An 83,118-nucleotide genomic window follows, 5' to 3' on the forward strand; every position below is an offset into this window, starting at 1 on the left:
CACGGCAAAGCGGTTTGTGGTATCTATACTCGTGATATAGCTGAAACTAAAGCGGCGCAAGTGAATCAATATGCAAGAGAGAATCAACATCCTCTGCTGTGTGAAATAGAAGCGGTTGAAGATGGTGAGTAATAGTAAGTGGTAGTGTGAGTGGTTTTTACATTTGTTGGTTAGAAGAGGGTATGCGCGATGTTAAGTAAAGATCTTGAAGTAACCTTAAATCTTGCTTTCAAAGGTGCGCGCTCCAAGCGTCACGAATTTATGACCGTTGAGCACTTGTTATTGGCGCTCATCGATAATGATTCGGCTGCTAATGTACTGCGCGCTTGCGGTGCTGATTTAATGAGTCTGCGTAAAGAATTAATCGAGTTTGTCGATTCCACAACCCCGCTCATCCCTGAAAATGATTCCGAGCGCGAAACCCAACCAACCTTGGGCTTTCAACGCGTATTACAGCGCGCTGTATTTCATGTGCAATCATCCGGTAAACAAGAAGTCACTGGTGCCAATGTTCTAGTCGCCATTTTTAGCGAACAGGAAAGTCAGGCTGTTTATTACCTCAAACAACAAAGTATTGCCCGTATTGATGTGGTGAATTACATCACGCACGGCATCCATAAAGTATCTGGTCACACCGATCACAGTCACGACCATCACTCACCGCAAGAAAATCAGGATGAGGAGGCAGCAACAAGCGAGTCCAGCTCACAAAGCCCGCTGGAAAATTTTGCTGCAAACCTGAATGAAGCGGCGATGCAAGGCCGCATTGATCCACTGGTCGGCCGTGAGTTTGAAGTAGAGCGCGTATGCCAGATTTTGTCGCGTCGCCGCAAAAACAATCCGCTGCTGGTTGGCGAATCTGGTGTGGGTAAAACCGCAATAGCTGAGGGGCTTGCCAAACGTATTGTGGATGGCGATGTGCCTGAGACCTTGGCAGACAGTGTGGTGTACTCTCTGGATATGGGAGCATTGTTAGCGGGCACTAAATATCGCGGCGATTTTGAAAAGCGTTTCAAAAGCTTGCTCAATGAATTGAAGAAGCAAAAAAATTCTATTTTGTTTATCGATGAAATCCACACCATCATAGGTGCTGGTGCGGCCTCTGGCGGTGTGATGGATGCCTCTAACTTGTTAAAGCCACTGCTGTCATCCGGCGAAATTCGCTGCATGGGTTCAACGACTTATCAGGAATATCGCGGTATTTTTGATAAAGACCGCGCACTTTCACGCCGCTTCCAAAAAGTGGATGTAAATGAACCGACAGTCGAAGAAACTTATCAAATTCTCAAAGGGCTTAAGAGCCGTTTTGAAAAGCATCATAACTTGCGTTACACCGATGCTGCTTTGCGCGCAGCTGCGGAATTGGCCGAGCGCTACATTAATGATCGCTTCTTGCCCGATAAGGCAATCGATGTGATTGATGAAGCCGGTGCTTATCAACAGTTACAAACGCCAAGCAAACGCAAGAAAACGATTGGTGTTACCGATGTGGAAAATGTCGTGGCGAAAATTGCACGCATTCCTCCAAAAAGTGTGTCTTCATCTGATAAAGAGCAACTGCGCAAGCTGGATCAGAATTTGAAGATGACTGTATTCGGTCAAGACGAAGCAATCGATACTCTCGCCACGGCGATCAAGCTGTCGCGCGCTGGTCTGGGCGCTGCAGAGAAGCCAATCGGCTCATTCCTATTTGCTGGTCCGACCGGTGTAGGTAAAACCGAAGTCTGCCGCCAATTGGCTAAATGCATGGGGATGGAGCTGGTGCGCTTTGACATGTCGGAATATATGGAACGCCATACCGTATCGCGTTTGATTGGTGCTCCACCAGGTTATGTGGGTTTTGATCAGGGCGGTCTGTTGACGGATGCCATCACCAAACAACCGCATTGTGTCTTGTTGTTGGATGAGATCGAGAAGGCGCACCCAGAAGTCTTTAATTTGCTATTGCAGGTTATGGATCACGGTAGCTTGACCGATAACAATGGACGCAAAGCTGACTTCCGTAACGTTATCCTGATTATGACTACCAACGCGGGTGCAGAGGTAATGAGCCGTGCATCTATCGGCTTTACCCATCAAGATCACACTACCGATGGTATGGAAGCGATCAAGAAGATGTTTACCCCTGAATTCCGCAACCGTTTGGATGCGATAGTCCAGTTTGCATCGCTGACGCTCAATACCATCAAAACTGTGGTGGACAAATTCCTGATGGAATTGCAAACCCAGTTGGATGATAAGCATGTAACTCTGGAGATCAGCGACGACGCGCGTGAATGGTTAGCGATCCATGGTTACGATGTAAAAATGGGTGCACGCCCGATGGCGCGTTTGATTCAGGATAAGCTGAAGAAACCGTTGGCCGAAGAAATCCTATTTGGGTCACTCTCTCACGGCGGCGGTACAGTAGATGTGGATGTGGATACGATTGAAGATAAGTTGATTATAGAAGTGAAAGCTAAGCATGCGCAGCCTGCATAATTATCTTCCTTAATTAGCAGCTACACCGAAAAACAAAAAGCCGCACATGTGCGGCTTTTTGTTTTTATGCGAAACGTTAATGGATGCTATTAACGTGCACGATAGGTAATGCGGCCTTTAGTCAGGTCATAGGGAGTCATCTCAACCTTAACCTTGTCACCTGTCAAAATGCGGATGTAGTTTTTGCGCATCTTGCCGGAGATGTGGGCGATAACCACATGTCCATTCTCCAGTTTTACGCGAAAGGTGGTGTTGGGCAGGGTATCAACCACTTCGCCATCAAATTCAATGCAATCGTCTTTTGCCATGCGGCAGTTTCCTCAGGTTTCCAATAGTTCTACCTATCGCGATACTGCGATAGGAGGGGGTAAAAAAATAGGCGTGAATTGTGCCTTAATTAACCAGCGGCGCCAAGGGGAAAGGGGATAAAAGCGGGGTTTACTGCAATTTATCGCTTTGCTTTGCTGCAAATCTGCGCAAGTCGAAGCTAGAGCATTCAGTTAAGTCGCATCCAACGACGATTTACCAGCAATTCCAAGGGGCGATACTGAATCTTGTAATTCATCTTTTCGCACTCTTTGATCCAGTAGCCGAGATAGAGGTAGTCCAACCCAAGGCTTTTGGCCTTTTCGATTTGCGCAAGTATCGCAAATTTCCCCAAGCTGCGGCTCTCCTCGCTCGCATCGTAAAAGGTGTAGACCGCTGAAAGGCCATCCCCCAAGTGGTCGCACACCGACACACCAATCAAGCGCCCGTCCAGACGAAACTCAATGAACTGTGTAATACCCCATTCGCTGGTGAGAAATGCCTTGTATTGATCTTCGGATGGAGGATACATATCCCCGTCCTGATGACGGCTCTCGATATAGCGGGAGTAGAGGTTGTAGTGTTCGAGTGTGTTGATATTTTGAGTTATTTGCAGGGATAAGTCGCGATTGTGCTGAAAACAGCGGCGTTGTGAGCGGTTGGGTTTGAACAGCTTCACAGGGATGCGGCAGGAGACACAGGCCTGGCAGCGCAGGCATTGCGGACGATAGAGGTGCGCACCGCTGCGGCGAAAACCTAACTGCGATAATTGGGTGTAGAGTGTAGGGTCAATATTGGCTTCCGGATCGACAAATACCGTTGTCGCCTCTTGCCCATCGAGATAACTACAGGGGTGAGGTTGGGTCGCAAATAGCTTGAGGGTGGAGAGGTCAGACATGATTGCCTCGCGCAAATCCGGTTATTCCCAAGCAGCGACCGTCATATTCGACCAGATCAGCGAATTCGCGCCGGGTTTATCGGTAAAGTTTATCAGCATTCGCTGGAACTCTTCACGCGGGATTTCAACTGCCCCCAAACTAAACAGGTGGTCGTTAGCAACTTGGCAATCGATCAGCTGAAAATCCCAGGCGCGCAGCTGCCTTACCAGGTGAGCAAAACCTACTTTGGACGCATTATCGGCGCGGCTGAACATGGACTCGCCAAAAAATATCTGCCCCAAGGCGATACCGTAGAGCCCACCCACTAATTCAGCGCCGCGCCAGACTTCTACCGAGTGGGCAAAACCGCGTTCATGCAGCGCGCAATAGCCTGCAATGATGTCATCGCTAATCCAGGTTCCATCGGCGTAGGCGCGCGGTGCGGCGCAGGCGGTCATCACGGTGCGAAAACAGTTGTCGAAGGTCACACGATAAATCCCTTTGCGCAGGGTTTTGTGCAAACTTTTTGATATGTGCAGTTGATCGGGAAAAACCACGGTGCGCGGGCTGGGGCTCCACCATAAAATGGGGTCACCCGGATTAAACCAGGGGAATATTCCCCGATAATAAGCCGCGAGAATTCGCTCTGGCGATAAATCGCCACCGACCGCAAGCAGGCCTTCGGGGTTATCCAATGCATGCGCTGGATCAGGGAATTCATAATTGTCAGGGCTTAGCCAAGGGATTGAAATCATAGAATCCGTATCAATAGTTTATGCGTATAAAAAGACGAGGTTTATCGCGCACCGCTATAGTGGGGCTTACACAATATTTCTCACAAGTTTGAATTACTTGGCGCGTTTTTTGAGTGTAAAAGTGTAGCGAGAAATCAGTCAATAATTTGTTATTCCCTTTAATGCTTGAGAATTTTAGGGCTATGCTTAGGGATATCAGTTAATAGTTAATTTTTTATAGCCTGTTAATGTCAACATCGTTTACTGTTTTAGCAATCTGTCGTTTGCCGCTTTAGTCGCTAACCCGAGGTAGATTATGAGTATTTTCAGCCATTACCGCGAGCGTTTTGAAACTACCCAGCAGGAAGAATTAACGATTAAGGAGTATCTCGAACTCTGCAAAAAAGATCCCAGCGTTTACGCTTCCGCTGCCGAGCGCATGCTCATGGCGATTGGTGAACCGGAGATGATCGACACCTCGCAAGATGCACGTCTCAGCCGAATTTTTTCCAACAAAATCATGAAGCGCTATAAAGTCTTTAATGAATTTTATGGCATGGAAGAGTGTATCCAACAGATAGTGTCGTTTTTCAAGCATGCGGCGCAAGGGTTGGAGGAAAAGAAACAAATTCTATATCTGCTAGGCCCTGTGGGCGGTGGTAAATCTTCATTGGCTGAAATGCTTAAATCGCTCATGGAAAAAATGCCGATTTATTGCATCAAAGGTTCTCCCGTTTTTGAGTCGCCACTGGGGTTGTTTAATCCCGATGAGGACGGAAAAATTCTGGAAGAGGATTACGGCATACCGCGCCGGTATATCAAAACTATTATGTCGCCTTGGGCGGCCAAGCGTTTACACGAATTCCACGGCGATATTACCCAGTTCAAAGTGGTAAAAATGTATCCGTCCATTCTCAATCAGGTGGCTATTACCAAAACTGAACCGGGCGATGAAAACAACCAGGATATTTCTTCCCTGGTGGGTAAGGTTGATATTCGTCAATTAGAAGAGTTTCCGCAAAACGACCCGGATGCCTACAGTTTTAGTGGTGGCCTGTGCCGCGCCAACCAAGGGTTGATGGAATTTGTGGAGATGTTCAAGGCTCCTATTAAAGTGCTGCATCCGTTGTTGACCGCAACGCAAGAGGGCAACTTCAATAGCACTGAAGGCTTGGGAGCGATTCCGTTTGACGGGATTATTCTTGCGCACTCCAACGAATCGGAATGGCAAAACTTCCGTAACAACAAAAACAATGAAGCGTTTATTGACCGTGTGTACATTGTCAAAGTGCCTTATTGCCTGCGTGTAACGGAAGAGATGAAAATTTACGAAAAGCTTCTCCAAAATTCTTCACTTTCCAAAGCACCTTGTGCTCCCGATACACTGCGAATGCTTGCACAGTTCTCGGTGTTGTCGCGCATTAAAGAGCCGGAAAATTCCAATATATTTTCCAAAATGCGTGTGTACGATGGTGAAAACTTGAAAGACACAGATCCGCGCGCAAAATCATTGCAAGAGTATCGCGATGCAGCTGGTGTCGATGAGGGGATGACGGGTTTATCTACCCGTTTTGCTTTCAAAATTTTATCGAAAGTATTTAATTTTGATCCAACCGAGATTGCTGCTAACCCGGTGCATCTAATGTATGTGCTGGAGCAACAAATCGAACAGGAACAATTCCCCAAAGAAGTGCAAGAGAAATATCTGAATGCCTTAAAAGAATTCATTTCACCCAAATACGTGGATTTCATCGGCAAAGAAATCCAGACTGCCTATTTGGAATCTTACGCGGAATATGGGCAAAATATTTTCGACCGCTACGTGACCTATGCGGATTTTTGGATTCAGGATCAGGAGTATCGCGACCCTGAAACCGGAGAGATCCTCAACCGTTCGTCGCTCAATGATGAGTTGGAAAAAATCGAGAAGCCGGCCGGAATCAGCAACCCGAAAGATTTCCGCAACGAGATAGTCAATTTTGTATTGCGAGCTAAAGCGAATAATGCGGGTAAAAATCCGGATTGGCGCAGCTATGAAAAACTGCGCATCGTGATTGAGAAGAAAATGTTCTCCAATACCGAGGATTTGTTGCCAGTGATTTCATTCAATGCCAAGGCCTCGGTGCAAGACAAGAAAAAACATCACGACTTTGTGCAGCGCATGGTGGAGCGCGGTTACACCGAAAAACAAGTGCGGTTGTTATCTGAATGGTATCTGAGAGTTAGAAAATCGCAGTAAATCTGTCTTCTCTTGCGAATTTCTGTTGCGTTGCAAACGTTAAGGTTGAAGTATGAGTTACATTATTGATCGACGTCTCAATGCCAAAAACAAAAGCGCCGTAAATCGCCAACGCTTTTTACGGCGCTATCGCCACCAAATTCAAAAAGCGGTTTCCGATGCGGTAAGTGAAAGATCCATCACCGATATTGATAAAGGCGGTAAAGTCAGTATTCCTGCGCGTGATATTAGTGAGCCAAGTATTTATCATGGCCAAGGTGGTCACAATGAACGTGTTTTGCCGGGCAATAAACATTTTTCGGAGGGCGATAAAATTGCACGGCCCGAAGGTGGTAGCGGGCAGGGCAGTGGCGGCAACGCCAGTAATTCCGGTGAGGGTATGGATGATTTTTCATTCACACTGTCACAAGAAGAATTTCTGGATTTTATGTTCGACGGTTTGGAGCTCCCCAACCTTATCAAGCGGCAACTGTCCGGGTTGGAAGAGTTTAAAACCGTTCGTGCCGGTATTGCCAATGAAGGTCAACCCGGGCGAATTAATATTGTCCGCTCGTTGCGCTCCGCCAATATGCGGCGCATTGCTTTAGCGTCTGGCAAACGGCGGCAATTGGCTGAGTTGCAAGCAGAGTTATCTGCCTTGGTGGCTATTCCAGAAGCAAAACGCGATAAAGAGCGCGAGCAGGAATTAATGCATGCAATTGCTAAATTGGAAAAAGCCATTGGCCGTATCCCCTGGCTGGATACTTTCGATCTCAAATACAACCTGCATATCAAACAACCTATCCCTCGCTCCAAGGCGGTGATGTTTTGCATTATGGATGTGTCTGGTTCTATGGACCAGGCCACCAAAGATATCGCCAAGCGTTTTTTTATCCTGCTGTATTTATTTTTGCAGCGCAATTACGAAAAAACAGAAATTGTATTTATTCGCCACCACACCAGTGCCAAAGAAGTGGATGAGGACGAATTTTTTCATTCGCGCGAAACCGGTGGCACCGTTGTATCCAGTGCCTTGCGCCTGATGCAGGAAATTATTCGGGATCGCTATTCACCTGAGGTGTGGAATATTTATGGTGCACAGGCCTCGGATGGCGATAACTGGGGTGAAGATTCAGATGTGTGCCGAGATATCCTGGTCGATGATCTTTTACCCAATTGCCAATATTTTTCCTATATTGAAATCACTAACAACGAACATCAAGCCCTCTGGAATACCTATGAGTCCATCCAAGAGGAATATCCGGATCATTTTGCCCTGCAACATATCCGCGAAGTAAGTGATATTTACCCCGTCTTTCGTGAACTTTTTCATAAGAAGGTTGCATGAATAAACCACTGTTTGTCACCTCTGAATGGAATTTTGATTTGATTCGGGAGTGCGACCAGATTCTCGGCGAGCTTGCCAAAGAATTCGGTCTGGATACCTACCCCAACCAAATTGAAGTGATCAGTTCCGAACAAATGATGGATGCCTATTCGTCTGTGGGTATGCCCATAGGGTACAGTCATTGGTCTTACGGTAAACAACTGCTCAGTACCGAGCATTCGTATAAACGTGGACAAATGGGGTTGGCCTACGAAATCGTCATTAATTCAAATCCTTGTATTGCGTATTTAATGGAAGAAAATACCATGACCATGCAAGCGCTGGTAATTGCGCATGCCTGTTATGGTCACAACTCTTTTTTTAAAGGTAATTATTTATTCCGCACCTGGACCGATGCCAGTTCCATTATTGACTATCTGGTTTTTGCCAAAAACTACATCAGTAAATGCGAGGAGCGTTACGGCATAGCAGCGGTGGAGGATATCCTGGATTCCTGTCACGCCTTGATGAATTATGGCGTAGATCGGTACAAACGCCCTTATCCTATTTCTGCACATGAGGAAGAGCGCCGCCAGAGCGAGCGTGAAGAATATTTGCGCAAGCATGTGAACGATTTGTGGCGCACTATCCCCAAATCCGCCGCAAGCGATGCACAAAAAAATGCCCCCCGATTCCCGGCTGAGCCGCAAGAGAATATTTTGTATTTTTTGGAAAAAAATTCACCTTTGCTTGAGCCATGGCAGCGCGAAGTTATTCGCATCGTTCGCAAAATAGCCCAGTATTTTTATCCGCAGCGTCAAACACAAGTGATGAACGAAGGCTGGGCAACATTTTGGCATTACACCTTATTAAATGAATTGCATGCGCGCGGCTATGTTAGCGATGGTTTTATGCTGGAGTTTTTGCAGTCCCACACCAGCGTAGTGGCACAGCCCGCGTACGATAGTCCCTATTTTAGTGGTATTAATCCCTATACCCTTGGTTTTTCGATGATGAGCGATATTCGCCGCATCTGCGAAAAACCTACCGATGAAGATCGTATCTGGTTTCCTGAAATTGCCGGTTCGGATTGGAAACAAACCCTGCAATTTGCGATGAAAAACTTTAAAGATGAAAGTTTTATCCTGCAATTCTTGTCGCCCAAGGTGATGCGCGATTTAAAGTTGTTCAGTATTGTCGATGATGATCAGCAGGACAAAATCAACGTTGATGCCATCCATAATGAAACAGGGTTTAAACGGCTGCGAGAGACTTTGGCTGGACAATATAATCTGGGTAATCGCGAGCCAAACATTCAGGTTTACAATGTTGAAGTGCGTGGCGATAGATCTTTGACCCTGCATCATTACATGCATAATCGTCGCCCTTTAGGCGAGTCTACACCTGAAGTATTAAAACACCTGCATCGCCTTTGGGGATTTGATGTGCATTTGCATTCTGTTGATGGGGGAGAGATCAAACAGAGTTACCACTGCACACAAAACAAAATCGTCTGACTTTTCCAGTTAATTTTATCGGCTGTAGGTAAGAATTTGCCCGCTAAAGATTTGGCTGGTTTTAATCGCAACTTCTGGTTTGCGCTGGCTATGTGAATAACCCAGCGAAACCATTTTTTTGCTAAACTTTGCGTGATGCCCACGCCCCGGATCTACCAAAATAATATCGCAGTGCGGTGCGGCATGTTGGTTAATAAACTCCGACAGTAAATCCACATGTTCGCTTTCGTATAAAAGATCGCTACCGATAATAACGTCAAACAAACCTAAATCACTAACTGGATCATCCCAGCCGGTGCGGATGAACGGAATAATTTTATCCTGATTAAGTTCTGCGTTTTCAATTAAAAAACCTTCCACTTCCGGATGATAATCTGTTGCGGTGATGTTAGCCTCGCGGTGATTTAAGACCAGACTAGCCAGGGCAATTCCACAACCCACCTCCAGAATGCGCTTCTCACCAATCGCATAATCCACCATCAATTGCGCCAGTACTTCTCCGGATGGCCATACAATTCCAAAGAGTGGCCATGAGGCAGAAGAAATACCCAGCGCTTCAGCCTCGCCTTTATCATCAGAGAACTCCTGGTTGTCACGCAGGCTGCGGATGTGAATATCGGTAGAGCCAAATTCAATGGTTTGGTAGCGAACACGTAGCTTTGCCATAAAAGGCCTTTAGGAGAGAGGAGTGATACGAAGCGCGTATGTGTCGGGACCGCGTTGCTGCGTGTGTCCAACTATTGTACGCCTTAAGGGGGTGTAAAAATTGTATAATTTCGCAGCTTTGAACTTTCGAATATTCATGAGGTCAGTAAAAAACTGAACGAATGCAGGGCCACACTTTTTGTTCAATAAATACACTGTGTGACATCGGAATAAAATCTATAAAAATAGGATTTCTATGAAAAACGTATCACGTCATTTTTTACTTATTTTATCGTTGCTGATTACCCCCGTCCTCGGCGCACGCGAGATTGCTTTCACCTTTGATGATGCACCAACACCAGATTCTGCCTTGATGACGGGACAGGAGCGAACTAAACGACTGATTGATGTGTTGGTTGCAGCCAAAGTGCCAGATGCATTATTTTTTGTGAAAGCGGATTACATCAATAGCGACACTCAAAAACGCTTGGAACAATACGCTGCTGCTGGATTTCATTTAGCCAATCACAGCTATAGCCATAAATCGGCGAGCGAGCTGGGAACCCTGGATTACCCAACGGATGTCTACAACGCCCATTTACTGCTGAAACCGCTCAAAAATTTCTTGCCTTATCATCGCTTCCCTTATTTGCATTATGGCAAAGATGTGGCTGCAATCACTTCATTGCAACAATCGCTCACAGAGCTTGGCTACAAAGATGGCTATGTCACTATAGATAATTTTGATTGGTACTTCAGTTCGCTGCTAACAAAAGCAGCGGAAGAAAAAAAGACGATTGACTATGATAAAGCACGAAAACTCTATGTAGAGATGCTCTATAAATCTATTGAGTTTTACGATGCAATTGCTAAAAAATCACTTGGCCGTTCGCCGCAGCATGTAATGCTGTTACATGAAAATGATGCGGCTGCATTATTTGTGGGCGATTTGATTGCACACCTGCGTAGCAAAGGTTGGAAAATCATTAGCCCTCAACAAGCCTATCAGGATCCTATTGCTCGCAATTTTCCGAATGTCGCATTTCACAAACAGGGTAGAGTAGCCGCTATTGCTAATAGCAAAGGTGTCCCCGAATCTGAGTTGCGTCATGTATCGGAAAACACTGAATATATTGATAAGGCCTTTTCGAAAGTGGGCGTGATTTTTAACCAACAATAAGTAAGTGAATAAAATGTTTATCAGAAAAATCTTTTTTTTGTTAGTGTTAGGCTTTGTCGGTTTTATGAGTAGTAGTTATGCAAATCAGCTTCCTCCATTTGGTTACCCTGCATATGAAACTGTCAATATTCATGCGAACAGTAATAACAAAGATTATGAGCTCTATGTGCAGCTACCCAAGTCTTATAATGATACAAAGTCAAGTTACCCATTAATTATCGTCAATGACACCAATTTTGCGTTTCCAGTTACCAATGGCGCCATGGCGTTAATGGGAGGTGCTGTTGTTAAAGAGGCGATTGTTGTAGGCATTTCCTACTCCAAGGGGGATGATCGCGCGATCAGCCGTACGCGTGACTACACACCCACATTTTCACCGATAGATAAAAATGGTAATTCAAGCCCGGCTCGTATGGTATCTGGGCATGCCAAAGAGTATGTAGATTTTATTGAAAGCCAGGTCATTCCTTTGTTGCAAAAAAAATACCGCGTTGATTCAAAAACGAGAGTTTTTGTTGGGCACTCTTACGGCGGATTACTCGGGACCTATATTTTATTTAAAAAGCCCCACTTGTTTACCGACTATATTATCGGTAGCCCATCTTTATGGTACGACAATCGCATTATGTTTGCGCTTGAAAAAGAGTTTTCCAAAACTAGTAGCCGGTTGCCTGCGAATGTCGCTATGTTTGTCGGATCACTGGAAAATGATTATTACCCGATGGTTACCGATTTATTGGCGATGGAGAAACAACTGCGCTCACGCAATTATGAAGGATTTAATTTGCGTGTTGAGGTTTTGCAGGATGAAAATCATCACAGTGTTTTTCCCGGTCTTCTTTCTAAAGGATTGATGGCAATGCTTCCGTTTAAAAACTAGGATATAGCGATAGAGCCTTAAGAGAAATAGTTCTATAGGCTCTTTTTATCGGGTTAACTCATACACACACATATTCACCGCCGATGCCAAATTCAGCGATTCAATAGCACCACAGCCTGCAATAGTGAATGCTTGTGCATTCATTTTTTGCAGCGCCTCACGTGGTACACCGCGCGCTTCGTTGCCAAACACATAGCAGTCGAACTGTTTAAAGCTGCTATCGCTCAATACTTTACCATTCATATCCAAAGTGGCGATGGATTTAAAACGCGATGCGATTGATTCAAGTGGTACATCCAATTCCACAGGCACATGAAAAATAGCTCCCATACTGGAGCGGACTACTTTGGGATTATAAGGGTCAACCGAGCCGGGGCTGAGCAAACAGCGGAAATTGCCGAACCAGGCGAGGCTGCGCAAAATAGTGCCGAGGTTGCCTGGGTCTTGCACTTCATGAAGATAAATTGCACGTTCATTTTTGTTGGTAGCGTTGCTGCTGGATAGGATTGGCGCTACCGCAATAATTCCTTGCGGTGTTTTAGTGTCTGATAGCTGCGCCATATGTTTTTCGCTGACCAGATTTTTTTTGAAACGGCTGGGAAAATTATGGTAAGTTTCAGTGACGAATAATTCGCACTCCTGCAAGGCGGTGTTTTGTTCAGCTGCTTTTTCCAATTCCAAAATCAGGTGCTCGCCTTCCACCAAAAAATAACCGAACTCTGTCCGGTATTTTTTTTGGTGAAGTTTTTTAATGTCGTCGATTTTTAATTGCATCGTATTAACCTTGTAAATCGGCGAGCATAGCTTTAGCAACGGCTTCAGCGACTTTGATTCCGTCAACGCCTGCGGAAAGAATTCCTCCGGCATAACCCGCACCTTCACCTGCCGGGTACAAGCCGCGAGTATTTAAACTCTGCAGCGATTCATGTTCGCGCGTAATCCGCACAGGTGATGAAGTGCGGGTTTCAATCCCGGTGAGAATGGCATCATTGCGATCAAAGCCACGAATTTGTTTGCCGAATTCAGGCAGGGCTTCGCGAATCGCTTCGATAACATAATCGGGCAGTGAAGAGGCCAAATCGCCGAGTAATACACCGGGTTTATACGATGGTTCAACTTCTCCAAATTCAGTTGAGGCTTTACCGCGAATAAAATCACCGACTAATTGCCCCGGCGCGCAGTAATCTCTGCCGCCCAATTCAAACGCGTGGGACTCCAATTTTTCTTGCAGTTCGATGCCGGCAAGTGGGCCACCGGGAAAATCTTCTTCCGGATTAATTCCCACCACAATACCGGCATTGGCATTGCGCTCATTGCGCGAGTATTGGCTCATACCATTGGTGACAACGCGATTGGGTTCCGATGTTGCAGCAACAACGGTTCCTCCCGGGCACATACAAAAACTGTAAACCGCGCGGCCATTTTTTGCGTGATAGACAACCTTGTAATCAGCAGCGCCGAGTTCCGGATGGCCGGCATATTTGCCGAGGCGTGCGTGATCGATGAGGGATTGTGGGTGTTCGATGCGAAAGCCCACTGCAAAGGGTTTTGCTTCCACATACACGCCGCGCTCATGCAGTTTACGAAAGGTATCACGCGAGCTATGCCCGAGAGCAAGTACTACATAACGGCTGCGCAATGTTTCCCCATCGGCTAGCGTCACACCTTCAATGCGGCCGTTCTCGATAATAAAATCTGTCACTTTACTTTCAAAACGCACTTCACCGCCGAGGCTTTTAATTTCTTCGCGCATCGCCGCGACGACACCGGTTAAACGGAAGGTACCTATGTGCGGTTTGCTCACATACATAATTTCTTCCGGCGCACCAGCGCGTACAAATTCATGCATGACTTTGCGGCCGTAAAATTTCGGATCTTTAATTTGGCTGTAGAGTTTTCCGTCGGAAAATAAACCTGCGCCCCCTTCACCGAATTGCACGTTGGATTCCGGTGTTAAGACTTTATTGCGCCAGAGTGCCCAAGTGTCTTTGGTGCGGCGGCGGACATCTTTGCCACGTTCCAACACAATCGGTTTAAAACCCATTTGTGCGAGTGTCAGTGCCGCGAATAAACCACAGGGGCCAAAACCAATAACAATTGGACGCTCGTTTAAATCGGCAGGTGCTTCTGCGACGGGATAGTAATTGGTGTCGGGCGCGGGGCGAATATTTTTGTCGTCCGCAAAACGGCGGAGAATTTTTTCTTCGTTATTCGCTTGTAAATCGATGATGTAAACAAAGGTGATTTCGTTGTTCTTTTTGCGTGCATCGTAACTGCGTTTAAAAACGGTGAAATTGAGCAAGTCAGTATCTTTGATTTTCAGACGCTTGACGATGGCAGTGCGCAGGGCTTCAGCGGGGTGATCCAATGGCAGTTGGAGTTCGGTAATGCGAATCATGAGGGCTCCTGGCCGGTGACTGTCCGGCAAAGGGGGGAATATCTAACGGTTGGCGCGCATTTTACGCTGGTTTTGGGGGAGCGGTCACGAATCTTGCCCTTTTTAGCCCACTTTTCTGTCATCAAAGCTTCATTTGGCTGCCATCGAATCGTCATAAAACCTCACCATCCTTCCTTGCTAGTGTCTTCTCAATCAACTTTTATCAAGGATAAGCCCATGCAATTTGCAAAGAAAATCCTGCCCCTCTTGATCGTCATATCACTACCCGCACTGATGGTTGGCTGCGGTGGCGATGATGGTAAAAACGGTGTTAACGGCACTAACGGCGCTAATGGTTCCAACGGCGCCAACGGTACTGACGGTAAAACCAGTTTGATTAAGCAGACCGTTCTGACAGCGGGTGATGCACAATGCTTCAGTGGCGGCCTGAAAATCGAATCCGGTATCGATGCAAACAACGATCAGAGTTTGCAAGCAACGGAAGTAGCGCAGACCAGTTATCAATGCGATAAAACTGCGCTTAACAGCCAGATGAATTTTAATCGTGTCGCTACTTTTCCTGTGTGTTTGCAAATCAATGCAACCTGCAACACTAATGATGAAACCGCAGCAGAAATTGTGGCAGCTAGCAGCGATGGTATGACCTTGATTTACACCGATTCGTTTAAAAAACAAATCGGATTTGTGAATATCAGTAATCCATCGCTGCCAAAACCCAAGGGTGTTTTGGCGATGGGCGGTGAACCAACCTCGATTGCGGTAAAAGGTGGTCATGCGTTAGTAGCGGTAGATACTTCAGCCGATTTTGTTAATGCATCGGGTGATTTTGTGGTTGTTGATATCGCTACACAGGCGATTGTTCACCGAGCCAGCCTGGGCGGTCAGCCGGATTCAGTTGCTATTAGTCCCGACGGTAAATATGCGGCCATCGTTATAGAAAACCAACGCGATGAAGGCCTTAACGGCGGGCTTCCACCACAATTACCTGCGGGTAAATTAGTTGTCGTAGATTTGACGGCTGCTGCCCCCTCGAGCTGGACGCTGCGCGATGTAAATTTAACTGGCATCGCCACTTTGTATCCTGCAGACCCGGAGCCAGAATTTGTCGATATCAATACTGACAATATCGCTGTGGTTACGTTACAAGAAAATAATCACATCGCGTTGGTGGATTTAGTAACAGCTACAGTAACTACGCATTTCACGGCGGGCACGGTCGATATGGTAAATGTTGACCTCACCGATAATCGCCCAGCGGTAATTAAGCCGATTGAAGTCAAAAATGCACAACTGCGTGAACCCGATGGCGTTACCTGGATTAATAAAGATTATTTCGCAACAGCAAACGAAGGTGATTTAAACGGCGGTAGCCGTGGGTTCACCGTATTTAATAAACAAGGCCAAGTGGTGTGGGATTCAGGCTCAACGCTGGATGATATGGCCATTCGCTTTGGTCATTACCAAGATCGTCGCTCGGATGCCAAAGGCAATGAGCCAGAAAATATTGAAATGGGTGTGTTCGGCGGCAACCGTTATTTATTTGTTAACTCTGAACGTTCCAGTGTGATTTTTGTTTACGATGTTGCTGATCCAACCAAGCCTGCTTTCAAACAAGTGTTACCGGCCAGTGCGGCACCCGAAGGTGGTTTGGCGATTCCCGCGCGCAATTTGTATGTGGTTGCATCGGAAAGCGATCTGCGCGGTGTAGCGATTCGCTCCGGCTTAAATATTTACAATTACAACCAGCAAGCTGCGCGTTATCCGACGGTGCAATCAGTGAATCGCCCGGATGGAAATCCAATTCCCTGGAGCGCCTTGTCAGCTTTGTCTAGCGATGTGAACAATCCTAATACCCTCTATTCAATCGAAGATAGTTTTTTTGGCCAGAATAGAATTTTCACTGTGGATGTGAGCAGCAAGCCTGCACTGATTATTGGCGAAACCAAAATCATGGACACCAATAATGTGTTTGCAAATTCAGGTGTGAATGCGCATTTGGCCAGCTTCACCAATGCGGAATTGGCGGCGATGATTAATGCGGATAAATCTGTGAATATCGACCCTGAAGGTTTGGCCAAAGCGGCAGATGGTGGCTTCTGGATCGCATCTGAAGGGTCAGGTGCGGCTGCCAGTGCGGTATCAATGAATTTGATTTTTAAAACCGATGCCTTTGGTGTGATTGAATCGGTGATTCATTTGCCTGCAGCAGTTAACGCACTACAAATCAATAACGGTTATGAAGGCATAGCGGAATACAACAACAGTTTGTATCTCGCGTTCCAGCGCGCATGGGCAGGCGAAGCAAATCCACGCATCGGGATTTATGATTTGGCTGCAAAAACCTGGAAGTTTGTCTACTACTCGCTCGATGCTTACAGCTCACAATTTGCGGGTGGTTGGGTAGGCTTGTCGGAAATTACGGCTATCGGCAATGGCGAGTTTATGGTGTTAGAGCGTGATAATCGCGGCGGCTTGGATGCCTCTATCAAACGCCTGTACAAAATTAATTTACAAGCAGTAACTGATGGCCAAACTATCACCAAGACACTGATTAAAGATATCAAGCCAGTATTAGGTGCAACGACGGGACCATTAATTGAGAAAGTTGAAGGTACCGCGCTGATGGCAAATGGCGATGTATACATGGTGACCGACAACGACGGTGTGAATGACCACAGCGGCGAGACCCAGCTGATTAATTTGGGCAAGCTGTTTTAACGGGCTGTTTCCTCGGTGCGACTTAAGGGAGCTTCGGCTCCCTTTTTTGTGGGGGCGTTTTTTGTTTTATGCTGTGCGACCGCTTACAATGGCCAAGTTTCCTAAGTTAATTAGAGTTATTCATGGCCAGATCCAAAAGCAGCAACCGTTGGTTGGAAGAACACGTCAACGATCCTTATGTCAAAAAAGCGCAGGTGGATGGCTATCGCGCGCGCGCGGCTTATAAGCTGCTCGAACTTAATGAAAAAGATAAATTGATTCGCCCCGGTATGATGGTGGTGGATTTGGGCTCGGCGCCGGGTAGTTGGTCGCAAATTGCGGGGCGTTTGGTGGGCGTGAAGGGCAGGGTAATTGCCTCGGATATTTTGCCGATGGATTCTCTGGAGCACGTGGATTTTATCCAGGGTGATTTCACCGAAGAAGTGGTGTTCAACCAGATCATGGAAAAACTCGGTGGCAATCGTGCCGATGTTGTTATCTCCGATATGGCGCCCAACATCAGCGGTGTGGATGCGGTGGATCAAGCATCGTCCATGTACCTGGTGGAGCTTGCATTGGATATGGCGCGCAGCGTATTAAAACCCAAAGGGGATTTTGTCGCAAAAGTATTTCACGGTGAAGGCTACGACGATTACGTGAAAGAGGTGCGTACGTCATTTGAAAAAGTCGTGATCCGCAAACCTGATGCATCGCGCCCACGCTCACGTGAAGTTTATGTAGTGGGTAAGGGATTTAAAGGTTAACTCTATGACTCTAGGCTGGGTGATTGCGGGTACTATTGCTCAGCTTATGTTGGGTATGATGTCGTTTCTGTTAGTTGCATTTTCGGCGGCGGGTATAGCAAACGAAAAAACGCTGAATAAATTGCAGATGGCATGGTTAAATATCGCGCTTTATGTGTTACCCGCCAGTTGCTTTTTTAGTGCGGGATTCGTTGCCTGGCGCTATTATCAGGATGTAACAACCAGCGCGTACTACTGGTATTTATTGCCTGCCCCGTTTATCGGTTTTTATCTCATCTACGCTATTCGACTCAATTCAAAGAATTAATCTCTTTTCGTCGGAAAATTTTTCCCTGCTACTGATTGCTTTATAACGATGAAATACAATCTTGCGCAACCACGGCTTTAAAAAATGTAAAGCCTTCTTTTTTAGCTTATTGCATCAAAGTGTTGCGCGATTCAGCCGATACATAGAAGGAACCTATGGAGGATGTTTGATGGAAGTCACCCTTGCCCGGATTAGCTTATTATTCTCAACCGACCAGGCCACCATATGGTGACAATGCACTCATCAAACAAGAAAACCGCTATGAATTGATTAATCACCACTTTGAATATTTCCCCAAGGAGTATCTGGATAAATTGGGTGGTAATTACACCTACACTATTGAGTAAGAGCAGGGCAGCGCTAGCCGGATTTTATCCATGACCAATGAGCGCGTGAATAGTGTGTGGGGTGCACAGGAAGCAAGCAAAAAAACAAATTAGCCAGTTTGTGAATTATAAATTAGTCGATCAGGATGATTATTCCTAAGGCGATCGCCGCGTGCAGGAATTTGCGGAGCTGTTAGTGAAGTGGCAAAGTAATAAACAAATGTTGGCTGTTGACGAGGTGTTGCAGTCTACTAAGGAAAATTTGTTTTTGAATATCTGCCGCAGTTAAATCGTTAGTGCAGCTCAATAGCAGGGAGCCAGTGCTCGCTGCTATCGACAGGATCGTGCAGTTTTTTTATTGCGATTTTTGCTGTTGGGCTTTGACGTATTTCATAATGTTAACGAAAGTGTCCGTCCAATAAATATCTTTATTGGCTGCCAAATACTTTACTAATTCTTCGTGCGCTTCTTTGGACACCACCAAGTGATCGCCACCAATTCCGTGAAAGGTAAAGTTAGCCATGGTGCCTTTGGCTGCTGCTTCTTTCACAACAGCAATTAACTGCTCTCCGGTAACACCGTTCGGAAAATCAACGGGGACTACATAGGGATCCAGTGTTTTCATATCGGGGGTGACACCACCAAAGCCCGCTTTAATGGCGACAAATTCACTCTTTAATCCATCGACATAATTACTGCCACTGGCTTTCAAATCGATGCAGGGTGGAGTGTAGGTGCGTTCAGTTTTGCCATCGATCGAGTGCAAAAACGCATTGGTCACTTTAACTTGATCCTGCATTTGAACGACGCTGACTTTATCCAGATCGCGATCTGCCGGTACCCATTCCCGCCCTGGGCTGCTTTTAGAGCATTGGTGAAAAATGCTGTGGTTTCCCAGTTCATGGCCTTTTTTAGCGGCAGCTCGCCAGTCAGAGAGGCGAGTCGTCAGTGTGGGGCTGACGACATTCAAATAGAAAGTGCCTTTGAGCTTGTATTTATTCAGCGTGGGAATCGCGTTATCGAGTTGGCTATCCAATGCGTCGTCATAGGCGAGATTCACTGCAGCTTTGGCGCCATTAGGCCAAGTGAAAGATTTTTCTGCTGCAAGACTCGCGTGGGTACCCAACGCCAAGCCGATGCCGATTAATAGGTAGGGGATTTTTATTGTCATTGTTGAGGTCTCTTGTTGATTGAATTATTAGGCTAGCAAAGATAGTCAGTTCTTACCTGTTTACCTATTGCATTTACATTTCTGCACAGAGGTTTCTGCACTCTTAATTGCTTTTGTTTTTTTCATTCAGAATATAAATCTGTTTAATCATTAGAAAAAAATATGAGCATTTGTTAATCAGTTCTCGGAAACCCAGTACAATTAAAATGAGAATGACAGCGCTGTCTTAATGAGTAAGACAAATAACAATAATAACATTAATGTATTTTTAAGCGACAAACGCTCTCCACTTTAGCAGTCATCAACACCTCGGTTTGCTGAGCAAATTCGAGTGCCAACTTATTCAACGCGTCATGTTTTTACATCGAATGTGAAGGGATCACAGGTGCGGCGACGGATTTTAAGCGTGGCTGCACTTTGTTTGCCGACGGGCAGGCGACAGGAGTGTGCGGCATTGAATCGCCCTTTGCTAAAGGGTAAATCAACAATAACGAGGGGCATCCACCCTTTTTCCTGAACAATCAAGGAGACAATATATGATTACTCCGCCCAAAAAGAACCTGAGCCTGTTGGCAGTGTTAAGCCTTTGCACTATGGCGATGGGTTACAGCAGCGCGACTTCTGCTGCCTGCTCTTACAACATCGACAACGAGTGGAATACGGGGGCAACCGGTACTATCAAAATCACTAACTCGACTACCTCTACGATTAACGGTTGGTCTGTGAGTTGGCAGTACGCTACTAACCGCTTGACCGGTTCGTGGAATGCGACTGTGTCGCCTACCAACCCCTACACCGCGACCAACTTAGGCTGGAACGCCACTATCCCGCCAGGCCAAACCGTGAGTTTTGGTTTCCAATTGAACAAAAATGGTGGTGCGTTGGAGCGTCCAACCGTAAATGGTTCTGTCTGTTCGGGTGGTTCAGCCGCATCTTCGGTTCCTTCGTCGGTATCTTCATCATCAAGATCAGCAACCCCTTCGTCTATATCTTCGTCATCAAGATCGGCGGCTCCATCGTCTGTAAGCTCTTCTTCGACTAGTGCTAGCTGCCTCCAACAATGTAATTGGTACGGCACTGTGTATCCGCTTTGCGTGACCACTACCAGCGGTTGGGGTTATGAGAACAACAGAAGTTGTATTTCCAGAACCACCTGTGCCAGCCAACCTGCTCCGTTTGGTGTGACAGGTGTGTGCGGTAATTCATCGAGTGTGGTGAGTTCCAGCCGTTCAAGTTCATCGTCTTCTGTTACCCCAAGTTCACGCTCAAGTTCAAGTATTAGTGTAACCAGTAGCTCGATCAGTTCATCGCGCTCAAGTACGCCAAGCTCGATCAGTTCTTCGCGTTCAAGCACTCCCAGTTCGATCAGTTCTTCGAGCCGATCCAGTGTTAGTCCCGGCGGTGTCTTCCGTGTGGATGCAACCGGCAACATCACCAAGAACGGCACTGTATTCCCTGTTCGCTGCGGAAACTGGTTTGGTCTTGAAGGCCAACATGAGCCTAAAGATGCAGAAAACAATGCTGACGGTGCACCAATGGAGCTTTATGCGGGCAACATGTGGTGGGCAAATACCGGCCGCACTATCCAGCAGACCATGACCGAGATTAAAGCCCAAGGCATCAACATGATTCGCCTGCCGATTGCACCCCAAACGCTCGATGCGACAAACCCGCAAGGGATTGGCGATATCCGTGCTGGCGGCGTGTTAAAAAATCATCCGTCTGTGCGTCAAACCAATGCGCGTCAAGCCATGGAGGATTTCATCAAGTTGGCCGATCAGAACAATATCGAGGTGTTGGTGGATATCCACTCCTGCTCCAACTATGTTGGTTGGAGAGCTGGCCGTTTGGATGCACGCCCTCCCTATGTCGATGCGACTCGCGAAAACTATGAATACACTCGTGAAGGCTATTCTTGTGCGCCAGTGGGCACTCCGGGTGTCACCACTCACGCTTACAACGAATCTATCTGGTTGGATAACCTGAGAGACATCGCTGGTCTTTCTACCAAGTTGGGTGTTGATAACATTATTGGTATCGATATTTTCAATGAGCCATGGGATTACACCTGGGCCGATTGGAAGCGTCTGTCTGAAAGCGCCTACACCGCCATCAATTCGGTTAACCCGGATATGTTGATTTTCGTGGAAGGTATTTCAGCTACTGCCGACAATCAGGATGGTTCACCATCTACCATCACCGAAGTTCCACACGGATCGGAAGACTACAATCCCAACTGGGGTGAAAACCTGTTTGAAGCGGGCACCAGCCCACTCAACATTCCGAAAAGCCGTTTGGTTTATTCTCCACACACCTATGGTCCATCAGTATTCGTACAGAAACACTTTTTGGATCCTGCGCAAACTGCTTGCGCCGGTCTTGAAGGTGATGCCGCCGCTGATGCTGATTGTAGAATCGTGATCGACGCAGCCAAACTGAGAGCAGGTTGGGATGAACACTTCGGTTACTTGCGAGCGCAAGGTTTTGCGATGGTTGTCGGAGAATTTGGTGGCAATATGGATTGGCCACAAAAAGGCAGTATTTCTGACCGTACCAAGTGGAACCACATTACCACCAATGTCGATCAGCAATGGCAACAAGCGTTTGTTAGCTATATGAAAGAGAAAAACATCCAGGCTTGTTATTGGTCTATCAATCCGGAATCGGGTGATACCCATGGCTGGTATGGTCATTCCTATGACCCTGTTAGTAACGAATCCGGCTGGGGAACCTGGCTGCCTTTCGATACGCGCAAAACCACCTTGTTGAAAGATCTTTGGGGCAATTAATTAATCATTGATCTGTCACTAAAACCCGGAGCTGACGCAAGTTGGCTCCGGGTTTTTTATTGCCCGGGTTTTAACAGAAAAATTTTGTGGTAATGTGCGTTCACTATTTTTTATTGGAGCTAGCCATGACTTGGGTAATGTTGATTGTTGGTTTGGTTTTGTTGGTGGTGGGTGCAGATTTGTTGATCAAGGGGGCTGCACGGCTTGCCTCCAATTTTGGTGTGCCCGCGTTGGTCATTGGCCTCACGGTAGTGGCGTTTGGTACCAGTGCGCCGGAGCTTGCAGTCAGTGTTAAAGCGGCTTATTCCGGTCAGGCAGAATTGGCCATCGCCAATGTGGTGGGCAGTAATATTTTCAATGTCTTGTTCATTCTCGGCCTTGCGGCGCTTATCTCTCCACTCATTATTTCCCACCAATTAATTCGCCAGGACGTGCCGATTATGGTTGGCGTATCCATAGTGGCAGTGCTTATGACACTCGACGGTAATATTAATAGAATAGAAGCCGCGATACTCGCTATTGGTCTGGTGAGCTACACCTGGTTTTTGTTTTATCAAGGCAAACAAAAAGGTGTGGATGTTTCCGATGGCGAAGTGGAAGAGATGTTAAAGACCAATGCGCCTATGTGGCAGAACATACTGCTCGTTGTCGGTGGATTAATTTTATTAGTGATGGGCGCGCGTTGGTTGGTGCAAAGTGCAATCGAACTTGCCACTGCATGGGGTGTGAATGAAGCAGTGATTGGGTTGACAATTGTGGCAGCTGGAACTTCGCTGCCTGAGGTGGTGACTTCGATAGTTGCTACCCTGCGCGGTCAACGTGATATCGCGGTAGGTAACGTAGTAGGTAGCAATATTTTCAATATTCTGTGCGTGTTAGGCTTGTCGGGCTTAGTATCGCCAATCCCGCTGATAGCCGGAGAGCAATTGGCCGGTTTTGATATTCCGGTAATGCTAGGTGTTGCTGCACTCTGCTTACCGATATTTTTTATCGGCTCTGTACTCAATCGCATTGAAGGGTTTATGTTCCTGTTACTCTATGTTGCTTATGTATGGGTGTTGATTGCCATGGCGTTGTCACTGGGATATTTGGCGCAGTTGCAAACCGCTATCCTCTACGGATTGATCCCAGTTGTCCTTGCGTATGTATTGGTGACATTGGTGTTGGAGCTGCGTAAGCGTCGCGCGTAGTCGCGCGTAATAGTGGAATAGTTGTTAGCCCTATAGATGGTTATTAACAATAGGGCTAACAACTTCTCTGTGTCGGTCAATTTTTTTATCTGTTTCTATCCTTGTAAAGAGTTGTAACTGTCCGTTGACTCATGAAAACTCCAGTGACAGACTAGTATCACTTTCCCTTCACCTATTTTCTCTATCTGTACAGGAGCCTCAAATATGACCGTCTTTGATATTGCTCTCCTGTCGGCTGCTTGATTACCCGCCTGTATTCTCGTTTTTCGGGTTTCCTAATGGCCGCGTAATCGCGCGCCGACTTTCACTTCGTTTTTTATTGTCGCGGTGTTGTTGTCACAAACAATTGCGATGTATTTGCTCGTGCCTGCGAGCTTAACGAAATTGGAAGTTTTCCATCATGATCGAAATCGATTTTGAATCTCTTGGCTCTATTGGTCTTACACCTTATATCGCGCAACAATTATTACAATTAGAAACGGCTACCGCTGATGTGTTTTCCGCGCGTATTGTTGAAATTCATGGCGAGTGGATGTTGGCGCACAGCGGTCAATCTGAATATCGCGTGCGCGCACTACCGGCGTTAGGATTCGGTCTTGCAGTGGGCGATTGGGTAATTGTGGAATCACGCCCTAATAATGAATATTGGATTAGCCAGTGCATGGAGCCAGTAACGCAAATTTCACGGCGCACGCAGGAAGGTAAACGCCAGGTATTGGTGACGAATGTCGATACTGCATTATTAGTTATGGGTTTGGATAAGGATTTTAATTTACGCCGCATGGAGCGCTACCTCGCGATCGTGCAAGCAGCGCAGGTAATACCGGTTATCGTACTAACCAAACAGGATATTGCAGAAAATCTTGCAGAAAAATTGGAGCAAATAGAGCAGCGTTTGCCAGCTCACATACCAATTGTTGCAGTGAATGCATTGCATGAAAGTACGATAATGGTTTTGGCTCCATGGTTGCGAAAAGGGCAAACGCTGGTGTTGCTGGGCTCGTCTGGAGCAGGGAAATCCACCTTGACTAATAGGCTGACATCCAGTGCACAAGCAACGGGTGATGTGCGCAAAGATGATAGCAAAGGGCGGCACACGACGACTTCTCGATCGCTGCACCAATGCACAACGGGTGCTTGTATTATTGACACGCCCGGTCTGCGCAGCTGGAGTCCGGATGTCGATGAAGAATCTTTGGAGCTTGCGTTTGATGACATTGCAACCCTGGCAATGAATTGTCGCTTTCGTAATTGCGAACATCGAGATGAACCCGGCTGTGCTGTGCGCGAGTTTGTTGATGCTGATCGCTTGCATAATTATCAAAAATTATTGCGCGAAGTTCGTCGCAGCCAACAGACAGCGCTTGAGCGTATTGATGAGCGAGCAAAATGGAAAGTGCTGCATAAAGCCGCTCAAGTGCGAGTGCGCGAAAAGCGAGGTGATTATTGATTTTTATTAAGTGGTAGATGAAATTTGGAGAGCGACATAATTTTTTATGTCGCTCTCCTCATCAATAACTACTTTTACCTCCAGATAAAAATTTATCAGGCAGTTTTTACCCAGCCTGTCACATAAGCCGGTGTAGGGATCGATCCGTTATCGGCGTGGATGGGTTCGCCATGTTTTACTGCTAGAGGCAAAACACCCGCCCACACGGGCAATTGCATATCTTCCTCATCATCGCTGGGCGCGCTATTGCTGATTTTGCAGGCAGCTTCGTCAAGCGAAATTCGCATGACACTGGTAGCAGCGAGTTCTTTCGCATTCCCTGGGCGCGCCTCGTGTTTGCGGCCGGCAGCGATCTTATCCATCAAGGCATCCATGGCGGCGATTTTGGCTTGCTTGTCTTCTACTAATTCAAATGTCCCGTAAATCACCGCGGAGCGATAGTGCATGCTGTGATTGAAAGCGGAGCGCGCCAGCACCAGTCCATCAAGATGAGTAATCGCAACGGATACCTGGGTTCCTGCGGTAAGTATTTTGGTGAGGCGGCCGCCATTGGAGCCGTGCACATAAAGCGCATCGCCAATACGCCAGCACGCAGTGGGAATGCAGTGTGTGCTGGTGCCGTCGTTGAACGCGACGTTGCACAGATAAGCTTCATCGATTACCGCATAGAGCGTTTGCTGTTCATAGCTAGCCTTTTCAGCGAGGCGACGAATACGTGTGCGTGGAGATGGGGAGCTGGGTGACTGCTGGTTCATTCTGTTCCTTTTTAATAGTGGTTTTGTTATCAGCAACGGGTTAAGCGTTTAGATTATCCTGCTGCTGGCTCTATAATAAGATCCACTTTTATGAAAATTTTTGGGGCCACATGGACTACCAATTTCTCTTTGATCAGTTCAATGCCAGACAATCTGGAATTAAGCAGTCACAACAGCGGCGTTTATACCACTGCTTACGCGATACTATTTTGCGCGGTCAACTTAAAGCGGGTATGCAATTACCGGGCAGTCGAACTTTAGCCACTGAGCTCAAGATTTCGCGCAATACCGTACTCTATGCCTACGAACAGTTGATCACCGAGGGGCTGCTGTTATCAGCCGGGCGCGGCACTCTGGTTGCATCCAATCTTTCAACCTTAGTCAGTACTCCAGTGGCTGCGAATATCGCCAAGCCACGGCAGCTTTCTGCGCGTGCGCAGTTAACGCCATGGCCTACTGATCCTCACGGCGCATTTACCGCATTTATGTCGGGTGTGCCTGCGTTAGCGCATTTTCCAATTGCTATCTGGCGCCGTTGTTTGGAACGTGTTTGGCGGGAACTTAATTTTCAACAACTCGATTATGCAAACGCAGTGGGTGAACCAATTTTGCGTGTAGCCATAGCAGAGCATCTCACCAGTACTCGCGGCCTGGTCTGTAGTGCAGAACAAATTTTTATTACTGATGGCACGCAACAGAGTTTAGGTATTTGTGCGCATGCACTGGCAAGTGCGGGAGATATTGTCTGGATTGAGAACCCCGGTTACGGCGGTGCTTTTCAATCATTGAAAGCTGCAGAGCTGGATGTGCGCGGTATTGCGGTGGATGCAGAAGGGATCGCACCGACAAAAAAAGAGTGGGAAAAATTTACGCCGAAATTCATTTATACAACACCATCGCACCAGTTTCCGCTCGGCAGTGTGATGAGTGTTGTGCGCCGACTTGAATTAATCGAGTCAGCAAAACAATACGACGCGTTGATTATTGAAGATGATTACGACAGCGAATTCCGCCGCGATGGCCCACCGTTGCCAGCAATGCAAGGTTTGGTTGCTGACGCACCGGTAATCTACCTCGGCACCTTTAGCAAAACATTATTTCCCGCATTGCGTATTGGTTATATGGTGGTACCAAAAGGATTGGTGGAACCTTTTGCCGGTATATTGAAGCTAGGGCATTTGCGCGGGCGCAGTGCCGATCAACTTGCGCTTGCGGAATTTCTGCGCGCGGGCCATTTTTCCAATCACTTGAAAAAAATGCGCCGTTTGTATGCAGCGCGACGCGATGCACTGGTAGCAGCGATTAATAAACATCTCGGCCACATTGCGATAATTTACGGCGGGTCATCCGGTATTCATTTAACAATAGCACTGCCCGAAGCACTCAATGATGTGAGCATCAGTAGGGCTGCATTAGCTCAGGATGTGTATACCCAACCGCTGAGCAAGTTGGCAACGGGTAGTGTTTTGTGTAATGGTTTAATGTTGGGTTATGCGCAAGTGCCTGAAGCGGAAATGGACAAATATATTTCGGTGTTGGCGAATGTGATTAGTGAATATGTATGAGAGTGAGCTTCATGGCTAGTTAAAAAAACGAGCACAACAGTTGTGCTCGTTTTTATTGTGCAGGCACTTAACAATAGCTAATAAGCTGCTTTTTCAGTAGTGTTTATTCCTGATTGTGGTGATAGATTGCGTTTGATGAGTTCCCAATCAACTTTACGGCTTGCGGGTGCTAAATCCTGTTGGTTGATGGGGGGCAATTCCTTTTGTGTTTCCGCTTGCGGTAATGACTCTGCATAGACTAAGGCGTCTGCAAAATTCATTTTTGCAATAGTGCGATATTCAGCTCGCACTACTTTTAAATCGCTTTGCAATTCGCGGCTGCCTTTTGTCTCGATTAACTGGAATAAATAGCTTATCGATTTGTCAATGGTAGGGCTAATCAAAGGCTCATTGTTTGTAGCAATTTTTTCAAGTTGAGCATGATTTTTCGCTGCTGCGCCTAAACTGGAAAAATGTCGGACTACCTGCGCCGCATGCGAGCGTCCATTTTTATCGCCAATCAAGAGCGTAGCTAGCTCGGGACTGTGACGATAATAAATTTGCATAAGTTGACGTCCTTTCGCCAAGGGCTTTAGCGCCTGATCTCGGAAATTGCGCAAATCGGTGATGACTGCGGGATAATCTTTAAACTCTGCCGCCGCCACCTTGGATGCAACACAGCTAATATCGATTGGAGCTGAGATAGACATCCAATTGTAGCGCAGTATTTCATTGGCATCTGTCCAGGTTGCACCGCTGAGTTCTCCAGAAAGGGACGTCCAATACTGCAACATGTTATTGTGACCGGAATCCCACATGGTTTGATTGTAAATAGTTTCCAATGACACACGGTTAGGTGTGTTGTCATCACTCAAACTATTGCGTCCACGGTCTTCACTGCCACCATTGTTATCGTTGTTGGAATCCATCAAATCCAGTAGTGCTGCTGCAACCCTGGCCTCCTGTTTTTCCCCCAGGCGATTTGCACCGGAATACAATTCCAATGCCTGGCCGCCAGCATCATTTTGATTGGTGCAACTGGGCCACTCCCCCGCGCCTTCAGTTGTGCCTTCGTCCCAATTGTATTGGCCGTCATTGCACAGGCTTAACATAAATGCACTTGCCCAACCTTCACTCCATGAGAGCCGTTCATCCTGCACTGCATCGCCAAAGTTGTGCGCGCCACCAGGGCTGGGGTCCCCACCGGGATAGGCGGCGTCCATTAAAAAATGGCCATATTCGTGAATGGCGATATCAGGAGCGCGGTTAGTGGAGGCTGATAAGTTTATCTGGCCATTATAAAAATCACCTGAGCTTGGATAATCAATTTCAACAAAACCCGGATCGCGCCCACCGACACTGGTTATATGTTGCCAGGCGCGATCCATAAACGAGAATATTTGCGCCGCTTCCATATCATCACTGGGTGTCAGGGTTCCGAAATTGACTACTGCACCTTCATTTAAATCGTCGCGCACGCCGGATGCCCATTCATAATCGCCACCATCGTGCACACGCCAGCGGGTATTGCGTAGTTTTAATTTGATGTAAAGGTCGCGGCCGTTTTGCAGCCAGCCATCATCATTATTGACGCTGATGCTGTAGTCACCATTGCCATTCGTGGCGACAGATTCGAGGAATTCATCGCCAAAGGTGTCGTCGTCGTACAGATAAATACCTGCGTTGACCAATGGCTTTACGGAGCCATCAAAATCGGTAAATACAATTCTCCCATTGACTGTCACCGGATCGCGTTCGCGCCAGGCGGTTTTGCTCGAATCAATAACATGCTTCGCATCTTGCCCCAGCTCTTTATCAGCCCTGGCCAATAATACCGCGCGATTTTTATCGGTGACTATGCGCGCTAGTGTAGTGTCATCCACGTTGGTCAAGTTGCCGGAAAATGCGCGCACTGATTTCATTTTAGTAAAATCTTCAGAGCGTTTTTTCTGCCGTATTTCCCGCCATTGTTTCTGGGTGAATAGCCTGGCTTGTTTTTTCTCAGACACTTCCTGATAAAAAATAACCCGGTCATAGATCACACCTTTAGTGTCACCAATTTCCAGCTCTATTTTGTAAATTCCCGCTTGGCTAAATGCTGGCACTATTGCCTTGACAACCGTGTCCTTAACGCGCTGTTTATCATTGGCAATTTTCGTACGCGTTGCTTCACCCATTTTTTTTGCAGGAAGAGTAGTTGCATCGCTTATGTTAATGACCACTTCATTGATGCGTACATCATTCACAGTCACGCGAATGGGTACAGTGAAGCTACCCTGGGTGGCCTTGAGCGAGGTAATTTTTTCGATCGACTCAGGCATAGCGGCAATAGGACGGTCGGGTGGAGTCGCAAATGCCGGTGTTGCCAGCAGCGATGACAAGAGCAGTAGTGACACAACCAATGATGGTAGTACCACTGATGAAATCACCAGGGTTGACACCGTGGGTGATGAAAGCAATGCGAGCAACCTGCCGGTTATTTCTTTTAACGATTTCATAACGTCTCTCCTTAAAGTGCATCGATACCTATAAAAAATTCGTTGTGCAATTTGCCAAATTATCTTGTTACTCTTTTTCCTTGAATAGCTTTTGTGATAGCCGTTGTTTGTTTCAGCGCGCGTTGCAAATAATCTCCAATCGCTTGCTCGGCGTTATCAATCGCTTCTGTAATGACCGTATCAATCAATTTTGGTTGTGCCCGCTTAAACATAGAAGCCAGTTTTGTTTCATCTTCAGGCAATTTGTGCGCTAGCTGATTGATAATAGAGCCTAAAATAACGCGGCGAATATTTTGCAGGGGTAACAGTGACGGTTCAGCTTCTTTGGTGTTGTCGCCTGTGAGTGCCAGCTCCTGTTGCGCTTTGACCAATTGTGCTAGCGCTGGGTTTGCATCGCTGCTGGCGACTAAATCATCGACTATCTCTGCCATGGCGCCCAAACCCCAATGCCGGGTCATAACTTCCTCTGCTACTACGCCAATTTTTAACAGCGGATCCCAAGGACAGGGATGTGGAAAGGGCAAGCGCAACTCAGCGATTTCAAAATCAAACCGTGTCAAAGCTGCTTGTAAAAATGGCCAGCAGGAGCGCCGATTTTTCGGCGCAAGCCAGCGCGCAGTATTTAAATAGTAGCGTTGGATTTTTAAATATTCCGGTGTCGGATTTCCTGCAATATATAAACCGCTCCGGCCGCCGGAACCAGAACCATTTAAATTCACATTCACAAAATGGTGCCAGGTTGCATCACACACAATTCTGCCTACATTGGCAGCGTCGCCATCGTATGCTGAAATGGCGCCAAAGCTGTGAGGTTTAACTGGTGGCTTGCCAGTGTTGGTTACAAAACGCCCCGCAGAAATAGAGACGGCGACCACTTGCGGCGCGATGCGTACACCAGCTGCCATAGGCCATTCTTCGACGCCGGCAAAATTTCCTGCGGCCGGTACGGGCGCCAGGCATTCACTTTCGTGCGGATGGTCTGGCAAGTAATCCACTGCCCCTGATTCATGGCGCAATACCGGATGTACATTCCAACTGGACGCTTGGTTATCAGGGCCGCCATTGGAAAAAAATACCGGATAAATACGCTGGGGAATTGCATCGGATTGATCTTCGAATTGTTTGATGCCATCGCTGCCTGGCTCAAGCACTGTATCGTGCCGGTCAGGGCTGGTCATCGGTACGCTTGCCCAATTGCGCATTTGCCGTACGCGGGGAAGCGTTGTGCCCATGCCCGATCCGATACTTGCGTGGTCACCTGTTGCAAATACACCGCCGCCTGCCTGCATAAATTGTGCAATGGTGGTTTGCTCAGCTGCACTGAGTGCAGACGAACTAAAACCAAAGAGCCACAGCTGGTCGTAATTAGTGCGGTTAACCGGTGTAGCAGCGGTCGCAAAATTAAAATTGCCCGCAATGGTGGATGCAACACCGCCACCGGTGCGATGTGCGGTAGCTACGTTATGTCCGCCGCTTTTGATGATCGTTACAAATTCAGAAAGGCCGAAACCTGCGGTACCGAAACTCAGGCTGCCATCGGCAACCATAAGGATATTTTGCTTGCAGGGAAGTTTGAAAATGAGTTCTGCGAACTGGTTGCCCGCAAATTTGAGTTCGAAGTTCAACATAAAAATCTCCTTTTGATTGAATCGCGAAAGCATAACGAGCTATATCGTTATGTCCCGGAGTTCCCGAGAATTTCAGGTTACTCTTGCGGATAAATATTCGTTGTGAGGAAAGAGCCTTGCGATTTGTGAAATATTCACACAGCGCACTTGTGAGCGCGTGTTGTCGCTATACGCGTGGATCACAAATCTGATGTTGAATTTACTGTCGCCGGTTATTTTGTTGTAGGCTTGGACATATTAAAAATAATGCTCTTCATATAATTAGATCGCGCGTTAAAAACTCTCTCCAATTGCATCAACCCTTTGATATCACTTGTTAATTTTTTGGCAGCAAAAATGACAGGGGATTGATTCGTATCATGACAGAAAATGCGTTGTGCATTGCCGCTTGGCTTTGCTGTTGTTTTCTGTCGTCTGAACAATTAATTTCTCGTGGAGGAATGATGTATGAAATTACATTCGGCGTGGATTCGACTTTTATTGATGAGTGGTTATGTGGCATTGGTGAGTTTATATGGGGCTATTGCACATGCAGCCAAATGTGAATACAAAATCGCAAATGAATGGGGTAGTGGATTTACCGCGACAATTCGCATTACTAATGACGGCACAGTACCCATTTCCAGTTGGGCGTTGAATTGGAATTATAGCGATGGCTCGCGCATTACCAGTAGCTGGAACGCAACGGTGACTGGCGCCAATCCTTATAGCGCTTCACCATTAAACTGGAATACTAATATTGCGGTGGGTTCCAATGTTGAATTCGGGGTACAGGGTACGAATGGTGGCAGCAAAGCGCAGGTGCCGATAATCGCGGGTGCTGTCTGCACTGGCGCTGTTGCTTCCAGCATTACACCGGCGAGCTCGAGTGCAAGATCCAGTTCGGTTTCCAGTGCGCGTTCATCCAGCATCAGTGCAAGTTTGCGTTCGTCGGCCAGTGTGAGCATTGCATCATCACTGCGCAGTTCGAGCCTTGCGTCTGCCGCAGGGCAAATGTGTAACTGGTATGGCAGTCTCACACCTTTGTGCGCCACTACCGCCAAGGGTTGGGGTTATGAAAATGGAAAGAGTTGTGTAGCAACAGCAACCTGCTCCGCACAACCAGCACCTTACGGCGTAGTGGGTGCTACATCCAGTGCGCGTTCTTCAGTGGTTTCATCGTCGAGTATGACCAGTCGTTCCAGCTCGTCGCGTTCATCTTTCCGCGGTTCTTCTTCCACTGCAATCACCAGTAGTTCGGCCAGCAGTATTCCACCTATTGTCGGCGGTTGTGATGGTTATGCAACGCGTTATTGGGATTGCTGCAAACCGCATTGTGGATGGTCAGGCAATGTTCCGACACTGGTTGCACCGCTGCAAAGTTGTGCGGCAAATAATACTCGCCTGAGTGATTTGACCTTGCCTAGCAGTTGCGATGGTGGCAATGCGCATATGTGCTGGGGTATGGCACCGTTTGCGGTGAGCGATACTTTGGCTTACGGTTTTGCCGCGACTTCCAGTGGCGATGTCTGTGGTCGCTGCTACCAATTGCAATTTACCGGCAGTTCGCACAATTCGCCGGGCGATCCTGGCTCGGCCGCTTTGGCCGGTAAAACCATGATCGTACAGGCGACTAATATTGGCTACGACGTGGGTGGCGGCCAATTCGATATTTTGGTGCCAGGTGGCGGAGTAGGAGCGTTTAATGCGTGTTCAGCGCAATGGGGCGTTTCCAATTCTGAATTAGGTGCGCAGTACGGTGGATTGCTGGCCGCGTGTAAACAAGAACTGGGTTATAACGCGAGCCTCGCGCAGTACAAATCTTGTTTAACCAATCGCTGTAACAGCGTGTTTGGTTCGCGCGGTTTGACGGAATTGCAGCGCGCTTGCACCTGGTATGCGGATTGGTTCCAGGCTGCTGATAATCCTGCACTTAAATACAAAGAGGTGGCGTGTCCTGCAGAATTAACCGCGCGTTCTGGAATGAGTCGCAGTGCATTAAACGATATTAAAACCAGCTGTAATTGATGAGTAATGAAGTCAATTATTGATGGGTTTTGACATCATGTTGAAAAATCATGTTAGCGATAAGTGATTAAATAAAAAAACAATGTGTGCAGCGGCGCACATTGTTTTTCATCTGTCTGTCAGTAAACTCTGGTCTACACTTGCATTAGGAGATAAGTAATTTCTCCCTTTTCATCGACCTGTAAGAGGCTGCTGTTATGATGTTAAAAGAGCTTGTCGCCCAATGGGAATCCCATGCCCATGGTGTATTAACAAAAGATACCTATGCTGTTCACCTACTGGTGGAAGATGCAGCGAAAATTGATGCATTGGCAGAGATGTATCCCAAACGCACCAAAGAACAATTAATCAGTGAATTATTGTCGGCAGCGCTCGGGCAATTGGAAGCGAGCTTTCCTTATGTACAAGGGCCAACCGTTGTGGCGAGGGATGAGATGGATGATGCGATCTATGAAGATATAGGGCCAACACCGCGTTTTATGGCGCTAACTAAAAAATATCTTGCGCAACATAGACAATAACGTTGCCTGGCGCACACCCAAATCGCTTCCTGCTTCGTATACAGATTGATCGTCTATTTTTACGGAGCCATGATGTCAAACAAACCTGTACCTACAGAAAGTGAATCGCCTGCACGCTTACCCTGCCGCGGCTGCCAACCCGGCTGTTCGAGCTACGCCACTTGCGACGGCAAGCCCTGGCGATTGGAGGCGCAACCAAAACCAGTTGCACATTAAAAAAGAACCCGGCTAGTTGCCGGGTTCAGTTACAAATCCTAGTTTTAAAATTCCTGCGCGCTGCACTGCGGCCATGGTCTTGATGACATGTTCGTAATCAACTGTCCTGTCGCCGCGGATATGCACTTCCGGTTGTGGTTGTTTGCCGGCTTCTGTGGCCAAGCGCGCATCCAGTTCTTCCATAGTGACTTGTGTTTCATTCCAGTAAATATTGCCATCGGCATTGACTGCAAGATTAACCGTCTCCGGTTTTAATTCATTGGGTGTGTTATCTGCGCGCGGCAAATCCACTTTTACCGAGTGGGTTAATACTGGCACAGTGATAATAAAAATAATCAACAATACCAACATCACATCCACCAAAGGCGTCATGTTGATTTCATTCATCACTTCTGTATCGTCGTCGAGTCCACCGCCGAAGGCCATGGCTTACACCTCTTTGCGTGGAGTGAGTTTGGTGATAATGCCTTTATTTTGCATTGGGCTGCCGGTAATAAAATACGCATGCAATTGATGTGCAAAACGGTTGAGTTTATTGAGTACGCCTTTGTTGGCGCGTGAGAGGGCGTTGTAACCCAGCACGGCTGGGATGGCGACAGCTAACCCAAACGCCGTCATAATCAATGCTTCACCCACTGGGCCTGCGACTTTATCGATACTGGCTTGGCCGGAAATACCGATACCTACAAGCGCGTGATAAATTCCCCACACAGTGCCAAACAGGCCGACGAAAGGTGCTGTTGATCCCACTGATGCAAGAACCGCCAAACCTCGTTGTAAACGCTCGGCACTTTCATCGATAGAGCCACGCAAACAGGCTGTGAGCCATTCAGCGAGTGGCAGGTGGCCGTGCAAGTCGTCCTTGTGATTGCTGTGGTGATCGAGCGCTGCCTGGCCCTCTTCGGCCAAATGGCGGAAGGGGGTAGAGCGATCTTCCCCGAGTGTGCGCAAGCCTTCAGCAAAACTTTGTGCGTGCCAGAAATCATTCAAGCCCTGTGACGGGCGGCGCAACCGCCATAAACCCCAGGCGCGCACAACAATCACCCACCAGCTGGCGATGGACATAACCAACAAAATAATTGCGACGCCTTTGATCAACGCATCGCCCTGCTGCCAGATGGAAGCAATGCCGTAAGGTGAATCCATAAAAACCTCGCCTACTCAATAATGGAAAGTGTAAAAAAATAAAAAGTACAAAAATTAATTCAAATTGAACTCAACCGGCTGTTCATACCAAAAATCGATTTTCTTATCGCCTTGGGTCGCTGGTTGATAGCGCCAGTGCTTCACTGCTTTTACCGCCGTATCATCCAAACGTTTGAAACCGCTGGAGGTTTTTATTTTGATCTCGCCGACTGTGCCGTCCGCTTTGATCAATATCTCTAAAACAACTATGCCTTCCTCGCGCAAGCGACGCGATAAACTCGGGTAAACCGGTGCCGGATTGCTTAATTGGCCAGCGTCAGCGCGCGGTGGCAATACCGGTGCCGGAGCAGGTTCTGCCGGTTTCGGCTCCACTGGTTTTTCTACCGGCTGTGGTGGTTCTGGTTCAGGTGCTTTTACCGCGCGTTCCGATGGTGGGGCTTTGGGCGGTGGTTTGGGTACTGGTTTTGGTTCGGGCTTTTTTTCCGGCGGCGGAGGTGGTGGTTCCGGTGGTGGTGGCGGTGCCTCTTCCGGTTCTGCCATCACCAATACGCCCTGGATAGTGGGCATCACGATTTCAATGGGTTTTGGCGCGGAAGGCGATAACATTACCGCCGCCAAAACCCCGACATGAGCGCCTATAACGAGCAAAAAGGAAATTAATGAAGCATGTTTGGATTGCATCGGCGACTGCTGTGGGAGGTGATCGTGATTGTGAATAATAAGATGGCGCTAATGATAATATTTCTCATTGATTAAGGCAATCTAATCATGCGTGTCATCAGGAAAAGGGCAGATCGGTTATACCAATAGTGTGTGGGCTGGCATAGTTATTGGGTGCCGATGTTATACTCGGCCTCCCGCGCTTTTGCGCTCCATCAGTAGGACTCCATGGAAATCTTTGTATTGCTTGGCCTGATTATCCTCAACGGTCTGTTTGCGATGTCGGAAATTGCTATTGTCACCGCAAAAAAATCCCGTTTGATGGCACTTGCCGCCAAGGGAAATAGCTCGGCGGAAGTCGCACTGAAATTGGCCGAAGATCCCACCCAGTTTTTATCAACCGTGCAAATCGGTATTACCTCCATCACTCTGTTAAACGGTATTTTTGGTGAGTCGATTTTTGCGGAGCCATTTGCGTTGTGGTTACAAACCTTTGGCGTGCCTGTTAACTTTAGCGATAATTTCGCTACAGTTTTAGTAGTTTTCGTAGTGACTTATTTGTCTATTGTTGCGGGCGAGTTAGTACCCAAACGTATAGGCCAACTCAACGCCGAGCGCATCGCTTGTTATGTGGCAAGGCCCATGCAATTACTGGCGATACTGACCAAGCCTTTTGTCTATTTTTTGTCGGGCTCAACACTTGCGTTGATGCGCTTATTTGGTTTCCATCAAACCCAAAACGCACAAGTTACCCAGGAAGATATCCATGCAATCCTTGACGAAGGCTCCAGCTCAGGCGTGCTAGAGCAACAAGAACATGCGATGGTAAAAAACGTATTGCGCCTGGAAGCACGCAGCATTGTTTCATTAATGGTGCCGCGTTCGGATATTGTGTATTTGGATACCGCCTTACCGCTTGAAGAAAATTACCAGCGCGTTATGAAATCACCGCACTCGCGCTTTCCCGTTTGCACTAAACAAAGTGATAATTTAATCGGCGTGATTAATGCCAAAGAATTATTGGCCGAAGCCATCCGTGGCAGCACTGTTGATCTTGAATCCATGGCGCAGCCTTGCCATGTTGTTCCGGAATCATTAACCGGAATGGAGCTGTTGGAATTTTTCCGTTCATCGCATAGCCAAATGGTGTTTGTGGTTGACGAATATGGCGATCTCAAAGGCATAGTGACGCTGCAAGATTTATTGGAAGCACTCACCGGTGAATTTATTATGGGTGAGGGCGAAGACGCTTACATCATTCGCCGCGATGACGGCTCACTGTTATTGGATGGCATGCTCGCAATTATCGATTTGAAAGATTGCTTGCAGATTGATGAATTGCCTGGAGAGGGTGATTACGAAACTCTCAATGGTTTAATTATGTTACTGATGGGGCGTATGCCTGCCACCGGCGATAAGGTTGTGGTGCGGGATTGGCTATTGGAAATCGTTGATATGGACGGCCGCCGCATTGATAAAGTGCTCGCTTACAAATTAGATGATGAGGAGCTAACCGGCTAACTGATTGACGCTGCTCCGCATACGTATTCATACCTGTCCCTATCGGGTTCCGCTTGGCATAACTCTAGGCAATGGGCTTTACTAGTAAAGCCCATTCTTATAATTACGCGAATAGCCATGGAGCCCGCCCATGAAATCCCTGTTTACCCTGTTATTTACTCTGCTGTTTGTTGTTGGTTGCAGTGATTCCGGAACTGCGCCCGCATCGACCACTGGTTCGAATTCTTCTGCGAGTTCCACAGCAAATACTTCTACAGATTATTTATCACTAGCCATTAATGAAGAGCCGACGCAATGGTGGCACAGCACTATTTTTTATGAAATCTGGCCGCGTTCGTTTCAGGATTCCGACGGTGATGGCAGCGGTGATTTTAAGGGGATGACTGCCAAACTCGACTATTTGCAAGACTTGGGGGTGAAAGGTATTTGGCTTACACCAGTATTTGAAGCACCTTCTTACCACGGTTACGATTTTCAGGACTTTTATAACGTGGAGGCCGATTACGGCACCATGGCGGATTTTGAAAACTTTATCGCGCAAGCGCACAAGCGCAATATCAAAGTGATTTTGGATTTAGTACTCAACCACATCTCTGATAAACACGAGTGGTTTATTAAATCAGCTAATAAAGAGGCGGGTTATGCGGATTATTTTATCTGGCGCGACGAGCGCCCCGCGAGTGGTTGGGGGCAACCCTGGTCAGCTGAATCCAATCCTGCCGCAGTATGGCATTGGAATGAAACGCGCAAAGCATTTTATTACGGTGCATTTGGTAGCAGTCAACCGGATTTAAATCTCACTAAGCAAGTCGTTATTGATGAATTAAATAAACTCGCCAGTTTTTGGCTTGCCAAAGGTGTTGATGGTTTCCGTTTGGATGCAGTGCGTTATGCGGTGGAAGAGGGCGGTTACCCGTTGCAGGCTGATACCCAGGGTACTATCGATTATTGGACTATTTTTACGCAGCACGTGAAATCGGTAAAACCGGATGCTATGTTAGTGGCAGAGGCTTGGGCCGATTTGAGTACAATCGGAAAATATCGGAATCAAGGCAAAGGATTGGATTCATCCTTTGATTTTGATTTTGGCACCGTGGTGATTGATCTGCTAAATCCAGAGGTAAAACAAACCGCCGACTTTGGCACCATGAGCGCGAAAAACCTGCAACAAAGCCGCGATGGTCTATGGGCGAATTTAGTTGCGCGCAAAGCAGCAGCGCCAATCCAGTATTTCTCACCTTTTTTAACCAATCATGATCAAACTCGCATTATGTACACGCTGGAAAACGATCTTGCCAAAGCGAAAATTGCCGCGAGTTTATTAATGACTACACCGGGGACTCTCTATCTTTATTACGGCGAAGAAATTGGTTTGTCGCAATACAAAACTGGCGACGACCAATATCGTCGCGCGATTATGCAGTGGAGTGATGAAGACAGCGCAGGATTTAATTCGACCGGCACCTTTTGGCTAGACCAAGCAAAATGGTTCCCCTGGATGCAAAATCATCAGGGGTGGTGGGCTAATTATTGGCAAACATTAAAAGATACGGGCAAATCTGTCGCTGCCCAGGCGCAAGATCCGCACTCCTTGTTTAATCACTACAAGCGCCTGATTAAGGTGCGCAATGAAAACCCCGCGCTGCAATTGCCGCAAGAGGTTCGTTACTATCCGGTGGATAATAAAGGCATATGGTTGGTGGAGAATATTTCGGCTGGTAAAAGTGTGTGGGTATTGATTAACTTGGGTTCAACTTTGAATGCCGAGTTTGTGACACCGAAAAATTTGCAGGGCATTCGCGAAGATCAGCTCACAGGAAAAGAAATACAATTGGGTGAGCGTGTTAGTTTGCCAGCGGCGGGTGTGATGATTTTTTAATGGTTGCAAGGTCATGCATAATTTATCGTGCATGACCTTGCTGATCAAATAATTACTTGAGTTTTAATTCTTTCACAAGATGATCTGCTTTGTAGACTTTTTTAAGTGCTTCGCTCATTGCGGCGGGATGTACGGATACCGCCCGGTTGACAGACTCATCAAAAAAGTAAGCGCCACCCAGTGATTGGATATTGCCATCAAAAATTAATCCCACCAATTCACCTTTTGCGTTGATTAAAGGGCTGCCGGAATTACCGCCAATAATGTCGTTCGTTGATACCTGGTTGAAACGCGTTTTTTTGTTCAACTTTTTCTGCGCGGCATCCCAAGTGTCAGCCAATTTAAAGGGATCATAATCGGTAGCGCGATCAATCAGGCCACCAATGTCGGTGAAGGGGGTAATCGCTTTGCCTTTTTCTTCCCAGCCGCGAATTACACCGTGTGACAAGCGTAGCGAAAAAGTGGCATCGGGGTAGACTTGTGTTCCTTGATAAGCAAAACGTGCTTTGGCTAATTGATTGGCAGCGGCTTTTTGTACTGGCTCGATGTTTTGGTCGTAGTCAATACGGAATTTACGCGCGTGCTCATCAATTAATCTGGCGAGTTTAATGGCGGGGTCATCGCTGCGTTTCACTGCTTCAGCACCGCCGTCCCAGAGTTGCTTGCGCACTGCTGCATCGCCGAGTTTGCTGTTGGAGACAATCTCCTTAGCTAGCGCTTCGGGCGATTGTTTCCCCAAAATACTTTTTACTACCGGGTTATCAACACCGAGTTTTTCGCGCAATTTGCTCAGTGACCAAGCCAACTTGGCGCGTTCAAAATCGGTATACAAAGGCACCTCGGCAAACAGACCAGCTTGTACTGCGGGTAAACTGGCATCAGCAAATTCGCGTAGGCGTTGCGCATCGGGTTTTGCTTTTTCGGCGGTGCCGCGCACCAATGTGCGCGCCCACGTCACCTGTTGCGACATAGCGCCAAAACCAATTTCCACCATGACGTAATCGACATACAGATTGCGCCATGCGATTTGGGTATCGCTTAATGTTTTCCACGGGTCGCCATAAGCAGTTACACGCGTGGGGTCACTATTAACCCAATTGCGAAATGCATTTTCCTGTTCGCGTTTTTGTTGCATAACACTGGGTGATAAGAGCGCCTGGAACATACCTGTGCGCGCTTTCAAACCATTTTCCACCATGGTCAATTCAGTTTGCGCAATGCGTGCGTTTTCTTCACTCTGCGTTGAGTATTGCAACAACAGTCCGCGATATTCTGATGCGAGCATCAAGCGAAAAGGCAACACCAGATCGCGTTGGGTTTCCAATTCAATCATGGTCAGTTGGCGTTGCGTGGAGCCGGGGTGGCCGAGGGTCATGACCAGTTCGCCTTCTTTGGCGCCTTTGGGGTTGATAGAAAACCAATCAGAATTGACGAGTGGTTTTCCTGCGCGGTCATAAACACGCAATAAACTCATGTCGAGGTTGTAACGCGGAAAATTAAAATTATCCGGGTCGCCACCAAAAAATCCTGCTGCATACTCCGGTGAAAATACCAGGCGCACATCCTGAAAACGTGCGTATTGATAAACATGGTATTGGCCACCGCCATAAAGTTCGACAATATCGCAACGGCGCTGTTCGCCAGTGTCACCCACACATTCTTTTTCAATCAGTGATTGCTCGGCTTTTTTTGCATCGCTAAATGCTTTACCGGACAAACCCGCGAGTGCTTTTTGCATACGCGCAGTCACATCCTCGGTTTTTTCCAAGCGGTTCACTTCCATGCCCGGGCATTGTTTTTCTTCGCTGTGATTTTTGGCGAGAAAACCGTTATTAACCAGATCTTGTTTTTCACTCGATAAATCCTCTACGCAACCAATTACGCAGTGATGATTAGTGAGTACCAATCCTTGGGCCGATACAAACGAACCGGAGCAGCCACCCGCCAAACGCACCGCGCTGCGCATGGATTTATCCAGCCATGCTGATGTGGGTTTAAAACCATAGGTTTTTGCCAAATCATCATGTGGCAGATTGTCCAGAGTCCACATGCCTTCGGCGGCTAAAGTCGGCAAAGCAGCCAGTGTACTGCCGGCCAGTAGCAATGCTCTTGTAAGTAATCGCATAAATAAACTCCTGTTTGTTAATTTGAGTCTTTGATCATAATAGTGAAAATAGTGTATCGCAGTGTAGACCATGGTTAGCGGTAATATCTATGACCGGGTATTCAATGCCTATAGCCGAATCTTTCAACAGGTAATAGACTTCCTTCCCCCGTCGTATAGGAATTTGGTTGGTAATATGAAAATAGTATTTGCATTATGGGTTAGCCTACTAATTATTGGCTTTACTGGTCAGGTTTTGGCGGATGATGCCGCGAATAATTACGCGCTCGTGAGTTCCGACGGCAGGGCAGCCGTTGCTACGGTTAATCCTTATGCTACGCAAATTGCGATCGATGTGATCACGCGCGGCGGCAATGCGCTTGATGCTGCAATTGCAGCAGCTTTTGCCCTTGGTGTTGTCGATGGTCACAATTCTGGTATCGGCGGTGGTTGTTTTATTTTGGTTCGCATGGCTGACGGCCGAATTTTGGCGATAGACGGGCGCGAGATGGCGCCTGCTGCTGCAACACGCGACATGTTTGTTGTCGATGGCAAAGCTGATCCTGAATTGAGTCGCACAGGTGCGCTAGCTGCAGGTATTCCCGGTTCAGTTGCCGCATTGGATAAATTACAAAAGCTGGGTGGAAATTTAAAGTTTCGCGATGTTATTTTGCCCGCTGCGGATTTGGCGGAAAAAGGCTTTTCCATTTCGCCGGCATTGGCTGAGCGCATCGCAGCAACTAAGGATAATTTGGCAAAATTTCCTGCCAGTGCAGCGATTTATTTGGATAAAAATAGCAAACCATTTCCAGAGTTTTCATCGCTGCAACAAAAAGATTTGGCGGCGACTTATCGCGCAATAGCAAAACAGGGGCCGGATTATTTTTATCGAGGTGATTTTGCAAAAAAAACCGGGCGCTGGATGGCTGCTAACGGCGGGCTTATTACCCATAAGGATTTTGCTAACTATCAAGTGAAAATGCGCAAACCCATCGTCTCCGAGTTTGCAGGTTATACTCTTTACGGTTTTCCACCGCCAAGTTCTGGTGGTGTTCACGTTGCGCAAATTTTAAATATTCTTGCGCAGTTTGATTTGGATAAATTAGCGCCTGCTGAGCGTTACCATTTAATTGCCGAGGCGATGAAGTTTGCATTTGCCGATCGCGCCCATTGGTTGGGCGACAGTGATTTTACCAGGGTGCCAATGAGCCTCGCCGATAAACGCTACGCACAAACCATCGCCCAAAAAATCAGCCTGGAAAAAACCACGGCCGATATTGCGCACGGCAACCCCGATGTGGATATCCGACATTTAATGAACAAACACACCACTCACATCGCCGCTGCGGATATGGATGGCAATTGGGTGGCGATCACGTCCACGGTCAACACCAGCTTTGGTAGCAAAGTTGTTATTCCGGGAACCGGGGTGGTGTTAAATAACCAGATGGATGATTTTTCGGCGCAGGTTGGTGCGGCTAACGCATTTGGTTTGGTGGGTTCCGATGCAAACGCGATTGCCGCACGCAAACGGCCATTATCCAGCATGAGCCCGACACTGGTATTTAAAAATGGTGAGCCGGTAATGGCGCTCGGTGCAGCAGGTGGCCCGACGATTATTTCGCAAGTGGTGCAAACATTATTGTACGCACTTAATGATTCGATGCCGGTAGAAAAGGCCATGGCACAGCCACGTATTCATCAGCAGTGGAATCCGAATCTACTGTTTGTGGAAGCGGCTATGCCAATTGATATCCAGCAGGCACTGCAGAAAAAAGGCCATGACCTGAAAATTTGGCCGACGATGGGCGCATCGCAGGCGATTCAACTGCGCGATGGAAAATTGGTGCCCGTTGCAGAGCCGCGAGTGATTTTGCAAAACGCACAATAGTTTTTCGCTTTCATTTTAATGCGAAGCGGTAGGGAAATGTACTTAATTTTTTATTGATGCTAGCAACTCTTCCTCTAGCAATTTAGCTGAATTTTTTGTCGCAGTAAGCAATAATCCTAAATTAACATTTTTGTCTGCCAATACAGTGATTACCCATTTTCGGCTGACTCTTTTAATCGCTAGATAACCTTCAGTATTTTGGATGAGTGTAAGTTCACAGCCATTTTGTTCCACTTCAGTCGCAATGCGATCGCCTAGTGCAATGCAGGAGCTGGTCATGGCTGCCAAGGTGGATTCGTTTAAATTTACACGTGATTGTTTTACCAGGGGGTGGCCATCAGTAGTTGAGATGAGGGTTGCATAAATTGAATTGCAGGATGAGAAGATCTTGGAAAAAATATTTTTCAATTCACTTTTTTCAATAACAAAATCATTTTTTTCAATCATCATTCTGCGTACTCCAGCATTGCAATTAAGGCCATCAGCAAATCTACCATGTCATCTTTATCTCTAGGGTCAACGAACATTATAGGTAGAAGTAAATTTTTTCGTTCCAGATAATTGTAAAAGGGTTCCAGATCGGCGTTGGTAGTGCGTGTGACACCGATGACGGCACTGGTAGCACGAATGGATTGCTCAAAATTTTCGATGTAAATTGCCAGATCTTCAAGTGGATCATCGCGCGTTATATCGATAAGAATAATAAATCCCAGCGCGCCTTGAGCTACGATGTCCCACATGTGCCTAAAACGGATTTGTCCTGGTGTCCCGTATATACGCAATTGGGTGCCGTCATCTAATAACACCTCACCAAAATCAAAAGCAACTGTTGTGGTGTCTTTGATTTTGGCAAGCCCGTCGGATGTAGCCTCTTCTGTGGTCACCGGAGGTCGATCACTCACTGTGGATAACGCAGTTGTTTTACCGACACCGGGTGTTCCGGTAATAACAATTTTTAACTCAGCCACGGGAAGTCCTCACACTAAACTTTTGTCTTATACGGTCAAATAACGCAATGTTGTTGTTCTTGAGTGGCTGGGCATCGCTTATTTCGGTGGTATAGGTGATTTGTATGCATGCACAACTTTGGCAGCTGTTAATAAATGTTTCTACATCTTCTATTGGCAAGTTAACCGCTCTTGCCAAATTCTCACTGCTGATGGGGGTTTTAAGAAGGGCAGCACAAAGACGACTGGAGTGCGTAACATTGACGAGTATGGTTTTGGGTGGCCAACGTTTAAGTTGATAAAGTGTTTGAGTGCTGCTTGTGTTTTGAGTTGTCGATATTACCTTGTTATCCGTCAAACGAAGGCTTTGTAAAATATCCGCTGCGCGCAACGGACGATGCAAGACTAAATCGAAATCCTTTACTTTTTCACTATCACCATATACAACAACTTTATGACCCGTTGTCCTGAGTTTATCGATTTTCAGTTGTTGGGGGTCGCAGTTGATATCAATAATGACAACATCAACTCCCCATTCATCACTAATTATCCATTCTTTTTCCGTCTTGTACGACAAAATAGAAAGCAAACTTATAAATACTTTACGATCATTATCGGTAAAACCATAAAGTCTAATTTTGCTTTTCATTTTTAAGGTGAATCCATACTGGTGCAAGAGTACATCACCGCCATGTAAAAACAGTTTTTAGCTGCCTTAAGTAATGTTTTTACATGGCTACTTAATGTTGTTTTTTAAATAACTGCAAGGGATTAGATGGCTAAGCCCTGCATTGCGTCTGTGGCTGACCGTCGAGCTAATGCTAAATTCGCTCTTGATTTATCTAATACATAATAAATAAACAATCCTGGCGACGCGCTAGATAGCTTGATGATGTGGTATTGGTTTTCTAACGTAATCAGTATGTCATCAATATTTTCTTTTAAATTCAGGCTGCGCATTGTTTTTAGTTTGGCTCGCACAACTTCGGTATTCCCCGCAGCAGCCAACTCCAAATCAATGCCGGTGCCGACTCCTCCCAACATTAAGCCGCTGCCTGAATCAACCACTGCAGCAGCCATAGCTCCATCAGTGGTTAACAGTTTTTCGAGAATTTCTTTAATGTTTGACATTTTGGTTCCTGCTGCTTGAAGTGATTGTTTGGAGTATTACTGGTGTTGTTACTGGTGTTGTTACTGGTCTTGATATGCGAGTGATTTAATGGTTCGTTTATCGTAAAAACGAGTATAGGCAGATACAGAATGTAAGCAAAAAAGTAGGCGGTAGATATTTTTCTGTGTAAGAGAAAAGTGATCAAAAAAATGATTTTTTATATCAAGTGGGGATGGGTTTTTGAAGCTTATGCGGTTTGGTTATTGTTTTTTATATAATGGCCGCTTTTGATGCCATTAATAATTATTGATGTGCCAGTTTTTGCATTTTCTATATGCTTAGTCTTTATATTCATAGATTGTTATTATTCTATTATTATTTTTACATTGATATTTTTCACGTTTTGAGGTTGGGATTTTGGCTAAAGGTGAAGTGTTAAGGAGTTGGTGCCTCGTTGTTAAGGTCTATTTGGTTTTACAAAATAGAATGAGAAATGTTAATACCTTGGCAATTATGGTAAAAATAATCACGCATGGTTTTGCTGTGCAAGACTGTCGGTGAATATATTACTGTCCTCACCGAGTCTTGCATCGTTTAATCTGTTTTCTTTCATGCTTCTGTTACAAACCAAATCCACCGTCGATATTCCAGCTTGCTCCCGTCACATAAGCGGTCTCATCACTGGCGAGATACGCAACCAATCCGGCAATTTCCTCCGCTTTGCCGTAGCGCGGCAAAGCCATTATGCCGCGCAAGGTATCGGCGAAATCGCCTGTCGCCGGATTCATATCCGTATCCACCGGGCCGGGTTGGATATTATTGGCAGTAATTCCGCGTGCACCCAGATCCCGTGCAAGGCCGCGGGTAAACGTTGCAATCGCACCTTTACTCAGGCTGTACACCGACATACCCGGGAAGGGCACAATTTCGGCATTAATGCTGCCGATATTAATAATGCGCCCGCCGGATTTCATATGGCGCAATGCCTCTTGTACTGCAATAAATATCCCTTTCACGTTAACCGCGAGTAGGTGATCAAAATCGGCTTCGGCGAAATCGTTGATGGGTGCCATGGTGGCCACACCGGCGTTGTTGACGAGAATATCCAACCCGCCTAATTGTTTGGCGGTTTCAGCAACTGCATGTTTGATCTCTTCTGTTTTGGCGCTGTTGGCCTGGATTGCGATGGCGTTGCCGCCCGCGACGCGAATAGTGTTCACAACCTCGTCTGCGCTGCTGCTGTTATTGGCGTAAGTAATGGCAACAGCCGCGCCCTGGCTGGCGAGGCGTTTGGCGATGGCTGCACCTATGCCGCGCGATCCGCCGGTCACCAATGCGACTTTGCCCGCGAATGATTGGTCGGTGGATTGGTGGGTAGTCTGTGTTTGGGTTGGGTTGTTTGCTTGGGTGCTCATGGTGTTTGCTCCGGTAAGTTGGTTGGTGTTAATGCTTTATCACGGAGCCAGTGTGCTGCTTTTATTGCTTTGCAAGTAGTGGGTAATTGGTGCAATCATATTCAACCAAAAGTTGAAAGTTAAATGAGAGGCAGAATGGAAACCCTGGCCAGTATCGAATCCTTCGTGCGCAGTGCAGAGACCAGCAGCTTTTCTGCTGCCGCGCGTTTGCTTGGGCTCACGCCCGCTGCCATCAGTAAAAATGTCGCGACATTGGAAGGGAAATTGGGTGTGCGATTATTCCAGCGCAGTACGCGCCGGTTGACGCTGACAGAGGCGGGCGAAGCATTTTTGCTGGAGGTCAGTGGCGGCCTGGATACCGTGCAGGCCGCGCTGGCCAACGCCAGCCGCAATCGAGGGCAGCCTTCGGGCACCTTGAAAGTCAGCCTTGCGTTTGCCTTTGGCCGGCAATACATCTTGCCGCTATTGACCGATTTTATGGCGAAGTATCCAGATATCCAGCCGGATTGGCGGTTTGAAAATCGGCAAGTAGATTTGATCAATGAAGGAATTGATGTGGCGATTGGCGGCGGGATCGAATTGTCACCGGGAGTTGTTGCGCGTGAACTGGCGCGTCCACATATGGTTTTGGTTGCATCCCCCGCGTTTCTCGCCGATAAAAAAATGCCGAAAGTTCTCGCTGATGTATCGGCCTGGGATGCGATAGTGCGGCGTTCATCCAATACCGGGCGGATTCAACCCTGGCAATTGCGCAACAAAAATAATGAGCAGGATATGGTTGAACCTAAGGCGCGGGTGATCCTCAATGACCCTGAAGCGATTTGTAATGCAGTGTTGATGGACGTTGGGATTGCCTTGGTACCTATGCCGCATGTGCGCAATTATTTACAGGATGGCAGCCTTATCCGGCTGTTGCCCAAATGGTATGGCGATGTGGGGCCGCTGGCGATTTATTTTTCCAGTGCAAAATTATTGCCCGCTAAAACCCGGGTATTTGTCGATTTTATTGTGGAACATTTTCGCCATGAAGATCTTGCTAAAAAGTTTTCCGCATTTTAACTAAATAATTCTTTTTCAATCATCGCCAATAATTTGCGATAACCCGTGCTCAGTTTTTTGCGCAGTTGGCGTACGTCCACATAATAAGCAGCGCGTTTGCCGTGGTATTCCACGGGTGCGCCAATCGGTGTGAAGTGGATGCCGACAAAATTCAGGCTGCGTGCCAATCTGGGTTCCATCATTACAAACACATGGTGGATCCGGTTTTTATGGCAGAGTGCGATTGCGGATAAATATAAACTGACGGCGATATAGGGAAAAAAGCGAAGTTCTTGTGTGGAAAAGGTTTGTTCGTTGATGGCACCAGTGGCGCCACCGGCAAATTGGTCTACTTGCCGTTTTCTAAACGCGAGTGGTACAGCGAGGCGTGATATTTCACAAATCTGGTGCGGTAAAAAATGGCGCGGGCGCAATTGCTCATCGGTAATTGCCTGCGGACAGAATTTTTCCATAGGCAAGAGTTCATCACTATTGCGTGTGGCAATTAATCGTAGTGTGCCAGCGAGTGCACCGGAACTTGCGTGGCGAATAAAACAGTGGATTGAGCGCTGATCAAATTCATCTTGTTCGATATGGTGATGGTTAGTTTCTTCAAAATGCAATTCTTCGCAATAAACTTGATAGCGCAGTTTATACACTTCCTTTTTTAGCGCTTCGGATTTGGCCAGTTGCGGTTTTAAATAATTGGAAAAGTGTTTGGCGATTGCTTCAGCTTCATCGCTTGCCAGTGTTGCGGCATTTTTTTGTGGTGCGGTGCAAATAATCTGGTCAGTAGTTGCCTGCTTGAGTGATTTCATATAATCCATGTTTCCTTTTCCAATCATATCAAAAGCTATTGTAGTTCCCTGATTTACTCTCTTGCCTAACTAAATAATTCTATGGGTAATCCAGTATATTCAGAATCTGTATTCGCTTTTTTTTGTAGGCCAGACATGTATTATCAACTAATGCTATGCAGTTTTTTGATTATTCGTTTTTGTGCTAATTGAAAGCGTTTACCCATTCGTATGTCTGTGCTCTAGTAACAGAATATTTTTAATTCTTTGTGTGCGCTAAAAGCCCGATGTTTAACCGCGTGAGTTTTAAGGAGAGCAGCATGCGTATTGATGAAATGATTGCCGCAGTACAACAAGAGTTGGGTATAGGTGTGGATGGTAAAGCCGGGCCGGAAACATGGGGGGCGATTTATAAAAAAATCTGTAAGGTCACTCAAGCTGAAATGGTGCAAGTGGTGGGCGCTTTGGAACCTGTGGATGAGCGCAGTGAAAAAACTATCGCAACCCTCTTGCCAGAGGTCCAACCCTTTGCGCGTGCGCTGGTGCAGAAGGCCAGTGCGAATGGCATGACGATAAAAATCCTGAGCGGTTTGCGTACCTATGAAGAGCAAGATGCGTTGTATGCGCAGGGCCGAACCGCGCCGGGTAATAAAGTTACTAATGCAAAGGGTGGGTTTTCCAATCACAATTTTGGTATTGCATTTGATATAGGTGTTTTTGAGGGGGCCAAATATCTGGGGGATTCTCCCAAATACAAAGCGGTGGGGGTATTGGGGATGGAGTTAGGTCTGGAATGGGGCGGCAATTGGAAAACCATTGTTGACCAACCCCACTATCAACTGCGGCCACTGTGGGCCGCTAACATGGCAGAGCGCGATATGTTGGCAGAATTGCGTGCGCGCAAAGCGTCGGGCAAGGGCGTTTATAGCTAATTCACCGTTTTGGTGAATCATCCATTTAGCTTCTATACTGCCAGACATAAAATTCATAAAGCAGGGTGTTCATTATGTCGAGGCTGGTTGTCCTGTGCGTGCAGCGGACAGCATTAGTATTATTGCTTTGTTGTGCGGGTGTTGTTTGGGCTAGTGCATCGGCAACTAGTAGCGTTGTTATTCGTCAGTCCAATATCACCGATATCGTCAATGAAGATTATTACTTTTATCGGGTCCTGGAATTAGCCCTGAATAAAACCGATGCACAATGGGGCGCTGTGCAGATAAAACAATTGCCCTACCGGCCAGAAGATAAACGCTTACGTAGTGCGTTGATGCAGGCAAGTGTTGATGTGCTTTGGTCGCCGACCAGTGCCGACTTTGAGCGGCAGATGTTACCGGTGCGCATATCGCTGCTAAAAGAACTGAATAATTATCGCCTCTTGTTAATCCGCAAAAATGAGCAGCCGGCGTTCTCTGCAGTTCGGTCAATTGATGATCTGCGTAAACTCAGAGGTGGGATGGGCGCACAATGGACAGATGCCAGTATTATGGAATACAACCGATTGCCGTTAGTGAAGGCGGTCGGTTATGGAAAGTTATTTAAAATGTTGGCTGCAAAACGGTTTGATTATTTTTCCCGTGGCGTGTATCAAATTCAGTCCGAAGTAAATTTTTATCCCGAGTTGGAATTGCAGATTGAGCAGGAATTAATGTTGAGTTATCCCAATGAAGTGTATTTTTTTGTCAATAAAAATAATATCGACTTGGCCAAGCGGCTTGAAACGGGTTTAAAAATTGCACAGAGAGATGGTAGTTTTGATCAATTGTTTAACAGTATTCCACGCTACCAATGGGGAATGGAATTACTGAAAAAACACCAGCGGCGGGTGATTACACTCCAGCCGCTACCGATTAAGCCGCCTGCCATAAATAAACAATAAATTTTCCTTGGTTAGTGCGAGTGTTCTCCTGCTGTCGGTTCTGCAATACCCAACCAGGTCAGTTTATTGGGTACAAAATCCAATTGGATTGTGGTGTTCACTTTTGCTTCATCCAGATGTATTTGTTTGATCTGGTTTGTAATCGGATCGCTCACGTACGCAAAGTGGCCCGGTGTTAAGGCTAGTTCAAATTTGCTGCCGGTAGGCAGTGCTGTGATATTGCTGGTAATGGCTTGCACGCGCGCTTTAAGGCTCCAGTCGTCGCTGTGTAAAATAGTCAGCTTGCCTTGATTATCCAAAATCACAAAAAATTCTCCATCGTCGGCAAAGCCATAACTGCTAGCTGTAGGGGCGGGTGAGATACTGGCGTCAACCCAGTTAACAGGTGTGATGGTATTGGTACTGGTATTGATTGCATAAAATTGCCCTGCAGCTATACCGATAAATTCATCAACAGCATTATCGCCGAGTACTGTACCTATGCGGGTAGTGCCAGTGAAACTTGCGGGGTTGGTAATTTTTTTCGCGGTGAACGTCGTATCGGTTTGGGTGATAACCAAGACTCCATCCGTGCAGCCAAACGCAATTTGTTTTTCATTTTGCGCACTACCGTGCAGGCCGGGGCAGTTTTCACTGAAAATAGTTTCATCCACGAAGTAACCGTTGTGCGCGCGATAAACCGCAACCCGGTCGGGCAACGTGCTAGTGGCTGCGGCATCGCGTACCGTGGAAATTAAATAATCCCCGCGACCCTGAGCCGCACCGTGCATATGCGTAGAGTACTCCAGCACTGTACCTGCAGTGTTGTTGGCAATATCTGTTTCAGTAAATACCCCCACACTTGCGGGTGCGGCAGTCTCGCCATTGCCATCAAAAAAAATCACAGATTGTTCATCAGTGCCGGTGAAGTGTGTTGGTCGCGTTTTATTGATACTGAACAACATTTGTTTTGGGGGTTGGTCGTAATCATCTAGATGATCGCCATGGTCTTCCTGCCAGAGGCCTCCATCAATGACGTCTACGCGGTCAGCCGTGCGCTGTACCACAAAACCGTAGCGGTGATTGGGGCTTGCATAAAGTGCGTTGGGCGCTTCACTAACCGCCACTTCATGTAACACGCTTTTTTCATTGATATCAACCACACTGACTTTAGCCTGGTCTTTGGCGGAAATTAACAAGCGTCCCTGTGTTGTCACTTCATCATCGTGATCATGGTCGTCTTCAATAGGGACGGGTTCGCGTTCAACAATTTTGGTATCGCTTCCGCCGCAACCACTGAGAAGCGCGGCCACAAATAATAATGTAAGGCTCGGTAGCACACTTGTTTTCATTTCTCGATTACCTTTTGAGTATTGCTTATTTCAGGCAATAGTTATGGATACCCGCATGCGCGGGCAAGACTAGTGCCTAGTGGATTACAATAAATTAAGGGCTAAAAATTGCCGCTAACACCTATAGCAAATGAACGTGCGGGCAGGGGAGCTTTATCCTTTAGGAAGGAGGCGTGCACGCGCGCGTATTCGTCGGTGAGGTTGTGGCCTTTGAGATAAATTTTTAGATCTTCACTGAGCAAGTAACTCACCTGAGCATCAATGAGCGTGTAGCCGTCGGTGTTGGTTTCAAAGGCGGCGGTTTGGTCTTGTTCAAAATAATGTTGACCGCTTAACTCGGCGCGCCAGTTGCCAATTTCATATTCGCCACGCGCGCCTATGCGCAAGGGTGGTATGCGCGGTAAATCGCCCCCTTCATCCAGTTGCGCGCGAATATAGTCACTGGTGATACTGAGTTTTAAGGGCGTGCTCATCTGCCAAATAATTTCGCCTTCAAAACCATAGAGATTTGCATCGTGTGCCTGATAAATAAATACCGGTAATTCGCTGCTGTCTTCGTGTTCATCTTCGCCGCTTTCACTCGCATGGTCATGCGCACCTTCGAGCGTCATACCTGTATCAGTCAGGTAGTAATAATTGTTGATGCTGTTATAAAACGCGTTGAGGATAAAACCAAAATCGCCTTCAAATTTACGCAGCGAAAGGTCGATATTGTTGGAGGTTTCCAACTCAATATCCGCACGCGTCAAATCAAAATGAAATTCACCCGCTTCATCTTCCACGACTTGTAGCAGTGCGCCCACTTCATACAAGCCTGAGCCAATGTGTGGGCCGAATGAAAATAATTCTGCTGCAGAAGGTGAGCGCTCTGCATGGGTGTAAGAAAAGGCGAGGTTGTAGCCGGGGGTGAAATCCCACACCAATCCAGCGGAGGCACTAAACGGTGTTGATTCGGTATCGATAGAAAATACGCTTAAGTATTCGTCGTGGTGATCGCCTTCATCTTCATGGTGATGTTCATTTAAATCGACACGCATATTGTCTGCAGATACTTTGACTTGTTCGATGCGCGCTCCTAATTGCACCAGCACATCGCCAAAGTGACGCTCTTCCATTAACGCCAGTGCAACGCTGCTGGTATCGCTGGGTGGTGTGAATGCCTCTTCACCAATCGCCGAAAAATCGGCGTGTTTGTAGTGCACACTCACTGCACCGCGCCAATCCGCGAGTGGATGGTGGAATAAATCGATACGCGCTTCCTGGCTCTCGTTGTTAAACGTCGTTCCAATCGCACCATTTTCAATTTCGCTGTGTTCGTAATCGGTAAAACCAAAACGGGTATTGATTGCGCTGAACCAGTCGTCGTCAAGCGAGAGTTCACTCAGGAATTGCACGCGGTCCTGTTTTAAATCGGCGTACACATCGACCGCTTCGCCTTCGTGGCCGTGACCGGGAATGCCGTATTGGCGTTCAAGATGGCCGTAGGAGAGACCGACAAAACCTTCATCCAAAATGTAACTGGTGCCCAGGTTAAACCCTTTTGCTTTAGTGGATGAGTTGGCTAAACGATCTTCGTTGTGCTCTGCGTGATTTTCTTCTTCGTGCTCTTCATGGGTTTCGATTTCTGCAGCGCCGGGGATTTTGTAATCGTCTGCTTCACGCCAGAATCCATCCAGATGTAAACCCACATTGGCCACACCGGTATTGCCACTGGCGGCGACAAGTTTGTCATTGGCAACGGAATCGCGCTCCAAGCGCCACTCGCCGTAGGTATCGGTGCCTTGCGGAATGCGATCATCGACAATATTCACCACACCGCCAATCGCACCGCTGCCATAAAACAAAGTGGCAGGGCCGCGCAGGATTTCTATCTGGCGCGCGGTTGAGGCTTCTGTCGCCACGGCGTGGTCGGGGCCAACGCGTGAGGCATCGCCAGCGTCCAATCCATTCTGGGTTATCAAGACGCGCGGACCTTCAAGGCCGCGGATAATCGGGCTGCTCGCCACTGGGCCGTAATAATTGGAGTGCACGCCGACTTCATTTTTTAACGTCTCACCTAACGTAGCTGCCTGGCGGTCGCGCAATTGCTCGCCACCCAGCACAGTCACTGGTTGTGCCGATTCCATATTGGATGCGTGCCAAGGCAGGCCAACCACATTCACCACTTCCATTGCGGTGCTGCTCAGTACCAGCTCGGCTGGTTGATCGCCCTGCGCAAGATGAAAGGTTTTGTGCATAAATGCCGGGGCTTTTACATGTAGCTCGACATCTTTACCGGTTTGGACAGGAAGGCTGAATTCGCCGCGTGCGTTGGTGCGTATCTGCAGGTTGGAGCCCACCACATCCAGACTGGCGTTGGCAATTGGTTGCCCCTGTTCATCGCGCACCACGCCTTGTACTTGCGCCAGTGCCGAATGGCTGGCGGCGACTATCGCTAGACATAGCAAGGACCTCGTCATGTTTTTCTTAGTAACCAACATCTTTCTCTCCACATCCAACAGCAAACAGATTTACCGGTCAGGCCGACCAGCGTTTGAATTTTTGGTGATGTTATACTATAACGTATTTAAGGGCAACAAAGGTGGCGGGGGGAGTTTTTAAGTATTTATTCGGTGGGTAATTTGAGGAAAATGTAAGCTATAAAAACAGCAAAGCCCCATCTTGTGGATGGGGCTTTGTGGGGGGAAAGCTAAACCGCTATTGCTATTAAGCAGCGATTTTTGCTTTTCTGCGTCTCAAGCCAAGACCAAGGGTAGCCAATGCCAAGCCAAGCAGACCGAGAGAGGTAGGCTCAGACACTGGAGTACAAGGAACACCTGGAGTTGGTACGCATTGTTGGTTGCCGCCGTCAACAGTCAGGGTTGCTTTACCCAAAGTGACGTACCAACCTTCTTGATTCAAATCGATATCCATTTTGACTTGCAAGCCAGCATTAACCTGAGCTTGTGCCCAGCTGTATGAAGTCAAATCGATAGAAGTGAAAGCCCAAATATCATTTGCGCCATCCAGATTGCCCATACCTAACCAGCTGCTGCCATCGAACACATAAATCATGTCGATTTCACCTTGCCAGCCTGGAGCAAATTCATCTACGTCGAAGGCAGAAATATCCAAAACGATTGAAGTGAAGGTACCTGCGATAGCAGCGTGGTTCCAACCCCAATCTTCCTGAGCGCCTCTGTAATAGGGTGAGTTGTATTTGTTAGCGTCTTGGTCAACAAAATATTCGGTAGCGGTGTTATTTGCATATTCTTGAACATCTGTAACTGGTACGGCAAAAGCAACAGAAGACAAGAGCGCAGAGCATGCAGTTAATGCCAGCAGTGATTTGGTGAGAAAGTTTGACATAGTAAAGTTCTCCTAAACTTTAGAATTTAAATATACGTCCCGGTGTGTTTTGTTTATTCCCTTAAAAAATATGGGGAACAACATGAACTAGGGAAGAATCAGAAAAGCAATCTTTTTATTATGGTGCTCTAAAAAGGATTGCTGAAAAAGGTAGAGCAAAAAAGAGGCCAATTTATGCTTTGGCTTGGTGCGCAAGGGTTTTGAGGTGAAAGATCAAGCAATAATTATGTGCACTGTAAAACATTTCGACGTTGACGGTTCTATCAGTTATATCGAAATAGACTTTTTAATTATTAATAGTCAGGTGCCAGAGTAGATAAAATCGAGTTGGGTTATTGGCGCTTGACTCGCCCTAAGTAACCTCGTAACTTGCGCGCCCGAGGTGTCTGATGGGCAATTATTCTCTATAACAAGAGCGCCAGGATCAGAGTCAATGGGAAGTCGGTGCGTGTTCGCCAATAGTAAGTAAAGGCGATGCAATCCCGACACTGCCCCCGCAACGGTAAATGCTGCTCGCAGCATGAGTCCGATACCAGCCTCATACACGGAGCAATAGCTCCTTACTTGTTCACGATGTCGCGGAGGGCAACATCGGTGGAAATCTGTGTGTATTTTGGGCTGTACCCATACCTCTTTTTCCGCTTTCCCTCCCTCATCCCTTTTAGGATTGAGGAATCTCATGTTTAGCAAGTCCACTACCCAGTCACGTGCGTTTTTACTCGGTGGCCTCAGTGCTGCCATTGTTTCCATTATCGCTCCAACGACGTTTGCGGCAGAGAAAAAACTTGAAACCGTTTATGTAAGTGCAACACGCAGCGAAACCGCGCAGATGCCGGTTGCGACACAAATTAAAGTTATCACTGAGGAAGAAATTCGCGTAAGTGGTGCAAAGTTATTGTCGGAAGTGTTGCGCACCCAGGCGGGAATCCAGCTCACCGATTCCGACGGTAGCGGCGCGCGCAATGTGACTGCTTCCATGCGCGGATTGTCGGGCACTAATAACGTGTTGGTGTTGGTTGATGGCCGTAAATTAAATAACCCATCATTGGCCGCACCTGCGTTAAATACCGTCTCATTAAAAGATGTAGAGCGCATTGAAATTGTGCAGGGCAGTGCGGGTGTGCTCTATGGCGATCAAGCGGTTGGCGGCGTGATCAATGTCATCACCCGTCGCGCTGTTGCAGGTGAAATCAATGGTTCAGCGAGTGCAACTAGCGGCACTGATAATCTGGAAGATTACACCGCCAGTGTTCGCCAAGGCTTTGAAAATGGTTTGAGTTACAGCGTATCTGCGCAAAAGCGCAATGCGGATAATTATCGCGATAATAACCAATCGGCCTATGAAAATGTGCTGGGTAATTTGCGCTACGATTTTGCAAAAGGCTTTGTGTTCGCTGAAGCGCAAAATATTGATGATGAATTAAATCTCGCTGGTTACTTGTTGGATTCGCAAGCTGCAGTTGATCCGCGCCAAGCGCGTACACTGACTGATTACGCGAACCAGAAAACGGATCTCGCCCGTGTTGGCGGCGGTATTGGTCTGGGCGAACACTGGGAATTATTGGCAGAATTTGCTGACCGCGATGAAGATACTGAATCCTATTACGGATATGGTTCACCAACGCTGGGCAATATGCGCGTAAAAAATTTGACGCCGCGCGTTGTGGGAACCTTGCCGGGCAGCAACGGAAATACCTTGGTAACCATTGGTTATGATCAGGTTGATTCAGAATATACCGTGCCTGATTGGGGCACGAATATTGAGCAAACAATTGATGCATTATATGCGCAAGTGGTTTACCCGCTGACGCAGCAACTAAGTCTGACTGCTGGCGCACGCAGCTCCTCGGTTGAAGATATCAATCATGCAAGCAAAACTCGCCACGACGATGATGTCACCGCGAGTGAGTTGGGTTTAAGTTATCAATTGGATAATGGTTGGCGAGTGTTTGGCCGCTATGCTGATGGTTTCCGTTTTGCCAATGCCGATGAAAATGGATTGGTATTACCGGGTGTAGAATTTTTGGAGGTGCAAACCAGCCGCTCTGGTGAGTTGGGTACAGAGTGGCGCGGTGAGCGTGCCGCTGTGCAATGGTCTCTATATCGCATGGATCTCGATAACGAGCTCATTTATGATGCTGTTATTGCAAATACCAATTCATGGAATGGACATGGTGCTAACGTGAATTTGGATTCATCGCGTCGCCAAGGCGTTGCAATTGATGGGCAACTCACTTTGAGTGATGAGGTTAGCCTGCGGGCAAATTACACCTATACCGATGCCGAACTCACCAGCGGTAGCTTTCCCGGTAATAAAGTGCCTTACGTAGCCGAAAACCGCGCAAATATCGCCGTTGTTTTCACTCCAGTGGAGCAGTTAATTGTGTATTTGGATTCAAGTTACACAGGTGCGCGCTATCGCTCGGGTGATGATGCGAATGCTTGGGCTAAAGTAGATCCACTGGTATTGTTCAATTTGAATGTGACTTGGGAATACCAAGGCGTTGAAGTGACGGGGCGCATTAAAAACCTGACTAACGAACGTTACGCTGGCCTTCAAGGTGTTTCGCCAACGGCAGGTTATTACCAATATCCACAACCGGAGCGCAATTACGAAGCAAGCATCACCTATCGTTTTTAATCAATCCTGAGTATGGTGGGTGGAGCGCAAGCGATACCCACCAATCATCAAAAATCAAAAACCTATAGATCAAAGAGAGTTGCCATGACCGACGACCATAGCCAGAGCGATGAAAAAGCCAAGCGCCACCAGGAGCGCATGCAACAGCGCAAAGAAATTGTCGATGCGGCAATCGCACGCGCCGACGAAGAGCGCGGTGTCGTGATTGTATTAACCGGCGATGGCAAAGGGAAAAGCTCATCGGGTTTTGGTACTGCTCTGCGCTGCCTTGGCCACGGCTACAAAGTCGCCATAGTGCAATTTATTAAAGGCACTTGGGAATGCGGTGAAAAAAACTTTTTAACCGAAAGCATTTTTCGCGGCGCCAGCCCACAACTCGAATATTTTGTGATGGGCACCGGCTTTACCTGGGAAACCCAAAGTGCTGAGCAAGATAAAGAAGCCGCTGAAAAAGTCTGGGCTGAATGTGAACATGTATTTCGCGATCCCGATATTCATTTAGTTCTGCTCGATGAGCTGACCTACATGCTCAATTACAAATATCTCGATAAAGAAAAGGTGGTCGCAGCAATTCAAAATCGTCCACGCAATCAAAACGTGATTATTACCGGGCGCGGCGCTAAAAAATATCTGGAAGATTTGGCCGATACGTTTAGCGAAGTGAAATCTGTCAAGCATGCGTTTAACGCGGGTGTGAAAGCGCAGAAGGGGATTGAGTGGTAAGTCTCGCTAAAAAAAATGCTAAAACCTTAATGATACAAGGCACCACCTCTGATGCGGGTAAAACCACTTTGGTCGCTGCCCTCTGCCGTATTTTAAAAAATCGCGGCATTTCGGTTGTGCCTTTCAAGCCGCAAAATATGGCTCTCAATTCTGCTGTCACTGTTGATGGCGGCGAGATCGGCCGGGCACAAGCGCTGCAAGCACAGGCGGCTGGTTTGCAGCCCCATACGGATATGAATCCCATCCTGATTAAACCCACCAGCGATACACGTGCACAAATTATTGTGCAGGGGCGCGCAATTACTGATATGGATGCGGCGGTGTATCACGATTACAAAACCCAGGCGATGGGTTTTGTGTTGGGCTCTTATGCGCGTTTGCAACACGAGTATGATGTGATTTTGGTTGAGGGGGCGGGTAGCCCCGCTGAAATTAATTTGCGCGACCGCGATATCGCCAATATGGGTTTTGCTGAGGCAGTGGATTGCCCAGTTATTTTAATTGCGGATATTGATCGCGGTGGTGTGTTTGCGCATTTGATTGGCACCCTGGAATTATTGAGCGAGTCTGAGCGCAAGCGAGTGATTGGATTTGTTATCAATCGATTTCGCGGCGATATAGGTTTGTTGCAGTCGGGTCTGGACTGGCTGGAGCAAAAAACCGGTAAGCCAGTGTTGGGTGTGATTCCCTATCTTCAGGGTTTATATCTGGATGCAGAAGATGCACTGACTCAGGATGCGCAAAAGCAAGATGCAAAATGTCGTGTTGCGGTTTTGGCGCTACCGCGTATTTCCAATCATACCGATTTTGATCCGCTGCGCTTGCATCCGCAAATTCATTTCCAATGGGTGGGCCCGAATCAAACTATTCCGCCATGTGATTTATTAATTATTCCCGGTAGTAAGAATACCCGCGCGGATTTGCAATTTTTGTATGAGCAGGGTTGGAATGTGCAGATCCAAAAGCACCTGCGCTACGGTGGAAAATTAATCGGCATTTGTGGTGGTTTCCAAATGCTGGGTGAGGTGATCCACGATCCACACGGATTGGAATCTACTCCGGGAAGTTCGCATGGGTTAGGATTGTTTGCGCTGCAGACAACTCTGGAGCCGCATAAAGTATTGCAGCAGCGCACTGGATTTTTGTGGAATAAAAACAGCGCAGTTTATGGCTATGAAATTCATTGTGGTATTAGCCATGGTGCAGCACTTAATTTACCCGCGTGTTATTTGCAGGGTGCACAAGGTTTGGAACCTGAAGGCGCAGTGAGTAGTGATGGGCTTATTCTGGGAACTTATATTCATGGTTTGTTTGATGAGCCCGAGGCATTGGCTGAAATATTAGCCTGGGTGGGTTTAGCGAATGCGCAAGCACTGGATATCAACCATCAACGTGAAATATCTATCGAACGTTTGGCTATGGCTACCGAGAACGCCTTAATACCTGAATTCTTCCAGCAGTTTTGCGCTAACTAGTATCTACTCTAGACCTGATTCGGCAGAAATTCGTTTTATGCCTATACTTTTCCTGTTTTCCCCATAAGACTGATTATCCCATATGGCAAAGGCAACTTAAGGAGCGCCTTTATGCGGTTGATTCTGCTGATAATAATGTTCTGTAGTGGCAACGGGTTGGCGCAAGTTGATGGCGCAGCAGAGGCTGAGTCCGTAATGGAAAATCATGCTGTCAATCTGGCAACCAATATTTCATCTGCGTTTACATCCGATTTACCTTCAGGCAACACACAAAATTTATTACCGCATCTGCAATGCATTTTTAAACAAATGCAGCGGGACTACAGCGTGCATGTAATACCCTGGCGCCGTGCGTATCAGGATGTAAAAAGTAATCGTATCGATGGTTTCTTCACTGCAGTCCCGATGCGTCAGGTTGATCCCTATGCCGTCTTATCATCGCCACTTGTATTGGAAAGCTGGTATTGGTTTTGGCGCGTCGATACCATTGCCCCTGAATCCTGGCGTGAAGGTTATAAACTGGGCTCAATATTAGGTAGCCAACAGGAAACCTGGTTGGGTGAGGCGGGTTATAAAGTGGATATGAGCGCGAATAATTTACCGCAATTAATCAAATTGTTACAAAGCAAGCGTATTGATGTCATTCTGGCTGACCGCGAACACTTTGTGCAGGCAGCCAAAGAATTAAAAATTGACGCCAATAATTTCCAGTCCCGTTTTTTTCGCTATGTTCCATTGGGTGTTTATTTCAACGAGCAATTCCTCAATCATAATCCAGATTTTTTAGCCCGTTTTAATCAGCTGATTACCGGTTGTGCTACAGCGCGTTTTTCGGTGTCTGATTACGAGCGTCAACAAATAAAAGAGCTGCTGATGCGCAAAATAGAGCGCTGGAAACGTTTGCCAAAATTGGAAGCGGTGCTAAAGGAACGTAACCTAAAAACCCGTCGTTTTAGTAAACAGGAAATCGCTGAGCGCGATAAAAAATGGGCGCAGGCCTTTATGCAGGATGATTTTTCCTATTCAATCGAGCTTGTAGATCAGGAATTATCTGCTCATTTGCGTGAAATAAAAAAACAATCGCAAGATGTTATCACTGAAATTATTGTCACCGACGCACGTGGATTAAATGTGGCAATCAGCGATATGACATCGGATTACTGGCAAGGTGACGAAGAAAAATTTACTGCCGTATTTTCCCAGCCTGGCAACACCATGCATTTTGGCGATATTAATTACGATGAATCCACCAAACGTTTCCAGCTACATTTGAGTGTCCCTCTTTATACCGAAGAGAAATTTGAGCCGCTAGGAGTAATGGTATTTGGGGTTGATGTAGAAAAGGTTTTATCTCAGGCACAGTGACCAATCTGGTGGATCTGGCTCCAGATAAAGATGCTGTTTGCTTATGAATAAAATTTCTTCAATGAAAATAAGGGCGCTGTGTGTTGGGGTTGAAGAGTGGAAATGCTTTACTTTTTAATGGCGCCTCACTTCTCATTTTAGATATTAATCGGTACAAGTTAGCGTTACTCCATTGCCATTAGATAAGATTGTATGACATTATGTCAGCGCAATCATTGATAAAGCTCTTGTGCTAATTCAGGGCTCATAATAATTAATCGATATCGGTTGGCTTTGTTCGGCATTTCCCATTGAGTAGTAGATGTAGGTTTGGACCTTCGCGTTCAGGGCTTGTGGCATCTGCTCGGCAAAAATATCGGTCTGGCGTTGGCAGTGTAACTTCCTTATGGCAGCTCTGTTGCCTGTGCTATTGAACCCGCCATAAATCCTGTGGCTGAAAAATGTTTGCGTATAGCAAAAAGTAGTGACGCACACTGCTGGATAGATCCAAATCTTTCAAACTGAATGGGTTATTCGTCTAAGCCTGAGTGGTTATTTCAAAAATGTTAACGTTTTACCGGAATGCTCTTGCTGCATTTGTTGCGATCCTGGTGCTCACCGCGCTGGTGGTCTACCTGGGGATTATGAAATCCAACGTAAATGCGTCCCTGTTTCCCGGGCGTGATGCCGATTTCCTTTGGGCTTCAGCAATAGAGCCTAAAAAGCCTGATGGCAAAACGCAATTAACACTAAAGAACGAAGTAGGTACGGTGGAATATGACTTTTTTCTGGACCCTGAAAAGCCTTTTCCGTATACCCATTACTCAATTTATTTCGTCGATCCGATCCAATCGTTTGTGCAAGCGGATCTGCGTCGCTTTTCGGAAATCTCTTTCAAAATCCAGTGTGACCCCAAAAATGTACTCATGTTAGTGCTATTCAGTTTTGACGACAAAGTGACTAATTTGAATAATATGGCGACTCGTCGTGTCTCTTCCACAGCGTTTTCTTGTGATAAAAATTGGTCGGAGATCACCATTAATCTGGCTGATCTGGATACGCCCCACTGGTGGTTAGGCCGTTACGGATATGAATTTAGCGATACCGGGTACCAACTGAATAAAACCATGGGGTTTGCCTGGGTCAATTCTTTACAAAGTCCACTCAATACACCGTCCCATGTGAAATTAACCGATGTGAAATTACTGGGTACGGATCATCGATATTTATATTCGGCAGCGGCGTTAAGCCTGATGTTATGGGTTGTATTTTTTGTGTGGTTGTTCCGCCGTTATGTGACCGTTTTGACGGTCGATATCAGGGAAAAGGTGAAGCAGGATCAGCCGTTAATGGCCTATAAAAAATTATCGATTGAGCCGCAAAAAGATAAAGAAAAAAGTGCGGTGTTGCGCTTTATGGCAACTGAATACGCTAATCCGGAATTGAGTCTGGAAATGGCGGCAGCGGAGTTAGGGGTCAATCGGACAAAAATTAATGACATACTAAAAGAGGAATTGGGTCTCACTTTTAGTACCTATTTAAATAAATTGCGCTTAACGGAAGCGGCGCGGCTGCTTTCAGAAAATGAAGAGGCAAACGTATCTGAAATTGCCTATTCAGTTGGCTACAACAATGTGTCTTACTTCAATAAATTATTTAAAACCGAATACGGATGTGTTCCCAAAACCTTCAAAGTTTTATATCCGCTTAAAGATCCCACCTGAAATTTTTAATAGTAAAAAATCTATTGGTTTCCAGTGAGTTTAACGGTTATTTTTTGCTGGATTCATAACAGTTAATTTTCCGCATAATAAATATTTTAAGCAATTTATCCGTGTAAACCTTCAGTGCCCGAGGTCAACGCCTCTGTCATTTTTGTATTTTGGTGGTAGCGAATCAGTTCTCATTTTGCAAGTTATCGCTTAAAACTGCATTAAAATAATCACAGCAACTCTTCAACTTTCTACAGTTTTATAAAAAACCTTTCAAAACTGCAATTTTTAATCCATGGGTTTCCTTAATCTCGCACCCAGCGAAGCTTGGATTGCCAGCAACATGCCTCGTGACCTATTCGAATAATACCGATTAAACCAAGGTCTAACCCCATGAACAAAAATGATAAAAAAAGCTGCTATAGCGCTTTGCTCCTGTCGATTGCCGGTGTCTGCTTTGCATGCTCACACGTATTGGCACAATCCGTTACGCTCAATCCGGCGACGGAATACCAAACTATTCGCGGTTTTGGTGGAATGAATGCTCCCGGTTGGATTGCCGATTTAACACCCGCACAAATTGATACCGCATATGGCAGTGAACAAGGGCAGTTGGGTTTGTCAATCATGCGTATGCGTATTGATCCCAATTCAGCCAATTGGCGCCAACAGGTTTCGGCGGCAGTTCGCGCACGGCAGCTCGGTGCAATTCTACTCGCAACTCCCTGGTCTCCTCCGGCTTTCATGAAGACCAATAACAGTTTGATTAATGGCGGTAAATTAAAACCGGAATATTACGATGAGTACGCCACGCACTTATTGGATTTCGCCAATTTCATGTCTACCAACGGCGCACCGCTTTATACAGTGTCGGTGCAAAACGAGCCCGACTGGCATCCGGATTATGAGTCTTGTGATTGGAGTGGCGATGATTTTGTAAGCTTTTTGAATTCGCAGGGCTCGCGCTTTGGTTCCAACTTGAAAGTTACGGTCGGTGAAGCTGTGGGCTTTGCAAAACGCTTTACCGATCCTGTTTTAAATAGCCCGACTGCTGTGCAACATGCCGACATTATTGCCGGGCACCTCTACGGCGCTGTGCCCCAGGATTATCCTTTGGCGCGTAGCAAGGGCAAGGAAGTGTGGATGACGGAGCATTACACCGACAGTAAAAGTGATGCGAATGTGTGGCCTTTAGCATTGGATGTGGGGACTGAGTTACATCAATCGATGGCGGCTAATTTTAACGCGTATATCTGGTGGTACATCCGTCGCTCTTATGGCTTGTTGAGCGAAAATGGTCAAGTGAGTAAGCGCGGCTACATCATGTCGCAATACGCGCGTTTTGTTCGCCCCGGCTACAAACGTATAGGCGCGACCGAAAAACCCTATTCCGATGTATTGGTAACGGCTTACAAAGGCCCGGACAATAAAATTGTAATGGTGGTTGTTAATAACGGCACCGGCTCGCGCAATTTGAATGTCAATTTACAAAATGGCAGCGTCGGCAACTTTGTTAAATACAGCACCTCTGACAGTTTAAATGTTGCCTACGGTGGAACTTATCAAGTCACCAACGGTGCCACCAGTTTTTATGTGGAACCAAAAAGTATCGCTACGTTTGTAAGCGAGGGCACCGCTGCCACTTCCTCCAGTTCATCCTCCAGAAGTTCTGTCGCGCCGAGTTCTATATCAAGAAGTTCCGTTGCCCCGAGTTCTGTGCCGCGCAGCTCAGTGGCCCCAAGTTCTACACCTCGCAGTTCAGTTGCATCAAGTTTCATTCGCTCTAGTAGCAGTTCATCTGTTGCAAATGGTAATGCAAATGCCAGTTGTAGTTATGTGGTGACCAATGATTGGGGTAGTGGTTATACCGCTGCTATTCGCATAAAAAATAACGGCACCAGTGCAATTAATAATTGGAATGTGAATTGGAGTTATAGCGACGGAACGCGCATTAGTAACAGTTGGAACGCCACTCTCTCCGGCACAAATCCTTATTCTGCAACCGGCTTGAGTTGGAATTCCAGTATCCAACCTGGCCAAACGGCTGAATTTGGTTTTCAGGGAATAAAAAATAATGGTGCAGCACAAGTCCCGGCTGTGACGGGCAGTGTTTGCAAATAACAACAGTTGATTTCGTTTAACCACCCCTGCTTTACCCGATCTTCGGATCGGGTGTTTTTAAACTTGCAGTACCACTACGACTTTTCCAATAACCATAAACGGAGATTTACACCATGCTTAAACCAAAATCCTCTCACACTATTCTTGCGCAGGTGCTGAAACGCACCTGTGGCTTGGTTGGTGTCAGTGCCGCCCTCGCGGTCTCGTCTCAGTCTGCGCTCGCAGCCTGTACTTATAACGTTGAAAGTGAATGGAGCAACGGTTTTGTTGCCAATATCACCATCAAAAATGATACAGGTGCGCCAATCAATAACTGGAGCGTAAATTGGGGTTACTCCAATAACCGCATCAGTGGAACCTGGAATGCGAATTTTTCTGGATCAAATCCTTACACCGCATCTAACGTTTCCTGGAACGGCAATATTCCCGTTGGGCAATCGGTCACCTTTGGTTTCCAAGGCAACAAAAACGGTGCAACTGCTGAGCGTCCTACTGTAAGTGGGGCTGCCTGTGGTGGTGGCGTTGCAAGCAGTGTTGCTGCGAGTTCTGCTCCGCGCTCCAGTGTCGCTCCCAGTTCAGTACCGCGCTCAAGCGTAGCACCAAGTTCGCAACCTGTTGTTTCAAGCCGCTCTTCTTCATCCAGCGGTTATACCGTGCCCGCCAATAACTTTGCGCAAAATGGCGGTGTTGAAAATGGTTTGACTAACTGGTCAACAACAGCCGGTACTGTTGCTCGCTCAACTGCGGATAAACGCAGTGGTTCTGCCAGCGCATTAATTACTGGTCGCACTGGCAGCTGGAACGGTTTGACTTTCGCTACAGGTTCACTGGTTAGCGGTAGCCAATATGATGTTGCTGTGTGGGTAAAACTTGCACCGGGTACTCCGGATAGCGTTGTGCAACTCACCGCAAAACGTCAGGAAGATAGCGACACTTCTACCTACAACGAATACACCCAAGTAGCGACTGCAACGGCATCGTCTACCGAGTGGCGTTTGCTGCAAGGTTATTACACACAATCAGGTTCGACTGCATTCCAACATTTCATCATCGAAGCAACTGATGCAACCATCAGCTACTACGCCGATGATTTTTCTATTGGTGGTCAAGCGCCTGCTTCCAGTTCTTCAAGCAGCTCATCACGTGCGTCAAGCAGTGCTCCAGCCGCTAAAAAATTCATTGGTAACATTACAACTTCCGGTGCAGTGAGATCGGATTTCAATCGTTACTGGAATCAAATTACCGGTGAAAATGAAGGTAAATGGGGTTCAGTTGAAGGTACCCGCGACGTTTATAACTGGGCACCGGTTGACCGCATTTATGCCTACGCGCGTGCAAATAATATCCCAGTAAAAGCACATACCTTTGTGTGGGGTGCGCAATCACCTTCATGGATTAATAATTTGAGCGCTGCCGATACTGCCGCTGAAATTGAAGAGTGGATTCGCGATTACTGCACCCGTTACCCGGACACTGCAATGATCGACGTAGTGAACGAAGCCGTTCCCGGTCACCAGCCAGCTGGCTATGCACAAAAAGCATTTGGTAATAACTGGATTCAACGTGTATTCCAATTGGCTCGCCAATATTGCCCTAACTCAATCTTGATTCTGAACGACTATAACAACATTCGTTGGCAGCACGAGCAGTTTATTACGCTCGCAAAAGCACAAGGAAACTACATCGATGCAGTTGGTCTGCAAGCGCATGAATTGAAGGGTATGACCGCAGCGCAAGTGAAAACCGCAATCGATAATATTTGGAATCAAGTAGGCAAGCCTATTTATATTTCTGAATACGATATCGGCGATACCAATGACCAAGTGCAACTGCAAAACTTCCAGGCGCATTTCCCTGTGTTCTGGGATCACCCGCACGTTAAAGGCATCACCATTTGGGGTTATGTGAATGGCAGAACCTGGATTGAAGGCTCCGGCTTGATTCAGGATAACGGCACTCCACGCCCTGCAATGACCTGGTTATTAAACAACTATATCAATAAGCAGTAATCAGTCCGTTTAACTTGCGATTCATAAAAAGGGATTTTTATGAATCGCAATAAAGTTCAAACACACCCCACCTTTAAAAAATAATTAGGGAGAATTCCCATGCGTGAAAATACTAACGCAAGCGTTCGCTATGCCGCGCAATTTGCCAAAATATCCGGCAGCTGTCTGGCCTTGCTGTTGGCGTGGAACGCCAATGCCAGTTGCCAATACCAAGTCACCAACCAATGGAATAATGGTTTTACGGCGGCGATCAAAATAACCAATAACACGACAACAGCAATCAATGGCTGGTCGGTCAATTGGCAGTACTCCAGTGATAACCGAATTAGCAATAGTTGGAATGCCAACGTCTCGGGTAGTAATCCTTATTCTGCAACTCAATTGAGTTGGAATGGCAGCATTTCTCCAAACCAAACAGTGGAGTTTGGTTTTCAGGGCACCAAAGGAGCAGCGAATGCAGAAATCCCCACCGTTAATGGTGCTCCCTGTGGTGGCGTAACGCCGGTATCTTCCGCGCGCTCATCGGTACGCCCATCTTCTGCGGCTGTGTCTTCCCTGCGCTCATCAACAACATCGGTTGCAGTGTCTTCGCTTGCATCCTCCGTTGTAATAGCAAGTTCAAAACCGGCCAGCAGTTTGGCGGCCTCATCAAAAAGTGTCAGCTCATCGTCTGCGGCAGGTTTGATTGAAGCAAGTAATCCAAATATTTGGGCGGATGTACCTGACCCATCGGTGATTCGCGTCGGCAATACCTATTACATGAGCAGCACCACTATGCACATGAGCCCTGGTGTACCGATCATGAAGTCCACCGATTTGGTGAATTGGTCGCTGGTGAATTACGCCTACAACACCTTGGATAATACCAACGCACTCAATTTGGAAAATGGTCAAAATGCCTATGGCAAAGGTTCCTGGGCGAGCAGTATTCGCCATGTGGATGGAATCTATTATGTCAGCACCTTTTCCTACACTACCAACAAAACTTATATCTACAAAACCACCAATATTGAGCGGGGTCCCTGGACAACGTCTGTGTTAAATGGGTTGTATCACGACTGTTCATTATTTTTTGAAAACGGTCGCGCATTTCTCGCGTACGGTATCGATGACATAAAAATTATCGAACTTACAGCGGATGCTTCTGCGATTAAATCCGGTGGTTTAAATCAAACGATTATTTCCAAATCCTCGGCGGTAGCGGGCACCAATTTTATTGTGCGCCCCGAGGGCACGCACCTGCAAAAAATCAATGGCCGCTATTACGTATCCTTGATCACCTGGCCGTCCGGAAAATCGCGCACGCAACTAATTTTCCGCGCAAACAATTTGACCGGGCCTTATGAAGGGCGTGTTGCCTTGCAAGACCAAGGTGTAGCCCAGGGTGGATTAATTGATACGCCTACCGGTAATTGGTACGCCTATTTATTCCGCGATTCCGGTGCAGTAGGGCGCATTCCTTATTTGGTTCCTGTGAGCTGGCAAGACGGTTGGCCGGTGATGGGCGTCGGTGGCAAGGTCCCACAAAAACTGGGCTTCACTGTAGAAAATAAAGGTCTGGCAGGAATTGTGACGAGCGATGAATTTAATCAGGGTGTGCAGAGTTCTTCTGTGTTGCCGTTGCAATGGCAATGGAATCACAACCCCGATAATTCTGCCTGGTCGCTGCTTGCTCGCCCCGGTTATTTGCGCCTGACAACGAAACGCACGGCGGGCAATTTTGAAGCCGCGCGCAACTCGCTTACCCAACGCACCTTTGGTCCGCAAAGTTCAGCGCGTATTGCACTGGAAACTGCGGCGATGAAAGACGGTGATTACGCCGGTTTAGGCGCATTGCAAACACGTTACGGGTTTGTAGGCGTTAATAAATCCAACGGTACCAAATCGATTGTGATGGTGGATACCACATCGGGTACACCGCAAGAAATTACACGCATAGGTTTGTTTCAGGATCGCGTGTATTTCCGCATCGATATGAATTTTGTCAACCAAACGGATCAAGCGAAATTTTATTACAGTCTGGATGGCAATAATTGGGTTGCAATCGGCAACACCCTGCGCATGACTTACGACCTCAAGCATTTTATGGGGTATAGATTTGCGCTGTTTAATTACGCTACCCAGTCTACGGGCGGTTATGTGGATTTTGACTACTATCGCATTAGCCCATAAAACGCGTCGAGTCAGTCCATAAAAATATCGGTTCGGTCAATAACAATATCTGATCACAATCAGAAATGCGGTCTAACAGAAAGTGTTTATGCAGTGCTTTCACTAGAGAACTTTTTACAAAGAACTTTTTTATAAAGAACTTTCGCAATTAACGGAGACTAATGATGAATAAGCAAAAAAACTCCGCCAGATTATTAGCGCAACTGGTTAAAAACCGTTGCGCGGTAATTGGCTTGGGTGCAAGCCTGTTGGCGATGACCAACCTGGCTTCAGCAGCCTGTACTTATACAATTGAAAGTGAGTGGAGCAACGGTTTTGTTGCCAATATCACCATCAAAAATGATACCGCTGCACCCATTAGTAATTGGAGTGTGAATTGGGGTTACTCTGCTAACCGTATCAGCGGTACCTGGAATGCAACCGTTTCCGGATCAAATCCCTACACCGCATCCAACGTTTCCTGGAATGGCAATATTGCCGTAGGCCAGTCAGTGTCCTTTGGTTTTCAGGGTGAAAAGAATGGCGGTGCGGCTGAGCGCCCAACCGTAAATGGAACTGCGTGTGGCGCGGCTGCGTCCTCTGTGCCTCGCTCCAGCGTTGCGCCTAGTTCAGTTGCCCGTTCCAGTGTTGCCCCCAGTTCTGTGCCGCGCTCAAGCGTCGCGCCCAGTTCACAACCCATTATTGCGAGCAGTCGTTCATCCTCGTCTGCAGGCTACACTGTTCCCGCAAATAATTTTGCGCAAAATGGTGGAGTCGAAAATGGTTTAACTAATTGGTCAACGACCGCTGCCACTATTGCTCGCTCAACTGCCGATAAACGCAGCGGTTCTGCCAGCGCATTAATTACTGGTCGCACAGGTAGTTGGAACGGTTTAACGTTCGCTACAGGTTCACTGGTTAACGGTAGCCAATACGATGTTGCCGTGTGGGTAAAACTCGCACCGGGTACACCGGACAGTGTTGTGCAACTCACCGCTAAACGTCAGGAAGATAGCGATACTTCTACCTACAACGAATACACCCAAGTAGCGACTGCAACGGCATCGTCTACCGAGTGGCGTTTGCTGCAAGGTTATTACACCCAATCAGGTTCGACTGCATTCCAACATTTCATTATCGAAGCAACTGATGCAAGCATCAGCTACTACGCCGATGATTTTTCTATTGGTGGTCAAGCGCCTGCTTCCAGTTCTTCGAGCAGTTCTTCGTCAAGCACACCGTCGCAAACCTGTGAATTAAAAGCACCACTGCAATGGACTTCTACCGGGCCATTGATTAGCCCGAAAAATGCAAACTGGAAATCCATTAAAGATCCTTCGGTGGTGAAATATAACGGCACTTACCATGTGTACGCGACCTACTACGACACAGCCTACAAATCGATGTACACCAGCTTCACCGATTGGAATAACGCTCAGGCTGCGCCACATATTTCCATGAACGGTACCACCGTCGGTAATACTGTTGCACCACAAGTGTTTTTCTTCCGTCCGCATAACAAGTGGTATTTGATTACCCAGTGGGGCGGTGCTTACTCAACGACTGATGATATTAGTAGACCTAACTGGTCTGCTAAAAAGAAATTGCTGCAAGGCGAACCTGCAAACTCGTTGGATTTCTGGGTGATTTGTAACGCTACTCACTGCTACTTGTATTTCTCGCGTGATGACGGCGTGCTCTACATGTCTAAAACCACCATCGGCAATTTCCCCAATTTCTCGGGTTATACCATCGTGATGGAAGATCATCGCGGCAATGGCAATCAGTATTTATTTGAAGCACCGAATGTGTACAAACTCGATGGTCAAAATAAATATTTGTTGATGGTTGAAGCATGGCCAAGTGGTCCACGCATGTTCCGCTCATGGACATCATCCAGTTTGGATGGCCCATGGACAGCACTTGCTGATACCGATGCGAATCCATTTGCAGGTAATCGCAACGTGGAATGGCCCGGTGGAAAATGGGCTAACGGCATCAGCCATGGTGAGTTGATTCGTTCAGGTTACGACGAGCGTCTGACTGTTGATCCTTGTAATTTGGAATTCCTTTATCAAGGCGAAGCAGGTCCTAGCCCAGACGGTAATTACAACACCATTCCATACAAACTGGGTTTGTTGCGTTTAAAGAAATAATGTTTGCGGCTACCCGGTAAGTTTTTCCCCGCTTTGGTAAACCCCAAAGCGGGGGTTCGGTTCCCACAAATACCGACAATGACTTTTTTTTAGTATTCATCAACGAACAACAATAACGATCAGAATAAAAAAATAAAAATTTACTATCGTCAGCCAACCCTACTTCGGTATCGCGAATTATTGTTCGGCACTCGCGATTTTCTAGTACCTTTTATGAAGGAATAAAACCATGAACGCATGTAAATCCAGCGCACATCAGCGGCTACAACATTTAAAACGACCACTTGTATTTCTCGGTATGGCGACTGCAATGGCTGCAGCGGCACAAACTGCATCGGCTGCTTGTACTTATCAAATCGATAACGAATGGAGCAATGGTTTCGTCGCCAGTATCCAAATAAAAAATGATACAGCGGCGCCAGTCAATAATTGGAGTGTGAATTGGCAGTACGCCAATAACCGTGTGACCAGTAGTTGGAATGCAAACCTGTCGGGCAGCAATCCTTACACTGCAACCAATGTCTCCTGGAATGGCAACATTGCCGCAGGGCAGACTGTGTCGTTCGGTTTTCAAGGGGTAAAAAATGGCGCTACCGCCGAGCGCCCGCAAATTAATGGCACTCTGTGTTCAGCCGCACCGGCAAGTTCAGCGGCAAGCAGCACACCTGTTGTAAGTTCTTCGCGCTCCAGCTCATCCGTTGCTGTTGTTTCATCATCAAGAATCAGTTCTTCCGTTGCATTAAGTTCATCATCACGCGTTGCTTCATCTGTTCCGACAGGTGCTCGTAACGCAATTACTGTGCGTGCACTTGGCACAACAGCGACTGAATCCATCACTCTCAGCGTAGGTGGTACTGAGGTACAGTCCTGGACGTTGAGCACCGTCATGAACAATTACACGGTAGAAACGGCTCTGGTTGGCGACGTGGTTGTGACCTTTGCCAATGATGATGGCGGCAATGCAGATGTACGTATCGATTACGTCAACGTTAACGGTGTAACCCGTCAAGCAGAAGCGCAGGCAGAAAATACTGGCGCTTGGGGGAATAACCGTTGCGGTGGTGGTGCGCCCAGCGAATGGTTGCATTGCGAAGGCTACATCAATTTCGGTAGCGTCACTGGCGAGCCTCGTTCAAGCAGTTCTGTCGCGTCGAGCACATCTTCGGTCTCTAGCAGTTCGTCATCTCGTGCCGGTTCTACTGGCTGTGGTGCCCCGGCTAAATTAACCAATGGCCGTCGTACCATCAGCGTTAACGGATTAAATCGCGAATACGTATTGGATATCCCGAGCAACTACAACCAGAACAATCCCTACAAGTTGGTCTTCGGTTGGCACTGGCGTGGTGGTAGTGCGAACGATGTTGTAGGTCAAGGCTACTACGGTATGAAAAGCCTCTCTAATAACACTGCGATTTTCGTGGCGCCTGATCGTGCCGCCGGCACCGACGGATGGACAAATGCCAATGGCCGCGACATAGCATTCTTGCAGTCAATGCTAACCCAATTGAAGTCATCCCTGTGTATCGACGAAAGCCGTATCTTCTCTACCGGTTGGAGTTACGGTGGCATGATGTCATTTGCAGTGGGCCGCGAGTTGCCAACCACTTTCCGTGCTATCGCGCCTGTATCAGGTGCCTTCTTGACGCCTCATGTGGATAGCGGTTCAGCGACTGCGGCCTGGATTGCGCACGGCAATAACGACACTGTGGTAAGCCAAAGCTCTGGTGCTCAAGCCCGCGATGCTTATGTCAGAGCTAACGGTTGCTCTAACACGACTGTGCCGGTGCAGCCATCTCCCTGTGTGGAGTACCAAAACTGTGCAGCAGGTAAACCTGTTGTCTGGTGTTCGTTCAACGGTGGGCATTCCCAGCCTTCATTCTATAGCTCTGGAGCATGGAACTTCTTTAATCGGTTCTAATTGCCGTGAGGCGAAGGCAACAGTGATATAAATAGCGCTCTTATTTATTAGTCAATTTTAACGTTGTTTTGTTTGTCCCTCAGGTTTGCCCGGCCAATGCGCCGGGCTTTTTTTTGCCATTTTTTTTGAGGTGCGTGAATGGGTAGGGTGGTAATAAGGTGTAATTTTGGTTGGCGCTTACTTGTGGGATAGTCTTTAATTGGCTACGACTTGAAGAGCGTCTGAATATCGCAAAAGTGCCCTACATGACCAGTAGTACCATCAAGGTAGGTTGCCGGTGAGTTTACGAACCGCAACAGTTTGAAGGACAGTAACGTGCCCAAAGCGGAAGTTCATGCGAGAGCTGTTAATAGATATCTTAATAAATAAAGTAAGCCTACGAAAATCATCAGCTAAAAAAGAAGAAAAATATGGCCGGAGTAAAAGATAGCATGATTCAGTCCGCTGAATCTCTCGCTGACGCTTTGGGAATCACTCCCGAGGAGCTAGATATACTGCACTATGAGATAGATACTGAAGAGTCTTCCGATGGCCTTATATACTACTATCGCTTGGAGTTTTCAGAAGAGTGTCCATTACATATTTTGGATAAAATATTAGGACTAGAAGATGGGAGAGTTGTTCGAGTAAATCCAGCTGTATTTGACTATGAGCGCTACGACTATGAAGAACGATTCAATGCGGTAACTGACAACAATTCACCTTTTGATCATTTTTCCAATGAGTTAGCCTGCCTTAAAAAGCTAATCGAACTTCCTGTCAGTCCTGATATTGAACCCATTCTCTACAGGCAAATATTTATTAGCACAATTGGGTTGATGGAGACGTTTTTATCAGACACCTTTATTAACCAAACAATGGATGAAGACATCTATTTTAGAAACTTTATAGCAACTCATCCCGAGTTTGGAAAAAGAAAATTTGAGTTGAGAGATATTTTCAAAGAATCTGAGAAGTTGAAGGATTCCGCAAAAATAGTGATGCTTGATATGATCTATCATAAATTGCCCGAGGTTCGTGAGATGTATCGCTCGACATTTGAAATGGACTTTCCGTCTATTAAAACGATGTTTGGATATGTAAGGGATCGACATGATTTGGTTCATCGCAGCGGTAAAAGAAAAGATGGTTCACTACTGGTAATCGAAAAATCATCTTTGTTAATAATGATCAGTGATACGGAGTCTTTTATCGATAGCGTCGCAAAAAACATGTCCGACTCCTACATTAACTTAATATTTTGATTTTTTGATTTGGCGATTCAATTTGGCTGCTAGTTGAGCAACCATTACAAAAAAACTATTAATTACCAACCTCTGCTCTTGGCCGCTATGCGATGTAATTGACTCAATAAACAATTCCACGTATCAAGGCCGACTCCGTTGTGCCCAAAGCGGGCATTAAACCTCAAGACAAAGTCGATGCAACTATCTGACTATTGCGTATAATTTTTACGAACCATAAAAAGATTTTGTCATTCTAAAGGAAAATGCACAAATGCTTGATAAATACATCAGCACTAAAAAAGCTTTAGTTGAAGCACTGAGAGATATTGATATCAAAGTGGCAGCACTAACAGGAACGTGGGGAACAGGAAAAACATACCTTTGGAACGAGGCTAAAAGTGAAATTGATGCGGATCTACCCGTCCATAAGAAATCAGTGTATATATCCATTTTTGGTGTAAAAACAATTAACGAGCTTAAGGGTAGAATCGGTCAAAATATCTATTTTGATGTTTCTTCAAAATACAAAAATCCTGTAAGAGAGATGGGTAAGATTCTTTCAGATTTTATTGAAAAATGGACTGACTATTCGTTAACAGATTCAGCTTTAAATCTCGCGCTCCCAAAATTGCTCAGTGATAGATTGGTGGTTATCGATGACATTGAGAGAAAGCATGCATCACTAGAGATTGATGAGCTGCTAGGTTTTCTAGATGAATACTCTGAGCTTCACAACGTAAAATTCTTACTTATTCTCAATGATGACAAATTATTGGGGAAAAAAGTTTGGTCAGAGATGCATGAAAAAGTTATAGATGTTGAAATAAAACATAAGCCAACTTCAGAAGAATGTTTTGAAATGGTATTCGCTCGCGATAACTGTGAAAACTTACAGGAAGTGAAAAAATCAATTGGCGTTTTAAAGATCAATAATATCCGTGTAATTGGGCGAATTCTTAAAATTGTTAAATGCGTGGAAAGAGTGGTCGGTGAAAGTAACAAATCAAATCCGGCTTGGGTTGCTTCTACTGCTTTGCTAACTGCTTGTCATTATAAGGTTCTGCAAAATGAACCTCCATTTGAATTTATAAAAAATTACAATCCATATGCAAAACATTTACAAGCGAGGGATGACAAAACGGATTCAAAAGAACTTGATTGGGAAGAACTGCTTAACGAGTTAGGGTTTTATCATGCAGATGATTTTGAGGATGTCATGTATGATTATATAGACACAGGGCACTTAAATGAATCTCGACTAATTGAAGTTTTTAGGCAGTATAGCTTTACTGAGCAGGCAGAGCGACTGCGTATTAAGCTTCGCGATTTCTATAAAAACTATTATTGGAATAGAAATTTCGACACTAAGCTCCTTTTAGAGGAGGTTGCTTATTTTACTGAAATGATCGATCAGCTAAATCCAAACCAGGTCTCATCACTGGCTGCTATAGCCAAAGAGTTTGGCAATAACAGCCTAGAGAATAAATTGCTGGATGCTTGGTTAAATGTTGCTGATAATTGGTCGGAGCCACAGAGAATTACTCAACGTGAATTAAATTCAATAGCTGAAGAAATACACCCTAGAGTAAGAGATAAGTTACAGCTTTTGCTAGAAAGACATCAGACATCTTTAATTCTGTCAGAGGCAGTAAGTCGAATATACGAGGATGATGCCTGGGGTGATGATGAATTGAGATCCTTAAAAAACTCTACAATTGAACAATATTTTCAGACTTTAAATGAACTAAATGGTGATGAGCTTTGTGATTTTGTTACTCAGCATCTCAAGTGGATGCGGCATGGTGTGCCTCATAAAGACATTCAATATGGTTTAAAAAACTTTATTCATGCAAGCAGAAAAATATTGGAACCGGATTATGTCGGTAGACTACAGTTTATATTGACTAGAGCAATTAATGAATATGCGTTAATGGAAAATTTTGAGAGTGTGTAAATGCCCGTATAGATATTTTCACGAAAGGTGCGTCAAGTACTTAGCGCTTAGGTTAAGAAGCGGTGCTCGACTTACACTAATCGCCAGGGTCTGCTATTGGCCGATGCTGTTGAAAAACTATTTCTCGTGAGTTGAAAATAGAAACAATCATACGCTACGTGAATTTGAGAATTTTAATGCTGCTCAACTCAGTCAGAATTCGCGTAGCAACACGAAAAATAGCGAATTTTTATCTTTGTAGACACGCACAAAGAGTTGGAATTAGTTTTTCAACAGCATCGGCCGAAAGGAGTTGATGAAAGCAACAGCGTCCTGCTTGCAGTCAGCAGGGTTACAATCAATTGATTACAAAATTATGGGAGTTTAAATGGAGTTTCTAAAGGAAGTCCCCAAAGAGGTTTGGTATGCAACTGTTGATTTGATTAACAAGCTTCTTTATCCAGTTACAGCAACTACTGTTGGTGTTGGAAAATTGATAGAGCATAAATTTTCAACCTTAACCGAAATTCACAAAATAATTGCCAAAAAAACTTTAGAAGAAGCTTCAGAAAAAATATCCAAATTAAAGATATCCAACTTCAATAATGTTGTAGTAAAACCACAAATTATTTATATCGTTTTAGAAAACGTAGACAGCCAAAGCGATGATTTTATGAGGTCGCTTTGGGCGAATGTAACGGCAAGAGAACTAACTGAAGGGAGTGTGCACCCAGAGATTGCTAGATTGTTTTCGAAGCTTACAGCCCCAGACTTAATGGTATTAAGTGAGTTGTATTCTCAGCATTCCTCTATCACTAAGTTATTGCTAAAAGCTTTAGCTTCGGCATACACCTTGGGCATATCTCGTGATCCAAAATCTTTTCACCATGTCTATTTAGCAGATTTAGGCCTGATAGATGATGTGTCTGGAAAGTGGTTCGTTACAACAAAGGGCAAAGAGTTGATTCGTTGCATCGGTGAGGTTGAGAAAGCTGCCAGCGCAGCGACCATGTCGTAGTTGATTTGCATAGCAAGATTAATATGCGACCTAGTTCTTCCTATGTCTTCTCTTGGCCGTTATGCGATGTAATTGACTCGATCCACAATTCCATGTATCCAGACCGACGCAGTTGTGCCCAAAGCAGACTTTCAATGTCTAAGTTGGGCTAGACATTGAGATATACAATTCTTTTCTATAACGTACATATATGAGAAAAAGTAGCGACTCAATGAGCTGGAGGCGAGACGAAGGAGAAAGAGCCGGATTAATTCTTGAGTGCGATAATAAAAAATTATTCTGTATGTGAGCCGAAATGAGAGTCAGGCGCACGTATAAACTATAAAACTATCTGGAGCCACTAATTCAATTGGACACCATTATTAATTCAAACTTCATGGAAGTAATTCTTACAAAAAGTAAAACTACTCCTTGTCTAATGCCATTGTTTCATGTTTGCACAAGTTATGCTTTCAGATCAATTTTTAATGACCTTAGGCTGGATACAAAACCATGCAAGGTATTTAATGAGCCATTACTATATTTTTTTTACGGAAAGCCCGCTTATAGAATAAAAGAAGGAAGCGAAGTTGGAGATGCAAGTATGTTTCCTGTGTGCTGGGGGATAGATGCAAATAGCATAGAAGATATAGTTAGGATATATCCTTTTGATTCTGGGTCGTTCGATGGAATTATTTCACAAAAAATTGCAGATCATTTCAAACTGGATAATTTTAAGCTTGACAATAACCTTGAAACAATTCAAAAGTTTATCTCTTTCTTTTACGAAACAAATAATAATTATTTTAAGGGAGCGCCCTCTCTGGATAACGCATCCATTCCTCCTCAAGCATACGAGCTGCAAACATTGCTGCGCTTGGCGGAAGATCGTGACAAAAAACTTGATGATCGAGCTAACACTATTGAAATTCAAATAAACAAACCAACCAATATTGGAATTAAGGATATAAAAATACTCGGAATACCCGCCCCTCTATTGAATGATCCAGCAGTGGCAAATTTTTTAGATGACAATGATGTTAATTTTTTCACCTATGATTTGCATAAGTTTTCACCAAGCGAAATGAATAGCGTATTTTATTCAAAAGCCAAAGAACTATATCTAGTAGAGGGGATTATTAGTAATGAGTAAATATAAGCTCTACGGTTTTTATGAGCCCACGACTCCCAAACCATTTTTCTCTGTTCCAATTTTTGAAAATAATGGAATCTTTTTTGTTCAAGTAATTGAAGATGAAAAAATTAATTCTTTTGAAAAGGTTGGTGGTTCAGAGATATCCGTTTTTGAATGTGGAAGAGAAAACTATTTTGAGGAGGGTGATGAGGCGCTCTATGCAGTGTCAGATAAATTTAATGAATCAACTTTATTGTCGAAGAGCAAGCTCAAGCCATATTTGAAAGGTAAGATTGGTTCATATATAGACGCGCCATTTTTCTATCGAGCCGTTAGTGAATTTTGTAATCATGTTATTCCTGAGTTCTATTCCTGCAAGTTTGAGAAGGATTTTTTAGCACGACAAATAATTTCAAATCATATATCTGAATACGTAAAAGTAAAGAACATAACATTAGAAAAGAAAGCGAAGAAGTATCAGCCAGGCCTTTACTTTCGATCGTCAATTCAGGCTTCGGCTCCAGAGGTTTTTATAACTACAGAAGAGCTAGAGAATCCGTCTTTAGAAAAAATTTATTGCAACTTTATAACCTATGCTGTAGACAATAGCAAAAGCCTCAGGAAAAACAAGGCAGTTCTTGATGCTTTAAATATTTCAAAAGAAATACTCCCGAAAATCAGTAACAACCATAACGATGCCATTGATCTTGTTTACAAAGAATTAATACATCTGCTGAGCAAAAAAATCGAACCTGAAAAAAAAATAGAACAGAAGAAGACAGCTTGGTTATCTAAGCCGGAAAGAAAGATGCTGACAAATAGCCTCAATAATAAATTTTTAAATAACGAATCAGTAACGTCTGACAGCTTATCTCTCATTATTTATATAACATCAAGATTTATTCAGGAAGTCAAAGTGGAAGATAAATCATAAGGAAGTAGTTAAAAACCTGTTTAAGGAATGGTTTGAAATGGCTCTATAGGGCGTATCTTTACTAACATCCGCTCTTGGCGTTATACGATGTAATTTACCTGATCCAAATTTCAATCTATCCAGACTGACTCAGTTGTGTCCGAAGCGGAAGTTGGAAGCATTCAAGAATGCTATATTCTCCGGTACAATTTGTGATTGTTTTTAAACTATTATTAGCTGAATACTATTATTGATCTAGGTCTTTAAATAAACTTCATGCTATGAAAATGAATTTATATTGTGGTTTTCATCGAAAAAGTAATTCACAAAACTACAACTTACAAACTGCCACCTAGCTCGGCTATAAGCAATGGAAGAATTATGAGTAGACCGACAATACCCGCAGAAATCAAGCGAGCAGTATTAGTCGAGGCTGGGCACCGTTGTGCCATACCTCGCTGCGGCCAAACCGAATTGGATATCCATCATATTATTCCCTGGGAAACCTGCCAGGCTCATGAATATCAAAATTTAATTGCATTGTGTCCGATATGTCACCGGCGTGCACATAATGGTGAAATTGACCGTAAGTCTCTTCAGCAATATAAAGAAAACCTAGCAACCAAATTTTACAAAAATGATTCAGGTAGTTTCGAAGCCGAAGTTGTGGAAATAAGAAGGCGCCTTGCTGAAGAAAACGATGAAATTCCGGGCTACACATTTCAATTTGATTTTCCAGATTTTCAAACGGCTGTTGAGAGGATTGCATCTAGGAATATAGAAGCATGGGGCTATGAATTACTTACCGAATTTAGGGAAATGCAAGATGACTATGTCGACTATGAGCGCGATGAAAGTGACCCCGAGATAGGTGGACGCCTCCCCAAAAGTACTCTAGTAGGAACTTATGATGTATTGAGGCGAGACCCTAAGATTATTAGTGTTCGATACAATATTTTTCGATATTACACTGGAGCAGCACACGGAGGCAGGACTACTCGTGTACAGAATTTTATAATTCGTCCGTTCCGTCCGATCACTATAGAAACATTGGTAGGTGCCAAAAATAGCCTCACTAATTTTGCAGATTTTATCAGGCAAAGGCTTTCAATGGAAAAACAATATGACCCAGATTGGCTTGCAACGGGAACAGCTCCAGAATTTGTAAACTTCTCCATTTTTAACATAGAGAGGTATTGCATTTTGTTTACTTTTTCTGAATATCAAATCGATTGTTTTGCTGCTGGAGAGCAGCACCTTAGGCTGAGTTTTCATGAGCTTAAAAGCGTATGTGATAGCGATGTAATTAACGAGCTTGAGGCATATGACTTATAACAAACCTATTCACATTTCAATGTCCGCTGTTGGCCGTTAACTGACTTTAAATAGCATCGTTTATACGCTCTACGGGTGCCTTCTAAATTATCGACGATTTACACCAGAGCAAACCTGCGAGTTAAGAGGGACAGCTTATGAAATGTGTTAGGAAATTATGAAAATCACCATTTTCGCTTTGTTGCTGTTTAGTTCTTTTAGTTGGGCTTCTGAATATTCCGAAGATCAGCTTGCCGACCTAAAAAGTAGCTGGCTTTTAAATGAACCAAAATCCTATAGCTATACACTGCGACATGGTGGCGTTTTCGGCTACACGATTGAAAAAATAACTTTTCGTAAAGGCACCTGTACTGCGCGCGCTCAAAGTGTATATGGCAAAAAGCAGCCTTGGAAAAAAAGCAAATGTGAAGGGCATAGGATTCATGAACTAATTTCATCCGTACAAAAGCAAGAGCGTGAAGGAGTGTTCCAATCTGAAATCAAATTAAACCCTGAATATAAATTCATATCCCACTATTCAGTAGAGCCTAAAACTGAATTTACTGATCAATATTGGTATTTTGAGATTTTGAATTTTAAGGCTAAATAAAACCTAACAATTATTGCGACTCGCGCGCGGATACTTTCAATCTGCAATCGAAAGCAATGTCATGTTGCGGTTCGTTCCTCACCAGCAACCTACGGTAAGTGCGAATCTTGGGCTTGCCATCGAATTTTGCGGTGATGAAATAAAGTCCGGTTAACATTACCAAATCAGGAAATTAGGGTGATATAAATATGGCAACTCATTCAACTCCCGGAGTTTATGTTGATGAACTTAACGCTTTTCCTAGTTCTGTTGTCCCCGTAGCTACCGCCATCCCGGCGTTTATTGGTTATACACCGAAAGCAGAATTTCAGGGCGAGTCTTACCACAATAAACCGCAAAAAATAAATTCGTTTGCGGAATTCCAGGCAATTTTTATGCTGGATAATCCCGCACCTCCAGCGGATGCAGCTAAACAATATAATCCTGAATATTATCTGATTGCTCAACAAGCTATGCCAACCAGAGGGGATTATATGACGTTGGCCGGCACTTATTATTCCATTCTGCCGGATCCCAGTACTATTTATTATTTGTACAACAGTGTGCGTTTGTTTTATCAAAACGGAGGCGGTGCTGCGTACATAGTTTCGGTGGGTGGTTATGGCCCTGCCAATAAAAAACCATTGGCTGATCCTGCTGTGCAGGTGGTTAACCCCAACGTTACATTAACTGACTTACAAACGGGTTTGGCACTTCTGCAAAATGAGCCCGAGCCGACAATGTATATCTGCCCGGAGGCAACGTTATTATCGATTGCTGACAATGGCACCTTGATGCAAAGCATGTTGTTACAAGCGCAAACTATGCAAACAGCAGTGTGCATATTTGATGTGATTGGCGGAGCTTGCCCTGACCCTATTTTGTATACCAATGACATTCAGGCATTTCGTAACAACACGGGTAATTCCGGCTTGAGTTATGGTGTGAGTTATTATCCGTTTATCTGCACAACTGTTATGCAGCCAAGCGATATTGACTTTACCAATTTATTTGGCGGGGATACCAAACAGCTTGAACCCTTGTTGAATCCACCGAGTGCACCTAACCCGGTTGCTGCGCAAATTCTCGCAACAATTCAGGCTCCGCCACCTAATCCAATGTCCAATAGCCAGTTACAGGCCGCATTGCTTGCCTCCAGCCAAACTTACAACCAAATTGTTAATCACGTGTTGAGCAACGCCAACATTTTACCTTCCAGCGGCGCAATGGCCGGTGTTTATACCCTTAACGAAACTGTAGAAAAACGCGT

65 protein-coding genes, 1 pseudogene and 1 riboswitch (1 of these 67 cut by a window edge) are annotated in these 83,118 nt (G+C 46.0%); of the genes and pseudogenes, 42 read left to right on the forward strand and 24 right to left on the reverse strand.

Annotated features, from left to right (window positions below; genetic code table 11):
* A protein-coding gene (gene clpS, locus B4E62_RS21020) for an ATP-dependent Clp protease adapter ClpS (RefSeq protein ID WP_310073450.1) crosses the window boundary here: on the forward strand, window positions 1–132 show its final stretch. It extends 240 nt beyond the left edge of the window; the window shows 132 of its 372 coding nt (coding positions 241–372); the start codon falls outside the window, past its left edge; its stop codon occupies window positions 130–132.
* A 57-nt stretch (window positions 133–189) separates the two neighbouring features.
* The gene (gene clpA, locus B4E62_RS21025) at window positions 190–2,481 is read left to right on the forward strand and encodes an ATP-dependent Clp protease ATP-binding subunit ClpA (RefSeq protein WP_331353432.1); all 2,292 of its coding nucleotides are present in this window, start codon (window positions 190–192) and stop codon (window positions 2,479–2,481) included.
* An 89-nt stretch (window positions 2,482–2,570) separates the two neighbouring features.
* Here the strand turns inward: clpA and infA are convergent, their stop codons facing one another.
* The 3 genes from infA to aat form a co-directional block, all read right to left on the reverse strand.
* Entirely contained in the window at window positions 2,571–2,789 is a 219-nt protein-coding gene (gene infA / locus B4E62_RS21030) for a translation initiation factor IF-1 (RefSeq protein ID WP_039916411.1), read from the reverse strand.
* A gap of 188 nt (window positions 2,790–2,977) precedes the next feature.
* The gene (locus B4E62_RS21035; protein ID WP_310073454.1) at window positions 2,978–3,685 is read right to left on the reverse strand and encodes an arginyltransferase; all 708 of its coding nucleotides are present in this window, start codon (window positions 3,683–3,685) and stop codon (window positions 2,978–2,980) included.
* A gap of 21 nt (window positions 3,686–3,706) precedes the next feature.
* Window positions 3,707–4,420: a leucyl/phenylalanyl-tRNA--protein transferase gene (aat, locus tag B4E62_RS21040; protein ID WP_310073455.1), complete on the reverse strand. Its 714-nt coding sequence runs from the start codon at window positions 4,418–4,420 to the stop codon at window positions 3,707–3,709.
* 295 nt (window positions 4,421–4,715) lie between these two features.
* Between aat and B4E62_RS21045 the strand changes: the two genes are divergently transcribed.
* The 3 genes from B4E62_RS21045 to B4E62_RS21055 are packed head-to-tail and all read left to right on the forward strand — an operon-like array spanning window position 4,716 to window position 9,461.
* Window positions 4,716–6,638: a PrkA family serine protein kinase gene (locus B4E62_RS21045; RefSeq protein WP_310073458.1), complete on the forward strand. Its 1,923-nt coding sequence runs from the start codon at window positions 4,716–4,718 to the stop codon at window positions 6,636–6,638.
* Window positions 6,639–6,690: 52 nt separating this feature from the next.
* Window positions 6,691–7,965, forward strand: a complete 1,275-nt coding sequence (locus tag B4E62_RS21050) for a YeaH/YhbH family protein (RefSeq protein ID WP_310073459.1) — start codon at window positions 6,691–6,693, stop codon at window positions 7,963–7,965.
* Window positions 7,962–9,461, forward strand: coding sequence for a SpoVR family protein (locus B4E62_RS21055; protein ID WP_331353433.1), 1,500 nt, complete (start codon window positions 7,962–7,964; stop codon window positions 9,459–9,461). Before B4E62_RS21050 ends, B4E62_RS21055 begins: the two co-directional genes overlap by 4 nt.
* Window positions 9,462–9,476: 15 nt before the next feature.
* Here the strand turns inward: B4E62_RS21055 and B4E62_RS21060 are convergent, their stop codons facing one another.
* Window positions 9,477–10,127 carry a histidine kinase gene (locus B4E62_RS21060; RefSeq protein WP_331353434.1) on the reverse strand — a complete coding sequence of 217 codons (651 nt, stop codon included), beginning with the start codon at window positions 10,125–10,127 and terminating at the stop codon, window positions 9,477–9,479.
* Window positions 10,128–10,362: 235 nt separating this feature from the next.
* Between B4E62_RS21060 and B4E62_RS21065 the strand changes: the two genes are divergently transcribed.
* Window positions 10,363–11,286: a polysaccharide deacetylase family protein gene (locus B4E62_RS21065; RefSeq protein ID WP_331353435.1), complete on the forward strand. Its 924-nt coding sequence runs from the start codon at window positions 10,363–10,365 to the stop codon at window positions 11,284–11,286.
* Window positions 11,287–11,299: 13 nt separating this feature from the next.
* The gene (locus B4E62_RS21070; protein WP_331353436.1) at window positions 11,300–12,166 is read left to right on the forward strand and encodes an alpha/beta hydrolase; all 867 of its coding nucleotides are present in this window, start codon (window positions 11,300–11,302) and stop codon (window positions 12,164–12,166) included.
* 45 nt (window positions 12,167–12,211) lie between these two features.
* Here B4E62_RS21070 and B4E62_RS21075 read toward each other — a convergent pair whose 3' ends face one another.
* Both B4E62_RS21075 and B4E62_RS21080 read right to left on the reverse strand, forming a co-directional pair.
* On the reverse strand, window positions 12,212–12,940 hold the full coding sequence (locus tag B4E62_RS21075; RefSeq protein WP_331353437.1) for an RNA methyltransferase: 729 nt from the start codon (window positions 12,938–12,940) through the stop codon (window positions 12,212–12,214).
* A gap of 4 nt (window positions 12,941–12,944) precedes the next feature.
* Window positions 12,945–14,564 carry an NAD(P)/FAD-dependent oxidoreductase gene (locus B4E62_RS21080; protein WP_331353438.1) on the reverse strand — a complete coding sequence of 540 codons (1,620 nt, stop codon included), beginning with the start codon at window positions 14,562–14,564 and terminating at the stop codon, window positions 12,945–12,947.
* A 216-nt stretch (window positions 14,565–14,780) separates the two neighbouring features.
* On the opposite strand from B4E62_RS21080, the gene B4E62_RS21085 reads away from it, so the two are divergent.
* The 4 genes from B4E62_RS21085 (at window position 14,781) to B4E62_RS21100 (ending at window position 18,679) form a co-directional block, all read left to right on the forward strand.
* Window positions 14,781–17,282, forward strand: coding sequence for an esterase-like activity of phytase family protein (locus B4E62_RS21085; protein ID WP_331353439.1), 2,502 nt, complete (start codon window positions 14,781–14,783; stop codon window positions 17,280–17,282).
* A 122-nt stretch (window positions 17,283–17,404) separates the two neighbouring features.
* Window positions 17,405–18,025, forward strand: a complete 621-nt coding sequence (gene rlmE / locus B4E62_RS21090) for a 23S rRNA (uridine(2552)-2'-O)-methyltransferase RlmE (RefSeq protein ID WP_331353440.1) — start codon at window positions 17,405–17,407, stop codon at window positions 18,023–18,025.
* Between the two features lie 4 nt (window positions 18,026–18,029).
* Complete coding sequence (locus B4E62_RS21095) at window positions 18,030–18,332, forward strand: hypothetical protein (protein ID WP_331353441.1); 303 nt, start codon at window positions 18,030–18,032, stop codon at window positions 18,330–18,332.
* A gap of 182 nt (window positions 18,333–18,514) precedes the next feature.
* Entirely contained in the window at window positions 18,515–18,679 is a 165-nt protein-coding gene (locus tag B4E62_RS21100) for a hypothetical protein (RefSeq protein WP_331353442.1), read from the forward strand.
* A gap of 334 nt (window positions 18,680–19,013) precedes the next feature.
* Here the strand turns inward: B4E62_RS21100 and B4E62_RS21105 are convergent, their stop codons facing one another.
* Window positions 19,014–19,829 carry a polysaccharide deacetylase family protein gene (locus B4E62_RS21105; RefSeq protein WP_310073483.1) on the reverse strand — a complete coding sequence of 272 codons (816 nt, stop codon included), beginning with the start codon at window positions 19,827–19,829 and terminating at the stop codon, window positions 19,014–19,016.
* 351 nt (window positions 19,830–20,180) lie between these two features.
* Window positions 20,181–20,330 (reverse strand): hypothetical protein, encoded by a 150-nt coding sequence (locus B4E62_RS21110; protein WP_331353443.1) that lies wholly within the window; start codon window positions 20,328–20,330, stop codon window positions 20,181–20,183.
* Between the two features lie 35 nt (window positions 20,331–20,365).
* On the opposite strand from B4E62_RS21110, the gene B4E62_RS21115 reads away from it, so the two are divergent.
* The 3 genes from B4E62_RS21115 (at window position 20,366) to rsgA (ending at window position 25,258) form a co-directional block, all read left to right on the forward strand.
* The gene (locus tag B4E62_RS21115; protein ID WP_331353444.1) at window positions 20,366–22,618 is read left to right on the forward strand and encodes a cellulase family glycosylhydrolase; all 2,253 of its coding nucleotides are present in this window, start codon (window positions 20,366–20,368) and stop codon (window positions 22,616–22,618) included.
* Between the two features lie 125 nt (window positions 22,619–22,743).
* Window positions 22,744–23,808 carry a calcium/sodium antiporter gene (locus B4E62_RS21120; protein WP_331353445.1) on the forward strand — a complete coding sequence of 355 codons (1,065 nt, stop codon included), beginning with the start codon at window positions 22,744–22,746 and terminating at the stop codon, window positions 23,806–23,808.
* A gap of 400 nt (window positions 23,809–24,208) precedes the next feature.
* Entirely contained in the window at window positions 24,209–25,258 is a 1,050-nt protein-coding gene (rsgA, locus tag B4E62_RS21125; RefSeq protein ID WP_331353446.1) for a ribosome small subunit-dependent GTPase A, read from the forward strand.
* A 95-nt stretch (window positions 25,259–25,353) separates the two neighbouring features.
* Here the strand turns inward: rsgA and B4E62_RS21130 are convergent, their stop codons facing one another.
* A complete protein-coding gene (locus B4E62_RS21130; protein WP_331353447.1) occupies window positions 25,354–26,013 on the reverse strand; it encodes a pyridoxamine 5'-phosphate oxidase family protein in 660 nt (219 codons plus the stop codon).
* Window positions 26,014–26,123: 110 nt separating this feature from the next.
* Between B4E62_RS21130 and B4E62_RS21135 the strand changes: the two genes are divergently transcribed.
* On the forward strand, window positions 26,124–27,578 hold the full coding sequence (locus B4E62_RS21135) for a PLP-dependent aminotransferase family protein (protein WP_331353448.1): 1,455 nt from the start codon (window positions 26,124–26,126) through the stop codon (window positions 27,576–27,578).
* Between the two features lie 77 nt (window positions 27,579–27,655).
* On the opposite strand, the gene B4E62_RS21140 is transcribed toward B4E62_RS21135, so the two are convergent.
* Both B4E62_RS21140 and B4E62_RS21145 read right to left on the reverse strand, forming a co-directional pair.
* Window positions 27,656–30,055, reverse strand: coding sequence for a hypothetical protein (locus B4E62_RS21140; protein WP_331353449.1), 2,400 nt, complete (start codon window positions 30,053–30,055; stop codon window positions 27,656–27,658).
* Window positions 30,056–30,114: 59 nt separating this feature from the next.
* Entirely contained in the window at window positions 30,115–31,683 is a 1,569-nt protein-coding gene (locus tag B4E62_RS21145) for a hypothetical protein (RefSeq protein ID WP_310073497.1), read from the reverse strand.
* Between the two features lie 447 nt (window positions 31,684–32,130).
* On the opposite strand from B4E62_RS21145, the gene B4E62_RS21150 reads away from it, so the two are divergent.
* From B4E62_RS21150 to B4E62_RS21160, 3 genes are all read left to right on the forward strand, one after another.
* On the forward strand, window positions 32,131–33,690 hold the full coding sequence (locus tag B4E62_RS21150) for a cellulose binding domain-containing protein (protein WP_331353450.1): 1,560 nt from the start codon (window positions 32,131–32,133) through the stop codon (window positions 33,688–33,690).
* A gap of 197 nt (window positions 33,691–33,887) precedes the next feature.
* Complete coding sequence (locus B4E62_RS21155; RefSeq protein ID WP_310073501.1) at window positions 33,888–34,211, forward strand: type 1 pili tip component; 324 nt, start codon at window positions 33,888–33,890, stop codon at window positions 34,209–34,211.
* Window positions 34,212–34,283: 72 nt separating this feature from the next.
* A complete protein-coding gene (locus B4E62_RS21160) occupies window positions 34,284–34,427 on the forward strand; it encodes a hypothetical protein (protein ID WP_310073503.1) in 144 nt (47 codons plus the stop codon).
* A gap of 12 nt (window positions 34,428–34,439) precedes the next feature.
* On the opposite strand, the gene B4E62_RS21165 is transcribed toward B4E62_RS21160, so the two are convergent.
* Genes B4E62_RS21165 through B4E62_RS21175 form a run of 3 tightly spaced genes read right to left on the reverse strand, consistent with a single transcriptional unit; the run spans window position 34,440 to window position 36,254 of the window.
* Window positions 34,440–34,853 (reverse strand): biopolymer transporter ExbD, encoded by a 414-nt coding sequence (locus B4E62_RS21165; protein ID WP_310073506.1) that lies wholly within the window; start codon window positions 34,851–34,853, stop codon window positions 34,440–34,442.
* 3 nt (window positions 34,854–34,856) lie between these two features.
* Window positions 34,857–35,573, reverse strand: coding sequence for a MotA/TolQ/ExbB proton channel family protein (locus B4E62_RS21170; RefSeq protein WP_331353451.1), 717 nt, complete (start codon window positions 35,571–35,573; stop codon window positions 34,857–34,859).
* A 54-nt stretch (window positions 35,574–35,627) separates the two neighbouring features.
* A complete protein-coding gene (locus B4E62_RS21175; RefSeq protein WP_331353452.1) occupies window positions 35,628–36,254 on the reverse strand; it encodes an energy transducer TonB in 627 nt (208 codons plus the stop codon).
* 207 nt (window positions 36,255–36,461) lie between these two features.
* On the opposite strand from B4E62_RS21175, the gene B4E62_RS21180 reads away from it, so the two are divergent.
* Both B4E62_RS21180 and B4E62_RS21185 read left to right on the forward strand, forming a co-directional pair.
* On the forward strand, window positions 36,462–37,754 hold the full coding sequence (locus tag B4E62_RS21180; protein ID WP_331353453.1) for a hemolysin family protein: 1,293 nt from the start codon (window positions 36,462–36,464) through the stop codon (window positions 37,752–37,754).
* 130 nt (window positions 37,755–37,884) lie between these two features.
* A complete protein-coding gene (locus B4E62_RS21185) occupies window positions 37,885–39,633 on the forward strand; it encodes an alpha-amylase family glycosyl hydrolase (protein WP_331353454.1) in 1,749 nt (582 codons plus the stop codon).
* A 52-nt stretch (window positions 39,634–39,685) separates the two neighbouring features.
* On the opposite strand, the gene B4E62_RS21190 is transcribed toward B4E62_RS21185, so the two are convergent.
* On the reverse strand, window positions 39,686–41,758 hold the full coding sequence (locus tag B4E62_RS21190; protein ID WP_331353455.1) for a S46 family peptidase: 2,073 nt from the start codon (window positions 41,756–41,758) through the stop codon (window positions 39,686–39,688).
* Window positions 41,759–41,933: 175 nt separating this feature from the next.
* On the opposite strand from B4E62_RS21190, the gene ggt reads away from it, so the two are divergent.
* Window positions 41,934–43,628 (forward strand): gamma-glutamyltransferase, encoded by a 1,695-nt coding sequence (gene ggt / locus B4E62_RS21195; RefSeq protein ID WP_331353456.1) that lies wholly within the window; start codon window positions 41,934–41,936, stop codon window positions 43,626–43,628.
* Between the two features lie 42 nt (window positions 43,629–43,670).
* Here ggt and B4E62_RS21200 read toward each other — a convergent pair whose 3' ends face one another.
* The 5 genes from B4E62_RS21200 to B4E62_RS21220 form a co-directional block, all read right to left on the reverse strand.
* Window positions 43,671–44,078 (reverse strand): roadblock/LC7 domain-containing protein, encoded by a 408-nt coding sequence (locus B4E62_RS21200; protein ID WP_331353457.1) that lies wholly within the window; start codon window positions 44,076–44,078, stop codon window positions 43,671–43,673.
* Window positions 44,075–44,596 carry a GTP-binding protein gene (locus tag B4E62_RS21205; RefSeq protein ID WP_331353458.1) on the reverse strand — a complete coding sequence of 174 codons (522 nt, stop codon included), beginning with the start codon at window positions 44,594–44,596 and terminating at the stop codon, window positions 44,075–44,077. The genes B4E62_RS21200 and B4E62_RS21205 overlap by 4 nt, the downstream gene beginning before the upstream one ends.
* Window positions 44,589–45,224 carry a hypothetical protein gene (locus B4E62_RS21210; RefSeq protein WP_331353459.1) on the reverse strand — a complete coding sequence of 212 codons (636 nt, stop codon included), beginning with the start codon at window positions 45,222–45,224 and terminating at the stop codon, window positions 44,589–44,591. Before B4E62_RS21210 ends, B4E62_RS21205 begins: the two co-directional genes overlap by 8 nt.
* Window positions 45,225–45,346: 122 nt before the next feature.
* Window positions 45,347–45,706, reverse strand: coding sequence for a hypothetical protein (locus B4E62_RS21215; protein WP_310073528.1), 360 nt, complete (start codon window positions 45,704–45,706; stop codon window positions 45,347–45,349).
* A gap of 600 nt (window positions 45,707–46,306) precedes the next feature.
* On the reverse strand, window positions 46,307–47,101 hold the full coding sequence (locus tag B4E62_RS21220; protein WP_331353460.1) for a 3-oxoacyl-ACP reductase family protein: 795 nt from the start codon (window positions 47,099–47,101) through the stop codon (window positions 46,307–46,309).
* 135 nt (window positions 47,102–47,236) lie between these two features.
* Here B4E62_RS21220 and B4E62_RS21225 point away from each other — a divergent pair, with 135 nt between their 5' ends.
* Entirely contained in the window at window positions 47,237–48,160 is a 924-nt protein-coding gene (locus B4E62_RS21225) for a LysR family transcriptional regulator (protein WP_331353461.1), read from the forward strand.
* Here the strand turns inward: B4E62_RS21225 and B4E62_RS21230 are convergent.
* The gene (locus tag B4E62_RS21230; RefSeq protein WP_310073533.1) at window positions 48,157–48,957 is read right to left on the reverse strand and encodes a PEP-CTERM/exosortase system-associated acyltransferase; all 801 of its coding nucleotides are present in this window, start codon (window positions 48,955–48,957) and stop codon (window positions 48,157–48,159) included. The two genes, B4E62_RS21225 and B4E62_RS21230, sit on opposite strands and share 4 nt — an antisense overlap.
* A 299-nt stretch (window positions 48,958–49,256) precedes the next feature.
* On the opposite strand from B4E62_RS21230, the gene B4E62_RS21235 reads away from it, so the two are divergent.
* A complete protein-coding gene (locus B4E62_RS21235; RefSeq protein WP_331353462.1) occupies window positions 49,257–49,868 on the forward strand; it encodes a M15 family metallopeptidase in 612 nt (203 codons plus the stop codon).
* Window positions 49,869–49,942: 74 nt separating this feature from the next.
* Window positions 49,943–50,812: a hypothetical protein gene (locus tag B4E62_RS21240; protein ID WP_331353463.1), complete on the forward strand. Its 870-nt coding sequence runs from the start codon at window positions 49,943–49,945 to the stop codon at window positions 50,810–50,812.
* An 11-nt stretch (window positions 50,813–50,823) separates the two neighbouring features.
* Here B4E62_RS21240 and B4E62_RS21245 read toward each other — a convergent pair whose 3' ends face one another.
* From B4E62_RS21245 to B4E62_RS21255, 3 genes are all read right to left on the reverse strand, one after another.
* Window positions 50,824–52,143: a hypothetical protein gene (locus B4E62_RS21245; RefSeq protein ID WP_331353464.1), complete on the reverse strand. Its 1,320-nt coding sequence runs from the start codon at window positions 52,141–52,143 to the stop codon at window positions 50,824–50,826.
* Between the two features lie 101 nt (window positions 52,144–52,244).
* Window positions 52,245–54,602, reverse strand: a complete 2,358-nt coding sequence (locus B4E62_RS21250) for a TonB-dependent receptor (protein WP_331353465.1) — start codon at window positions 54,600–54,602, stop codon at window positions 52,245–52,247.
* 247 nt (window positions 54,603–54,849) lie between these two features.
* Entirely contained in the window at window positions 54,850–55,491 is a 642-nt protein-coding gene (locus B4E62_RS21255; protein WP_310073544.1) for a PEP-CTERM sorting domain-containing protein, read from the reverse strand.
* 363 nt (window positions 55,492–55,854) lie between these two features.
* A riboswitch (cobalamin riboswitch) is annotated at window positions 55,855–56,046 on the forward strand.
* Between the two features lie 124 nt (window positions 56,047–56,170).
* Between B4E62_RS21255 and B4E62_RS21260 the strand changes: the two genes are divergently transcribed.
* The 18 genes and pseudogenes from B4E62_RS21260 to B4E62_RS21345 all read left to right on the forward strand — a co-directional run.
* A complete protein-coding gene (locus B4E62_RS21260; RefSeq protein ID WP_310073546.1) occupies window positions 56,171–58,132 on the forward strand; it encodes a TonB-dependent receptor in 1,962 nt (653 codons plus the stop codon).
* Between the two features lie 84 nt (window positions 58,133–58,216).
* Window positions 58,217–58,855, forward strand: a complete 639-nt coding sequence (cobO, locus tag B4E62_RS21265) for a cob(I)yrinic acid a,c-diamide adenosyltransferase (RefSeq protein WP_310073548.1) — start codon at window positions 58,217–58,219, stop codon at window positions 58,853–58,855.
* 29 nt (window positions 58,856–58,884) lie between these two features.
* Window positions 58,885–60,330: a cobyric acid synthase gene (locus B4E62_RS21270; RefSeq protein WP_331353485.1), complete on the forward strand. Its 1,446-nt coding sequence runs from the start codon at window positions 58,885–58,887 to the stop codon at window positions 60,328–60,330.
* 111 nt (window positions 60,331–60,441) lie between these two features.
* Window positions 60,442–61,695, forward strand: a complete 1,254-nt coding sequence (locus tag B4E62_RS21275) for a hypothetical protein (protein WP_331353466.1) — start codon at window positions 60,442–60,444, stop codon at window positions 61,693–61,695.
* 542 nt (window positions 61,696–62,237) lie between these two features.
* Window positions 62,238–63,398 (forward strand): AraC family transcriptional regulator, encoded by a 1,161-nt coding sequence (locus B4E62_RS21280; protein ID WP_310073555.1) that lies wholly within the window; start codon window positions 62,238–62,240, stop codon window positions 63,396–63,398.
* A 381-nt stretch (window positions 63,399–63,779) separates the two neighbouring features.
* The gene (locus B4E62_RS21285) at window positions 63,780–65,507 is read left to right on the forward strand and encodes a cellulose binding domain-containing protein (protein WP_310073557.1); all 1,728 of its coding nucleotides are present in this window, start codon (window positions 63,780–63,782) and stop codon (window positions 65,505–65,507) included.
* Between the two features lie 113 nt (window positions 65,508–65,620).
* The gene (locus B4E62_RS21290; RefSeq protein WP_331353467.1) at window positions 65,621–67,516 is read left to right on the forward strand and encodes an endo-1,4-beta-xylanase; all 1,896 of its coding nucleotides are present in this window, start codon (window positions 65,621–65,623) and stop codon (window positions 67,514–67,516) included.
* A gap of 99 nt (window positions 67,517–67,615) precedes the next feature.
* Window positions 67,616–69,688 (forward strand): family 43 glycosylhydrolase, encoded by a 2,073-nt coding sequence (locus tag B4E62_RS21295; RefSeq protein WP_331353468.1) that lies wholly within the window; start codon window positions 67,616–67,618, stop codon window positions 69,686–69,688.
* Between the two features lie 161 nt (window positions 69,689–69,849).
* A complete protein-coding gene (locus B4E62_RS21300; RefSeq protein ID WP_331353469.1) occupies window positions 69,850–71,823 on the forward strand; it encodes a non-reducing end alpha-L-arabinofuranosidase family hydrolase in 1,974 nt (657 codons plus the stop codon).
* A gap of 229 nt (window positions 71,824–72,052) precedes the next feature.
* Window positions 72,053–73,741: a cellulose binding domain-containing protein gene (locus B4E62_RS21305; protein ID WP_331353470.1), complete on the forward strand. Its 1,689-nt coding sequence runs from the start codon at window positions 72,053–72,055 to the stop codon at window positions 73,739–73,741.
* Window positions 73,742–74,151: 410 nt separating this feature from the next.
* The gene (locus B4E62_RS21310; protein WP_331353471.1) at window positions 74,152–74,985 is read left to right on the forward strand and encodes a hypothetical protein; all 834 of its coding nucleotides are present in this window, start codon (window positions 74,152–74,154) and stop codon (window positions 74,983–74,985) included.
* 253 nt (window positions 74,986–75,238) lie between these two features.
* Window positions 75,239–76,921, forward strand: coding sequence for a P-loop NTPase fold protein (locus tag B4E62_RS21315; protein ID WP_331353472.1), 1,683 nt, complete (start codon window positions 75,239–75,241; stop codon window positions 76,919–76,921).
* 367 nt (window positions 76,922–77,288) lie between these two features.
* A complete protein-coding gene (locus B4E62_RS21320; protein WP_331353473.1) occupies window positions 77,289–77,918 on the forward strand; it encodes a hypothetical protein in 630 nt (209 codons plus the stop codon).
* A gap of 349 nt (window positions 77,919–78,267) precedes the next feature.
* The gene (locus B4E62_RS21325) at window positions 78,268–79,050 is read left to right on the forward strand and encodes a hypothetical protein (RefSeq protein ID WP_331353474.1); all 783 of its coding nucleotides are present in this window, start codon (window positions 78,268–78,270) and stop codon (window positions 79,048–79,050) included.
* Window positions 79,043–79,966, forward strand: coding sequence for a hypothetical protein (locus tag B4E62_RS21330; RefSeq protein WP_331353475.1), 924 nt, complete (start codon window positions 79,043–79,045; stop codon window positions 79,964–79,966). Before B4E62_RS21325 ends, B4E62_RS21330 begins: the two co-directional genes overlap by 8 nt.
* A gap of 360 nt (window positions 79,967–80,326) precedes the next feature.
* On the forward strand, window positions 80,327–81,280 hold the full coding sequence (locus B4E62_RS21335) for an HNH endonuclease (protein WP_331353476.1): 954 nt from the start codon (window positions 80,327–80,329) through the stop codon (window positions 81,278–81,280).
* Window positions 81,281–81,437: 157 nt separating this feature from the next.
* On the forward strand, window positions 81,438–81,869 hold the full coding sequence (locus B4E62_RS21340; protein ID WP_331353477.1) for a hypothetical protein: 432 nt from the start codon (window positions 81,438–81,440) through the stop codon (window positions 81,867–81,869).
* A 188-nt stretch (window positions 81,870–82,057) separates the two neighbouring features.
* Window positions 82,058–83,118, forward strand: a pseudogene (locus B4E62_RS21345) (hypothetical protein); the annotation flags it as partial.

The sequence above is a fragment of the Cellvibrio sp. UBA7671 genome, assembly GCA_002483145.1.
In the GTDB taxonomy this organism is placed as follows: domain Bacteria; phylum Pseudomonadota; class Gammaproteobacteria; order Pseudomonadales; family Cellvibrionaceae; genus Cellvibrio; species Cellvibrio fibrivorans.

Excerpts from the sequence above, each read along its gene's own strand:
- B4E62_RS21280 (WP_310073555.1), top strand. The coding sequence starts at position 62,238 with ATGTTAACGTTTTACCGGAATGCTCTTGCTGCATTTGTTGCGATCCTG.
- B4E62_RS21190 (WP_331353455.1), bottom strand. The coding sequence starts at position 41,758 with ATGCGATTACTTACAAGAGCATTGCTACTGGCCGGCAGTACACTGGCT.
- B4E62_RS21110 (WP_331353443.1), bottom strand. The coding sequence starts at position 20,330 with ATGCCCCTCGTTATTGTTGATTTACCCTTTAGCAAAGGGCGATTCAAT.
- B4E62_RS21035 (WP_310073454.1), bottom strand. The coding sequence starts at position 3,685 with ATGTCTGACCTCTCCACCCTCAAGCTATTTGCGACCCAACCTCACCCC.
- B4E62_RS21290 (WP_331353467.1), top strand. The coding sequence starts at position 65,621 with ATGCTTAAACCAAAATCCTCTCACACTATTCTTGCGCAGGTGCTGAAA.
- cobO (WP_310073548.1), top strand. The coding sequence starts at position 58,217 with ATGACCGACGACCATAGCCAGAGCGATGAAAAAGCCAAGCGCCACCAG.
- B4E62_RS21250 (WP_331353465.1), bottom strand. The coding sequence starts at position 54,602 with ATGACGAGGTCCTTGCTATGTCTAGCGATAGTCGCCGCCAGCCATTCG.
- B4E62_RS21245 (WP_331353464.1), bottom strand. The coding sequence starts at position 52,143 with ATGAAAACAAGTGTGCTACCGAGCCTTACATTATTATTTGTGGCCGCG.
- B4E62_RS21185 (WP_331353454.1), top strand. The coding sequence starts at position 37,885 with ATGAAATCCCTGTTTACCCTGTTATTTACTCTGCTGTTTGTTGTTGGT.
- B4E62_RS21150 (WP_331353450.1), top strand. The coding sequence starts at position 32,131 with ATGAAATTACATTCGGCGTGGATTCGACTTTTATTGATGAGTGGTTAT.
- B4E62_RS21270 (WP_331353485.1), top strand. The coding sequence starts at position 58,885 with ATGATACAAGGCACCACCTCTGATGCGGGTAAAACCACTTTGGTCGCT.
- B4E62_RS21165 (WP_310073506.1), bottom strand. The coding sequence starts at position 34,853 with ATGGCCTTCGGCGGTGGACTCGACGACGATACAGAAGTGATGAATGAA.
- B4E62_RS21260 (WP_310073546.1), top strand. The coding sequence starts at position 56,171 with ATGTTTAGCAAGTCCACTACCCAGTCACGTGCGTTTTTACTCGGTGGC.
- B4E62_RS21075 (WP_331353437.1), bottom strand. The coding sequence starts at position 12,940 with ATGCAATTAAAAATCGACGACATTAAAAAACTTCACCAAAAAAAATAC.
- B4E62_RS21155 (WP_310073501.1), top strand. The coding sequence starts at position 33,888 with ATGATGTTAAAAGAGCTTGTCGCCCAATGGGAATCCCATGCCCATGGT.
- B4E62_RS21315 (WP_331353472.1), top strand. The coding sequence starts at position 75,239 with ATGCTTGATAAATACATCAGCACTAAAAAAGCTTTAGTTGAAGCACTG.
- B4E62_RS21135 (WP_331353448.1), top strand. The coding sequence starts at position 26,124 with ATGGACTACCAATTTCTCTTTGATCAGTTCAATGCCAGACAATCTGGA.
- B4E62_RS21070 (WP_331353436.1), top strand. The coding sequence starts at position 11,300 with ATGTTTATCAGAAAAATCTTTTTTTTGTTAGTGTTAGGCTTTGTCGGT.
- B4E62_RS21060 (WP_331353434.1), bottom strand. The coding sequence starts at position 10,127 with ATGGCAAAGCTACGTGTTCGCTACCAAACCATTGAATTTGGCTCTACC.
- B4E62_RS21225 (WP_331353461.1), top strand. The coding sequence starts at position 47,237 with ATGGAAACCCTGGCCAGTATCGAATCCTTCGTGCGCAGTGCAGAGACC.
- B4E62_RS21045 (WP_310073458.1), top strand. The coding sequence starts at position 4,716 with ATGAGTATTTTCAGCCATTACCGCGAGCGTTTTGAAACTACCCAGCAG.
- B4E62_RS21275 (WP_331353466.1), top strand. The coding sequence starts at position 60,442 with ATGCGGTTGATTCTGCTGATAATAATGTTCTGTAGTGGCAACGGGTTG.
- B4E62_RS21050 (WP_310073459.1), top strand. The coding sequence starts at position 6,691 with ATGAGTTACATTATTGATCGACGTCTCAATGCCAAAAACAAAAGCGCC.
- B4E62_RS21130 (WP_331353447.1), bottom strand. The coding sequence starts at position 26,013 with ATGAACCAGCAGTCACCCAGCTCCCCATCTCCACGCACACGTATTCGT.
- B4E62_RS21180 (WP_331353453.1), top strand. The coding sequence starts at position 36,462 with ATGGAAATCTTTGTATTGCTTGGCCTGATTATCCTCAACGGTCTGTTT.
- B4E62_RS21065 (WP_331353435.1), top strand. The coding sequence starts at position 10,363 with ATGAAAAACGTATCACGTCATTTTTTACTTATTTTATCGTTGCTGATT.
- B4E62_RS21140 (WP_331353449.1), bottom strand. The coding sequence starts at position 30,055 with ATGAAATCGTTAAAAGAAATAACCGGCAGGTTGCTCGCATTGCTTTCA.
- B4E62_RS21120 (WP_331353445.1), top strand. The coding sequence starts at position 22,744 with ATGACTTGGGTAATGTTGATTGTTGGTTTGGTTTTGTTGGTGGTGGGT.
- B4E62_RS21080 (WP_331353438.1), bottom strand. The coding sequence starts at position 14,564 with ATGATTCGCATTACCGAACTCCAACTGCCATTGGATCACCCCGCTGAA.
- B4E62_RS21310 (WP_331353471.1), top strand. The coding sequence starts at position 74,152 with ATGGCCGGAGTAAAAGATAGCATGATTCAGTCCGCTGAATCTCTCGCT.
- B4E62_RS21335 (WP_331353476.1), top strand. The coding sequence starts at position 80,327 with ATGAGTAGACCGACAATACCCGCAGAAATCAAGCGAGCAGTATTAGTC.
- B4E62_RS21055 (WP_331353433.1), top strand. The coding sequence starts at position 7,962 with ATGAATAAACCACTGTTTGTCACCTCTGAATGGAATTTTGATTTGATT.
- B4E62_RS21340 (WP_331353477.1), top strand. The coding sequence starts at position 81,438 with ATGAAAATCACCATTTTCGCTTTGTTGCTGTTTAGTTCTTTTAGTTGG.
- B4E62_RS21105 (WP_310073483.1), bottom strand. The coding sequence starts at position 19,829 with ATGACAATAAAAATCCCCTACCTATTAATCGGCATCGGCTTGGCGTTG.
- B4E62_RS21145 (WP_310073497.1), bottom strand. The coding sequence starts at position 31,683 with ATGTTGAACTTCGAACTCAAATTTGCGGGCAACCAGTTCGCAGAACTC.
- B4E62_RS21295 (WP_331353468.1), top strand. The coding sequence starts at position 67,616 with ATGCGTGAAAATACTAACGCAAGCGTTCGCTATGCCGCGCAATTTGCC.
- B4E62_RS21175 (WP_331353452.1), bottom strand. The coding sequence starts at position 36,254 with ATGCAATCCAAACATGCTTCATTAATTTCCTTTTTGCTCGTTATAGGC.
- B4E62_RS21085 (WP_331353439.1), top strand. The coding sequence starts at position 14,781 with ATGCAATTTGCAAAGAAAATCCTGCCCCTCTTGATCGTCATATCACTA.
- B4E62_RS21230 (WP_310073533.1), bottom strand. The coding sequence starts at position 48,957 with ATGAAATCACTCAAGCAGGCAACTACTGACCAGATTATTTGCACCGCA.
- infA (WP_039916411.1), bottom strand. The coding sequence starts at position 2,789 with ATGGCAAAAGACGATTGCATTGAATTTGATGGCGAAGTGGTTGATACC.
- B4E62_RS21115 (WP_331353444.1), top strand. The coding sequence starts at position 20,366 with ATGATTACTCCGCCCAAAAAGAACCTGAGCCTGTTGGCAGTGTTAAGC.
- B4E62_RS21170 (WP_331353451.1), bottom strand. The coding sequence starts at position 35,573 with ATGGATTCACCTTACGGCATTGCTTCCATCTGGCAGCAGGGCGATGCG.
- B4E62_RS21300 (WP_331353469.1), top strand. The coding sequence starts at position 69,850 with ATGATGAATAAGCAAAAAAACTCCGCCAGATTATTAGCGCAACTGGTT.
- clpA (WP_331353432.1), top strand. The coding sequence starts at position 190 with ATGTTAAGTAAAGATCTTGAAGTAACCTTAAATCTTGCTTTCAAAGGT.
- rsgA (WP_331353446.1), top strand. The coding sequence starts at position 24,209 with ATGATCGAAATCGATTTTGAATCTCTTGGCTCTATTGGTCTTACACCT.
- B4E62_RS21240 (WP_331353463.1), top strand. The coding sequence starts at position 49,943 with ATGTCGAGGCTGGTTGTCCTGTGCGTGCAGCGGACAGCATTAGTATTA.
- B4E62_RS21215 (WP_310073528.1), bottom strand. The coding sequence starts at position 45,706 with ATGTCAAACATTAAAGAAATTCTCGAAAAACTGTTAACCACTGATGGA.
- aat (WP_310073455.1), bottom strand. The coding sequence starts at position 4,420 with ATGATTTCAATCCCTTGGCTAAGCCCTGACAATTATGAATTCCCTGAT.
- B4E62_RS21305 (WP_331353470.1), top strand. The coding sequence starts at position 72,053 with ATGAACGCATGTAAATCCAGCGCACATCAGCGGCTACAACATTTAAAA.
- ggt (WP_331353456.1), top strand. The coding sequence starts at position 41,934 with ATGAAAATAGTATTTGCATTATGGGTTAGCCTACTAATTATTGGCTTT.
- B4E62_RS21330 (WP_331353475.1), top strand. The coding sequence starts at position 79,043 with ATGAGTAAATATAAGCTCTACGGTTTTTATGAGCCCACGACTCCCAAA.
- B4E62_RS21200 (WP_331353457.1), bottom strand. The coding sequence starts at position 44,078 with ATGATGATTGAAAAAAATGATTTTGTTATTGAAAAAAGTGAATTGAAA.
- B4E62_RS21220 (WP_331353460.1), bottom strand. The coding sequence starts at position 47,101 with ATGAGCACCCAAGCAAACAACCCAACCCAAACACAGACTACCCACCAA.
- B4E62_RS21095 (WP_331353441.1), top strand. The coding sequence starts at position 18,030 with ATGACTCTAGGCTGGGTGATTGCGGGTACTATTGCTCAGCTTATGTTG.
- rlmE (WP_331353440.1), top strand. The coding sequence starts at position 17,405 with ATGGCCAGATCCAAAAGCAGCAACCGTTGGTTGGAAGAACACGTCAAC.
- B4E62_RS21160 (WP_310073503.1), top strand. The coding sequence starts at position 34,284 with ATGTCAAACAAACCTGTACCTACAGAAAGTGAATCGCCTGCACGCTTA.
- B4E62_RS21210 (WP_331353459.1), bottom strand. The coding sequence starts at position 45,224 with ATGAAAAGCAAAATTAGACTTTATGGTTTTACCGATAATGATCGTAAA.
- B4E62_RS21255 (WP_310073544.1), bottom strand. The coding sequence starts at position 55,491 with ATGTCAAACTTTCTCACCAAATCACTGCTGGCATTAACTGCATGCTCT.
- B4E62_RS21235 (WP_331353462.1), top strand. The coding sequence starts at position 49,257 with ATGCGTATTGATGAAATGATTGCCGCAGTACAACAAGAGTTGGGTATA.
- B4E62_RS21285 (WP_310073557.1), top strand. The coding sequence starts at position 63,780 with ATGAACAAAAATGATAAAAAAAGCTGCTATAGCGCTTTGCTCCTGTCG.
- B4E62_RS21320 (WP_331353473.1), top strand. The coding sequence starts at position 77,289 with ATGGAGTTTCTAAAGGAAGTCCCCAAAGAGGTTTGGTATGCAACTGTT.